The 86050-nt window shown below is 67.5% G+C and carries 77 protein-coding genes; 51 read left to right on the top strand and 26 right to left on the bottom strand.

Features of this window, described 5'->3' with window-relative positions; all coding sequences use genetic code 11:
• Window positions 1-28 precede the first annotated feature (28 nt).
• Window positions 29-1228, bottom strand: coding sequence for a methyl acetate hydrolase AcmB (gene acmB, locus R2601_RS13470; protein ID WP_040545372.1), 1200 nt, complete (start codon window positions 1226-1228; stop codon window positions 29-31).
• Window positions 1229-1334: 106 nt separating this feature from the next.
• Complete coding sequence (locus R2601_RS13475) at window positions 1335-2342, bottom strand: AraC family transcriptional regulator (protein WP_050768415.1); 1008 nt, start codon at window positions 2340-2342, stop codon at window positions 1335-1337.
• 402 nt (window positions 2343-2744) lie between these two features.
• Between R2601_RS13475 and R2601_RS13480 the strand changes: the two genes are divergently transcribed.
• From R2601_RS13480 to R2601_RS13490, 3 genes are all read left to right on the top strand, one after another.
• Window positions 2745-4484: a sigma-54-dependent Fis family transcriptional regulator gene (locus R2601_RS13480; RefSeq protein WP_007799259.1), complete on the top strand. Its 1740-nt coding sequence runs from the start codon at window positions 2745-2747 to the stop codon at window positions 4482-4484.
• Between the two features lie 140 nt (window positions 4485-4624).
• A complete protein-coding gene (locus tag R2601_RS13485; RefSeq protein WP_007799260.1) occupies window positions 4625-6424 on the top strand; it encodes an NAD(P)/FAD-dependent oxidoreductase in 1800 nt (599 codons plus the stop codon).
• Window positions 6425-6511: 87 nt separating this feature from the next.
• On the top strand, window positions 6512-7564 hold the full coding sequence (locus R2601_RS13490) for a 2,3-butanediol dehydrogenase (RefSeq protein WP_040544717.1): 1053 nt from the start codon (window positions 6512-6514) through the stop codon (window positions 7562-7564).
• A gap of 254 nt (window positions 7565-7818) precedes the next feature.
• On the opposite strand, the gene R2601_RS13495 is transcribed toward R2601_RS13490, so the two are convergent.
• From R2601_RS13495 to R2601_RS13515, 5 genes are all read right to left on the bottom strand, one after another.
• Window positions 7819-9180 (bottom strand): efflux transporter outer membrane subunit, encoded by a 1362-nt coding sequence (locus tag R2601_RS13495; protein ID WP_007799263.1) that lies wholly within the window; start codon window positions 9178-9180, stop codon window positions 7819-7821.
• A gap of 33 nt (window positions 9181-9213) precedes the next feature.
• Window positions 9214-12339, bottom strand: coding sequence for a multidrug efflux RND transporter permease subunit (locus tag R2601_RS13500; RefSeq protein WP_007799265.1), 3126 nt, complete (start codon window positions 12337-12339; stop codon window positions 9214-9216).
• Between the two features lie 10 nt (window positions 12340-12349).
• Window positions 12350-13555, bottom strand: coding sequence for an efflux RND transporter periplasmic adaptor subunit (locus R2601_RS13505; RefSeq protein WP_007799266.1), 1206 nt, complete (start codon window positions 13553-13555; stop codon window positions 12350-12352).
• Window positions 13556-13659: 104 nt separating this feature from the next.
• Window positions 13660-14031 carry a DoxX family protein gene (locus R2601_RS13510; protein ID WP_007799269.1) on the bottom strand — a complete coding sequence of 124 codons (372 nt, stop codon included), beginning with the start codon at window positions 14029-14031 and terminating at the stop codon, window positions 13660-13662.
• Window positions 14032-14093: 62 nt separating this feature from the next.
• Complete coding sequence (locus R2601_RS13515) at window positions 14094-14696, bottom strand: superoxide dismutase (RefSeq protein WP_007799271.1); 603 nt, start codon at window positions 14694-14696, stop codon at window positions 14094-14096.
• Between the two features lie 89 nt (window positions 14697-14785).
• Between R2601_RS13515 and R2601_RS13520 the strand changes: the two genes are divergently transcribed.
• Window positions 14786-15448 carry a helix-turn-helix transcriptional regulator gene (locus R2601_RS13520; protein WP_195903854.1) on the top strand — a complete coding sequence of 221 codons (663 nt, stop codon included), beginning with the start codon at window positions 14786-14788 and terminating at the stop codon, window positions 15446-15448.
• Between the two features lie 356 nt (window positions 15449-15804).
• On the opposite strand, the gene R2601_RS13525 is transcribed toward R2601_RS13520, so the two are convergent.
• Complete coding sequence (locus tag R2601_RS13525; protein WP_007799276.1) at window positions 15805-16770, bottom strand: Gfo/Idh/MocA family protein; 966 nt, start codon at window positions 16768-16770, stop codon at window positions 15805-15807.
• A gap of 351 nt (window positions 16771-17121) precedes the next feature.
• On the opposite strand from R2601_RS13525, the gene R2601_RS13530 reads away from it, so the two are divergent.
• From R2601_RS13530 to R2601_RS13565, 8 genes are all read left to right on the top strand, one after another.
• On the top strand, window positions 17122-18222 hold the full coding sequence (locus R2601_RS13530) for a transporter substrate-binding protein (RefSeq protein ID WP_007799278.1): 1101 nt from the start codon (window positions 17122-17124) through the stop codon (window positions 18220-18222).
• Complete coding sequence (locus tag R2601_RS13535) at window positions 18219-18821, top strand: ANTAR domain-containing response regulator (protein WP_007799280.1); 603 nt, start codon at window positions 18219-18221, stop codon at window positions 18819-18821. The genes R2601_RS13530 and R2601_RS13535 overlap by 4 nt, the downstream gene beginning before the upstream one ends.
• Window positions 18814-19704 (top strand): ABC transporter permease, encoded by an 891-nt coding sequence (locus tag R2601_RS13540; protein WP_007799282.1) that lies wholly within the window; start codon window positions 18814-18816, stop codon window positions 19702-19704. The genes R2601_RS13535 and R2601_RS13540 overlap by 8 nt, the downstream gene beginning before the upstream one ends.
• Window positions 19704-20276, top strand: coding sequence for an ABC transporter permease (locus R2601_RS27355; protein WP_007799284.1), 573 nt, complete (start codon window positions 19704-19706; stop codon window positions 20274-20276). Before R2601_RS13540 ends, R2601_RS27355 begins: the two co-directional genes overlap by 1 nt.
• The gene (locus tag R2601_RS27360; RefSeq protein ID WP_254656053.1) at window positions 20171-20623 is read left to right on the top strand and encodes an ABC transporter permease; all 453 of its coding nucleotides are present in this window, start codon (window positions 20171-20173) and stop codon (window positions 20621-20623) included. The genes R2601_RS27355 and R2601_RS27360 overlap by 106 nt, the downstream gene beginning before the upstream one ends.
• A 128-nt stretch (window positions 20624-20751) precedes the next feature.
• Window positions 20752-22371 carry an ABC transporter substrate-binding protein gene (locus R2601_RS13555; protein ID WP_007799288.1) on the top strand — a complete coding sequence of 540 codons (1620 nt, stop codon included), beginning with the start codon at window positions 20752-20754 and terminating at the stop codon, window positions 22369-22371.
• Between the two features lie 4 nt (window positions 22372-22375).
• Window positions 22376-23335 (top strand): acetamidase/formamidase family protein, encoded by a 960-nt coding sequence (locus R2601_RS13560; protein ID WP_007799290.1) that lies wholly within the window; start codon window positions 22376-22378, stop codon window positions 23333-23335.
• Window positions 23332-25131, top strand: a complete 1800-nt coding sequence (locus R2601_RS13565) for an ABC transporter ATP-binding protein (protein WP_007799292.1) — start codon at window positions 23332-23334, stop codon at window positions 25129-25131. Before R2601_RS13560 ends, R2601_RS13565 begins: the two co-directional genes overlap by 4 nt.
• Here the strand turns inward: R2601_RS13565 and R2601_RS13570 are convergent.
• The 3 genes from R2601_RS13570 to R2601_RS13580 form a co-directional block, all read right to left on the bottom strand.
• Window positions 25128-26501, bottom strand: a complete 1374-nt coding sequence (locus R2601_RS13570; RefSeq protein WP_007799295.1) for a class I SAM-dependent methyltransferase — start codon at window positions 26499-26501, stop codon at window positions 25128-25130. The genes R2601_RS13565 and R2601_RS13570 overlap by 4 nt on opposite strands.
• A gap of 189 nt (window positions 26502-26690) precedes the next feature.
• Window positions 26691-27464 (bottom strand): DsbA family protein, encoded by a 774-nt coding sequence (locus R2601_RS13575; RefSeq protein ID WP_007799296.1) that lies wholly within the window; start codon window positions 27462-27464, stop codon window positions 26691-26693.
• A 54-nt stretch (window positions 27465-27518) separates the two neighbouring features.
• On the bottom strand, window positions 27519-28859 hold the full coding sequence (locus R2601_RS13580) for a M48 family metalloprotease (protein ID WP_007799298.1): 1341 nt from the start codon (window positions 28857-28859) through the stop codon (window positions 27519-27521).
• 56 nt (window positions 28860-28915) lie between these two features.
• Here R2601_RS13580 and R2601_RS13585 point away from each other — a divergent pair, with 56 nt between their 5' ends.
• From R2601_RS13585 to R2601_RS13595, 3 genes are all read left to right on the top strand, one after another.
• Window positions 28916-30061, top strand: coding sequence for a pyridoxal phosphate-dependent aminotransferase (locus R2601_RS13585; protein ID WP_007799301.1), 1146 nt, complete (start codon window positions 28916-28918; stop codon window positions 30059-30061).
• A 128-nt stretch (window positions 30062-30189) separates the two neighbouring features.
• Window positions 30190-31392, top strand: coding sequence for an N-acetylmuramoyl-L-alanine amidase (locus R2601_RS13590; RefSeq protein WP_007799303.1), 1203 nt, complete (start codon window positions 30190-30192; stop codon window positions 31390-31392).
• 104 nt (window positions 31393-31496) lie between these two features.
• Complete coding sequence (locus R2601_RS13595) at window positions 31497-34034, top strand: penicillin-binding protein 1A (RefSeq protein WP_007799304.1); 2538 nt, start codon at window positions 31497-31499, stop codon at window positions 34032-34034.
• Between the two features lie 253 nt (window positions 34035-34287).
• On the opposite strand, the gene R2601_RS13600 is transcribed toward R2601_RS13595, so the two are convergent.
• Genes R2601_RS13600 through R2601_RS13615 form a run of 4 tightly spaced genes read right to left on the bottom strand, consistent with a single transcriptional unit; the run spans window position 34288 to window position 38044 of the window.
• Window positions 34288-35250: an ABC transporter substrate-binding protein gene (locus tag R2601_RS13600; RefSeq protein ID WP_007799306.1), complete on the bottom strand. Its 963-nt coding sequence runs from the start codon at window positions 35248-35250 to the stop codon at window positions 34288-34290.
• A gap of 12 nt (window positions 35251-35262) precedes the next feature.
• Window positions 35263-36081, bottom strand: coding sequence for an ABC transporter ATP-binding protein (locus R2601_RS13605; RefSeq protein WP_007799308.1), 819 nt, complete (start codon window positions 36079-36081; stop codon window positions 35263-35265).
• Window positions 36081-36914 carry an ABC transporter permease gene (locus R2601_RS13610; protein ID WP_007799309.1) on the bottom strand — a complete coding sequence of 278 codons (834 nt, stop codon included), beginning with the start codon at window positions 36912-36914 and terminating at the stop codon, window positions 36081-36083. The genes R2601_RS13605 and R2601_RS13610 overlap by 1 nt, the downstream gene beginning before the upstream one ends.
• Window positions 36905-38044 carry an aryl-sulfate sulfotransferase gene (locus tag R2601_RS13615; protein WP_050768416.1) on the bottom strand — a complete coding sequence of 380 codons (1140 nt, stop codon included), beginning with the start codon at window positions 38042-38044 and terminating at the stop codon, window positions 36905-36907. The genes R2601_RS13610 and R2601_RS13615 overlap by 10 nt, the downstream gene beginning before the upstream one ends.
• Before the next feature lie 157 nt (window positions 38045-38201).
• Here R2601_RS13615 and R2601_RS13620 point away from each other — a divergent pair, with 157 nt between their 5' ends.
• The 4 genes from R2601_RS13620 (at window position 38202) to R2601_RS13635 (ending at window position 43077) form a co-directional block, all read left to right on the top strand.
• Window positions 38202-39230 carry a LacI family DNA-binding transcriptional regulator gene (locus R2601_RS13620; RefSeq protein ID WP_007799313.1) on the top strand — a complete coding sequence of 343 codons (1029 nt, stop codon included), beginning with the start codon at window positions 38202-38204 and terminating at the stop codon, window positions 39228-39230.
• 120 nt (window positions 39231-39350) lie between these two features.
• Complete coding sequence (prfB, locus tag R2601_RS13625; protein WP_007799315.1) at window positions 39351-40472, top strand: peptide chain release factor 2; 1122 nt, start codon at window positions 39351-39353, stop codon at window positions 40470-40472.
• Between the two features lie 225 nt (window positions 40473-40697).
• Window positions 40698-42131 carry a phospholipase D family protein gene (locus tag R2601_RS13630; RefSeq protein ID WP_195903855.1) on the top strand — a complete coding sequence of 478 codons (1434 nt, stop codon included), beginning with the start codon at window positions 40698-40700 and terminating at the stop codon, window positions 42129-42131.
• Window positions 42132-42270: 139 nt separating this feature from the next.
• Window positions 42271-43077 carry a DUF2189 domain-containing protein gene (locus tag R2601_RS13635; RefSeq protein WP_007799318.1) on the top strand — a complete coding sequence of 269 codons (807 nt, stop codon included), beginning with the start codon at window positions 42271-42273 and terminating at the stop codon, window positions 43075-43077.
• Window positions 43078-43095: 18 nt separating this feature from the next.
• Here the strand turns inward: R2601_RS13635 and R2601_RS13640 are convergent, their stop codons facing one another.
• The gene (locus tag R2601_RS13640) at window positions 43096-43893 is read right to left on the bottom strand and encodes a helix-turn-helix domain-containing protein (protein WP_040544721.1); all 798 of its coding nucleotides are present in this window, start codon (window positions 43891-43893) and stop codon (window positions 43096-43098) included.
• Between the two features lie 253 nt (window positions 43894-44146).
• On the opposite strand from R2601_RS13640, the gene R2601_RS26650 reads away from it, so the two are divergent.
• Window positions 44147-44518: a hypothetical protein gene (locus R2601_RS26650; protein WP_007799321.1), complete on the top strand. Its 372-nt coding sequence runs from the start codon at window positions 44147-44149 to the stop codon at window positions 44516-44518.
• A gap of 161 nt (window positions 44519-44679) precedes the next feature.
• Here R2601_RS26650 and ilvN read toward each other — a convergent pair whose 3' ends face one another.
• Genes ilvN through R2601_RS13660 form a run of 3 tightly spaced genes read right to left on the bottom strand, consistent with a single transcriptional unit; the run spans window position 44680 to window position 48070 of the window.
• Window positions 44680-45243: an acetolactate synthase small subunit gene (ilvN, locus tag R2601_RS13650; protein WP_007799323.1), complete on the bottom strand. Its 564-nt coding sequence runs from the start codon at window positions 45241-45243 to the stop codon at window positions 44680-44682.
• A gap of 16 nt (window positions 45244-45259) precedes the next feature.
• Window positions 45260-46288 (bottom strand): acyltransferase family protein, encoded by a 1029-nt coding sequence (locus R2601_RS13655; RefSeq protein ID WP_007799325.1) that lies wholly within the window; start codon window positions 46286-46288, stop codon window positions 45260-45262.
• 27 nt (window positions 46289-46315) lie between these two features.
• On the bottom strand, window positions 46316-48070 hold the full coding sequence (locus R2601_RS13660) for an acetolactate synthase 3 large subunit (protein WP_040544725.1): 1755 nt from the start codon (window positions 48068-48070) through the stop codon (window positions 46316-46318).
• 779 nt (window positions 48071-48849) lie between these two features.
• Here R2601_RS13660 and R2601_RS13665 point away from each other — a divergent pair.
• Window positions 48850-49065, top strand: a complete 216-nt coding sequence (locus R2601_RS13665) for a hypothetical protein (RefSeq protein WP_007799330.1) — start codon at window positions 48850-48852, stop codon at window positions 49063-49065.
• Window positions 49066-49117: 52 nt separating this feature from the next.
• Here the strand turns inward: R2601_RS13665 and R2601_RS13670 are convergent, their stop codons facing one another.
• Complete coding sequence (locus R2601_RS13670) at window positions 49118-49762, bottom strand: response regulator transcription factor (protein ID WP_007799332.1); 645 nt, start codon at window positions 49760-49762, stop codon at window positions 49118-49120.
• Complete coding sequence (locus R2601_RS13675) at window positions 49759-51180, bottom strand: cache domain-containing protein (protein ID WP_007799334.1); 1422 nt, start codon at window positions 51178-51180, stop codon at window positions 49759-49761. Before R2601_RS13675 ends, R2601_RS13670 begins: the two co-directional genes overlap by 4 nt.
• Window positions 51181-51411: 231 nt before the next feature.
• On the opposite strand from R2601_RS13675, the gene R2601_RS13680 reads away from it, so the two are divergent.
• From R2601_RS13680 to R2601_RS13690, 3 genes are all read left to right on the top strand, one after another.
• Window positions 51412-52497 (top strand): TRAP transporter substrate-binding protein, encoded by a 1086-nt coding sequence (locus R2601_RS13680; RefSeq protein WP_007799336.1) that lies wholly within the window; start codon window positions 51412-51414, stop codon window positions 52495-52497.
• A 155-nt stretch (window positions 52498-52652) separates the two neighbouring features.
• Entirely contained in the window at window positions 52653-53582 is a 930-nt protein-coding gene (locus R2601_RS13685; protein WP_007799338.1) for a TRAP transporter small permease subunit, read from the top strand.
• 14 nt (window positions 53583-53596) lie between these two features.
• Entirely contained in the window at window positions 53597-55951 is a 2355-nt protein-coding gene (locus R2601_RS13690) for a TRAP transporter large permease subunit (RefSeq protein ID WP_007799339.1), read from the top strand.
• A 252-nt stretch (window positions 55952-56203) separates the two neighbouring features.
• On the opposite strand, the gene edd is transcribed toward R2601_RS13690, so the two are convergent.
• Window positions 56204-58009 carry a phosphogluconate dehydratase gene (edd, locus tag R2601_RS13695; protein WP_007799341.1) on the bottom strand — a complete coding sequence of 602 codons (1806 nt, stop codon included), beginning with the start codon at window positions 58007-58009 and terminating at the stop codon, window positions 56204-56206.
• A gap of 229 nt (window positions 58010-58238) precedes the next feature.
• Between edd and R2601_RS13700 the strand changes: the two genes are divergently transcribed.
• The 3 genes from R2601_RS13700 (at window position 58239) to R2601_RS13710 (ending at window position 61160) form a co-directional block, all read left to right on the top strand.
• Window positions 58239-59435, top strand: coding sequence for an RSP_2647 family RNA methyltransferase (locus R2601_RS13700; RefSeq protein WP_007799345.1), 1197 nt, complete (start codon window positions 58239-58241; stop codon window positions 59433-59435).
• Window positions 59432-59989: an RSP_2648 family PIN domain-containing protein gene (locus R2601_RS13705; protein ID WP_007799347.1), complete on the top strand. Its 558-nt coding sequence runs from the start codon at window positions 59432-59434 to the stop codon at window positions 59987-59989. Before R2601_RS13700 ends, R2601_RS13705 begins: the two co-directional genes overlap by 4 nt.
• A gap of 91 nt (window positions 59990-60080) precedes the next feature.
• On the top strand, window positions 60081-61160 hold the full coding sequence (locus R2601_RS13710) for an ABC transporter ATP-binding protein (protein ID WP_007799349.1): 1080 nt from the start codon (window positions 60081-60083) through the stop codon (window positions 61158-61160).
• A gap of 9 nt (window positions 61161-61169) precedes the next feature.
• Here R2601_RS13710 and R2601_RS13715 read toward each other — a convergent pair whose 3' ends face one another.
• A complete protein-coding gene (locus R2601_RS13715) occupies window positions 61170-62072 on the bottom strand; it encodes an AEC family transporter (protein ID WP_007799351.1) in 903 nt (300 codons plus the stop codon).
• Between the two features lie 162 nt (window positions 62073-62234).
• Between R2601_RS13715 and R2601_RS13720 the strand changes: the two genes are divergently transcribed.
• Window positions 62235-62693: a GNAT family N-acetyltransferase gene (locus R2601_RS13720; protein WP_007799352.1), complete on the top strand. Its 459-nt coding sequence runs from the start codon at window positions 62235-62237 to the stop codon at window positions 62691-62693.
• Window positions 62694-62853: 160 nt separating this feature from the next.
• The gene (locus R2601_RS13725) at window positions 62854-63462 is read left to right on the top strand and encodes a hypothetical protein (RefSeq protein ID WP_007799354.1); all 609 of its coding nucleotides are present in this window, start codon (window positions 62854-62856) and stop codon (window positions 63460-63462) included.
• 6 nt (window positions 63463-63468) lie between these two features.
• Here R2601_RS13725 and R2601_RS13730 read toward each other — a convergent pair whose 3' ends face one another.
• Window positions 63469-64311 carry an AAA family ATPase gene (locus R2601_RS13730; RefSeq protein ID WP_007799355.1) on the bottom strand — a complete coding sequence of 281 codons (843 nt, stop codon included), beginning with the start codon at window positions 64309-64311 and terminating at the stop codon, window positions 63469-63471.
• A gap of 459 nt (window positions 64312-64770) precedes the next feature.
• Here R2601_RS13730 and dksA point away from each other — a divergent pair, with 459 nt between their 5' ends.
• Window positions 64771-65193 carry an RNA polymerase-binding protein DksA gene (gene dksA, locus R2601_RS13735; RefSeq protein ID WP_007799358.1) on the top strand — a complete coding sequence of 141 codons (423 nt, stop codon included), beginning with the start codon at window positions 64771-64773 and terminating at the stop codon, window positions 65191-65193.
• Between the two features lie 129 nt (window positions 65194-65322).
• Complete coding sequence (locus R2601_RS13740; protein ID WP_007799359.1) at window positions 65323-66501, top strand: FAD-dependent monooxygenase; 1179 nt, start codon at window positions 65323-65325, stop codon at window positions 66499-66501.
• 166 nt (window positions 66502-66667) lie between these two features.
• On the opposite strand, the gene R2601_RS13745 is transcribed toward R2601_RS13740, so the two are convergent.
• Entirely contained in the window at window positions 66668-67126 is a 459-nt protein-coding gene (locus R2601_RS13745) for a CreA family protein (RefSeq protein WP_007799361.1), read from the bottom strand.
• Window positions 67127-67147: 21 nt separating this feature from the next.
• Window positions 67148-67618: a pyridoxamine 5'-phosphate oxidase family protein gene (locus R2601_RS13750; protein WP_007799364.1), complete on the bottom strand. Its 471-nt coding sequence runs from the start codon at window positions 67616-67618 to the stop codon at window positions 67148-67150.
• A gap of 156 nt (window positions 67619-67774) precedes the next feature.
• On the opposite strand from R2601_RS13750, the gene R2601_RS13755 reads away from it, so the two are divergent.
• From R2601_RS13755 to R2601_RS13850, 20 genes are all read left to right on the top strand, one after another.
• Entirely contained in the window at window positions 67775-68938 is a 1164-nt protein-coding gene (locus R2601_RS13755) for an isovaleryl-CoA dehydrogenase (RefSeq protein ID WP_007799366.1), read from the top strand.
• A 100-nt stretch (window positions 68939-69038) separates the two neighbouring features.
• Window positions 69039-70613 carry an AMP-binding protein gene (locus tag R2601_RS13760; RefSeq protein ID WP_007799368.1) on the top strand — a complete coding sequence of 525 codons (1575 nt, stop codon included), beginning with the start codon at window positions 69039-69041 and terminating at the stop codon, window positions 70611-70613.
• Window positions 70610-72214 (top strand): carboxyl transferase domain-containing protein, encoded by a 1605-nt coding sequence (locus tag R2601_RS13765; protein WP_007799371.1) that lies wholly within the window; start codon window positions 70610-70612, stop codon window positions 72212-72214. Before R2601_RS13760 ends, R2601_RS13765 begins: the two co-directional genes overlap by 4 nt.
• A 231-nt stretch (window positions 72215-72445) precedes the next feature.
• The gene (locus R2601_RS13770; protein ID WP_007799373.1) at window positions 72446-74392 is read left to right on the top strand and encodes an acetyl/propionyl/methylcrotonyl-CoA carboxylase subunit alpha; all 1947 of its coding nucleotides are present in this window, start codon (window positions 72446-72448) and stop codon (window positions 74390-74392) included.
• The gene (locus R2601_RS13775; protein ID WP_007799375.1) at window positions 74389-75054 is read left to right on the top strand and encodes a glutathione S-transferase family protein; all 666 of its coding nucleotides are present in this window, start codon (window positions 74389-74391) and stop codon (window positions 75052-75054) included. The genes R2601_RS13770 and R2601_RS13775 overlap by 4 nt, the downstream gene beginning before the upstream one ends.
• A gap of 287 nt (window positions 75055-75341) precedes the next feature.
• Window positions 75342-76193, top strand: coding sequence for a hydroxymethylglutaryl-CoA lyase (locus tag R2601_RS13780; RefSeq protein WP_007799377.1), 852 nt, complete (start codon window positions 75342-75344; stop codon window positions 76191-76193).
• Window positions 76194-76229: 36 nt separating this feature from the next.
• Window positions 76230-77006, top strand: a complete 777-nt coding sequence (locus R2601_RS13785) for a crotonase/enoyl-CoA hydratase family protein (RefSeq protein WP_007799379.1) — start codon at window positions 76230-76232, stop codon at window positions 77004-77006.
• A 134-nt stretch (window positions 77007-77140) separates the two neighbouring features.
• Complete coding sequence (locus R2601_RS13790; RefSeq protein WP_007799380.1) at window positions 77141-77467, top strand: hypothetical protein; 327 nt, start codon at window positions 77141-77143, stop codon at window positions 77465-77467.
• Between the two features lie 236 nt (window positions 77468-77703).
• A complete protein-coding gene (locus R2601_RS13795) occupies window positions 77704-78069 on the top strand; it encodes an NADH-quinone oxidoreductase subunit A (protein WP_007799381.1) in 366 nt (121 codons plus the stop codon).
• On the top strand, window positions 78060-78680 hold the full coding sequence (locus tag R2601_RS13800) for a NuoB/complex I 20 kDa subunit family protein (RefSeq protein WP_007799382.1): 621 nt from the start codon (window positions 78060-78062) through the stop codon (window positions 78678-78680). The genes R2601_RS13795 and R2601_RS13800 overlap by 10 nt, the downstream gene beginning before the upstream one ends.
• Before the next feature lie 19 nt (window positions 78681-78699).
• Window positions 78700-79305 carry an NADH-quinone oxidoreductase subunit C gene (locus tag R2601_RS13805; RefSeq protein WP_040544730.1) on the top strand — a complete coding sequence of 202 codons (606 nt, stop codon included), beginning with the start codon at window positions 78700-78702 and terminating at the stop codon, window positions 79303-79305.
• Window positions 79306-79381: 76 nt separating this feature from the next.
• Entirely contained in the window at window positions 79382-80611 is a 1230-nt protein-coding gene (locus R2601_RS13810) for an NADH-quinone oxidoreductase subunit D (RefSeq protein ID WP_195903873.1), read from the top strand.
• Window positions 80612-80717: 106 nt separating this feature from the next.
• Window positions 80718-81059: a hypothetical protein gene (locus R2601_RS13815; protein ID WP_007799385.1), complete on the top strand. Its 342-nt coding sequence runs from the start codon at window positions 80718-80720 to the stop codon at window positions 81057-81059.
• Between the two features lie 83 nt (window positions 81060-81142).
• Window positions 81143-82291: an NADH-quinone oxidoreductase subunit E gene (locus tag R2601_RS13820; RefSeq protein ID WP_007799386.1), complete on the top strand. Its 1149-nt coding sequence runs from the start codon at window positions 81143-81145 to the stop codon at window positions 82289-82291.
• A gap of 35 nt (window positions 82292-82326) precedes the next feature.
• The gene (locus tag R2601_RS13825) at window positions 82327-83052 is read left to right on the top strand and encodes an endonuclease (RefSeq protein ID WP_007799387.1); all 726 of its coding nucleotides are present in this window, start codon (window positions 82327-82329) and stop codon (window positions 83050-83052) included.
• 113 nt (window positions 83053-83165) lie between these two features.
• Window positions 83166-83384: a DUF5337 domain-containing protein gene (locus R2601_RS13830; RefSeq protein WP_040544732.1), complete on the top strand. Its 219-nt coding sequence runs from the start codon at window positions 83166-83168 to the stop codon at window positions 83382-83384.
• Window positions 83385-83388: 4 nt separating this feature from the next.
• On the top strand, window positions 83389-84684 hold the full coding sequence (gene nuoF, locus R2601_RS13835; RefSeq protein WP_007799389.1) for an NADH-quinone oxidoreductase subunit NuoF: 1296 nt from the start codon (window positions 83389-83391) through the stop codon (window positions 84682-84684).
• 2 nt (window positions 84685-84686) lie between these two features.
• Entirely contained in the window at window positions 84687-85139 is a 453-nt protein-coding gene (locus tag R2601_RS13840) for a DUF5333 family protein (RefSeq protein WP_007799390.1), read from the top strand.
• Window positions 85140-85147: 8 nt separating this feature from the next.
• Window positions 85148-85501, top strand: a complete 354-nt coding sequence (locus R2601_RS13845) for a hypothetical protein (protein ID WP_007799391.1) — start codon at window positions 85148-85150, stop codon at window positions 85499-85501.
• A gap of 128 nt (window positions 85502-85629) precedes the next feature.
• A partial coding sequence (locus tag R2601_RS13850; protein WP_007799392.1) for a DUF5333 domain-containing protein occupies window positions 85630-86050 on the top strand: 421 nt, incomplete at its 3' end.

Here is an 86050-nt window from a genome sequence, read left to right on the forward strand (position 1 = left end):
GCCCCCGCCGCTCGGCGATCCTCCCCGCTCAGGTCGCGCGCAGCGCGTCGTAGACGGCGGTTTCGAACGCGAGATAGCCGGGGAAGGAGATCGGATCGCCAAAGGGCAGGATCTGGGTCGCCCAATAGCCGCCGATGCCGTTGTGCCGGTCGATCCAGTAGAAGCTGTTGGCGAGCCCCGCCCAGCCGATGGCCCCGGCCGGGCGGCCGGTCGGGGCCTCCTCGGTGTTGACCATAAACGTGTATGACCAGTCCTTGCCGAGGCCCGGGAAGAACTCGGCGTCATTCGACAGGGACGGGATGACGCCGGGCAGCATCGTCACCTTCTGCGGCGGCACCAGCGCGCCCTTGACGGCCCAGTCCACGGTCTCCGGCTTCAGCACCCGCCCGTTCGGGCCGTCGCCGTCGTTCAGCCACATGCGGATGAACTTCATGTATTCCGGCACGGTGCCGTAGAGACCATGCCCGCCCATGTCGATCTCCGGGTTGTCGGGCAGGGCGAAGCCGTCCATCGGGTCGAGCGCCATGCCGTCGCCACGGGCGTGGATGGTCGCGCTCCGGTCCTTCATCGCGTCGCTGCGGGTAAAGGCGATCTCGTTCATGTCCAGCGGATCGAAGACCCGCTCGCGCATGACCTCGCCAAGGCGCTTTCCCCGGATGCCCTCGACCACTTGGCCGACCCAGTCGATATTTGTGCCGTATTCCCACTTTTCGCCCGGATCGAAGAGCAGAGGCGTCTCCAGCGCCGCGCGCGTCCCGGTGACCACCGAGGGCTGACCGTGCTCTTCGGCCATGCACTTGTACATCTCGTTGAAGAAGTCGTAGCCGAAACCCGCGGTGTGCAGCATCAGCTGCCGCGTGGTGATCTCGGTCTTCGGTGCGCGCAGGCGCGGCTGCCCTCCGGCATCGAAGCCTTCGAGCACCTGCGCCTCGCCCAGCCAGGGCGCGTAGTCGCTGGCCGGCGCATCGAGGTCCAGAAGACCGTCCTCGACGCATTGCAGGGCGCAGGTGCCCGCGATGGCCTTGGTGGTCGAGAAGATGGCAAAGACGGTGTCCTCGGTCATCGGGTGGTCACCGAGGCGGCGGTCTCCGGCGGCACCGGAATAGATGTCACGCTCACGGTCGGTCACCATGGCGACGACGCCCGGAACGCGGGTCGATCCCTCGGTCACCTTGGTCAGAACCGCGTCCAGCGCGGATGCGAGATCTTCGGTATGGATGTCCTTCATCTTGTCCTCCCATTGAACATGCGAGAACCAGGATGCCTGCTCGCCAGGGCGGCCGCTGTCATCGAACGGCAGCGCCTGTTCGCGTTCGGAAGCCAAATTGCGCGCGTCAGCCGCTCTTGCGCCTGCGGGTCTGGGAGGGCGTCTCGCCGAAGCGCGCGCGGTATCGGCCCGCCAGCGCGCCGAAATTGCTGAAGCCCCAGGCGCTGGCGATCGCTGTCACGGTCATCTCCTCGGGCAGGGTTTCGAGGTCCTGCCGGAAGCCCTCCAGCCGCCGCGCCGCGAGAAAGCCACGCGGGGACAGGCCGCGAAACTTGCGGAACCCTCCCGAGAGCGTGCGTGCGGTGACCCCGACGCGTGCTGCCACATCGCCGATCGACGGCGCCTCGCGCGCCTCGGCGGTCAGGATCTCTTCCGCCCGTCGGACATATCCCGGAGCGGCACAGCGTGCGCCGGTCTCCAGCGACAGGCCCGCCGCGCCGGCCCATTGGCGCAGAAGCTCGACGCAGAGGATTTCCTCGATATGGCGCGCCATCGCCGTCTCGTGCGAGCCGCCATCGGCACGCACCAGCGTCCGCGCCGCGTAATCAAGCAGTGACAGCCAGGCCGATCCCGGCCCGCCGAACTTGACCCGGCGGGTCCAGAGATCGTCATCGGGGACGAAGCCGTACCAGCGCTCGGCGGTGTCTGCCATGACCTGATGCGGGATGGTGAGGTTCAGCTGCATGTGGTCCGGGTCGCCCTCGAGCCAGTAATCGGTGCGTGAGCAGTCCACCACGAAGCTCTCCCCAGCTCCGGTGGGGACCGAGCCGCCGTCGGTCTGGTGGTCGAGCGCGCCCTTGAGCGTGTTCAGCACCAGGATGTTCCCGGCCTCAGGGTCGAAGCGGTCAAGATGAATGCCCGTGCCGTAGGAAAAGCGGGTCATGGTCACCCGCCCGGCTCTTGCCGAGATCATCGTGGCATCCGGGTGTGCGTGCCTAACAAGGGGCCTGACCTGATAGGGCATGTAGACCGTCTGACAGAAAGCCTCGACCTCGTCCCAATCCATCGAGCGCGTCGCGCCGCCATGATGGATCCGTCGGCCTTCGGCATCCCGCACGAGGGCATCTTCCAACAAAATCCCGCTCCTCCTCGCGATTTCGATGAGCGCCGAAGGTAACACAGTTTCGAGCTGGATCGATCTACTTTGGCGGCGGCTGGGCGGGTTGCGGCGGCAACCTGCGCAAGTCCACCGGCCTGCAAGCCCCGTGGTCGCGCAGCGACAGGCGGCCCGTTCGGCGCCCGCCAACGCTGATGCGGACGCCATGGCGCGCCGTCTTCGACCGAAGACGCCGGATGCCAAGCATCGTGAGCGAGGAGGAAATGCCCGCGCGTGCCGGCACGTCCCGACCCGTCAGCCGAATGGACGCGTTGCGGCAAGCCGGCTCGCCCTAGTCGGCGGAGTGTCGCGGATATCGACCAAAGTTCATCCGGCGTTTGCGTTGGCCCGTGGTAGGGTCGGTGTCGAGGAGGGGCACGCATGATCGGGAGCAAGCATATCGAAGAGATCGCGCAGGTCCTGGATGGTCTTGCCACCGGGCGTGACAGCTATGTGGATGCGTCCTGGCGGCGCTGTGTCGAACTCTACGGGATGGATCCCGAGCGCAGCGAGCCCGCCCATATTGTCACCGAAGCCGAGTTCCGCGCCCATCGTGATCAGGCTGACTGGATGATCGGCGCAGCCCGCGCGAGCCTGCAGAGCCTCTTTCGGCAGGTTGCGGGGCAGAATTACGTGCTGCTGCTGACCGATGCCAAGGGCGTCTGCGTCGACTTCTTCGGTGACAGCCTCTTCGCGGACGAGCTGCGCGGGGCGGGGCTTTATCTCGGCTCGAACTGGTCCGAGGATCTTGCCGGAACCTGCGGCGTGGGAGCTTGCATCGTGACCGGCGAGCCGGTCACGGTCCATCAGGACGACCATTTCGGAAATGCCCACACCGCGCTCTCCTGCACCTCTGCGCCGATCTACGACAGCCTCGGCCAGCTGGCCGCGGTGCTCGACATCTCTTTGCTGCGCTCGCCCTCGCCGAAAAGCAGCCAGAACCTTGCCATGTCGCTGGTGACTGCGGCGGCGCGGCGGGTCGAGATGGCCAACCTGATGGCCGCGAGCCGTCGCGAATGGGTTTTGAGGTTTTCCTCCAGCCCGGAGTTCCTTGATGTGGACCCCGAGTGCGCGGTTGCTCTTGACGGCTCGGGCCGGGTGATCGGGGCAACCCATGCCGCGACACGGATGCTCTCGCGTGGGGGGCAGTTGATCGGAGAAAAGATCGACGGTCTGCTCGGGATCAGCGTCGACGATCTTCCCGACCTGATGCGTGATCGCCCGACCGAAGAGCGTGTCGTGGCGCTTGGCGATGGCGGTGCGGTCTTCGGTCACGCGATCGCGCCACAGGCTCCGCGCCGGCCACCGGGGACGACGGTCTCCCGCAGCTCCGGCGGCGTCCTGACCGGGCTCGCGGGCAGTGATCCCGGCATGGACCGCCTCTTGTCGCGGGTGGAACGGCTCGCGCCGACAGAGGTTCCGCTGGTGCTCTGCGGAGAGAGCGGCAGCGGCAAGACAAAGCTCGCCCGCGCCGTTCACATGGCCTCAGGGCGGGGCGGATTCGTTACACTGGACTGCGCTGGGATGCAGGCCGACGAGATGGCCTCGGTGATCGAGGTGCAGCCCCGACCTGCGACGCTGCTGCTTCGGCGCATCGAGGACCTTTCCGAGACAGCCGCGCTTGCGCTGCCCGGGCTTCTGGATGCGCATTCCGACCTGCGACCGATCGCAACCAGCGGCCTCTCGCCAAGTGCTCTTCTTTCGCACGAGATCCTGCCGTGCGCGCTCTATCACCGACTTGCCGGGGCTGTCTTCGAGCTGCCGCCGTTGCGCGAGCGGCAAGATCTTGGCTGGCTGATCGAGCGGCTGCTGTGGCGGCGGTCCGGCGGCGAGATGCGTCTCACGCCGTCGGCCCGCGCGGAACTGATGGCCCGCGACTGGCCGGGTAATCTGCGCGAGCTGGGCAATGTTCTCGACGTGGCCTGTGCCTTGGCCGAAGGCTGCGTGATCGACCTGCCGGATCTGCCCGAGCCGCCGCGGCCCTGCGCCGAGGAGCAGAGCCTCGAGGCGGTGCTCGACGCCTGCAATTGGAACATGGCCCGCGCCGCACGGCGGCTCGGGGTGAACCGCTCGACGGTTCTGCGCCGGATCCGCAAGGAAGGGTTGCGCGCGCCGAACTGACGCGTTGCGCGGCGTTGCGTTTGCAACATGCTGCGATGCCGCAATCTGAGAGGCAGCCAAAATTGTCGGATTCGCGTGGCCCGAGGGCGGCAGGGCTCGCCACACTCTCCTCATCACATTGCCTATGAGGAGGATACGCAATGCTCGACTCGACCGTCACCGCCGAAGTGCAGGACATGCTCGACAGCCTGAACGCCGCCCTGGAGGAGGGCGACGCGCAGGCTGCCAGTGCACTCTTTGCCACCGACAGCTACTGGCGCGACCTGATCGCCGTCACCTGGAACCTGAAGACCGTGGAGGGGCCCGCCGGCGTGCAGGACATGCTCGCGGCCCAGCTCAAGCACACCAAGCCGCGCAGCTTTGCCATTCAGAAGGGAGAGCTCCCTGGAGAGGATGGCGGCGTCATCACCGCGTGGATCACCTTCGAGACCGCCGTCGGGCGGGGCTGGGGGCTGATGCGCCTGAAGGACGGCCGCATCTGGACGTTGCTGACAGCGCTGCAGGAGCTGAAGGGGTTCGAGGAAAACCGCGGCAAGCGCCGCCCGATGGGGGCCGAGCACGGTGCCGCGAAGAACCGCAAGTCGTGGAAGGAAAAGCGCGAGGCGGAGGCGTCCGAGCTCGGCTATACCGAGCAGCCCTATACCGTCATCATCGGCGGCGGGCAGGGCGGTATCGCGCTTGGCGCGCGGCTGCGGCAGCTCGGCGTGCCGACCATCGTGCTCGACAAGCATGACCGTCCGGGCGACCAGTGGCGGTCGCGGTACAAGTCGCTCTGCCTGCACGATCCGATCTGGTACGATCACCTGCCGTATATCAAGTTTCCCGACAACTGGCCGGTCTTCACGCCCAAGGACAAGGTCGGCGACTGGCTCGAGATGTACACCAAGGTCATGGAGATCAACTACTGGACCCGGTCCGAGGTGCAGAAGGCGGCCTATGACGAGGCCACCGACACATGGGAGGTCAAGGTCAATCGCGACGGCGAGGAGGTGACGCTGCGCCCGACCCAGCTGGTTCTGGCGACCGGCATGTCGGGCAAGGCCAACATCCCCTCCTTCCCGGGCATGGAGAGCTTCAAGGGCACGATCCAGCATTCCTCGCAGCACGAGGGGCCGGACGCGTGGACCGGCAAGAAGGTGGTGGTCGTCGGCTCGAACAACTCGGCGCACGACATCTGCGCTGCGCTCTGGGAGGCCGATGCCGACGTGACGATGGTGCAGCGCAGCTCGACCCATATCGTGCGCTCGGACACGCTCATGGAGATCGGCCTCGGCGCGCTCTACTCGGAGGACGCGGTGGCCAGCGGCATGACGACCGAGAAAGCGGACATGGTCTTTGCCTCGCTGCCCTACCGGATCATGCACGAGTTCCAGATCCCGCTCTACGACCAGATGAAGGAACGCGACGCCGAGTTCTATGCCGGGCTTGAGAAGGCCGGGTTCGATCTCGACTGGGGCGATGACGGCTCGGGCCTGTTCATGAAGTACCTGCGCCGCGGTTCGGGATATTACATCGACGTAGGCGCCAGCCAGCTTATCATCGATGGCGAGGTGAAGCTGGTGAAGGGGCAGGTGGAACGCTTCGACGAGACCGGTGTGGTGCTGGCCGATGGGACGCATCTCGAGGCCGACCTCGTGGTGATGGCCACGGGCTACGGCAGCATGAACGGCTGGGCCGCGGATCTCATCAATCAGGAGGTGGCGGACAAGGTCGGCAAGGTCTGGGGCCTTGGCTCCGACACCACCAAGGATCCCGGCCCCTGGGAGGGCGAACAGCGCAACATGTGGAAGCCGACCCAGCAGGAGAACCTGTGGTTTCACGGCGGCAACCTGCACCAGTCGCGGCACTACTCTCTGTATCTCGCGTTGCAACTGAAGGCCCGGATGGAGGGCATCGACACCCCCGTCTACGGCCTGCAGGAGGTGCATCACCTGTCGTGATGCCCTCTCCGGCGCGCCGCGATGGCGCGTCGCGCGCCCGGCCAGTCCTCCCGCCGGGCGCATCCTTTCTGACATCGGAGAAAAAACATGAAAGCAGCACGTTGGCATGGCGTGAAGGATATCCGCGTCGAAGATATCGCAGACCCGCAGCCCGGTAAGGGCGAGGTGAAAGTCAAGGTTGCCTGGACCGGAATCTGCGGCAGCGACCTGCACGAGTATCTGGCCGGGCCGATCTTTGTGCCGGTGGACGAAGACCACCCCCTGAGCCACGACAAGGCGCCGATCACCATGGGGCACGAATATTGCGGTACGGTCGCCGAGCTGGGCGACGGCGTCACCGACCTCGCGATCGGCGACCGCGTCGCGATCGAGCCGATCTTTGCCTGCGGGGCGTGCCCGGCCTGCCTCGAGGGCAAGTACAACCTTTGCGACAGCCTTGGCTTTGTCGGCCTGTCCGGCGGACATGGTGGTTTCGCCGCGCACAGCGTCGTGCCCGCGCGCATGGTCCACAAGATGCCTGAAGGACTGTCGATGGAACAAGGCGCGCTCGTAGAGCCTGCGGCCGTCGCACTGCACGCTGTGCGCCTGTCCAGGATCAAGGCCGGTGACAAGGCCGCCGTCTTTGGCGCGGGCCCGATCGGGCTTCTGGTGGTGGAGTCGCTGCGCGTGGCCGGCGCCTCTGAAATCCACGTCGTCGAACCGTCGCACGTTCGGCGACAAAAGGCGCTGGATCTCGGCGCGACATCGGTGATCGATCCGACGGCGACCGACGCCGTGGCTGACATCCGCGCCGCCACGGGTGGGGTGCATGTCGCCTTCGAAGTGACCGGTGTGCCTCAGGTCCTGCCGCAGTGCATCGACGCGACCCGCCACGAAGGGCAGGTTCTGGTCGTTTCAATCTGGGAACAGGAGGCCTCCTTCCAGCCCAACACGGTCGTGCTCAAGGAGCGACAGGTGCAGGGCACCATCGCCTATCGCAACGTCTATCCGGCGGTGATGGCGCTGATGACCCAAGGATATTTCAGCGCCGATCAGCTGGTCACGAAGCGCATCGCTTTGGAGGATATCGTCACCGAAGGTTTCGAGGCACTGGTCGCGGAGAAATCTCATGTGAAGATCCTCGTCGAGGCACCCGGCTGACGCCCCACCAGAGAGAAAGCCGGCCGCCCGGAAAACGAAGGGCGGCCGGCGTCCCGCAAATCGCGACAGGCTGGTCACAGGCCTGCGCCGACATGCCGCGAACATTCTGGTTCATGTGCACGCCCGATCACACTTCCGAATTGCAGGTGTGAGCCCGGTCCGGCAGGATCACGTGTCGCCTTTCCCGACAGTGCCGTTTCTTGTGTGGATGGCCGCGCATGGCGGCCATCCCCGCGGACGACCGGACGTGCTGGTCAGCCGCCGGAGGTTGGTGGAAGGGACCAGCCCTTGCCCGCAGCGACCTGCAGTCTTGCCCAACTTGCCGCGAGATCCCGCACGCTGGATGCCAGCGTCAGGCGGGCGGCGGCGAGAGAGCGTTGGACCTCGAGATAGTCGAGCAGGGTTGTCGTTCCTCCTTCGTAAGTCGTGCGCGACAGCGCCACGGCCCGCTCGAACGAAGCCACGCTGCGCCGGTAGCCGGCGACCGCGCGGCGGTCGCGCAGGACGTCGCTCTGCGCCGCCTGCACCTCCTCGACTGCGCCCAGGACGGCGCCGCGCCACCCGAGTTCCGCTTGCTGCGCCTGCGCCACGGCGGCGTCGCGATTGGCGCGCAGCACGCCTTGGTTCAGCACCGGGATCGACAGTTGTGGCCCGTAGCTCCAGCTGTTCACGCCTTCGAAAGTGGAGACCGTTCCGCCAAGCCGCAGAGACGGGTAAAGCTGCGCCTCGCTGACCCCGATGCGGGCCGTTGCGGCGGCAAGCTCGGCCTCGGCCGCGCGCAGGTCGGGGCGGTTGCGCAGCAGATCCGCCGGAACTCCCGCCGAGGCGCTGCTGCCGGGACGGGGCTGGGCGGCGCCGCGTTGCAGGCGGGCCTCGAGACCCTGCGCGGGCTGCGCCAGAAGCGTCGCGATGGCATAGGTCGCGGCGTAGTAGCCCTGTTCGAGACCGGGCAGCGTGGCCTGCGCCTCGTCGAGCGCCGCTTGCGCCTGTGCCTCGTCCAGCGCGGTGGCCGCGCCCGCCTCGCGCTGGCTCTGGACGAGGCTGAGCGTATCGCGCCGGGTTGCCACGGTCTCGCGACTGATCGCGAGTGCGTTCTGGTAGTAGCGCAGGTCGATGTAATTGCTGACAAGCGCCGAAAGCAGCGCCAGCCGCGCGGTGCCGACGCCCAGCTCTGCCGCTTGCAGGTCGGCGAGCGCCGCCTCGCGGGACCGCCGCTCGCCGCCGAAGAGATCGAGCATCAAAGCCGGGGCGAAGATCGCGCCGGAGGTGTTGGTGGTGCCGGAGATCTCCTCGCCGCCGGCGCGGATGGTGTCCGCCGTCAGGCCGCCGCTGACCTGCGCCGGCAGGCCGGTCGCGCGGGCGGCGGCCTGCGCCTCGGCCACGCGGCTCAGCGCGGTCCGGATGTCGAGGTTCTGGCGCAGGCCGGCCTGCACGAGTTCACTCAACAGCGCATCGTCATACGAGCGCCACCAGGATTGCAGTGCGGCATCGCCCACCGGCTGCGCATCGCCTTCGGCAAAGGTGGCCGCAAGCGGCTGGATCGGGGGTTCATGATCGGGGCCGACGGTGCAGGCGCAGAGCGCCAGCACGGCCGGAAGGAGGGCGTAACGTATCATGGTCTGTCTTTCAGAAAAGGACGGGCAGGGCGGTCAGTCCTGCGCAGGCGTGCCGAGGCGCTTGTGGGTGCCGGTGAGCTTCATCACGAAGACGAAGAACACCGGCGCGAAGATCACCCCCAGAACGGTGGCCGAGATCATCCCGCCCACCACGTTGATGCCGATGGCGTTCTGGCTGGCCGCCGAGGGGCCGGTGGCGATGGCCATCGGGATCACCCCCATGGTGAAGGCCAGCGAGGTCATCAGGATCGGGCGGAAGCGCAGGCGGCAGGCCTCGACCGTGGCGTCGATGAGGCCCTTGCCTTCGGTGATGAGATCCTTGGCGACCTCGACGATCAGGATGGCGTTCTTGGCCGACAGCCCGACGATGGTGATGAGGCCCACGGTGAAGAACACGTCGTTCGACAGCCCCGTCAGCGTCACCGCCGCCACCGCCCCGATGGCGCCCATCGGCACGATCAGCATCACCGCCAGCGGGATCGACCAGCTTCCGTAGAGCCCCGCGAGGCAGAGGAAGACGAAGAGCACCGACAGCCCGATCAGGATCGGCGCCTGACTGCCGCTCTCGATCTCCTGCAAGGATTGCCCGGTCCACTGGTAGCCGAAGCCCGCAGGCAGCTCTGCCGCGATGCGCTGCATCTCGGCCAGCGCCTCGCCCGAGGAATAGCCCGGCGCGGCCTCGCCGTTGATGCGGATCGACGGGTAGCCGTTGTAGCCGACGATCTGCGACGGGCCGAAGCCCCACTCGGCGCTGGCAAAGGACGACAGCGGCACCATCCCGCCCTGCACGTTGCGGACGTTGAGCTTCAGCACCTCCTCGATACTGCTGCGCGCCTCTGCCTCGGCCTGCACAATGACGCTTTGCATCTTGCCGTCGTTGGGGAAGTCGTTGACGTATCCCGACCCGAGCGCGACCGAGATGGTGCGGTTGATCTCGCCGAAGGTGACGCCGAAGGCATTGGCCTTCTCGCGGTCCACGTCGAGACGCAGCTGCGGCCCCGGTTGCAGCCCTTCGATGTACATCTGCCCGAGGATCGGACTTTCGGCACCCGCGCCCATGATCTGGCCGGCTGCCTGTTGCAGCGCGGCGTTGCCGAGGTTGGCGCGGTCCTGGAGCCGGAAGCTGAAGCCCGAGCCGGTCCCGAGGCCCTGAATGGGGGGCGGCGAGATGGCGAAGGCAAAGCTGTCGCGGATCGAGAACAGCATCCCCGACAGTTTCCCGGCAAGCGAGGCCGCGCCCAACTCGGGGCTTTCACGCTCGGCCCAGTCCTCCAGCGTCACGAAGCTGACGGCAGAGTTCGGCCCCTGGCCCGAGAAGGAAAAGCCCTGGATCGTCACCACGTCGGCCACGCCCTCGGTGCCCATCGCGAAGGCCTCGGCCTGCTTGGTCACTTCGCGCATGCGGAACGAGGTCGCCTCGGGCGGCGATTGCATCGACGCGATGAGATAGCCTTGATCCTCCTGCGGCAGGAAGGCGGCGGGGATCTGCACGTAGACGTAACCAAGCCCCGCCACCAGCGCGGCATAGATCACCATCATCCGCCCCGAACGGCGCACGAGGCCCCGCACGCCCCCGGCATAGCCTTTGGAGGCGCGGTCGAAGTTGCGGTTGAACCAGCCCGCCGGGCCCTTGCGGGCATGGCCTTGGCCCTTGGGGATCGGCTTGAGGAAGGTCGCGCAGAGCGCCGGTGTCAGCGACAGCGCGAGGAAGGCCGAGAAGAAGATCGACACCACCATGGTGAGCGAGAACTGCTGGTAGATGATGCCCACCGAGCCGGGGAAGAAGGCCAGCGGAATGAACACCGCCATCAGCGCCAGCGTGATGCCGACGATGGCACCCGAGATCTGGCCCATCGCCTTCTTCGACGCCTCGCGGGGCGAGAGCCCTTCCTCGGACATGATGCGCTCGACGTTTTCCACCACCACGATGGCGTCATCGACGAGGATGCCGATGGCGAGGATCATCGCGAACATGGTCAGCACGTTGATCGAAAAGCCCGCCGCCAGCATCACCGCCAGCGTGCCCGCCAGCGCGATCGGCACCACCAGCATCGGGATCAGCGTGTAGCGCAGGTTCTGCAGGAAGATCAGCATCACCACGAAGACCAGCGCCACCGCCTCGAGCAGCGTGTGCACCACCTTCTCGATGGAGGCCGACACGAAAGGCGTGGTGTCATAGGGAATGGACGCCTCGACGCCTTCGGGGAAACCCGCCGACAGCTCGTCGAGCAGGGTCCGCACGCCTTCGGCGGTGTCGAGCGCGTTGCCGGTGGGCGAGAGCTGAATGCCGATCTGCGCGGCTTCCTCGCCGTTGAGATAGGCCTTGAAGGAATAGAACTCGGCGTCCATCTCGATGCGCGCCACGTCAGACAGGTGCACGATGGAGCCGTCCTCGCCCGCGCGCAGCACGATCTGGCCGAACTCCGCAGGGGTGCGCAGCTGGCCGGTGACCAGAAGCGTCGCCTGTGTCTGCTGGCCCTCGGGCGCGGGGTCGACGCCGACGGAGCCCGCCGAGACCTGCGCGTTCTGTTCCGAAATGGCGGCGGTGATGTCGGTGACCGACAGATCGAGCCCGACAAGCTTGGCCGGGTCGATCCAGACCCGCATCGCCCGTTCGGCCGAGAACAGCTGCGCCTTGCCGACACCCTCGACCCGGCGGATTTCGTTCAGCACGAAGCGGGTGGCGTAATCGGCGAGACCGACGGAATCGTAGCCCGACCCCGGAGCGCCCGCGAGCGAGACGAACATCAGGTAGCTGCTGCCCGCCTCCTCGACCAGAAGCCCCTCCTGCTGCACCTGCGGCGGCAGCGAGGATTCCACCCGGCGCAGGCGGTTCTGCGTTTCCACCACGGCCTGCGACACGCTGCTGCCGGAGGCGAAGGTGACGGTGATGGTCACCGCGCCCGTCGCCTCGGAGGTCGACTCGAAGTAAAGCAGGTTCGGAATGCCGTTCAGCTCTTCCTCGATGGGGCGGGTGACCTGTTGATAGAGGTCCTCGGGCGAGGCCCCGGCGAAACGGGTGGAGATGGTGACCTGCGGCGGGGCGACATCGGGATATTGCGCCACCGGCAGCGACGGCAGCGACAGCGCCCCCGCCAGCGTGATGAAGATCGCGATGACCCAGGCAAGCACCGGGTTGTCGATGAAGAAACGTGCCATGGATCGGGCCTCAGTTCGCGGCTGCGGGCTGCAGCGCGTCGATGGCGCGGCTGCAGGTGTCGGTGGGCGCATCCTCCGCGCCCGCGGGATCGGTCCAGCAGACCGGGGTGACCGGCGCCCCGGGGCCAATCTTCTGGAACCCGTCGACGATCACCATGTCGCCGGGGGCAAGACCCTCTTCGATGGTGAGGCTGTTGTCGTCGCTGCGCCCTTCCGAGACGGGGCGGGGCGCGACAGTTCCGTCTTCGGCGACCAGCATCAGCTGCGCCTGACCCGAGGCGTCGCGCCGCAGCGCCTGCGCCGGGACGACCAGCGCCGCCTCGCGCACCGCCTGTGCCACGCGCACGCGCACATACATGCCGGGCAGCAATGTGCCGTCGGGGTTGGGCACCTCGGCGCGCAGCGTCACCTGCCCGCTGGAGCGCTCGACCGACGCCTCGGAGAACAGCAGCTTGCCGGGGTGCGGGTAGAGCGAGCCGTCGTCGAGATAGAGTTGCACCTCCGCGGCACCGGGGGCCAGCTCGGTGATCTCGCCCGCTTCCATCGCGCGGCGCAGGCGCAGCAGTTCCGACACCGGCTGCTGCATGTCGGCATAGACCGTATCGAGCGCCTGGATCGTGGTCATCACCTCGCCCTGTGCGCTCACCAGCGCGCCCTCGGTGGTCAGCGCCCGGCCGGTGCGCCCGGCAATGGGCGCGCGCACCTCTGCGTATCCGAGATTGATCTCGGCGGCACGCAGCTGCGCCTGTGCTTCGGCCAGCGCGGCATTGGCCTGAAGCACGGCGGTCTGCGCGGTATCGAGATCCGCTTGGCTCGCGACATTGCGAGACCGCAGGGAACTCAGGCGCGTTTCGGTCTGGCGGGCGTCGGCAACTCCTGCCTCGGCCCGTGCGACGGTGGCGCGGGCGGCGTCGACGGCGACCTCGTAGGGCTGGCGGTCCAGCTCGTAGAGCACGTCGCCCGCCTCGACGGTGCTTCCTTGCGTGAAGACGCGGGCCTCGACGATGCCGCCGATGCGGGGGCGGACCTCGGCGACGCGGGTGGGGCTGATGCGGCCCGGCAGCTCGGAGGCCACCTCGACGCGCTGCGGTTCGGCGACGATGACACCGACCGAGGGCGGCGGATAGCCCTGCGCCCCGGCAGGAGCAGGAGCAAGCGCCAGAACGGCAAGCAAGGGAAGGGCGGCACGGCGCGCGGGCCGAGGGATCGGGTACATATCGGAACTCCGGGGAAAGGGCCGCCGGTCGGCCCTCCGCGGTCGGAGGGCCGGTGCGCTGTCACCGCAGGCGGGTCAGGTCTTGGGCAGAAAGGTGAGGGGCGTCAGCCGCCGGGGCGGAAGCCTTTCGGGCGGCGTACCGGGCGCCACAGCGCGGCGGTCAGCAGCGCGACGGACATCACGATGAGCGGGGGCACCGCGTGCCCGTATTCACCGTGCAGCAGCACTGTCAGCGCTGCCGCCGCCATGACGGACGCACCCAGGAGGCTGCCGACGAAGCGGGTGCGCGGCAGCAGGATCAAGAGCGCCGCGAGCCATTCGAGAAGGCCGGTGAGGCGGTTGAAGCCGCTCGGGTAGCCCCAGCGGTCGTAATCGGCGAGGATCTCGGGCGAGGCGAACATGTTGAGCGTGCCGCCGAGCAGGAAGAAAGCTGCAAGCAGCCAGGCCGGGATGGCGCGCCAGGGGAGGGATTTCATCGGTAGGCTCCTTCTACGCGGCGGGTTGGCCGGCCCCATGCGTCGGGGCCGGCCGCTTGGCGTCAGGCCAGGTTGGCTTCGGCGAACTCGTAGCTCGCGAGATTGTCGAGGAAGTTGGTCACGTAATCCGGACGGCGGTTGCGGAAATCGACGTAGTAGCTGTGCTCCCACACGTCGAGACCGAGCAGAGCGGTGCCCTCGCCGGTGGCCAGCGGGTTGACGCCATTGGCGGTCTTGGTGACGCCGAGGCTGCCGTCGGCCTTCTGGATCAGCCAGGCCCAACCCGAGCCGAACTGCGTGGTCGCGGCGGTCTTGAACGCGGCCTTGAAGTCGTCGACCGAGCCGAAGCTGTCGATCAGCTTTGCCTCGAGCGTGCCGGGGATGCCACCGCCATTGGGCGACAGGGCGTTCCAGAAGTGGATGTGGTTCCAGTGCTGACCGGCCTGGTTGAACACGCCCGCGAGCGCATCGTCAGCGTAGCTCAGCGTGACGATCTCCTCGAGGGTCTTGCCCTGAAGGGCGGCGTTGCCGTCGACGAAACCGTTGAGCGCGGTGACATAGGCCTGGTGGTGCTTGTCATGGTGGAGCTCAAGGGTTTCCTGGCTCATGCCACGCTCGGCAAGGGCGGAATGGGGGTAGTTCAGGGCGGGAAGTTCGAAGGTCATCTGTGGTCTCCTGTCGAGCCAGCGCTTGCGCGCCGGGACCCGTTTGGTTATTTAAGCAAGCAACAGCTTTGAAAAACATTGGAGCGAATATGTCAGGCGATGACTTGGAAAAAGGGGCGTGGTCCCCGCGCGCCCCTTCCGAGCGGCTGCTGATGACGCTCAAGATGCATGGCGCCCAGACGTCGGCTGACGTCGGGCGGCGACAGGGCATCACTGGTGAGGCCGCACGCCAGCAGCTTGGCAAGCTGCAGGAGGATGGGCTGGTGCGCGAAGAGCGGCGCAGCGCCGGGCGCGGGCGACCCGCGGTCTACTGGCACCTGACCGACAAGGCGCAGGCGCGGTTTCCCGACACCCATGCCGCGCTGACCGTGGACATCCTGCGAAGCATCTCCGAGGTGCTGGGCCCGGAAGCGCTGGACCGGATCATCGCCGAGCGCGAGGGGGTGACGCTCGAGAAGTACCGCACCGCCATGTCCGGCTGCAGCGACACCCGCGACCGGCTCGAGAAGCTTGCCGAGATGCGCAGCGCCGAGGGCTACATGGCGCAGGTCGAAGTGGACGACGATGGCACGCTGCGGCTGGTCGAGAACCATTGCCCGATCTGCGCAGCGGCGAGTTTCTGCCAGGGCTTCTGCCGCGCCGAGAAGGCCGTGTTCCAGAACGTGCTCGGCCCGAACGTCCGGATTGAACGGGATGAGCATATCGTCGGTGGCGGACGGCGCTGCACCTACCTTGTACGCGAAGGCGCGTAAGGCCGTCGGGTCCAGGCCGACAGACCCGGGATCACCGTGACACCGGAGGGGCTGCGCAGGACAGTCGGACACACGTCGTATCCTCCCTGACAGCTTGCGCCGCGTGGATCGATTCTGCCCCGAGGCTCGGCAGGCGCAGCGTCTGGAAACACCGGGCTCTTGTTGGCCTTGGTGACGGCAACGGTGACGACACCCAAGCCAACAGGGCGTCCGTTCAGGGCGGCGCCGTTGCAGAGCCGCAGCCCTGGGCGTGAGCGCCGCTTGCCTCGCCGAGGTCAGGTCACCCGGACGATCTCGGCGGTGCCGGGGGTCTTGAAACGGATCTCCCCCGGTCTGCGGTTGCCTTCGCGTCGCGGCTAGCGGTCTGAGCCCCGCAGCATTTCTTCGACCAGCCGCTGCACGTCGAGCGCCTCGCGCGGGGTGGCGAGCGGGTGCGGTCGGCCCGCGACGCAGAGCGCAAGCGCATCGAGCTGCGCGCGGAGCGCCACCGCGCGCGGATCGGCGGGGGTAGGGGAGACCGGCTCGAAGGGTCCCCCGCGCGACACCGACTCGTCCGAGAAGTTCGACACGCGATGGCTGGCCAGGCTGCCCTTCACGGTGAACTCCTGCCGGTCGGGCTGCGCGCCGCCGACACTGGCGAGAATCGACACCGGCACACCGCCCACGGTCTCGAGCCGCGCCAGCAGCGCGGTTTCGCAAAGCGCCGTGTCGGCGGGATAGGAGGGCTGCGCCCAGACCACCGAGAGCGGCCCGAGGATGCGCTGGGTGAAGAACAGGAAATGCGACAGCACCTCGCGGGTCATGCCACCCTCGGCGCGGAAGCGCAGCCAGTCCGCCGCCTGTTGCCATGCCCGCGGCCAGGCGGCGTAGGTTACCACCATGTCGACGCCCGCCATCTCGCCCATCGCGCCCGAGGAGGCTGCGTCCGAGATGTTGGCGAGCGCCTCGCCTGCGGCTTGCGTGAAGTTCACCGCCGCCGGCACGCCGCTGGCCTCGAGCGCCGCCACCAGCGCCTCGCTCTCGCCGAGGTCGACCCCGAGCGGCTTTTCGAGGAACACTGCCTTGCCCGCAGGGGCGGCGGCGAGGGCGTAGGCCTTGCGCGGCACCGGCGGGCAGGCGAGGTAGACCAGATCGGCCGCGGCCATCGCCGCTTCGGCAGAGGCGGCAAGCGGCACGCCGGGGGCAAGCATTTGTGCCTCGGCACAGGCCTCGGGGGCCGGATCCCACATCGCCACGGGGGCAAACTCTTCATGCGGGAGCATGTGCTCCAGCATCCGCCGCCCCATGATCCCCAGCCCGATGATCGCCGTCTTCACCGCCATGTCCGTTCCCGTTCCTGCAGCTTTCGTTGGGGGTCGTTGTAGCGGCCACCCGGGAGGGAGCGCCATCACAAAGCCCCTGCATGTCCCGTTTTGACCGAGAGGCCGGGGCCGGCGATGCCCTTTCCGGGAGGTGTGGCAGCGGTCGCACCGCGCGGGGCTGCCTGTTTTCTGTGCGTCCGGGGCCGGAGTGGTCCCCGCGAGCGCCGCATTTCCGGCCGGCCAAGTTGACACAGCGTCCACGGCGCGCCGATAGTGACATCAACATAGCTGGCAAAAGCGCCTCGCGATCCTGCGGTCCGTCTCTCGAGACGGCTGGGATCAGCGGGGCTTTTTTCGTTTTTGGAGGGCGTCTTGACGCGCGAAATCGACCTCGGAATCCTGTTCTCCCGGTCCGGAACCTACAGCCTGATCAGCGAGGCCAAGCGGACCGGCGCGCTGAAGGCGGTGGCGCAGGTCAACGCCGATCCCGCGCTTGATATCGTGTTCAACCCGGTGGAGCGCGACCCGCAGGGCAATATCGACGCCTATGCGCCGCTCTGCGAAGAGATCCTGCGCGACAGCGGGGCGCGGCACGTGATCGGCTGCACCACCTCGTGGAGCCGCAAGGAGGTGATCCCGGCGCTCGAGCGCATGGACGGGGCGCTCTGGTACCCGGCGCCCTACGAGGGGTTCGAGGCGTCCGACCGCATCGTCTATGCCCATGCCTGCCCGAACCAACACCTGCTGCCGCTGCTCGACTATGCCTTCGCGCAGTTCGGGCGGCGCAGCTACCTGACCGGCTCGAACTACATCTGGGGCTGGGAGATAAACCGGCTGGCGCGCGAGATCGGCAGCCGCACCGGAGGCGAGGTGCTGGGCGAGCGCTACCTGCCGCTGGGCACCACCGAGGTGGCGCGCATTGTCGACGAGATCGCCGCGCTGAAGCCGGATTTCGTGCTCAACCAGCTGATCGGGAAATCGCAATATGCCTTCCTCGACGCCATCGCCGAACTGCGCCGAAGCGATCCGTTCTTTGCCGAGGGCCATTGCCCGGTGCTGTCGTGCAACCTTACCGAATGCGAGCTCGGTGCCATCGGGCCATCGGCCGAGGGGGTGATCTCGGCGGGGCCGTGGTTCCGCGGTCTGCACCCGGCGCTGCCGGGCAATGGCGGCCGCGAGGATTTCGGCTCGTCGCTCGAGGCGGCGGCCCATGCCTCTGTGATGACGCTGGCGCAACTGCTCAACGGCGCGCCCGGTGCCGAGGCGCTGTCGCTCTCCGAGCTTCTGGCGCAGCGCCGCGCGGCCGAGCTCGGGATCAGCCCGCGCACCCACCACACCCGCCTGCCGGTGGCCATCGCGCAGGTCAGGGCAGGGGCTTTCGTGCCGCTGCGCACCGGGGCGCCGGTCGAGGCCGATCCCTATCTCACCCGCGAGCGCGACCCCGCGCCGGTGCCGCTTCGGGTGGTGAAATGAGACGCCGTCTGCGCATCCCGGATCTGGGCGGCGCGCGTGCCGCGATCCTGCATCGCCCGCATGCCACGGTCACCGCGCTGGTGCGCCAGCTTCAGGCCATCGGGCTCGAGGTGGATTGCCACTGGCCCGACCTGCCGGCGTCGGCCCGGGCGGCGGATTATCTCTTCATCGATGTCGACACCGCCTATGATGACCAGTTCCCGTGGGAGCCGGGCGAGGCACCGCTGCCGACCATCGCGCTGGTGGGTTCCGAGGCGCCGGGCCGCATCGAGTGGCTGATGAATTTCGGCGCCGATGCTCAGATCCTCAAACCGGTGGGCGATGGCGGGGTCTACTCGGCCCTGCTGATCGCGCGGGCCACCTTCGACGCGCGCGTCGAACTGGCCGACGAGATCGACGCCCTCAAGCGCCGGCTCGGCCAGCGCCAGACGGTGGTGCAGGCGGTGGCGGTGCTCGCCGCGCGCGGCAAAACCGAGAACGAGGCCTACGAGCAGCTGCGCGGCATGGCGATGGCGTGGCGCGTGAGTTTCGAGGACGCCGCCGACCGCATCGTCGCCGCTGCCAAACCCACGCATCAGGACGAGAGCGACCATGGCTGACATCGCCCCCATCGAGTCCCGCCCGGCAGCGCCGGCGGGCGCGCTGCGCCGCCTGATGCGCCGCAAGCTGGCACTGTTCGGCCTCGCCATCATCGCGCTGGTGGTCGGCGGCGCGGTCTTCGCGCCATGGATCGCCCCGTTCGAGCCCGACGAGCAGCTCTTCGAGGGGCTGTCCCTCTACGGCGAGCCGATGCCGCCCGGCGGGCCGTTCCTGATGGGCACCGACCTCTTGGGGCGCGACCTGTTCACCCGGATGCTCTATGGCGCTCAGACCTCGCTGGTGATCGGCGTGGTGGCCAATGGGGTGGCGCTGGTGATCGGCACGCTTGTGGGGGTGCTCGCAGGGTTCGTGCGCGGCTGGTTCGGCGCTGCGCTGATGCGCTTCACCGACCTGATGATGGCCTTCCCGGCGCTGTTGCTGGCGATCTGCCTTGCGGCCTTGTTCCAGCCCTCGCTGTGGATTGTCGCGATGGTGATCGCGCTGGTCAACTGGGTGCAGACTGCGCGCGTGGTCTATACCGAGACCACCAGCCTTGCCGAGCGCGAGTTCATCGCCGCCGAGAAGACGCTCGGCGCCTCGCAGTCGCGCATCCTGTTCCGTCACATCCTGCCGCACCTGATCCCGACACTGATCGTCTGGGGCACGCTCGGAATCTCGGTGACGGTGCTGCTCGAGGCGACGCTGAGCTTCCTCGGTGTGGGCGTGCAGCCGCCGACGCCCTCTTGGGGCAACATCATCTTCGAGAACCAGACCTATTTCCAGGCCGCGCCCTGGCTGGTCTTCATCCCCGGCGCGGCGATCCTGCTGCTGGCGCTGGCCTTCAACCTCGTGGGCGACGCGCTGCGCGACGTGCTCGACCCGACCCAGAGGGGGAACGACTGATGCTCGGCTACCTGACCCGGCGCCTGATCCAGTCCGCCCTGATTCTGCTGGGGGTGAGCTTCATCACCTTCATCCTGCTCTACGTGCTGCCCGCCGACCCGGTGCGCCAGATCGCCGGGCGTTCGGCCACCGCGCAGACGGTGGAGAACATCCGCCATCAGCTCGGGCTCGATCAGCCGCTGCTGGTCCAGTACTGGCGCTATCTCACCGGGCTGGTGCAGGGCGACATGGGGCGCAGCTACCTGCAGAAGACCGAAGTGGCGACGCTGATCGCGGCGCGTTTGCCGGCATCGCTGCTGCTGATGGCGGGGGGCATCGTCTGCGAGCTCCTGATCGGCCTGACGCTCGGCATCGTCGCGGCGGTGTTCCGCGGCCGACCGCTCGATCAGGGGCTGATGGTGACGAGCTTCGTCGCGGTCTCGGCGCCGCAATTCGTGGTCGGCCTGCTGCTTCTCTACCTCTCGCGGTGCAGCTCGGCTGGTTCCCGATCGGGGGCTACGGCACCTTCGCACATCTGGTACTGCCCGCGATCACCCTCGGGATCATGGGATCGGGCTGGTACAGCCGCATGATGCGCTCTTCGATGGTCGAGGTGCTGCGGCAGGACTACATCCGCACCGCCCGCGCCAAGGGTCTGACCCGTGGCCGCATCCTGCTGCGTCACGCGCTGCCCAACGCCATCCTGCCCATCATTGCCATGATCGGCATCGACATCGGCATCTTCATGGGCGGCATCGTCGTGGTCGAGAGCGTGTTCGGCTGGCCCGGCATCGGCCAACTCGCATGGCAGGCGATCCAGCGCGTCGACATCCCCGTGATCATGGGCGTCACCATGGTCTCGGCCACCGCCATCGTGCTCGGCAACCTGCTGGCCGATCTCGTCACCCCTCTCATCGATCCGCGCATCAAGCTGCGGTGACCCCGTTTCCAAACGGTCCCGGCATCGTTGCCGGGGCTCAACGCCACCACCCACGGACGACACACGACCCAAGACCAGAGCCACCACTCACGGACCCGGCCACACCATCCAACAGGGAGTAATAAAAAATGAAAGCACTTCTCACCTCCACCGCGATCCTGCTCGCTTCAGCGATCCCGGCGCTTGCGCAGGGCTATACCCCCGATCCCGACGCCACGCCCGGCGGCATGATCACCGTCACCTACAAGGATGACGTCGCCACGCTCGACCCGGCGATCGGCTATGACTGGCAGAACTGGTCGATGATCAAGTCGCTGTTCGACGGTCTGATGGATTACGTGCCCGGCACCACCGAGCTGCGCCCCGGTCTTGCCGAGAGCTACGAGGTCAGCGAGGACGGCACCGTCTTCACCTTCACGCTGCGCGAGGGCGTCTCCTTCCACAACGGACGCGAGATGACCGCCGAGGACGTGAAGTATTCGCTCGACCGCGTCACCACCCCCGAGACCCAGTCGCCGGGTGCGGGCTTCTTCGCCTCCATTGCCGGCTTTGATGAAATCTCCGCGGGCGAGGCCGACACGCTTTCGGGGGTCGAGGTGGTCGATCCGCTGACTGTCAAAATCACCCTGTCGCGCCCCGACGCCACCTTCCTGCACGTGATGGCGCTGAACTTCGCCTCCATCGTGCCCAAGGAAGCGGTCGATGAGTACGGCACCGATTTCGGCAAGCACCCGGTCGGCACCGGCGCCTTCAAGCTCGGCGAGTGGACCATTGGCCAGCGCCTCGTGTTCGAGAAGAACGCCGAGTACTGGCGTGACGGCGTGCCCTATCTCGACGGCGTGACCTTCGAGGTCGGGCAGGAACCGATCGTGGCGCTGCTGCGTCTGCAGCAGGGCGAGGTCGACGTGCCCGGTGACGGCATCCCGCCGGCGAAGTTCCAGGAGGTCATGGGGGATCCGGATCAGGCGGCCCGCGTCGTCGAGGGCGGCCAACTGCACACCGGCTACATCACGCTGAACGTGGGCATCGAGCCGCTCGATCAGCTGCCGGTGCGCGAGGCGATCAACATGGCGATCAACAAGGAGCGCATCACCCAGATCATCAACGGCCGCGCCGTGCCGGCGACCCAGCCGCTGCCGCCGTCGATGCCGGGCTACACCGGCGGCTACGAGGGCTTTGCCTTTGACGCCGAGGCCGCCAAGGCCAAGCTCGCCGAGGCCGGTCTGGGCGACGGGTTCTCGACCGAGCTCTTCGTGATGAACACGGATCCCAACCCGCGCATCGCGCAGGCCATCCAGCAGGACCTCAAGGCGATCGGCGTCGATGTCGAGATCCGCTCCCTCGCGCAGGCCAACGTGATCGAGGCCGGTGGCGCCGGCGAGGCGCCGATGATCTGGTCGGGCGGCATGGCATGGATCGCCGACTTCCCGGATCCGTCGAACTTCTACGGCCCGATCCTCGGCTGCGCCGGCGCGGGCGAGGGCGGCTGGAACTGGTCCAAGTTCTGCGACGAGAGCATCGACGCGATGGCGACCGAGGCCGACAGCTTCACCGACCCCTCGGCGCCGGAGCGGCTCGAGATGTGGTCGGACGTCTACATGAAGGTGATGGAAGAGGCGCCGTGGGTGCCGGTGTTCAACGAGCAGCGCTACACCATGAAGTCCGAGCGCATGGGCGGTGACGACGCGCTCTATGTCGACCCGGTCTCGATCCCGGTGAACTACGATTACGTCTACGTGACCGAGTGATCCCATGTGCAAGCACTGCGACTACACGATCCACGGCGCGCAGCACCATTTCGGCTGGGACAATTCCATTGTCCCGGCCCTGACGGTGGCACCGGGATCGACAATCCTCTTCAATTGCATGGATTCTTCGGCGGGCCAGCTTGGCCCGTCGAGCACCGTCGCCGATGTCGAGGCGCTGGATTTTGGCAAGATCAACCCGGTCTCGGGGCCGGTCTATATCGACGGCGCCGAGCCGGGCGACGCGCTCAAGATCACCATCGAGGGCTTTAGTCCGCAGAAGCGTGACGGCACCGCATGGGGCTGGACCGCCAACATCCCGGGCTTCGGCCTGCTGGCGGACCAGTTCACCGACCCGGCGCTCACCATCTGGACCTTCGACGCCGACACCATGGCGCCGGCGCTCTGGGGCGAGCAGGGCCGCGTGCCGCTGAAGCCGTTCACCGGCACCATCGGCGTCGCGCAGGCCGAGCCGGGGCTGCACTCGATCGTGCCGCCGCGGCGCACGGGCGGCAATCTCGACGTGCGCGACATTGCCACCGGGACCGAGCTCTACCTGCCGGTCGAGGTGGCCGGCGCGCTGTTCTCGGTGGGCGACACCCATGCGGCGCAGGGCGATGGCGAGGTCTGCGGCACTGCCATCGAAAGCCCGATGGACGTGACGCTGACCCTCGATCTGGTGAAGGGCGCCAATCTGAAGATGCCGCGCTTCACCACGCCGGGGCCGGTGACCCGGCATCTCGATGCCAAGGGCTATGAGGTCACCACCGGGGTCGGACCCGACTTGATGAGCGGCGCCCGCGATGCGGTGGCCGGCATGGTCGACCTGCTCTCGGCGCGCTACGGCATGGCGCCGGTCGATGCCTACATGCTGGTCTCGACCTGCGGCGATCTGCGGATCTCCGAGATCGTCGACATGCCGAACTGGGTGGTGTCGTTCTACTTCCCTCGCGCGGTCTTCGAATGACGGCCGCGGCGCAGACCCTTGCCGTCCCCGCAACGGGGGCGGCCGCCGCGCCGTTGCTCTCGGTGCGCGAGCTGACCGTGTCGGTGCGCGACCGGGGCGTGACGCGCCCGCTGGTCGAGGGGCTGAGCTTCGATCTGCGCGCCGGTGAGACGCTGGCCATCGCCGGAGAGAGCGGATCGGGCAAGTCGATCACCTCGCTGGCGCTGATGGGGCTGCTGCCCAACAACGTCACCGTCACCTCCGGTCAGGCGCTGCTCGACGGCACCGACCTGCCGTCTCTGCCCGAGGCTTCGATGCGCGACTATCGCGGTGCGAAGGTGGCGATGATCTTCCAAGAGCCGATGACCTCGCTCAACCCGGTGCACAGCGTCGGCAGCCAGCTGGTCGAGGCGATCCGCGCCCACGAGCCGGTCTCCCGGCGCGAGGCCCACGCTGCCGCCGTCGAGGCGCTGCGCCGGGTGCGTATCTCCGAGCCCGAGCGCCGCATGGGCCAGTACCCGCACGAGCTGTCGGGCGGGATGCGCCAGCGCGTGATGATCGCCATGGCGCTGGTGATGAGCCCGGCGCTGCTGATCGCTGACGAGCCCACTACGGCGCTCGACGTGACGGTGCAGCGCGAGGTGCTCGACCTGCTGCGCGACCTGCAGGAGAGCACCGGCACCGCGATCATCCTGATCACCCATGACATGGGTGTGGTGGCCGAATGCGCCGACCGCGCCGTGGTCATGAAGGCCGGGCGCATGGTCGAGGCCGGCCCGGTCGAGACGCTCTTCCGCGCCCCGCAGGAGGCCTATACCCGTGACCTGCTCGCCGCCGTGCCGCGGCTCGGGGCAGGGGCCGAGCGCGCCGCGCCACTGCCGCCCGAGGCACCGGTTCCGGTGGCCCGGCTGGTCGAGGCGCAGGTGCATTTCGACATCGGCGCGAATTTCTTCGGCCGCCCGACCCACCGCGTGCACGCGGTCGAGGGGGTGAGCTTCGACATCCGCCCCGGCGAGACCTTCGGCCTCGTCGGCGAGAGCGGCTGCGGCAAGTCCACCATTGCCAAGGCGCTGGCCGGGCTGGTGCCGCATGAGGGGCATGTGGAGGTTGCAGGCAAGCGCCTCGCCACACTGACCGCGCAGGGCCGCAAGGAGATCTGCCGGGACGTGCAGATGGTGTTCCAGGATCCGATGGCGGCGCTCGACCCGCGCATGACGGTGGGCGAGGCGGTGGCCGAGCCGCTGCTGATTCACGGCGTCGGAAGCCCCGATGAGCGCCGCGCCCGCGCTGAGGAGCTGTTCCGCCGTGTGGGCCTCACCCCCGGGCAGATGAGCCGCTACCCGCACGAGTTCTCCGGTGGTCAGCGGCAGCGCATCTGCGTCGCCCGCGCACTGGCGCTGCGCCCGAAGCTGATCATCTGCGACGAGAGCGTCTCGGCGCTTGACGTCTCGGTGCAGGCGCGGGTGCTGGAGCTGCTCGAGGAATTGCAGCAGGAGACCGAGGTCTCCTACCTGTTCATCAGCCACGACATGGCGGTGGTCGAGAACGTGGTCGACCGGCTGGCGGTGATGTATCTCGGCCAGATCGTCGAGATGGGCACCCGCGATCAGGTCTTCGGTAACCCACGCCATCCCTACACGCAGCGCCTGCTCGACGCGGTTCCGGTGCCCGATCCCTCGCGCAAGGGGCGGCCCTATGCCCGGCCCGTGGGCGACATGCCCTCGCCGATCCGGGTCATCGGAGATGCACCGGCGCGGCTGCCGCTGCGTGACATCGGTGACGGCCATCTGGTGGCGGACGGGGGGGGCGGGCTCTAGAGCGTGAGCCCCAGCGCCTGCATCCGGTCGATCTGCGCCGGATCGCCCGCCTCGAGCCCGAAGCCCACGCGCTGCAACGTCTTCGGCACGATCACCACGCCACCGGTTTCGGGCGAAACGAGGCCGGGCAGGATGCGCCGGCCAGCCTCGAGATGGTGTTTGGCCACGGTGTTGAAGGCCCGGGTGCCATCGCGCGCCGCGGCCACCTCGGCCTCGTCGCGCACCGCCATCAGGTTGCCCTTGATGAGCTGCACCAGCACCGTCTGCAGTGCCCTCTGGGGATCGAGGTCGAGCCCGTCGACGATCTCGCCGATGGGATGCGCGCCTTCCGCGGCGAGCTCTGCCACACGCGCCTCGATCTCGGGCGTGGCCACGGGTGTGTCTTTGACCGGCAGGTCGGCGAGCAGGCCGAAGCCCGCCTCGCGGCTCCAGCCCAGAACCCTGAGCGCGCGCAGCTCGGCGATCATCTCCGAGGTGGTGAGCCGCAACGCGCCGCGGTGAAACAGGTCGGCGCGAAAGGTGCGGTTGTACGAGAGATCGCGCGCGGTCTGGCCCCAGCCCTGCTCGCCGCCGCGCCGGATCAGGTCGAGCCGGGCCCCGTCGAGGAACAGCGCGTCGAACTGTTCGTGCAGCTCGCAGGGGCAGGCGAAGCCGAGCTTTGCGGGCTCGAGCGCCTCGGCCAGGTCGGTAAACCAGACCGCGCTGCCATGCGCCGCGCCCAACTCGTGGGCGAGGAAGGCGTCGGACTGTTTCGAGAGCCGCTGCCAGAGCGCATCGAGGGCCGGGTTCTGGGCATAGGAAAGCCATGCCGCGACGGCCTCGCGTGCAGCTGCGTATCGCGTGTCGCCCGCGCCCGCAGGCGCCTCGCGGAAGATCTGCCGGATCGGTGCGGCAGCGGCCCAGCCGGCGGCGCAGTTGTAGCCGTTGTAGACCAGCGCGCCGGGCGCCAGCCAGCCGCCCAGAAGCGCGACGATGTCGCCGCGGGTCTCGGCGTCGACCCAGCTCCAGACGCCGTGCATGGCGGCATAGTCGAACCGGGCCTCGGGGCGCTGGGCCGCGAGATCGGCAAAGCCCGCCTCCTCGACGCGGATGTTGGTGAGGCCGATCTCGGCGATCAACGCGCGGGCACGGACCACGTGTTCGGGCATGAAATCGATCCCGAGGAATTCGGCCTCGGGATAGCAGGCGGCCAGCGCGATCAGCGTATGCGCCGAGCCGCAGCCAAGCTCGAGAAAGCGGAAGCGCCGGGTCGAAGGGCCCGAGATGCGCGCGGTGAGCAACGCCGGACGCCAGCGGAAGGGCGAGATCTCGGGCTGCATGGTATCGAAATAGGCGCTATCGACGGGATAGCCCCGGGACCAGTCGGACATGACAATAATCTCTCTCTCAAACGCGGGCATCCTGCCAGAGGCCGGGGGCTCGCGGAAGGGCCGTTCGAGAGATCGCGGCGTTTGGCCCGGGCGAGGGGCCAATGCGGCGCGCGCAGGCGCCTGACCGAGCTGTCGTTTGTCCGAAGAGATGCGCCGCCCGGCGCGGGCGAGCGGGCGGCGCGGGAGGTGTCAGCCCTCGGAGCGGATCTGGTCCACCAGCTGGCGCATGCCGTCGAGCGGCACGTAGCCGCGCAGCATCTGGTCGCCGAAGACGAAGCTCGGCGTGCCGTTGATCTGAAGCCGCGTCGCCAGTTCGCGGGTCTCCTGGATGCGGCGCGTCACTTCCTCGTCCGACATCCGCGCGATGATCGCCTCGGCATCGAGCCCCAGCGTATCGGCCAGACGGCGCAGCACCGGTTCGGAGGGCTCGCCCTCGAGGGTGATCAGCGCGTCATGCACCGCCTTGTAGGCCTCGTCGCCGGCCTCCATCAGCGTCGCGATGGCGAAGCGCGAGGAGGTGACCGAGGCCTCGCCGAGGATCGGGAATTCCTTCATGATGAAGCGGATGTTGCCATCGCTCGAAATCAGCTCCTCGACTTCCGGAAAGGCACGGCGGCAATAACCGCAGCGGTAGTCCGAGAATTCGACGATGGTGATGTCGCCGTCGGGGTTGCCGCCGACATAGGAATAGCCGTCGCGGAACAGCGCGTCGGCATTGTCGGACACGATCTGCTGATCGGCCACCGCCTGCTGCTCGGCCTGACGGTTCTCGAGCGCGTTGACCGCCTCCATGATGACCTGCGGGTTCTCGAGGAGGTACTCGCGCACCTGTGTGCCGAAGGCCTCGCGCTGCTCGGGTGTCATGGCGGAGAAGTCGAAGTCCTGCGCTGTCGCCGGCAGCGCGGCGGCGAGACCGGCGGCGAGGGTCAGCGCGGCGGCGGGGCGGGTCAGTCGGGTCAGCATGGCAGCTCCTGTCTTTGTTCGTTGAGAGACCTGTATCGGTCGCATCGTCCGGTGTCAGCGTTTCTTTTCGGCGCGGGCGGCGGCATCGGCCACGTCCTGCGCCCGGCGATAGGGGGCGGAGCCGCGCGGCAGAAGCCCCAGCGCGCGATTGGCGTGGATCCCGGCATCGTGCAGGCGGCCCTGAAGCGCGTAGCGCTGTGCCGTGGCCTCCGACGCCATGCCGGTGTTGCCGGTCTTGGCGTAGGCCACCGCGAGGTCACGCAGCACCCGGTTGTCGCGCCAGTCGCGGTCTCGGGCCTCTTCCAGCGTGCGCAGCGCGGCGCCGTATTGCCCGGCGGCAAGCTGTGCCCGACCGAGCCCGGCGAGAATCTGGGCGTTGCGCGGGGCGAGCTGACGGGCCTGTCCGTAGACCTGCACAGCCGGCCCGGCCTGCCGGCTCTCGAGCAGGATCTCGCCCTTGAGGTCGCGCAGGAACGGATCGTTGGGGCGCAGCGCGATGGCGCCGTCGATGGCGCGCAGGGCGCGCCTCAGGTCGGATTGCCGGTGCTGCGCCACGGCCTCGGCCATCAGCGCGATGTCCTTGCTCGGCAGGCGCTCGAGCCGGCGCAGCGTCCAGCTGGGCGCGCGCAGGAAGGCGGCGAGCTTGGCGCGGGCGCGGGCGAACCAGTAGACGGTTGAAGGATCGGCGGCGGCCCCCTGTCCCGGCGAGGCGGCGACCAGCCCCTGCAGTGCGCGCAGGCGGTCGCGGGTGAGCGGGTGGGTCTGCACGTAAGGGTCCTGCCGCGGCGCCGAGAGCAGCTCCTGCCCGCGGAAGATCTCCTGCACCTCGACGGCGCCGCGCGGGTCGAGCCCGGCATTCACCATGCTGCGGATCGAACTGATGTCCGCGGCGCTTTCCTCGGCGCGGGTGTGGGCCATGAACTTGTTCATTGCCGAGGCCGACGAACCCATCATGATCGCGGCGGCGGCATCTCCGCTGCCGGTGCTGACCCCGGTGGCGGCAGCCAGCGCCATGCCGAGCAGCGTGGCGGTGCGGGCGTTGCGCATGTTGCCGAGCCGGCGGGCGATGTGGCCGTTGGTGATATGCGCCGCCTCGTGCGCGATCACCGCTTGCAGCTGCGCCGGGGTGTCGAGCTTCAGGATCAGCCCGGAATGGATGTAGATGGTGCTGTTGTCGACGATGAAGGCGTTGAGGCTGTCATCCCTGACCATCACCACCTTGACCTGAGACGGGCTGAGCCCGGCGCCGCGCAGCACTGGCGCCGCGACCATCGCCAGAGCGTGCTCGATATCGGCATCGCGTAGCAGGGTGACGGCGCGCGCGGGCAGGGCAGCCACGAGCAGGGTGGCCACGAGCAGCAGCGCGGCAAACGGTCGTGCAACGGCGGCGGACATTGACCCTCCCCGGTATCCTCAATACTCCCAATCCCGAGCCACCATGGGAGAGCAGGATGCGAAACTCAAGCCGCGGCGCGGTCGATCCCTTCATCGTGATGGATGTGATGGAGGCGGCGCGCGCCGCCGAGGAAGCCGGACGCCACATCATTCACATGGAGGTGGGCCAGCCCTCGTCTCCGGCGCCCGCCCATGCCCGCGCGGTGCTGGCCGAGACCATGACATCCGATCCCCTGGGCTATACCGTGGCGCTCGGCCTGCCAGCGCTGCGCCAGCGCATCGCGCGGCTCTATGGCGAGTGGTACAACGTCGATCTCGACCCGGCCCGCGTGGTGGTCACGCCGGGCTCGTCCGGGGGCTTCATCCTCGCCTTCACCGCGATGTTCGACGCCGGAGACCGGGTGGCGCTGGGGATGCCGGGCTACCCGTCCTACCGGCAGATCCTCAAGGCGCTCGATCTGGTGCCCGTGGAGGTGCCCGCCAAGCCCGAGAACGGCTACCAGCTGGTGCCCGGGGATCTGATGGGCGTCGACTATCAGGGGCTGATGATGGCCTCGCCGGCGAACCCCACCGGGACGATGCTCGACCGTGCCGAGCTTGGGGCGATGATCGAGACATGCCAGGCGCAGGGCGCGGCGTTCCTGTCGGACGAGATCTATCACGGCATCGAGTATGACAAGCGCGCGGTGACCGCGCTCGAGCTGTCGGACGATGTCTGCGTGATCAACTCGTTCTCGAAGTATTTCTCGATGACCGGCTGGCGCGTCGGCTGGCTGGTGCTGCCCGAGCGCTCGGTGCGGCAGGTCGAGCGGCTGGCGCAGAACCTGTTCATTTGCCCGTCGCACGCGGCGCAGGTGGCGGCGCTGGCGGCGATGGATTGCGGAGAAGAGCTGCAGGAGAACCTCGCGGTCTATGCACGCAACCGGGAGTTGATGCTCGAGGGGCTGCCCAAGGCCGGCTTCGACCGTATCGCGCCTCCGGACGGGGCCTTCTACGTCTATGCCGATGTCAGCCACCTGACCGAGGACAGCCGCGCCTTCGCGGCCGAGATCCTCGACAAGGCGGGGGTGGCGGTGACGCCGGGGCTGGATTTCGATCCCGAGCGCGGCCACGGCACGCTGCGGTTTTCCTATGCCCGCAGCACGGCGGATATCGAGGAGGGGCTGTCGCGGCTTCAGGATTTCATGAAGACGCGTGGGTAAGCCGAAGATTTTTAGGACTAAAAATCTTGGGCTGAAGAATTTTCGCACGAAAATTCTTGGCCGTCGCGCGGGCTGCAAATCCGGCTGGGGCGTGCTAGCGTGATGCAAAACAACATGATCGATGGCGGATGAGCAGGATCTTCCTTCTTCTGGCGGCGCTCTTTCTGGGCTCCGCCGCAGCGGCACAGGACCTTGGCGGGCGCGCTCTGTTCGAGCGCGGCGCGCTTGAGGACCGGCGTGGCGGCACCGAGTTGACCCTCGGCCTGAGCCAGGGGGTGCCGTGGCGCGCCTTCACCCTGACAGATCCGGCCCGACTGGTGGTGGATTTCCGCGAGGTCGACTGGCAAGGGGCGGATCCCGCGGCCATGGGCCGGTCCGACACGGTCGAGGCGCTGCGCGTCGGGCGCATCCGATCGGGCTGGTCGCGACTGGTGGCCGAGCTCGCCGAGCCGATGGTGATCGGGCGGGCAGGGATGCGCGTCACCGAGACCACCGGCGAGGCGCGGCTGTCGCTGCGCCTCGAGCCCGCCAGCCCCGAGGAGATGGCCGCCGCCTCCGGCGCGCCGCGTGACCCGCGTTGGGATCTGCCCGAGCCCCGCGCCACTGCCGCGCCGCCGCGCGATCCCTCGGCGCCGCTGCGCATCATGCTCGATCCCGGGCATGGCGGCATCGATCCGGGCGCGCAGCGCGACGGCCACAGCGAAGCCGACCTGATGCTCACCTTCGCCCGCGAACTGCGCGACGTGCTGCGCCGTGCCGGCTACGTGGTCGAGATGACCCGCGAGGAAGATGTCTTCGTCTCGCTCGAGGCGCGCGTGGCGCTGGCGCATCAGGCGGGCGCGGACCTGTTCGTGTCCTTGCACGCGGACGCCATCGAGGAGGGCATCGCCCACGGCGCCACCGTCTACACCCTGTCGGACGACGCCTCGGACGCGGCCTCGGCGGCGCTGGCCGAGCGCCATGACCGCGACGACATCCTCGCCGGGCTCGATCTCTCGGGGGCCGATGATCGGGTCGCCGACGTGCTGCTCGACCTCGCCCGGCTTGACAATTCCCCGCGCAGCACGGCGCTGGCGAAGCATCTCGTCGACCGCATCCGCAACGCCGTGGGCACGGTTCACAAGCGGCCGCTGCGCCATGCGGGCTTCTCTGTGCTCAAGGCGGCCGACATTCCCTCGGTGCTGGTCGAGGTCGGGTTCCTGTCCACGGCCAAGGATCTCGACAACCTGCAGGACACGTTCTGGCGCGCCGGCATGGCGGCGGGCATCCGCGACGGCATCGCGGCCTGGGCGCTCGAGGATGCGGCGCTGGCACGGTTGCGCAGGCAATAGACGCGGCCTGACCGGTGGCAGTGCCCTGCCGTCACGCCCCCGTGTGTTTTGACCGCGGGCCATGCAGGGTATAAGGACACGGCAATCTTCAGAGGCGGCCCTCAGTGACTCGGTTCATTCTTTCCTTTTTCGGCGGCATCTTCAGCATCATCACGCTGGGGATCATGATGTTCGCGCTCACGGTGGGCGCGGTGATCTGGATCTATGGCCAGGACCTGCCCAGCCACGAGAGCCTGGCGCAGTACACCCCGCCGACGATCAGCCGGATCTACAGCCAGGAAGGCCGGATCATCGACGAGTTCGCGCAGGAGCGGCGGCTGTTCACCCCTGCGGACCAGATCCCCGACCTGGTGAAAGAAGCGTTCATCTCGGCCGAGGACAAGAACTTCTACACCCACCAGGGCTATGATCCGCGCGGCATTGCCGCGGCGGTGGTCGATGCGGTGAAATCCCGCGGCCGCGACGTGCGCGGTGCCTCGACCATCACCCAGCAGGTGATGAAGAACTTCCTTCTCGACGGCGACCGTCGCGCCGAGCGCAAGATCAAGGAGATCATCCTTGCCACCCGCGTCGAGCAGGCGCTGAGCAAGGAAAAGATCCTCGAGCTCTATCTCAACGAGATCTTTCTCGGCCAGAACTCCTACGGCGTGACCGCTGCGGCCCAGACCTATTTCAACAAGACCCTGTCAGAGCTCGAACCGCACGAGGCGGCGTTCCTCGCGTCGATGCCGAAGGCGCCGTCGGACTATCACCCGGTGCGCAACAAGGAGCGGCTACTGCAGCGCCGCGACTACGTCCTGCGCGAGATGCATGACAACGGCTACCTCTCGGACGAGGTCTACGAGCAGGAGCGCGCGCAGCCACTGCGTTCGGTGCAGAACGGCGATTTCGAGCCCTACCAGCGCTCGCTGCCGCCGCGCGATTATTTCACCGACGAGATCCGCCGTCAGCTGACCCGCGACTTCGGCGAGGGCGAGTTCTTCTCGGGCGGTTTCAGCGTGCGCGCCACGCTCGATCCCGAGATGCAGACCAAGGCGGCGGAATCGCTGCGCATCTCGCTCGAGAACTATGACCGCAGCCTCGGCCGCTGGCGCGGCACCGGCAAGACCATTCCCGAGGAACAGCTGGGCTCGGAAGAGGCCTGGCGCGAGGCGCTGTCCAACACCTCTGTGGCGCGCGACATCGACCTCGAGAGCGAGTGGCTCCCGGCGGTGGTGCTCGAGGTCGGTGACAGCGCCATGCGCCTCGGCATCGAGGGCGTGGCGACCGATGACGCCCGCGGCACGTCGGTCCCGCGCGACGACATCTCGTGGGTCCGTGGCAGCTTCCGCGACAATTTCGAGCGCGGCGACGTGGTGCATGTGCGCGAGATGACCGCCGACAATGACGGCAGCTTCATCCGCTGGACGCTGCGGCAGGTGCCGCGGGTACAGGGCGCCTTCATGGCGATGGACGTGCACACCGGCCGGGTGATCGCCATGCAGGGCGGCTTCTCGTACCAGGATTCGGTGTTCAACCGCGCCACTCAGGCGCAGCGTCAGCCGGGCTCGTCCTTCAAGCCCTTCGTCTACGCCTCGGCGCTCGACTCGGGCTATGCGCCCTCGACCATCGTGATCGACGCACCGATCGAGATCGACACGCCGCAGGGCGTGTGGCGTCCGAAGAACTCGTCCAACACCTATTACGGTCCGACCCCGCTGCGCACCGGCATCGAGCAGTCGCGGAACCTGATGACCATCCGTCTCGCGCAGGAGATCGGCATGGACACGGTGGGCCGCTATGCCGAGAAGTTCGGCGTCTATGATCACCTGGGCCGCTTCCTGTCGAACGCGCTCGGTGCCGACGAGACCACGCTCTACAAGATGATCTCGGCCTATGCGATGTTCGCCAATGGTGGCGAGCGCGTCGAGCCGACGCTGGTCGACCGGGTGCAGGACCGCTACGGTCGCACGATCTACAACCATGAAAGCGCCAAGGGCAACGAGCGGGTCTGCATCGACTGCGCCGAGGACAGCCTGCCGCCAGGGGTGAGCCCCACGATCCGCAACAACCGCGAGCGCATCATGGATGCGGTCACCGCCTATCAGCTGACCTCGATGATGCAGGGCGTGGTCGAGCGCGGCACCGCCGCGCGGGTGGTCGATCTGGGTGTGCCCACCGCCGGCAAGACCGGCACCACCAACGACGCGAAGGACGTGTGGTTCATCGGCTTCACCTCGAACATCGTGGCGGGCTGCTACATCGGCTACGACAACCCCAGCCCGATGGGGCGTGGTGCCTACGGGGCCTCGATGTGTGGCCCGGTGTTCCAGCGCTTCATGACCGAGGCAGTGCAGAAATACGGTGGCGGTGCCTTCGACGTGCCCGAGGCTTGCGAGTTCATCAATATCGACCGTTTCTCGGGCGCTCGTCTCGGGCCGGATGCGTCGGGCCCCAACGTGGTGGCCGAGTGCTTCCGCCGTGGTCAGGAGCCGATGTTCGGGATCCAGCTCGATGGCGGCTGGGCGATGTCTGGCAATTTCGACCTGATCCAGCCCGATGGCAGCACCCGTGCGCGCGAAGTCACCACCTCGACCGGGCGCAAGGCGACCGTCGGACCGAAGGCGAGCTTCGGCACGCTGTCCTCGGGCGGGCTTTACTGAGCGCAAGGCGCGGTTTCCGCCCGCCTGCGCGGGCGGACAGGCTTGGGGGGCGCTGCCCCCCACGCGCGCCGGGCGCGCGTTCCCCCCGAGGTATTTTCGAACCAGAGAAGGGTCGGGCGCCGGGACAGGCGGCGGGCGCGTTCGCGGGTTGGCCGAGTGGCTTGATGGGGTGGATCAGAGCCGGACTTGGGACGTGAAAAGCCCCGCCGGCGCGCGACGGGGCTTGGTCTTTTCTGGACGGAGGGGGCGGGCCTCAGGGCAGGTCGACCGCCTCGGGCGCCGCTTTCTCGAGCGGGGCGGGGGCGAAATGCGTCAGCATCTCGGCCCGGTCGACGGCCTCGCCCCTCACCACGCCTTTCGACAGCACCCAGTCGGCTTCGGCCACCAGCAGATCGGCGAGCGCGGTGTCGAGCTTGAGGCCGACATCGACATCCTGCCACATGGTGGCGAGCGCCTCGGGGCTCATCGCGCCCTGCATCGAGGCGCTGACCGCCTCCATTGCCGCCGCCGGATCGGCCTTCACATCGGCATCCGCCTTGGCCAGCGCGGCCATGAAGGCCTCGAGCGTTGCGGACCGGTCGCCGGTCATCTCGGGCGAGGCGGCGAGAATGTAATGCACCTCGTAGCCGGGCACCCGCAGTTCGGCATAGTCCTCGCCGAGCGTGTTGGCGGCGGCGCCGTAGAAGGTCGGGAAGGGCACGATGGCATCGAGATCGCCGCGCGCCAGCGCCGGGACCAGATCCGGCGGTGCCGCGCCGATCACCTCGGCCTCGACACCGGCTTCGGCGAGGATCTCGTCGAGGTAGAAATTGACGTTGGTGCCGATGGTGGTGCCGATCTTCTTGCCGGCGAGCTCGGCTGGCGAGGTGACAGCGCCCGAGGCGGTGTTCACGATCACCCGGGAGCCGGTGAAGCGCGCGAGATCGCCGATCACGGCGAACTCCTGCCCGGTCAGGGCGCCGACCGCGGCCGGGAATTCCGCCATGAAGGTGACGTCGACCTGACCGCCGATCATCGCCTCGAAGCCTTCGCGGCCGGTGCGGAAGGCGACGAACTCGATGTCGAGCCCCGCCTCTTCGAAATAGCCGTTCTGGATCGCCACATCGACCTGAGGCGTCTGCGGGTTCGGGGTCCAGGCGAAGGTCAGCTCCTCGGCGCTGGCCGCAAGCGGAGCGAGCAGCGCGGCGGCCAGTGCCAGTGTGGAAAGGTGGGTCACGGTAAATCTCCCTTAGAGGCTGTCTGCGAGGTCTGTCTTGGGGTGAAGGAGGTCGAGGATCTCGTCCCGGATCTCCAGAAGGTCGCTTCCCGAGCGGCTGAAGGCGCGCGGGCGCTGCTGGGTCAGGTGGTAGTGGCGGATCAGCCGCCCCGGCGCCTGGCTCATGACCTGCACGTGGTCCGAGAGCAGAAGCGCCTCGTCCACGTCGTGGGTCACGAAGAGCACGGTGGCGCGGTGCTTGCGCCAGATATTGAGCAGAAGCTCGTGCATCACCAATCTGGTCTGCGCGTCGAGCGCGCCGAAGGGCTCGTCCATCAGCAACACCTTGGGCCCGACCGCGAAGGTGCGCGCGATGGCGACCCTCTGCTTCATGCCGCCCGAGAGCTGCTGCGGGTACTTGTCGGCATGGGCCTCGAGCCCGACCTCGGCGAGGGCGGCGCGGGCGCGGTCGATCTCTTCGCCCTGGGGCAGGCCGAACTGCTTGAGCCCGTAGCGCACGTTGTTGAGCGCGGTGAACCAAGGGAACAGCGCGTATTGCTGGAAGATCACGCCAACCTCGGGGGAAGGGCCCGCGATCGGCTTGCCGTCGAGGCGCAGGCTGCCCTCGGAGGGTTTCACGAAGCCTGCGATGGCGTTCATCAGCGTGGACTTGCCGCAGCCCGAAGGCCCGATCAGCGCGGTGAATGTGCCCGGCTCGAGCACGTGGGAGGTGCGCGCGAGCGCCGTCACCGGCCCCTGCCGCCCCTTGAAGCGGATCACCACGTCGTCGATCTCGACGCGGCCCTTCTGAGTGTCGGTCTTGTGAGTGTCGGTCATGAGATCTTCAGCCATCAGCCCTGCTCCCAGTGCACGAGTTTCTTGCCGATGGCGTGGACGATGAGGTCCGCCACCGCGCCGAGGACGCCGAGGATGATCAGCAGCGAGAACATCCGGTCGGTGCGCACGTATTGCCGTGCTTCCTGAAGCCGGAAGCCGATGCCTGACGAGGCGCCGGACAGTTCGGCCGCCACGAGGCTCAGGAAGGCCAGCGCCACGCCGAGCCGGATGCCGGCGAAGATGTGCGGCGCGGCGGCGGGCAGCACCACGGTGAGGAATTCGCGCATCCTCGACGCCCCCAGCGAGCGCGAGGCGCGCAGGTAGGTTTCGGGGACGTATTCCATGCCGTGATGGGTGTTGAACCAGACCGTGAGGAACACGGTGTAGCTGACCACGAAGTATTTCGAGCCCTCTCCGATGCCGAACCAGACGATGGCCACCGGGACCAGCGCGATGGCTGGGATCGGGCGCAGCAGGTTGAGGAACGGGTTGAGCAGGGTCCGCACCAGTGCCACGCGGCCGGTGAGCAGACCCAGTGCCACGCCGAGCGTGGCACCGATGCCGAAGCCCACGCCGGCCCGGCCCAGCGATTTCGCGAGGTCTGTCTGCAGCGTGCCGTTCTGCCACATCTCGACCGTGGCGGACCAGACCGACCACGGCGCGGGAAAGATCGCCTCCTTGACCATGCCCGAGGCGCCCACCAGCGCCCAGATGCCGAGGATGAAGGCAAAGGAGATCAGCGGCAGCCCGGCCTTCGCGCCCCATTTCGCGCCTTGCGACAGGAAGGGGGCGATCCTTGGCGATGTGCGTGCTTTGGTCGGGTCTTCGCTCATGTCGGTCACAGCCATGTCACCTGCTCCGCGCTGTAGCGATGCGCCCGGAAGCAGCCGTTGTGAGAACCCTTGATGAACTGGTTCACTGGGGCAGGGTACTCGGCGAAGTCGGGGATCACGAATTCCCAGACGGTCTCGCCTGCCGGCGTCACCTCGAAGAGCCGGCCAAAGGCGCTCTCGCAGATCAGGGTGTTGCCGTTGGGCAGCCGCTCGGCGCTGCCCATGAAGGGCGAGAAGAAGCTCGGCGCGTTGGGGTCGGTGTAGCTCCATGTGACCTGCATGGTCGCGGGATCGAACTCCAGCGCACGCGAGAACGGGTTCGAGGAGCCCATGCGCAGGTTGCCGTTGTCGAAGACCAGCACCGTGCCGCCCTCCATCATGATCGGCGTGTGCTGCTGGGCGACGAGGTCGGCGCCCGCGTGCCAGACGATGCGGCCGCTCGCCTTTTCGACCGCGATCACGCCCGAGGTGGTGCGCAGGCTCATCAGGATCAGCCCGCTCTCGGTCTCGGACACACCGTTGATCATCGGCCAGTGGCGGCGGTCGAAGATCGGGTGAACCGGCAGGTCGGCGGGGTCGATGTGGTCCCAGATGCACCATTCCCAGACCACCTCGCCCTTGCGGTTCACCTGCCGCACGATGTCGGACTGGAAAATGCCGTCAGCGCCGTCCTTGCGCGGGTCGCCGCCGCAGATGCGCTTGGCAAGGTGCGCCGGGAGCTCGGCGGCCACGGTGTAGAGCAAGTCGCCGTTGGGCAGCCACTGGGCGTCGTGGTGGTGGTAGATGTCTTCATGGCGCCAGACGATCTCGCCCTCGGGCGTCGCCTCGTAGAAATCGCCGCCATGCCAGAGATCCCATGCCGGGTAGAGCGCGGCCGAGGTGGCATGGCTGCCGTTGTAGCCGAGATTGCCATTGGGCAGCAGCACCGCGTCGCGGCCCGGGCGCACCGGCATTTGCCACTGATGCGCGATGCGGCCTTCGAGATCCACCATGTCGACCACGCCGCCGCCGGTCTGGCGGGCATAGAGCGTGTAGCCGCCGAAGCTCTTTTCCCGGTCGAGCGCGGTCAGCCCGAGCCGGCGCCGCTCCAGCGTCACGGCGCTGGCCTGTTCGGGGTCGAAAGTGCCTTTGGTCGTATCGAGCATTGCCGTCTCCATGTGTTGTAAAACGTTTTAATGCACTATTGCCTTGCGCTGGGTGTTGTTAAAACGTTTTAATAACTCAAAAGGCGCGATTTCTTGATGACGCCGACCGAACAGGCGGAAACAAGCGTCTAGCGACGAAAAAACAGGCGGAGTTTGAATGGCGATGGGCGCAGACGGTCCCCGCAAACGGGCAACCATCAAGGACGTGGCGCAGGCGGCCGGGGTGTCTCCGGGCACGGTCTCCAACGCGCTCAGCGGGAAGCGGCGGGTCGATTCGGCGACGCAGGCGCGGATCACGGCGGCGATCGAGCGGCTGGGTTACGTGCCCAACCTCGCGGCACGGGGCATGCGGACCGGGCGGGCGGGCACCATCGCGATCTTCTCCTCGATGCCGACCGCCGTCGCCGCAGGCGCAGCCCGGCTCGGCTTCCTGATGGAGATCGCCGCCTCCGCCGCGATTGCCGCGCTCGAGAGCAACACCGCCCTGTTGCTGGTGCCGCCGATCGAGGATCCGGTTCGCGCGCTCTCCACCATCGCCTTCGATGGCGCGATCCTCGTGGAGCCCGAGACCGAGGATCCCTACCTGTCGCTGCTGGCGGCGCGCGGCGTGCCGACCATGGTCATCGGCCCTGCCACCGAGGACCAGCCCCTTGCGGTGCGGATCGACTACCGCCGGATGGCCGAAACGCTGTTCGACCACCTGCACGATGTCGGCGCCCGGGATATCCTGCTGGTCGTCGGCCAGAGCGGACGGGCCTCGAACATTGCCTTTCGCGAGGTCTTCAGCCAGCGCAGCACGGCGCACGGTCTGCCGGGGCAGGAAATCGTCCTGCCGGAGGCCGAGGCGGAGCGCGGCGCGCAGGCGGCGCTGCGCGCGCACGTGGCCGAGTTCGGTGCCCCGGACGCGGTGCTCGTGCCCATCGACGCCATGGCCACCGGTGTCATGGCCGCACTGAGGGAGCTCGGGTTAAGGGTGCCGGGCGATGTGTGCGTCGCGACCCGCTACGACGGCATCCGGGCGCGCAGCGAGAGCCCGGCGCTGACCTCGCTCGACCTGCATCTCGATCAGGTTGCCGAGCTTGCGGCCCGGGGCCTTGTCGGCGCGCTGGATACCGGCGCCGGCGCGATGGTCGTCGATGCACCCGAGCCGGACCTGCTGGTGCGGGGCTCGACGGTTTTGTCCTGACGCCCCTTGCCCGGGGGGCTTGGCAGGCCTTGCCCGCAAACGAGGGGAGGCGGGCGCTTGAAGGGGAGGCGGCGCTGGTTTATGTCCCCCTGACCACAGTTTTCCCGAAAAGAGACCGCCATGCGTGCCGAGACCCAGAAGACCGTCGAAAAGATCGAGAAGTCGCTCGACCTGCTTGGCCAGCGGCTCGACTGGGAGACCGCGCCGCACCGGCTCGAGGAATTCAACGCCCGCGTCGAGGATCCCAACCTCTGGGACGATCCGCAGGCGGCACAGAAGCTGATGCGCGACCGCCAGTTCCTCGTCGATGCGATGGAGACCTATACCTCGATCAAGCAGGAGCTGTCGGACAATGTCGAGCTGATCGAGCTTGGCGAGATGGAAGAGGATGACGAGGTCGTCTCCGAGGCCGAGGGCGCGCTCAAGGCACTGGCAGAGAAGGCCGGCCAGAAAGAGCTCGAGGCGCTGCTCGACGGCGAGGCCGATGGCAACGACACCTTCCTCGAGATCAATGCCGGCGCGGGCGGCACCGAGGCCTGCGACTGGGCCGCGATGCTGCAGCGGATGTACGTGCGCTGGGCCGAGAAGCGCGGCTACGAGGTCGAGCTGCAATCGGAGGAAGCGGGCGCCGAGGCGGGCATCAAGTCGGTGGCCTACAAGATTTCCGGCACCAACGCCTATGGCTGGCTGAAATCCGAGAGCGGCGTGCACCGGCTGGTGCGGATCTCGCCCTTCGGCAAGGGCACGCGCGAAACCTCTTTCGCGTCGGTCTGGGTCTACCCTGTGGTCGACGACAACATCGAGATCGACGTGAACCCGTCGGATATCCGGGTCGACACCTACCGCTCCTCGGGCGCCGGTGGTCAGCACGTGAACACCACCGACTCGGCGGTTCGGATCACCCACATGCCCACCGGCATCGTGGTGACCAGCTCGGAGAAGTCGCAGCACCAGAACCGCGACATCGCCATGAAGGCGCTGAAATCGCGGCTCTACCAGATGGAGCTTGACCGCCGTAACGCCGAGATCAACGCCCAGCACGAGGCCAAGGGCGATGCCGGCTGGGGCAACCAGATCCGCTCCTACGTGCTGCAGCCCTACCAGATGGTGAAGGACCTGCGCACCAGCCACGAGACCTCGGACACCCAAGGCGTGCTCGACGGCGATCTCGATCCGTTCATGGCGGCCACGCTGGCCCAAAAGGCGGCGGGCAAGAGCCGCGCCGACGCGCAGGCCGACTAAGGACGGATCGCGCCCCGCCCGGGCGCTTGCCGCGGTGTCGAGCGCCCGCTACTCTTGCCGGAAAACGGCCAGGGCAGGGCGATGGGCAACACGATCATGACAGCGACCGCGGGGGCGGCCGGGGCAGGGCGCCGCGGTCTGTGGCTGATGGCAGGCCTTGTGGCTCTGGCGCTGCTTTCCGGCTGCGCAGCGCCATGGCGTGCGGACTATCCAAGGCAGCACAGCGTGGCATTCGCCCAGAGCGCGGACACCCGGCTCGCGCGGCAGGTGCGGGCGCTTGGCGATCCGGGCGATGGACGCTCCGGCGTGGCGCTGGTGAGCGACGGCCCCACTGCGCTGTCGCTGCGGCTGGGACTGACAGGGCGTGCCGAGCGCAGCATCGACGCGCAGTATTACCTCCTGCATGACGATCCCTCCGGTCATCTCTTCGTCGGCCAGCTGATGCGCGCGGCGGATCGCGGCGTGCGCGTGCGGCTGCTGCTCGATGACATGGATGCGGCAGCCTATGACGACATCCTGACCGCGCTGGCTCGGCATCCCAACGTGCAGATCCGCCTGTTCAACCCGTTCCCGCGCGGGCTTGCGCGGCCGGTGGTGACCGCGCTTGAGTTCCTGCGGGTGAACCGGCGCATGCACAACAAGTCGATGACCTTCGACAATGTCGTCACGCTGGTCGGCGGGCGCAATATCGGGGATGAGTACTTCGCCGCCAAGGACGAGAGCAACTACAATGATCTCGACCTGCTGGCGGCGGGGCCGGTGGCCGCCGAGGTCTCGCGGCAGTTCGATGCCTACTGGAACAGCGACAAGGCGGTGCCGGTGGCGGCGGTCTCGGACGACGGGATGTCGCTCGCGGCGGCGCGCGAGCGGCTCGAGCGCCGCATGCGGGCGGCGCTGCATACGCCCTACGGCGAGGCGCTTGAAGCAGGGCGGGAGGCGTTCCTTCCCGGGGCGGAGACCCGGCTCGACTGGGTTCCGGCGCGGGTGATCGCGGATCCGGTGGAGAAATCGAGCCGACGGGCGCGCAGCAGCGACACGGTTACCGGGCAGATCCTGCCCTATATCACCGGCGCGCAGGAGGAGCTCTTCGTGTCCTCGGCCTATTTCGTGCCGCTCCGGCAGGGAGTCGACCTGCTTGGCGGCCTTGCGGATCGCGGGGTCGAGGTGACGGTGCTGACCAACTCGATGGACTCGACCGACGTGCTCTCGGTCTATGGACATTACGCGCTCTGGCGCAATGCGCTGCTGCGCCGCGACGTGGCGCTCTGGGAGCTTCGCGCCGACAGCGCGCGGCCCGACCGGGATCGGCTCGGACTGGGGGCGTCCCAGTCCTCTCTGCATACCAAGGCCTTCGCCATCGACCGGCGCCATCTGTTCGTGGGCTCGTTCAACTGGGATCCGCGCTCGGTCTGGATCAACACCGAGATGGGCATCCTGATCGACAGTCCCGCGCTGGCAACCGAAGCGACAGTGCTGTTCCGCAAGACACTTGTGGAAAACGCCTATCGTGTCACGCTGAACGACGAGGGCGACCTGCTCTGGGAGGAGCGGCGCGATGCCAGGACGCTGGTGCTGCACCGTGGCGAGCCCATCGACTCGCACTGGCGGGCGTTCATGAGCCGGGTTTACGCGCTCTTGCCGATCGGCGGGCAGCTCTGAGCGTTTCTGGCACCGAAACTGCGGGCCTGTCCTCGCGCCCCGGTGGCACGTCTTCCGCGCGCAAAGATCTTGCGCGAGGCCACGGGTTCCGGGTTACACTCGGCTTCGGAGGAGAGGTCGTGCCAGAGGGAGGTTCGCGATGCCTGAGACGCCGCAGCATGGGGTGCCGCCGCTGGGAGAGGTCAGCTTCGCCACGCTGAAGGAAGCGCTGCGGCGCGGGGGCCTCGACATGATGCGTGCGCCGGGCTTTGCGCTGGTCTTCGCAGGCTTCTACGTGCTGGCCGGCCTGGCGATGAGCTGGATCACCTGGGCCACCGGGCAGAGCTACTGGCTGGTGCTGGCGGCGATCGGCTTCCCGCTGCTGGGGCCCTTCGCGGCGGTCGGGTTCTACGACGTGAGCCGCCGGCTCGAGCGCGGCCTGCCGATGGACTGGATGCAGATCTTCAGCGTCATCCTGCGCCAGTCGAAGCGTCAGCTGCCGTCGATCTGCGCGGTGATCGTGATCGTCTTCCTGTTCTGGTTCTTTCTCGCGCACATGATCTTTGCGCTGTTCCTCGGGCTTTCGGTGATGACCAACGTCTCATCGAGCTTCGACGTCTATCTGAGCATGGAAGGGCTGACGATGCTGGGTGTGGGGTCTGTGGTCGGGGCGGGCTTTGCGGCGCTGCTCTACATGATCACCGTGCTGGCGCTGCCGCTGCTGCTCGACCGCGAGGTGGATTTCGTCACCGCGATGATCACCTCGTTCCAGTACGTGCAGGCCCACCCTGTGGTGATGTTCGCATGGGCGGCGTTCATCGCCGTGGCGACCTTCCTGGCGATGCTGCCGGCGTTTCTTGGCCTCTTCCTCGTGCTGCCGCTGCTCGGCCATGCCACCTGGCACCTCTATGACCTGATCAAGTCGGGCGCAGCCCCGGAGACGACCGGCGGCGCCGTGGCGGCCTGACGCGGACCCGCGTCGGCCTCAGACGAAGGGTTCGCCGATCCGCAGCTGCTTGCGGTGGAAGGTGGGAAGCTTGTCCTCGGTGACGTAGCCTGCGGTGCGGGCCGTCGCGAGCACCTGGTGCATGTCATGGCCGAGATACTCATAGACCAGCCGCGCGGCGCGGCGCGTGGTCGGGCTCTCGGGCGTGGTGCGCAGCGTGTAGCCGACCCAGTAGATCTTGGCGAGCGCCGGAATCCGCGCGAGGTAGTTGAACGAGCTGGTCACCGAGTCCCGCCGGCTCACGAGAATTGCCAGCCCTTCGGCCTGAGGCATGACCAATCCGCGGAATTCGCGGGTCGGCGCATCGGTTGACATGCCATGCATTTCCATCGCCGCTTTCGGTTCGAAACCGCGCAGGAAGGCGAAGTTGTCACGCCGCGAGATCTGCACCAGTCCCACGATGAAACTGTCGGGATCTGTAAAAGAGGCGCGGGAAAAACGGTAGAACCCCGACGGGAAATCGGCCTCGTCGATCGGAATGACGACGCCGCCGCCCACGAAGTCCGAGATATAGGGGTGATGTAGCAGCCCTTTCGGGTCTCCGCCGAGTTCATCGACCGGTTCGAGCAGAATTCGGGCATCAACGCCGAAGAATTTGCAGATCCGGTGAAGAACATCTGGACGCGGGAAACTCTCCCCGGCAAGATACCGGTTAAATTGAGTGCGGTTGATGCCCAGGTCGCGGCATAGTTGCGAGACGGACGCCGCAGTTTGCCCAAGTTGACGCAGATTCGCGCCAAAGACGCTTCGTAATTCGGCCGGACTCCGCTGGTTCATGTGTCTATCTGTCTCGAGTTGTATCCGGATCGCCGCCAAGGGCCAGGAGATTGTGGCTAAACCTTGTCGTCAAATGGGCGAAAACACACACAAAATTCCCGATTGACGCCAAGTAGCGTCTAAGGTGACGCTGCTTCGCATCAAGCTTTATCGAATTTGCCACAAATTGCAACCCGGAGACACGTTTCGCGGAATGTGATGTGACAGGGAAATGCTCCACCTTGTTTCACATCGAATTGTTGGGAACGTGAAAATGTCGCAGACGATGTACGGGGTTGTCCTCTGGGCGGACCACAAAGATCAGAAAGCTGTCATTTGGTGCGAGGATCACGGAGATCTCGCCCTCTATCACGACGCCGAGGCGAGCGTGCATGACGGAGTGTCGCTCGACGAAGGCGATCTCATCGAATTCGATCTCAAGCAGGAAGAGAACCTGCGCCTGGCTCAAAATCCCCGACGGCTGGCGCAGAATCACTATCCCGGTCTCGCTCAGGCACTGCGTCACGCCGATGCATCCCGAAACACCGGCCCGACGGTGCCAAATGAGACCGGGAACGTGATCCCTTTCCGGGGTCGCACTCCCGCTTATCCGACCGGACCGCTCCGCGCGATCCACGCAAGCTGATTTCCCGGCTTCCACTCACACCCACACTCACGCTGAAGCGCCCGGCCCCCGAAAGGCCGGGCGTTTCTACTTGGGCGCGTCGGGCATGGCCGCAAAGAAAAGGCCCGGGACGCGCGTGCAGGCAGCGTCCCGGGCCGTGACTGGCGTGCGGAGACGTGCGGTCAGTCAGTGCCGCGCGACAGCGCCGCGACACCGGTACGCGCCACCTGCACAAGGCCCAGCGGGCGCATCAGGTCGGCGAAGGCGTCGATCTTGTCGGGCGCGCCGGTGAGCTGGAAGATGAAGCTCTCCAGCGTCGAGTCGACCACCTGCGCGCGGAAGATATCAGCCAGGCGCAGCGCCTCGACCCGCTTGTCGCCGCTGCCATTGACCTTCATCAGCGCCAGCTCGCGCTCGACCGAGCTGCCCTCGGCTGTCAGGTCGTGCACGTCGCGCACCGAGACGATGCGCCCGAGCTGGGCCTTGATCTGCTCGATCACCTGCGGCGTGCCGGTGGTGACGATGGTGATGCGCGACAGGTGACCTTCGTGATCGACCTCGGCCACGGTCAGGCTGTCGATGTTGTAGCCCCGCCCCGAGAACAGGCCGATGACGCGGGCCAGCACGCCCGGCTCGTTCTCGACCAGCACGGTGATGGTGTGCGCCTCCTGCACGTCCGAGAAGGTCGGGCGCAGGTTGTAGGCCGAATGCTTGGACGAGCCTTTCTTGATCTGTAGCGCGGACATGGTCGTTCCTTTCTGGTCAGAACCCGGCAAGGCGCGGGTCGGCGAATTTGCGCAGCAGCGCGTTCAACAGGATCGGTCCCGCCAAGCCGATGGCGGTGCCGGAGACAAGGTGCAGCGTGGCGTCATCGCTGACGCGCTGCAGCGCCACACGGGTGGCGGCGGAAAAGATCGTGTGCGCGAGGAAGATCGGCATCGAGAGCCCGCCCAGCCAGGCCAGCAGCCGTCCCGGCGCACTCTTCGCCGGAACCAGCCCCGCCAGGGCCGCGCACAGGCACAGGCTCAGGGCAATGGAGGCCGCCAGGTAGGGGCCAAGCCGCTCGGGCAGGTCCGGCACCGTCAGGCCGGCCATCTCGATTGCGGCGAAGAGCGCGACCGCGGCGAGGCCGGCGGCAAGGCCGATCCGCGGCAGCGGCAGGCGCGCCAGCCAGATCCCCAGCACGAACACCGCGGCGTGGATCGCGGCGGGGCTGAACAGCACGCCAAAATCGATACCCGAGAACAGCACCAGCGCCAGCACCGCGAGCAACAGGCCGAACCACGTCGCGGTGGGCAGCGGCGTCCGGGGCAGGGCGCAGACCGGCAGGGCGAGCGCGTGCAGGATGAACAGCGCCCAGAGGAACCACAGGTGGTTCTGCGGCGGCAGCGGCAGCACCATCAGAGCCTCGAGACCGACCGGCGAATTGGCGGCGGCTCCGGCAGCGATCTTGAAGCCGGCAAAGACATAGGTCCACAGAACCAGCGGCCAGAGCAGCCGCAGCACCCGGCTCTTGAGTGCCTCTCCCAGCCTCCGTCGCCGCGCCCAGCCCTCGAACGTGTAGCCCGAGAGCAGGAAGAACAGCGGCATGTGGAAGGTGTAGATCAGCTGCTCGACGGTCGCGATGGTGCCGGGATCGGACAGGATGCCCGATCCCGCGAGCCCCAGCCAGCAATGGCCGACCACCACGAGCACGATGCCCACACCCTTGGCCTGGTCGAGCCAGGCCACCCGCGTTGCGGTGGGGGTGATGGGCGCATCGCTGCGCGTTGCGGTCGCGACCGGGCTCACCTTGGCCTCCCTCCGGCCGTGCGGTCCTCAGACCAGCACGGCGCCCTTGCCGGCGATGGCGTTGGTGGCCTGAGCGTCGCCCAGCAGCATCTTGTTGTGCGGCTCGCCCGACGGGATCATCGGGAAGCAGTTCTCGTGCTTCTCGACGAGGCAGTCGAAGATCACCGGGCCGTCGTGGTTCAGCATCTCCATGATCGCGTCGTCGAGATCGGCGGGATCCTTGCAGATGATGCCCTTGGCACCGAATGCCTCGGCGAGCTTGACGAAATCGGGCAGGGCCTCGGACCAGCTCGAGGAATAGCGCTCGCCATGCAGCAGCTGTTGCCACTGGCGCACCATGCCCAGGCGCTCGTTGTTGAGGATGAACTGCTTAACCGGCAGACGGTACTGCACCGCGGTGCCCATCTCCTGCATGTTCATCAGCCACGAGGCCTCGCCCGCGACGTTGATCACCAGCGCCTCCGGGTGCGCGACCTGCACGCCCACCGAGGACGGGAAGCCGTAGCCCATGGTGCCGAGGCCGCCGGAGGTCATCCAGCGGTTGGGATCCTCGAAGCCGAGGTACTGCGCGGCCCACATCTGGTGCTGGCCGACCTCGGTGGTGATGTAGCGATCCCGGCCCTTGGTCAGCGCCTCGAGGCGCTCGAGCGCGTATTGCGGTTTGATCGTCGTCTCGGAGGTCTTGTAGGTCAGGCACTTGACCTGCTTCCACTCCTCGATCTGGCGCCACCACTTGGCCAGCGCCTCGCGGTTGACCTTGCGGCCGCGGGCCTTCCACACCTTGAGCATGTCCTCGAGCACGTGGCCCACATCTCCGACGATCGGCAGGTCGGTCTTGATGACCTTGTTGATCGAGGACGGGTCGATGTCGATATGCGCCTTCTTCGACTTCGGCGAGAACGCGTCGAGCCGGCCGGTGATGCGGTCGTCGAAGCGGGCGCCGATGTTGATCATCAGGTCACAGCCATGCATCGCGAGGTTGGCCTCGTAGAGGCCGTGCATCCCCAGCATACCGAGCCAGTTCTTGCCCGAGGCCGGGTAGGCGCCCAGGCCCATCAGGGTCGAGGTGATCGGAATGCCGGTGGCCTCGACCAGTTCGCGCAGGAGCTGGCTCGCCGCCGGACCGGAATTGATCACGCCGCCGCCGGTGTAGAACACCGGGCGTTCCGCCGTCTCGATGGCCTCGACCAGCGCGGTGATGGTCTCCATGTCGCCCTTGACCTGCGGCTGGTAGTGGCCGACCGGCGCCTTGGGCTTCGGCGTGTACTCGCTGCTGGCGAACTGCACGTCCTTGGGGATGTCGATCAGCACCGGGCCCGGGCGGCCCGAGGCCGAGACGTGGAACGCCTGATGGATCACCGAGGACAGGTCCTTGGTGTCCTTCACCAGCCAGTTGTGCTTGGTGCAGGGGCGGGTGATGCCGACGGTGTCGGCCTCCTGGAAGGCATCGGAGCCGATCATGAAGGTCGGCACCTGGCCCGAGAGCACCACGATCGGGATCGAGTCCATCAGCGCGTCGGTGAGACCGGTGACCGCGTTGGTCGCGCCGGGGCCCGAGGTGACAAGCGCAACACCCACCTTGCCGGTCGAGCGGGCATAGCCTTCGGCGGCGTGCACCGCGGCCTGCTCGTGGCGGACAAGGATGTGCTGGATGTCGTTCTGCTGAAAGATCTCGTCATAAATCGGTAGAACGGCGCCGCCGGGATAGCCGAATACCGTGTCCACACCCTGATCCTTGAGGGCCTGAACCACCATTTTCGCTCCGGTCATCTGACGTGTCATCGCGTGTCTCCGTTTACGACGTCATTCATTGTCTTGCGCATAAAAAAGCCCCCGAGGATTTCGGGGGCGCATGGGGGACCATTATGGTTCCGAGTTACCGGCCCATGCGCCATTTTCCTACGATAAGTACCAGACGATCCACGGCGTGGACTCCTTCATTGCGCCGCGGGACCTTAGGAGGATGGGGAGGGGGCGTCAACCTCGCAAACCGGCAAAAAGCGCGCGTTGCGTGAGATTATTTTTCCGGAAGTTGCTTTGAGGGGGTGATTTGGGACATTTTCAGAAAGAAATTCGACCCAATGCGAAATGGGGCAGGAGGGCTCACCCTTTTCGCGGGTCCGAGAGCGGGGGCTGATCCGTTCCGGGGAATGGCTGCGACCATGCGCCGAGCGAGAGGGATTCTCTCTGCTCGGAAGCTCAGCACGTCGCCTGCGCGGAACACGGCCGCAGGCCGCGGCGTCATCGTCTGCCCGACCCGAGGGGCTGGCGATCGGGCCGGATCTGGCGCAGAGGTTCGGGGTCGTTCGGACTTGGCTGGTCTGGATCAAGAGGATCGGGCGGCAGATCGTCCGCGCGGGACGGCGATGTCGCGTCAGGCGTTCCCATCAGCGAGAGGGCAGCAACCGCAAGGCAGCCTTCCGGAGATCGGCACCGGTCCCTCTGCCGCAAGCGCGACCCCCTGACGCGGTCACGGATCCGCGCGGCTTCGTGAGTTGCGTGAAACATGATATCCCGGCACACTGAACCAAACAGTTCAATAATGCCGAAGGGAGAGTGACATGGCTTTTTACTGTGCGAACCGCCTGAACTCGGGTCGTGATTTCACGATGTTCCGTGCCGGCATTCTGATGGCGCTGCTGGCGCTCGTGCATCTCATGGGCAGTCTGCAGATCGACGAGGGCGAGGTGGCGCGTGACGCGCAGGCTCACCCGCACGTGATCCCGGCCATTGCCGCATCGGAAACGGCAGACGCCGAGGCTGGTCCGCTGATCTGACGCAGGATCAAGCGCCGGACCGGTCCTCGCGTGGCCGGTCGTCACCTATTTCTCAGACATTCACCCCGGTGCCCTGCAGCACGCCATGCTCGAGCGCGTAGCGCGTGAGCCCGGCGGTGGAGCTGATCCCCAGCTTGCGCTTGATGTTCTTGCGGTGCGTCTCGACGGTGCGCACAGAAATATCCAGTGCCAGCGCCACCTCCTTGTTCGACTTGCCCTGCGCCAGCTGCAGCAGCACCGTCTGCTCGCGGTTGGTGAGCTGCTCGCGCCCGCCCGACATCACCGGGCGCAACGCGCCCTCGGCGCCGGTGCAGAGATAGCGCTCACCGGACATCACCGCATCGATGGCGCGCTTGATCTCGTCGGTGGGCACGTCCTTGAGGACGTAGCCCATCGCCCCGTGGCCGAGCGCGTTCGAGATGTACTCCGGCGTGTCATGCATCGACAGCACGAGGATGCGGGTCTCTGGGCGCTGCTCGAGGATCATCTCGGTGGCCGAGAGACCGTTCAGACCCGGCATGTTGAGATCCATCAGGATCACGTCGGGGGCCAGCGCCTCGAGCCGGTCGATCACCTCTTGTCCGCCTGACAGCGTGGCCGCAACCTCGATGTCGTCGTAGCTCTCGAGGATGGCCTCGATGCCTTCGGCCACGAGCGGATGATCGTCGACGATGACAACACGGGTGGGACGGGTCATGCACGTGCCCTCGGCGGATTGGCGGCCCCCTCTTCGGGGGGCAGCAGGTGGGACAGGGGGATTTGGGCTTCGATAACCGTGCCCGAGCGCGAGGACAAGACGCGCAGGCTGCCGCCGAGCTGATCCATGCGCTCCTGCATGTTGCGCAGCCCGATTCCCGGGCGTCCGGTGCCTTCCTCGGGGGCAATACCGCAGCCGTTGTCGGAAACCCGCAGCGTGGCGCCACGGCGATGGCCACGCAGGTCCATCTCGACCCGGGTGGCCCCGGAATGGCGCTCGATATTGGTCAGCGCCTCCTGCGCAATGCGGTAGAGCGCAATGCGGCCCTCCTGGTCGATGCGGTTGCGGAACACCACGGTCTCGAAGCGGGTGTCGATGCCGGTGCGGGCGTGGAAATCCTCGGTCAGCGCCTTGAGCGCCGGGCCAAGCCCGAGATCGTCGAGCATTCCCGGCCGCAGATCGCGGCTGATCCGGCGCACCTCCTGAATGGCGCCCGAGAGGTTCTCCTGCCCGCGCTCCAGCGCCTGCTCGGCGCGGGCGTCTCCGGTGGCGAGCCGGCGCCGCGCGATGTCGAGCGCGTATTTCACCCCCACGAGGATCTGGCTGATGCCGTCGTGCAGTTCGCGCGCCACCCGGCCGCGCTCTTCTTCCTGTGCGTCGAAGACCCGCTGGGTCAGCTCCTTGAGCTTGGCATCCGCCAGCCGCCGCTCGCGCAGGTTCATCATCAGCCCGGACAGGAACACGGTGAGCAGGGCGATGAGCGTGATCGCCCCGATATAGAGGAAGGTGCGTTGCACCCGCGCCTCGACCCCGGCGCGCGCAAGCGCCACCTCCTCGACGATGTCGTCGATCCAGACGCCCGTGCCCACCGCCCATTGCCAGTCCTGGAAGCCCAGCACGAAGGTGATCATCCGCGCCTCCTCGCCGGTCGAGGGCTTGGGCCAGAGATAGGTGTGATAGCCCGAGCCCTGCCGGGCGATCTCGATCAGCCGGTCCGTGATCGGGGTCCCCTCGCTGTCGGTCAGGCCCGACCAGTCCTTGCCGATCATCGAGGTGCGGCGCGGCGAGACCAGGTTGGTGCCGTCGTAATCGTAGACGAAGAACGAGCCGTCCTCGCCGTAGATCATCGCCGCGAGGATCTGGGCCACGCGGGTCTTGGCCTGCTCGTCATCGGGGGCCGCGACGCCGTAGATGAAGTAGAAGCCGTTTCGCGCCTGGGTGACGTAGTTGCGCAGCTCTTGCTTCTTGGTCTCGATAAGCGTGGTCTCGAGCGCCCGGATCTCGCGCTCGGCCACGGCGCGCGACTGCCACGCCACCACCGCCGCGATCGCCGCGGCGGCGAGGATCAGCGGCACGGAGGCGAGCAGGAACAGTTTCTGTCCGTAGCTTGGGCGCAGGCGGTCGAGAATCGAGGGCATGGCTTTCGATAGTCGGTGATTCGGGTCTGATCAAACCACGAAACCGCAGGCTTCCCCAACGGCAGCAGGTTTCAAACCTGCCGTTTTGCAGAGCTTTCGCGCAAGATTGCTGCCGGTCTCCGTAGCAATGGGTATTTTCGCGCGGGATTTCACGAACTAGTGTGGCCGGACTTAAACGATCCGCGCGTGCCGGAGGAGCGGTGTGCGCAACAATACCATGGGAGGATATTCATGGATCGTCGTTCCTTTCTGAGGGCCACCACTGCCGGTGGCGCTGCCGCTGCCGCGTCTGCACTTGCCGCCCCGGCCTATGCGCAGGGCAAGCGCACCCTCACCCTCGTGACCACCTGGGGCCGTGGCCTCGCCGGCGTTCACGACAGCGCACAGTACTGCGCAGACCAGATCACTGCCGCCACCGATGGCGAGCTGACCGTCGAGCTGAAGGCCGCCGGTGAGCTCGTGGGCGCCTTCGAGGTGTTCGACGCGGTCTCCGCCGGTCAGGCCGACATGTACCACGGCGTCGACTACTACTTCCTCGGCCAGCACCCGGCTCTGAGCTTCTTCAGCCAGGTGCCGTTCGGCATGAACTTCATGGAATACGCCAACTGGTTCTACCACGATGGCGGCCGCGAGCTCTGCGACGAGCTCTACTCGATCTTCGGCCTCAAGGCGTTCCCCGCCGGCAACACCGGCCCGCAGTCGGGTGGCTGGTTCTCCAAGGAGATCGGCTCGCCGGAAGACTTCCAGGGCCTCAAGTTCCGCATGCCGGGTCAGGGTGGCCAGGTGCTTGGCAAGCTCGGCGCCTCGGTGCAGAACCTGCCCGGCGCGGAAGTGTACCAGGCGCTGTCCTCCGGCGCGATCGACGGCACCGAGTGGATCGGTCCCTGGGCCGACGAGAAGGCCGGCTTCCAGGAGATCACCAAGATCTACTACACCGCTGGCTTCCACGAGCCGGGCCCGAACCTGAACCTGACGATGAACCTCGAGGTTTTCGAGAGCCTGACCCCGGGTCAGCAGAAGATCGTCGAGCAGGTCTCTCGCGCGTCCAACCTCTGGAGCATGTCGCTGTTCATGGCCAACAACTCGGCCGCGCTGCAGCGGCTGCAGTCCGGTGGCGTCACCCTGATGGAATTCCCCGACAGCGTCTGGGATGCCTTCGGCGCCGCCGCCAAGGAGGTCATGGAAGAGCCGATGGGCGACGAACTCTACAAGCAGACCTACGACAGCTACATGGCGTCGCTGCAGAGCTCGGCCAACTGGGGCAGCCGCTCCGAGGGCGCGTTCTCGGCCCAGCGTAACCGCGTCATGGGTCTCTGAGACGACTCTAGAGCATGATCGACGCTCCCGCCGCGCGCGGGGGCGTCATCGCTTTTCAACAAAGCACCTGCGCCGCAGCGCTCCCCGGGACGGAGACGCGGCCCGCAGGACCGGACACACCGCAAAAGACACCGCAAAAGACAGGGGCACAGGTCATGGAAGAGGCGGCCACAGGCGGAGCGTTCAGTGCAATTCTGAGCGGCTTGGCCTGGTTTTTCGGCAATATAGCCATGTCCTTCTACAATCTCGGCTACGCGCTGACGCATCCGTCGAGCTGGCTGGACTGGTCGGACAAGGAAGCGATCATGCGGTTCGTCTACTACGGCGGATCGACCGAGTTCTTCTTCATCGTTCTCACCACTTTCCTGGTGCTCACCGGCATCGGCATGTGGCGCCACAACTTCATGTGGGCGCTGGTGCGCGGCTGCGAGGCCTTCGGCAACTCCGTGGGCCGCATCGCCGCATGGGCGGGCCTGATCATGGTGCTGCAGCAGGTGGTGATCATCTTCGTGCAGCGCATCTTCGCGCGGCCCGACATCTCGTTCGGCTTCGGCCTGCCGGTGACCTTCGATGTCAGCTGGTGGTCGGAAGAGCTCAAGCTCTACAACGCCATCGTGGTGACGCTGTGCCTGGCCTATACCTTCATCCAGGGCGGGCACGTGCGCGTCGACCTGATCTACGCGCCGGTGAAGTACCGCACCAAGAAGGTCATCGACATGTTCGGAAGCCTGTTCTTCATGATGCCGATGGCGACGCTGATGTGGCTCTACTCGTGGTTCTTCCTGTGGCGCCACCTGATCGTTCCCAACCCCTCGGCCTCCGAGACCCTTGAACGTCTCGTGATGAAGGCCCGGGCGCTGCGCTGGAACGTCGAGACCATCGCCTTCAGCCCGAACGGCTTCTCGGCCTATTTCCTCTTCAAGATCCTCATCGTCGCCATGTGCGCCTTCATCTTCCTGCAGGCCGCGACGTTCTTCTGGCGCTCCTACCTCGAGTGGAAGGAAGGCCCGGAGAGCGAGGGCAAGTACCACGATCACGACCGGGTCGAGCAGGGCGAAGAAGCCTACGACCACGCCGAATTCTGAGAAGGACCACGTAAATGCTATTCGGACTCGATGGCGTCGAGATCGGCCTGATCATCGTCTTTCTCACGCTCTTCTCCGCGATCCTCTCGGGCTTCCCGGTGGCCTTTGCCATCGGCGGCGCGGGGGTGATCTCGTTCTTCATCATCGCGGCGCTCGACAGCGCCGGCCTGCTCGTGCACCAGGCCATCGACAGCGGCTCCGATGCCTACCGGGCACTGGTCGCGACCGGCGTGCGCGAGGACTCGATCTCGATCTTCCGCTACCCGGACCTGCCACGCTACGCGATGCCGGTTTTCGAGCGGGGCTGGGAGGTCGCGCTCGACCGCAACGTGTCGTTCATCGTCAACCGCATCAACGAGCGCGTCATCGCCGGCGCCAGCATCGAGACGCTGCTGGCGGTGCTGATGTTCGTGATGATGGGCATCGTGCTCGAGCGGTCCAAGATCGCCGACGACCTGCTCAAGACCATGGCGCGGGTGTTCGGCCCGCTGCCTGGCGGCCTTGCGGTGTCGATCGTGGTTGTGGGTGCCTTCCTTGCCGCCTCCACCGGCATCGTCGGCGCCACCGTGGTCACCATGGGCCTGCTGGCCCTGCCGACCATGCTGCGCAACAACTACTCGCCCGAGCTTGCCACCGGCGTCATCGCCGCGTCGGGCACGCTGGGCCAGATCATCCCGCCATCCATCGTGATCGTGCTTCTGGGCACGCTGGCGGGCGATCTCTACTCCACCGCGCAGGAGGCCCGGGCGCAGTCCATGGGCTGCACCGACGCGCTGACCTATCTCGGTGAGCCTGCTGTGGTCTCGGTCGGGACGCTGTTCCAGGCGGCGCTGCTGCCGGGCATCCTGCTCGCCGGTCTCTACGCGCTCTATGCCTTCGGCTTCGCGATGCTGAACCCGTCCAAGGCGCCGCCGGTGCATGGCTCGGGCGGCATGGGCGAGCCGGTGACCCGCGGCGAGGCCTTCACCTGGTATCTCGGTGTGCCGCTGCTGCTGATCGTGGCGACCATCGGCTTCAGCCAGATCAACGTGGTGGGCAGCCAGTCGACCGTGGTGTCGAGCTTCTCCGAAGCCGGCCAGGCCGCCAGCCTGCGCACCAATGTCGGTGAGCAGTGCCAGGCGGCGATGATCGAGCTGCACGGCCAGAGCGCCTGGGACCAGGCCGTTGCCGAGCAGGCCGAGATCGAGGCCGCGGGCGGCGTCGACACCGGCCACCGCCTCTCGGAAGAGGAGCGGGCCGCCGCAACCGCGGCCAAGATCGCGGGTGCCGCGCCCATCGGCACCGGCATCGCGATCCTGACGGTGCTGCTCGGCATCACCCTGGCCTGGGGCCGGGCGGTGTCGCCCAGCTCCGAGCCGCTGCCGCTGCAGATCGGCGCCGCCGGTCTGGCGCTGGGGCTGGTGATGGACGCGCTGTTCATCACGCCCACGACCTCTTCGGGGGCGACGGTGGTTCTGATGGCTGTGCCGTGGCTGCTGGCGCTCTACGGCTGCAAGCACGCGGCGCAGCGCCTGTCGCAGAACGAGCTGATCCGCGTGGTGTTCCCGCCGCTGGTGCTGATCGTGGCGGTGCTGGGCTCGATCCTCGGCGGCATCACCAACCCGACGCCCGCCGCGGCGCTGGGGGCGGCCGGTGCCATCATGCTCGCGGCCTATCGCAAGCTGCGCGAGGATGACCGCTCGCCGAAGATCATCCTGTGGTCGACCTTCGCGGTGATCATCATGATCCTCGTCGGCACCAACTTCGACCTGCGGGTCAATGCCGAGGAGGTCAGCGCCGAGAGCTGGATTGCCTTCATCGTGGCGCAGGCGGCGTATCTCTACGCGCTGTTCGGCCTGTTCTTCGCCTGCTGGGTGCTGTTCAAGGCCGGGGTCTTGGGACCGGCGGTGCGCGAGACGGCGAAGGTCACATCGATGGTGTTCACCATCCTCGTGGCCTCGCAGCTGCTGAACCTCGTGGTGATCTCCTTCGGGGGCGAGCATTACATCCAGCAGTTCCTTCAGAGCTTCGACAACGAGCACAAGGTGTTCCTCGTGGTGATGCTGGTGCTCTTCGTGCTGGGCTTCGTGCTGGACTTCCTCGAGATCATCTACATCGTGGTGCCGATCGTGGGGCCGGTGATCTATGGCGGCTCGTTCGATCCGAAATGGGTGACCATCATGATCGCGGTGAACCTGCAGACCTCGTTCCTCACGCCGCCCTTCGGCTTCGCGCTGTTCTACCTGCGCGGCGTGGCACCTGCGAGCGTGACCACCGGCCACATCTACCGCGGCGTGCTGCCCTTCGTGGCGATCCAGGTGGCGGGGCTGGCACTGCTGTGGTTCCTGCCGGGCATCGTGACGATCGTTCCGGACCTGATCCCGAACTGATCAAGTCAGCTCCGGCAAAAGAAAAAGAGCGGGCCCTCGGGTCCGCTCTTCTCGTTTGGATCACTTCTGTCCTGGGCCGGCAGGGGGGCGCTGCACCCCGTCGCGTTCCGCGCCTCCCCCCGGGATATTTTCGGCCAGAAGAAGCAGGGACGTCGTCAAGAGCCGGCAGGTCTTCTTCTGGCGACAAATATCCCCGCCGGAGGCAGGCCGGACGGCGCGGCCGGGTGCGCCGTCCGGTCGGGGCGGAGCGGTTCAGACCACCACGGCGGCGCCGTTCGAGGCGAGGCCGACATTCTGGCGGAAGGCCTCGAAGAGCTCGCGTCCGACGCCGTGGCCATTGCCTTCAAGATCGGCCATCACCGGCTCGCGGGCCTCGAAATCCTGCGCCAGGCAGGTGATCTCGCCCGCCACCGCGTCGACCCGCACAAGGTCGCCGTCGCGCAGTCGCGCCAGCGGGCCGCCCTTTGCAGCCTCGGGCGAGATGTGGATCGCGGACGGCACCTTGCCAGAGGCGCCGGACATGCGGCCGTCGGTGACGAGCGCCACCTTGAGTCCCCGATCCTGCAGCACCGCCAGCGTGGGCGTGAGCCCGTGCAGTTCGGGCATGCCGTTGGCCGAGGGACCCTGGAAGCGCACTACCACGATGGTGTCCTCGGTGAACTCGCCGGCCTTGAACGCGGTCTTCACCGACTCCTGGTCGTGGAAGATCCGCGCCTTGGCCTCGATCACGTGCCGGGAGGCATCGACGGCGGAGGTCTTCATCATGCCGTGGCCGAGATTGCCGGTGAGCTGCTTGAGCCCGCCGGTCTTCTGGAACGCGTCCAAGGCCGGGCGCAGGATCTTGTCGTTCTGGGTCTCGCGCGGGGCGTCCTCGTAGACCACCGCGCCGTCCTTCAGCTTGGGCTCTTGGGTGTAGCGCGACAGCCCGTCGCCGGCGACGGTGCAGACATCCTCGTGCAGCAGCCCCGCATCGAGCAGCTCGCCGATCAGGTATTGCAGCCCACCCGCGGCGTGGAAATGGTTCACGTCGGCCAGCCCGTTGGGATAGACCTTGGCCATCAGTGGCGTGACCGAGGAGATCGCCTCGAAATCCTCGAGCTCGAGCTCGATACCCGCCGCACGCGCCATGGCCGGCAGGTGCAGCACCAGGTTGGTCGAGCCGCCGGTGGCCATCAGGCCGACCATGCCGTTGACGAAGGCCTTGGCGTCGAGAATGTCACAGACCGGGCGGTAATCGTTGCCGAGCTTGGTGATCTCGAGCGCGCGGGCGGCGCCGGCCACGGTCAGCGCGTCGCGCAGCGGCGTGTTGGGGTTGATGAAGGAGGCGCCGGGCAGGTGCAGCCCCATGAACTCCATCAGCATCTGGTTCGAGTTCGCGGTGCCGTAGAAGGTGCAGGTGCCCGGGCCATGATAGGAGGCCATCTCGGCCTTCATCAGCGCGTCGCGCCCGACCTCGCCGGTGGCGTATTGCTGGCGCACCTTGGATTTCTCGTCATTCGGCAGGCCCGAGGTCATCGGGCCGGCGGGCAGGAAGATGCCGGGGATGTAGCCGAAAGTGGCGGCGCCGATCACCAGGCCCGGCACGATCTTGTCGCAGACGCCGAGATAGATCGCCGCGTCATAGGTGTTGTGCGACAGCGACACGCCGGTCGCCAGCGCGATCACATCGCGCGAGAACAGCGACAGCTCCATGCCGACCTGGCCCTGCGTGACCCCGTCGCACATCGCCGGCACGCCGCCGGCCACCTGTGCGGTGCCGCCGCCGGCTCGGGCCGCATCGCGGATGATCTGGGGAAAACGCTCGAAAGGCTGATGTGCCGACAGCATGTCGTTGTAGGACGTCACGATGCCGAGGTTGGGGGCACGGCCCTCGGCCAGCGCGCCCTGGTCCTGGCCCATGGCAGCATAGGCATGGGCCTGGTTGCCGCAGGTCAGATGCGCCCGTCGCGGGCCCTCGTCGGCGGCGCGGCGCATGCGGTCGAGATAGGTGGCGCGGCGGGTCTCGGACCGGGCCTCGATGGCCTCGGTAACCTTCGCGATCGTGGCGTCGAGCGGCATGGAAGCTCTCCCTTTGACTGGCCGTCCCGCCCGGATGGCGAGACATCGCTGCTGTCAGCATGTAACGCGGTTAGCGCTATCAGTAAAGCGCGCTCATGCGGTTGCACGGGCACACGGGGTCGCACGCAGGGAAAACGCCCAGAGTTGTCGCGCTGTTCGCCGATCGCGGGCAGGAGAGCACCGATTTCCGCGCTTCCCCTTGCCGGGCCGCGCGCGCTATAGGGGCGGCATGAGCTCTGATACCCTGCCAGTCGTCCGTCTGACGCCCAAAGCCAATGCCCGTGCCATCCGCCGTGGCTTTCCGTGGATCTATGCCAACGAGCTTGTGCTCGACCGGCGCACCAAGGGGCTCGCGCCCGGCACCATCGCGGTGCTTGAGGATGGCGAGCGCAAGCCGGTTGGGCTGGTCGGCGTCACGCCTGCCTCCAAGATCGCCGGGCGGATGCTCGAGCGCGACACCGAGATCGAGATCGGCCGCGACTGGCTGGTGGCGAAACTGACCCGCGCGCTGGAACTGCGCGAGCGGCTCTTCGCGACACCCTACTACCGGCTGGTCCATGCCGAGGCCGACGGTCTGCCCGGGGTCATCATCGACCGCTTCGGCGACACCTGTGTGGTGCAGCCCAACGCGGCCTGGGCCGAGGCGCTGCTGCCCGAGCTGACCGAGGCACTGGCCGAGGTGACCGGCGTGGTCAACATCCTCAAGAACGCCGGCTCGCGCGGGCGCCAGCTCGAGGGGCTCGACGATGCCGACGCGGTGCTGCTGGGCGCCGCCCCCGAGGCGCCGCTGCCGGTGGAGATGAACGGCGCGACCTACATGGCCGATCTCACCGGCGGGCAGAAGACCGGCCTGTTCTACGACCAGCGCCCGAACCATGCCTTCGCCGCGCGTTTGGCGCAGGGGCAGCGGGTGCTCGACGTGTTCAGTCACGTGGGCGGCTTCGCGCTGGCGGCGCTCGCGGGCGGGGCCACAGAGGCTCTGTCGGTCGACGGCTCGGCGCCGGCGCTGGCGCTGGCCGAGGACGGGGCAAGCCGCATGGGCGCGGCGGAGCGCTTCGCCACCCGCCAGGGTGATGCCTTCAACACCCTCACCGCGCTTGGCGAGGAGGGCGAACGTTTCGGCCTCGTGATCTGCGACCCGCCGGCCTTTGCCCCCGCCAAGCCGGCCCTCGAGGCCGGGCTGCGCGCTTACGAGAAGGTGGCCCGGTTCTCGGCGCCGCTTGTGGAGGAGGGCTGCTATCTCGTGCTTTGCTCCTGCTCGCACGCGGCGGACCTGTCGAGCTTCACCGGCGCCTGCCTGCGCGGGATCGGCCGGGCCGGGCGGCGCGCACAGCTGATCCACACCGGCTTTGCCGGGCCGGATCATCCCCTGATGCCGCAACTGGCCGAGAGCGGCTATCTCAAGGCGCTGGTCTTCCGCCTGTGAAGGTGCTGCTCGACACCTGCGTCATCTACCCCACGGTGATGCGCGAGGTGCTGCTGGGCGTCGCGGCGAAAGGCGTGTTCGAGCCGCTGTGGTCGGCGCGCATCCTCGAGGAATGGGCGCTGGCCTCGCGCAAGCTCGGCCGCACGGGCGAGGTGCAGGCGCGGGGCGAGATCGCGCAGGTGCGCGCGGCCTGGCCGAAAGCCGAAGTGCGCTGGAAGCCGTCGCTCGAGCAGCGCCTCTGGCTGCCCGACGCCAATGACATCCACGTGCTGGCCGCCGCGGTGGCGGGCAGCGCCGATGTCATCGTCACCGAGAACGCCAAGGACTTCCCGCGTGGCGTGCTGGCCGAGGAGGGCGTTTCCCGCGTCGATGCCGACGGCTTCCTGCGCGGTCTCTTCGAAGCGCAGCCGGGGCTCGTGCGCGAGGCCTGCGAGAGCGTACTTGCCGAGGCGCGCCGGCTTTCTGGCGAGGACTGGACGATGCGGGCGCTGCTCAAGAAGGCGCGCCTGCCGCGGCTTGCCAAGGCGATGGAAAAGGCGGCCGAGGCGGGCTAACGCGGCCCCTGTGCTTGCCGCGACCGGATGGCGCTGGTAATCGCTGCCCGAATTCCGATATCTTCGCTCGGAAAAGACGGAAGGCAGGCACTTGCAGACACCCCGGCTGGAAATCCGAAATCTCGTGCGTCGCTTCGAGGGCCGCCGGGTCGTGGACGACGTGTCGCTGACCATCCAGCCCGGCCACGTCACCTGCCTGCTCGGCCCCTCGGGCTGCGGCAAGTCGACGACGCTGCGGATGATCGCCGGCGTCGACATGCAGGACGAGGGCGAGATCCATGTCGACGGCACCCTGATCTGCGACACCGTCTTCCGCATCCCGCCGGAGCGGCGGCAGATCGGGCTGATGTTTCAGGATTTCGCGCTGTTCCCGCATCTTTCGGTGGGCGACAACGTGGCCTTCGGGCTCAAGGGCAGCAAGGCCGAAAAGCGCAAGCGCGCGGGCGAGCTGCTCGAGCGGGTGGGGCTGTCACATTACATCGACGAGTTTCCGCACCAGCTCTCGGGTGGTGAGCAGCAGCGCGTGGCGCTGGCCCGCGCCCTGGCGCCGCGGCCCAAGATCATGCTGATGGATGAGCCTTTCTCGGGGCTCGACAACCGCCTGCGCGACGGCATCCGCGACGAGACGCTGGCGCTCCTGAAGGAAGAGGGGGCTTCGGTTCTGCTGGTCACGCACGAGCCGGAAGAGGCGATGCGCATGGCCGACGAGATCGCGCTGATGCGCGACGGGCGCATCGTGCAGCGCGGCGCGCCCTACAACATCTACAACAACCCGGCCGACAAGGCTGCGGTTGCGTTCTTCAGCGATATCAACGTTCTGCGCGGCGAAGTTCAGGGCGCGCTCACGCAGACGCCGTTTGGCCAGTTCCTTGCCCCCGGCGTGCCCGATGGCGGGCAAGTGGATATCGTCTTCCGCCCGCAGCATGTCAGCATCGACTTCGACCGCAATGGTCGCGGCCCCAACCCGACCGAGCTTGCCGGCACACCGGCACGCGGCGTGGTCGAGCGGGCCCGCTTCATGGGATCGGAAAGCCTCGTCGAGTTCCGCATGGATTTCAACGACGAGGTGCTGAAGGTCACGGTGCCCAACGTCTTCATCCCCAAGCCCGGCACGCCGATGTGGCTCACCGTGCGGCGCAACCGCTGCTTCGTCTTCCCGGTGAAGGGCTAAGGCAAGGGCTCAGGCGAGCCACGCCAGCGAGATCAGCGACAGGACAGAGGTCCAGATGATCACCGGCGCGACCGCGTCGGTGCGCACCCCGTGCAGCAGCGCCAGCGCGAAGGCCATGGCGCCCGAGGGCCCGGCGGCGGTCAGGGTGAAGAGGTCGTTCCAGCGCCCCTCGACGCCGCCGATCCCCAACGCCGCCGCCACCAGCGCCGGGAAGGCCAGCAGCTTGAGCCCCGAGATTGCCGCCACGACGGGGCTCGGGCGCAGGCTCTGTTGCGACAGGATCACCCCGAGCGCGAAGAGCGTGAGCGGCGCTGCGGCGGCACCGGCGAATTCCGCCGCGGTGATCAGCGGCGCGGGCAGGGGCAGACCGGAAATGTTCAGCACCGCGCCCGCGGCGATGGCAAGGAGGATCGGATTGGTGGCGATGCGGCGCCCCGCGCTGCTGAGCCCGGCGGAAGGGTTGGCGATCAGCTCGGCGCCAATGATGAAGATGCCGAAGACCAGAGAGGCATCCCACGCCACCAGTGCGGTCACAGGTAGCGCCGCCGCCTCGCCATAGATCAGGAACGAGATCGGCCAGATGTAGAGCAGCGAGTTGACGAAGACTACGGCCATCGCCAGCATCCACGCCTCGGCGGCCTCGCGCCTGAACATGCGGCGGGCGATCAGGAAGGCGATGCCGAAGCCAACCGCCTCGCAAAGCCCGTAGAGCGCCAGCGCGCGGACATCGAACTCGGCAATGGGGACGGTGGCGACGAGCGGGAAGATCAGCGCCGGTTGCAGCAGCGTCAGCGACACCCGGTTCACCACCGCCGCCTCGGCGCGCGAGAAGGTGCCGCGCCAGCCAAGCCCGTAGCCAAGCGCGAGGATGGCAAAGACCGGAAGGATGTCGTGGGTGAGGATCTGAAACATGATGCGCCGAAATGGTATACCGCTCCGAGCCTGACCCGGCGGCAGGCAGGCGTCAAGCTTGGGGAGGAGGCCGGAAAAACCGGGGAAATGGGGGTTGAACCACCCCCGGCGGATATGTTTGCAGCGCGGGTCATGACCGAGATACCGCCCGAGAGGACGCCGATGACCGATCTGACGATACGACGCAATGTCGAGAATGACCTCGCCCCGCTGGCCCGGCTGCTCGCCGATCCCGACGCGCTGACGCTGGTGAATCCCAACGCCAAACAGCCCTTCGACCCGGTGGAGTGGCAGGAAAAATGGCTGGGTGAAATGGATGACGAGGATTTCTACCTTGTCGATGCCGATGGCAGCGAAGTCGGCTTCTTCGCACTCCGCGTGGGCATCGGCCCCGAGGTGCGCCACCTGACCTATGTCTTCGTCGCCGAGGAAATGCGCGGTGGCACCGGGCACCTGCTGGCCAGCTGGATCGAGCAAGCGGCGCGCGATCTCGGTGCGCTTACCATCACGCTGAAATGCGAGACTGACAACGCCCCCGCCATGCGCATCTACGAGGCCGCAGGCTATGAGGTGCTGAGCGAGAAGAACGGCATGGCGACCATGCGCCGCGACCTCGACTGAGACGTCGCGGCGCTGGCGGTGCTCCGATCTCTCCGGGCTGGCGGGCGCGCCCAAGGCGGTGATCGCCGGCACGTCGGGAGATTTCCGCTCCTTCAGGAACGCCACCAAGGGGGCTGCGTTGGGATGCTGACACCTATGGTATGGCAGATGGAGGCGCCCGATGTGGGACTGGATCACGCAAAACTCGGGCGCGCTCAGCGCCGTTCTGAACGCCGCGATGCTGGTGGTCTGGATCGCTTACCTGCAGCTGTTCTTCGTCAGCTTCCGGCGCTCGAACCGCACGGTGATCCATATCGGACTGGCCGCCGCGCGGGACGGGGACGGACGGTGCCTGGTGACCAACATGGGCTCCGACACGGCCTATGTGCTTGCGGTCAAGATCGACCTCGATTTCGGCGAGGAGAGCCGCTCGGCGCTGGTCACCGACCGGGTCGAGGATGACGACCCGCTTGGCGGTGACTTCCGGGAAAAGACCAACGAAGGTCCGCTGGGCGGCGGCGAGGCGCTCGACATCGGCTCGCTGCGCCGCATCGTGCAGCGCGCCGCCCATCGTACCGGCGAGGAGCTGTCGCTCGAGCAATGCCGCGCGGTGACGCTCACGGTGATGGTGGCCTCGCAGCAGGCGCACCGCATGTCGGGCGGCTACAAGCGCTACGAGATCGAACGCGGCGACGACGGGGAGATGCGCTTCCGGCCCTCGGACGTGCTGACGCGACAGATCCGCCGCCGCAGCCAGCGCCGCGAGCTGCGCGACATGCTCAACGCCTGAGCCGCCTCAGCGCCCCTGGCGCCGCGCCATGAAGGCGAGCCTCTCGAAGAGGTGCACGTCCTGTTCGTTCTTCAGAAGCGCGCCATGCAGCTTCGGCAGGGCGTTGGCGCCGTCGCGCTTGAGGTCCTCGGCATCGAGATCCTCGGCCAGCAGCAGCTTCAGCCAGTCGAGCACCTCCGAGGTCGACGGCTTCTTCTTCAGTCCCGGCTGTTCGCGCAGCTCATAGAACTGGGTCAGCGCAGAGGTCAGGAGGGCAGGCTTGATGTCGGGGTGGTGGACCTCGACGATCTTGCGCAGCGTGTCGTGGTCGGGGAACTTGATGTAGTGAAAGAAGCAGCGGCGCAGGAAGGCGTCGGGCAGTTCCTTCTCGTTGTTCGAGGTGATGATCACGATGGGTCGCTGGCGCGCCTTCACGGTCTCGCCGGTCTCGTAGACGTGGAACTCCATCTTGTCGAGTTCCTGAAGCAGGTCGTTGGGGAACTCGATATCCGCCTTGTCGACCTCGTCGATCAGCAGCACCACCTTGCCGTCGGCCTCGAAGGCCTGCCAGAGCTTGCCCTTGCGGATGTAGTTGGCGACGTCGTTCACTTTCTCGTCGCCGAGCTGGCTGTCGCGCAGCCGGCTCACCGCGTCGTACTCGTACAGCCCCTGTTGCGCCTTGGTGGTCGATTTCACGTTCCACTCGATCATCGGCAGCCCAAGTGCCTGCGCCACCTGCCGCGCCAGCTCGGTCTTGCCGGTGCCGGGCTCGCCCTTGACCAGAAGCGGCCGCTCCAGCGTGATCGCGGCGTTCACCGCCATGGTCAGGTCGTCGGTCGAGACGTAATCGTCGGTGCCGTCAAAGCGCATCGTGGTCTCCGGAGTGGTTTCTCCAGAGGGGATAAAGACCGGATTGCAGCCATGCAAGCACGCAGCAGGCGGCGCGATGCCGATGCACGCAATGCGGGCATGAAAGCTGGGCCGCGGCACTCCCCGCAGCCTGTTTCCGGCGCAGCGGTCGGGCAGGCGGCAACGAATGCCGCGTCCGCTCGGTGTCGGAGGCGGCACATGGGGCGCAATCTTGAATATCAATCGTACATGTTGGTTTTTCGAGCGAAATCAGCACAATCGCGGGGCTCTCCCAAGATTGTCAAAGCGTCGTAGGCGAGGCGGCGATCACTTGGTGTGCGAATGGCGCGATTCAACCCCGCGCCGCGTGATTGTGTAGTGACAACCTGTCGGCCTTGGGATACTTCCAGCCTCGCAAGGGGTGCCGGCGCTGTTCAGGGTCAACCGGAGCGGTGGATCGGCTTTTCAGAGGGAGCAGAAATGAAGCCCGAAACCTTCCTACCGGACGACTACCGTCCCGCCGAGGACGAGCCGTTCATGAACGACCGTCAGCTCGAGTATTTCCGCCGCAAGCTGATTGCCTGGAAGAACGACATTCTTGCCGAAAGCCGCGACACCATCGAGGCCCTGCAGGAAGCCACGCGAAACATTCCCGACGTCACCGACCGCGCCAGCGAAGAGACCGACCGGGCGCTCGAGCTGCGCACGCGGGATCGCCAGCGCAAGCTGGTGTCCAAGATCGACTCGGCCCTGCGCCGTATCGACGAGGGGGAATACGGCTATTGCGAGGTCACCGGCGAACCGATCTCGCTCAAGCGCCTCGACGCCCGCCCGATCGCGACCATGAGCCTCGAGGCCCAGGAACGCCACGAGCGCCGCGAGAAGGTGCATCGCGACGACTGACACCGGCGGGCGGCCAATTTCCGGCCGCTGCGGCGGAAGACACGATACGCAGAGCGCCGGGGCGATTGCCTCGGCGTTTTGCGTCTTCGCCCCGGATCGACGGTCCGGTGGCGCCAGAGGAGAGACGGCATGGGGCTGGATGGCCGGCAGATCATCGTCGCGGGCGGCGGCATCGGAGGGCTGGCGGCCGCTCTGGCGCTGCGCCAGCGCGGGGCGGAGGTGCGCGTGCTCGAGCAGGCCGGTGCGATCACCGAGGTCGGTGCCGGCATCCAGGTGAGCCCGAACGGGCTGCGGGTGATCGAGGCGCTGGGACTGGGCGAGGCACTGCGCGCGCGCGCGTGCCGCGGCCGCGCGGTGCGACTGCGCGACTACCGTGACGGCGCCGAGGTGACGCGGCTCGATCTCGACCGCCTGCCGTCGTCGCAGGGCTATTACTTCGTGCATCGCGCCGATCTGATCGCGCTCCTCGCCGATGCGGCGCGCGAGGCGGGGGTGACGATCCGGCTCTTGCAGAAGGTGGCCGGCGTCAGGCCAGGGCCGAAACCGGAGCTGTCTCTGGCCAATGGCGACACGGTGAGCGCCGATCTGGTCATCGGCGCAGATGGGCTGCACTCGGTGATCCGGGGTGCGCTGAACGGTGCCGCGGCGCCCTTTTTCACCCGGCAAGTGGCCTGGCGCACGGTGATCCCGAACCTGACCGGCCACCCGCCCGAGGCGCAGGTGCACATGGGGCCGGGGCAGCACCTTGTCAGCTACCCGCTGCGCGACGGTCTGAGCGTCAATATCGTGGCGGCGCAGGAGCGCGAGGCTTGGGCCGAGGAGGGCTGGGCTCACGAGGACGCGCCCGCCAATCTCCGCGCCGCCTTCGCGGGGTTCGGCGGCGATGTGCCGGTGATGCTGAACGCGGTCGAGCGGGTCGGGCTGTGGGGCCTGTTCCGCCACCCGGTGGCTCGGCACTGGTACGGGGACGGGCTGGCGCTGCTCGGCGATGCGGCCCATCCGACGCTGCCCTTCATGGCGCAGGGGGCAAACATGGCGCTCGAGGATGCGTGGTGCCTTGCGTCGCTGCTGGACACTGAGCCCGACACTGGCACGGCCCTGGGCCGCTACCAGGAAAGACGACGCCCGCGCTGCGAACGCATCGTTGCGGCCGCCAATGGCAATGCCTGGAAATACCATCTGCGCAATCCGCTGATCCGCAGCGCCGCGCATCTGGGCCTCGGGCTCGCCGGTCGCCTCGCGCCCGATCGACTGATCCACCAGTTCGACTGGATCTACGGGCACGACGTGACCGCCGCGACCGGCTGACGTCGCTCCTTACCCCCGGTGCCGCGCCCGGCCGCACGCGTCGGGACGCCTCCGGCGGGAGTATTTTTGACGAAGAGAAGCCAGTGGCGCAGCGCTCCTGGCTTCTTTGGTTTCTAAATACCTCGGGGGTGAATTGGCGCGCAGCGCCAAGAGGGGGCTGGCCCCCTTATTCGCTGCCCGAGCCGTACAGTGGCACGGTCGATATCGCGAGCTTGGCCGATCCGTCCACGAGTTCGTTTGCATGCACGAGGTAGATCAGCGTCTGGTTGGCTTCGTCGAAAATCCGCTTCACCCGGAGGCTCTTGAAGATGATCGAGCGCGAGGCGCTGAACACGTCCTCGCCATTCTCGTCACGATCGATGTCACCAATGGTGATCGGGCCGGTCTGACGGCACGCGATCGAAGCGTTCGAGGGATCCTCGAACCAGTTGCCCTTCGACAGCCGGTCGAGCAGGCCGCGGTCGAAATAGGCCACGTGGCAGGTGACGCCCTCGACCTTGGGGTCCGAGACCGCCTCGATCAGGATGTCGTTGCCGGTCCAGTCGACGCCGACCTCGCCGACCTGCTCGGCTTGGGTCATCAGGGGTGACAGGCAGAGCAGGGCGGCGAGGTGGAGCGATTTCATGGTGTGGTCCCGGTTGGTGATTCAGAAGACCACGCGACCATGCTCGCCAGCGTCCGGCGTGTCACCGGTGATATTGGCCTTTGCGATCTCGTAGAGGAAGCTTGCGCCGCCATCGCCGGACCAGATCTCGGCCTCGTGCGGGGTGAATTTCACCAGCTGCACGGCACTGTCGTCGCGGCCATCCTCGAACCACGCGGCGGCGAAGGCGTTCCACAGCTCGTCGAGCTTGTCGCTGTCGTTTACCACGGCCAGCTTGCCGAACACGTTGGCGTAGAGATGGGCTTTCGAATCGGCAACGTGGAACGAGGCCTCGCCACCGCTCTTGGCGGCGCGGTCGGCTGCGCTGCCGCTTGCCGTGATAAACCAGATCGCTTTCTCATCCGGGTCGCCCTGCGGCGACATCGGAACCGGGCGCTCTCCGTCGGCGGCGAGCAGGCCGGCGCGCACGTCTTTCAGTTGGCTCCAGAATTCGGCTTTGAGATCCTTGGACATGATGCCCTCCTATGTCGTTGTTCATCGCCTCAACGCGTGTCGGGCGGCGGGCGTTCCGTGCCGTCGCGTCGGCATCCGATGACGGGGCTTGACGGCTGCGTGATCGGAAGCATAGATTTGAACAAGCGTTCAATAACCGCCGGGAGGAGGGCTGGAATGTTCAACGCGGTCATGAGCTTTGATCTGGGCGAGGATGTGAATGCGCTGCGCGAGATGGTGCATCGCTGGGCCCAGGATCGGGTGAAGCCGATGGCGGCCGAGGTCGATGCCTCGAACGCCTTTCCCAATGATCTGTGGACCGAGATGGGCGAGCTGGGCCTGCTCGGCATCACCGTGCCCGAAGAGTTCGGCGGCGCCGGCATGGGCTATCTCGCCCATGTCATCGCGGTCGAGGAGATCGCCCGCGCCTCGGCTTCGGTGTCGCTGTCCTACGGTGCGCATTCGAACCTCTGCGTCAACCAGATCAAGCTGAACGGTTCGGCCGAGCAGAAGGCGAAATACCTGCCCGGGTTGGTCTCGGGGCAACACGTCGGCGCGCTGGCGATGTCAGAGCCCGGTGCCGGCTCGGACGTGGTGAGCATGAAGCTGCGCGCCGAGAAGAAGAACGACCGCTTCGTGCTGAACGGCAACAAGTACTGGATCACCAACGGACCCGATGCCGACACGCTGGTGGTCTATGCCAAGACCGACCCGGAGGCGGGCTCCAAGGGCATCACCGCCTTCCTGATCGAGAAGTCGATGACCGGCTTCACGACGAGCCCGCATTTCGACAAGCTCGGGATGCGCGGGTCGAACACCGCCGAGCTGATCTTCGACGATGTCGAGGTGCCGTTCGAGAACATCCTCGGCGAGGAGGGCAAGGGCGTGCGGGTGCTGATGTCGGGGCTCGACTACGAGCGCGTGGTGCTCGCGGGCATCGGCACCGGGATCATGGCGGCCTGTCTCGACGAGATCATGCCCTACATGGCCGAGCGCAAGCAGTTCGGCCAGCCGATCGGGAGCTTCCAGCTGATGCAGGGCAAGATCGCCGACATGTACACGGCGATGAACTCGGCCCGGGCCTATGTCTACGAGGTTGCCAAGGCCTGCGACCGGGGCGACGTGACCCGTCAGGACGCGGCGGCCTGCTGCCTCTACGCCTCCGAGCAGGCGATGGTGCAGGCGCATCAGGCGGTGCAGGCGATGGGCGGGGCAGGCTTCCTCGCCGATGCGCCGGTGGCGCGGCTGTTCCGCGATGCCAAGCTGATGGAGATCGGCGCCGGCACCTCCGAGATCCGCCGCATGCTGGTGGGTCGGGAACTGATGGCCGCCATGGGGTGAGGGGTGGCGAACGTCGCGAGATCGGGGTTTCGGGCGGGCCAAGAATTTTAGCTAAAATTCTTGGCCCCCCGCGCCGCAAGGGCAGTCGAGGGAGGAGAGGATGCAACCGACCCTGAGGGGCACAGACTATGCCGCGCTCTGCGAGGGCTTTGCGTGGCGTTTCCCGGACCGGCTCAATCTGGCGGCACAGGTCTGCGACGACTGGGCCGCGGATGCGCCGGAGCGGGGCGCGATCCTCGACATGCGCGCGGGCGACATGCGGCTGTGCAGCTACGGCGCGCTGCAGCTGCTGTCGCGCCGGGTCGAGGCCTGGCTGCGCGGGCAGGGCGTGGGCCGCGGCGACCGCGTGGGCGTGTTGCTGAGCCAAAGCCCGCTCTGCGCCGCGGCCCATATTGCCGCCTGGCGCATGGGGGCGATCTCGGTGCCGCTGTTCAAGCTCTTCAAGCACGACGCGCTTGCCTCGCGGCTGGGTGACAGCGGCGCGCGTGCGGTGGTGACCGACGATGAGGGCGCGGACATGGTCGCGCCTTTCGGGCTGCCCACCGTTACGGAAGACGCTCTGCCGGAGCCGGGCGTGTGGCCCGCCGTCGAGACTAGGCCGGAAGATCCGGCGGTGTTGATCTACACCTCGGGCACCACCGGCAAGCCCAAGGGCGCGCTGCACGGGCACCGGGTGCTGACCGGCCACCTGCCGGGGGTCGAGATGAGCCACGACCTGCTGGGTCAGTCGGGTGACGTGCTCTGGACCCCGGCGGACTGGGCGTGGATCGGGGGGCTCTTCGATGTGCTGATGCCGGGGCTGGCGCTCGGTGTGCCGGTGGTGGCGGCGCGAATGCCAAGGTTCGGTGTTGAAGAGTGTCTGAGGATCTGCCGGGAAGCCTCTGTGCGCAATGTGTTTTTCCCACCCACGGCGCTGCGGATGCTGAAAGCTGAGGGCGCGGAGATCCCCGGGCTGCGCTCGGTGGCGAGCGGCGGCGAGCCGCTGGGGGCCGAGATGCTGGGCTGGGGGCGCGCCGCCTTTGGTGTCGAGATCAACGAGTTCTACGGACAGACCGAGTGCAACATGGTGGCCTCCTCCTGTAACGCGCTGTTCGAGGCGCGGCCCGGCTGCATCGGCAAGCCGGCGCCGGGGGTTCGGATCGGGGTGATCGACGATCAGGGGCTCGAGACCGACGGTGAGGGCGACGTTGCGATCCAGCGTGGGGCGGCCTCGATGATGCTGGAATACTGGCAGAACCCCGAGGCGACGGCGGAAAAGTTCCGCGGCGACTGGCTGGTGACGGGCGATCGGGGGATCTGGGAGCATGGCTTTCTGCGCTTCGTCGGGCGCGAGGATGACGTGATTACCTCGGCCGGCTACCGCATCGGCCCGGCGGAGATCGAGGATTGCCTGCTGACCCATCCAGGCGTCGCCACGGTCGGTGTGGTGGGCAAACCCTGTGCGCTGCGCACCGAGCTGGTCAAGGCCTACGTGGTGCGCAAGGCGGGCCATGATCCAAGCGCCGAAGAGCTTCAAGACTGGGTCAAAGAGCGGCTCGCAAGCTATTCCTATCCAAGGGAAATCGGATTTCTCGATGCGTTGCCGATGACGGTGACGGGCAAGGTGATCCGCAAGCAACTCAAGGCCCGCGCGGCCGCCGAATGTGAGGCCGAGACGGCCGGGGAGGTTTCATGAAACTGGCGTCAACGGCAATCCCCTCGTCGGAGGGATTCACCGCCAACCGGGCCGCCCATCTCGAGGCGCTCGAGACGGTGCGCGCGGCGGCCGAGCTGGCCGCGGAAGGTGGCGGCGCGCGGTCGCGCGAGCGGCACCTGTCGCGCGGCAAGATGCTGCCGCGGGAGCGCGTGGCCAACCTGCTCGATCCCGGCTCGCCCTTCCTCGAGATCGGGGCGACGGCCGCGCATGGCATGTATGACGGCGCGGCTCCGGCAGCGGGGGTCATTGCCGGCATCGGGCGGGTGAATGGCCGCGAGGTCATGGTGGTCTGCAACGACGCCACGGTGAAGGGCGGCACCTACTACCCGATGAGCGTCAAGAAGCACCTGAGGGCGCAGGAGATCGCGGAGGAGAACCGGCTGCCCTGCGTCTACCTCGTGGACAGCGGCGGGGCCAACCTGCCGAACCAGGACGAGGTCTTCCCCGACCGCGACCATTTCGGCCGGATCTTCTACAACCAGGCGCGGATGAGCGCGAAGAACATCCCTCAGATTGCCGTCGTGATGGGGTCTTGCACCGCCGGGGGCGCCTACGTGCCGGCGATGTCGGACGTGACCATCATCGTGAAGGAGCAGGGCACGATTTTCCTTGCCGGTCCGCCGCTGGTGAAGGCGGCGACGGGCGAGGTGGTGAGCGCCGAGGATCTCGGCGGCGGCGACGTGCACACGCGGCTTTCGGGCGTGGCCGACTACCTCGCAGAGGACGATGCCCACGCGCTGGCCTTGGCGCGGCGGGCGGTGGGCTCGCTGGGCGGCATGGCGGGGGCCGGGCTGGTGCGCGAGACGCCGGAGGCGCCGGCCTACGATCCCGAGGAGATCCTCGGCGTGGTGCCGGGCGATCTGCGCACGCCCTACGACATCCGCGAGGTCATCGCGCGGCTTGTCGACGGCTCGCGCTTCGACGAGTTCAAGCCGCGCTACGGCGAGACGCTGGTGACCGGCTTTGCCCATGTGGATGGCTGGCCGGTCGGTATCATCGCCAACAACGGCGTGCTGTTCTCGGAGGCGGCGCAGAAGGGCGCGCATTTCATCGAGCTCTGTTCGCAGCGCCGTACGCCGCTGATCTTCCTGCAGAACATCACCGGCTTCATGGTGGGGCGGAAATACGAGAACGAGGGCATCGCCCGCCACGGTGCCAAGATGGTGACAGCGGTGGCGACGACGAGCGTGCCGAAGATCACCATGCTGGTGGGCGGCTCCTTCGGGGCCGGCAATTACGGCATGGCGGGGCGGGCCTACCAGCCGCGCTTTCTCTGGAGCTGGCCCAACAGCCGGATCTCGGTGATGGGCGGCGAGCAGGCGGCGGGCGTGCTGGCCACCGTCAAGCGCGACGCCATCGAGCGCGGCGGCGGCGACTGGTCTGCCGAGGACGAGGCCGAGTTCAAGCGCCCGACCATCGAGATGTTCGAGCGCCAGTCGCACCCGCTCTATGCGTCGGCCCGGCTCTGGGATGACGGCATCGTCGATCCGCGCAAGTCGCGCGAGGTGCTGGCGCTGTCGCTCTCGGCCAGCCTCAACGCGCCGATCGAGGAGACCCGCTTTGGCGTGTTCCGGATGTGACCCGGTGCCGGCGTCGGGCCGCCCCGGTGGCGGTGCTCCCGCCCGCCCACCCCGCACCGCCACCGGGGCGGGACCTCTGGTGCCGCGGCCGGTTGATATTGGAGTGGTTCGAGAGGTTGGAGGGGGTGCGGCATGGTGAGCATGCCGAGGGGCTCTGCCCCGTCCGCGCAAGCGCGGACTCCCCGGGATATTTGAGGCCAGAAGAAGCCATGGGCGTCTGGGAGGACGGAGATGTTTGACACGGTACTGATCGCCAACCGGGGCGAGATCGCCTGCCGGGTGATGGAGACGGCACGGGCGATGGGGCTGCGCTGTGTCGCGGTCTATTCCGAGGCCGATGCGGGGGCAAAGCACGTTGCCATGGCGGACGAGGCGGTCTGCATCGGTGGGGCTGCGCCGGCGGAGAGCTACCTGCGCGGGGAGCGCATCATCGAGGCGGCGCTGGCCACCGGGGCGGGGGCGATCCACCCGGGCTACGGCTTCCTGTCGGAGAACCCGGATTTCGTCGAGGCGGTGGAGGCGGCGGGGTTGGTCTTTGTCGGCCCCGGCGCGGCGGCGATCCGGGCGATGGGGCTCAAGGATGCCGCCAAGCGGCTGATGCACGAGGCCGGCGTGCCGGTGGTGCCGGGCTATCACGGGGAAGCGCAGGATGCGCGCTTCCTCGCTGGCGAGGCCGAGGCCATTGGCTACCCGGTGCTGATCAAGGCGGTCGCGGGCGGCGGCGGCAAGGGAATGCGGCTGGTCGAGCGGGCGGAGGCGTTTGCCGACGCTCTGAAGAGCGCGCAGGCCGAGGCGCGCGGGGCGTTCGGCAACGAGGCGGTGCTGATCGAGAAGTTTGTCTCCAAGCCGCGCCATATCGAGGTGCAGGTCTTTGGCGACGGCACGCGGGCGGTGCATCTTTTCGAGCGCGACTGCTCTCTTCAGCGCCGGCACCAGAAGGTGATCGAGGAGGCGCCGGCACCGGGCATGACGCAGGAAATGCGCCAGGCCATGGGGGCTGCGGCGGTGCGCGCGGCCGAGGCCATCGGCTATAAGGGCGCGGGCACCATCGAGTTTATCGTCGACGGCTCGCGCGGGCTGCGCCCGGACGGGTTCTGGTTCATGGAGATGAACACCCGCCTGCAGGTGGAGCACCCGGTGACCGAGGCGATCACAGGGATCGACCTCGTGGAATGGCAGCTGCGGGTGGCCGCGGGCGAGCCGCTGCCGATGGCGCAGGAAGAGCTGGGCATCACCGGCCATGCCTTTGAGGCGCGGCTCTATGCCGAGGACGTGCCGGCTGGGTTCCTGCCGGCCACCGGGCGGCTGGCGCGGCTCGCCTTCCCGTCGGATGTGCGGGCCGATAGCGGCGTGCGCTCGGGCGATGTGATCTCGCCGCATTACGATCCGATGATCGCGAAGCTGATCGTGCACGGGCCGACGCGCGAGATCGCGCTGCGCAAGCTGGCGCGCGGGCTGGCGCAGACGCAGGTGGCGGGCACGGTCACCAACCTCGCCTTCCTCGGCGCGTTGGCGCGGCACCCGGGCTTTGCCAGGGGCGAGGTCGATACCGGGCTGATCGGGCGCGATATCACCGCGCTGACCGAGGCGCCGGCGGCTCCGGCGGCGGTGCTGGCGCAGGCGGCGCTGTCGGCGGCGGGCCTGTGGCAGGGCGACGCGCCGCATCGGGGCTTTGCGCTCTGGGAGCCTCTGGCGCGCAGCGTGACCCTGCGCCATGCCGGCGAGGAGATCGTCGCGACGCTGCGGGTCATGGCGCCCGACAGGATCGAGGTGGCGCTCGGGGAGAGCCGGGTGCTGGCCGAGCGGATGGGCGGTGCGTGGCGGCTTGACGGGCGACCCGCGGCGGCGCTGTTCCGCGAGGGTGGAGAGATCACCGTCTTTGCCGAGGGCGGGCAGGTCTTCGAGCTGGTCGATCCGCTGGAGCGGGCGGCAGAGGCTTCGGGTGGCAACCTGATCGAGGCGCCGATGCCGGGGCGCGTGGTCTCGGTGCACGCGGAGGCCGGGCAGCCGGTCAGCGCAGGCGATCGGCTGGCGGTGCTCGAGGCGATGAAGATGGAGCACACGCTGACCGCCTGGCGCGACGGGGTGGTGGCCGAGGTGCTGGTCACGGCCGGCGCGCAGGTCGAGGCGGGCGCAGCGCTGATGCGGCTCGAGGACGAGGCGGAGGACGCGGCGTGATCCGGCTGCATCACGTGCCGCAATCGCGCTCGATGCGGGTGCTGTGGCTGCTCTACGAGCTGGGTGTGCCCTTCGAGCTGGTGCTGCGGCCCTTCGACAAGTCGCTGCGCGGGCCGGACTATCTTTCGCTCTCGCCCGCCGGCCGGGTGCCGGCGCTGGAGATCGAGGGCGAGCGGATGTTCGAGAGCCTCGCGATGATGCAATATCTCTGCGAGCGCTTCCCGGAGGCGGGCTTGGGCCGGGCGCCGGGCAGCCCCGACCGCATGGGCTGGCTGAGCTGGCTGCACTTCGCCGAGACCATCAGCCAGCACGCGGCGGCGCTGACCCAGCAGCATCTCATGCTGCGCGAGGATGCGATGCGCTCGCCGATCATCATGCAGCTCGAGGCGAAGCGGCTTGAGAAATGCTATGCCGCGCTCGAGGCGCGGCTGTCGCCGCCGCTGGAGAAGCGCGACCATCTGCTGACCTCGGGGTTTTCGGCGGTCGATATCGCGGTCGGGCAGGCGGTCTACATGGCGCGGCATTTCGCGAAGATCGAGGGCTTTGCGGAGCTGAGCGCCTGGTATGCGCGGATCACCGGTCGGGATGGGTTCGCAAGATCCCTGCCGGGGCCGGAAGAGCGGCTCTACGGGCAGGACTTCTACCCGGCCTGGGAGAGCTGAGGGACCTGGAGCGCGCCTTGCCGGCGCGCGCAGGTCGTCTCGCCGCCCGGGAGGCGGCTCGGGTTTGGGCGGTGTGGCGACGTGGGGCGCGGTGCCCGGCCCATGTTCGCACGGCGCGGGCGGGATTTGAGTATTTGGAACGTAGAGAAGATCGGGGTTGTGGGATCGACGTGTCTGCTGCGGGAGGACGAGGTCGGAGGGCGTGCCGCGCCTGGCCCGGCAGAGGCGCGGATCGCGAGGGGCGGCTTTGAGTATTTGGAACGTAGAGAAAACAGGAGTGGCGCGGCATGGGTGAGCGGGTCGAGATCTTCGAGGTCGGGCCTCGGGACGGGTTGCAGAACGAGGCGCGGGAGATCCCGGCGGCGGAAAAGATCGCGCTCGTGGATTGCCTTTCGCGGGCCGGCCTCCGGCGTATCGAATGCGCCAGCTTCGTGAGCCCGAAATGGGTGCCGCAGATGGCGAGCTCCGGCGAAGTGCTGGCGGGGATCACCCGGGCAGACGGGGTGTCCTACGCGGCGCTCACGCCCAACATGAAGGGCTTCGAGGCGGCGATGGCGGCAGGGGCCGACGAGGTGGCGATTTTCGGCTCGGCCTCGGAAGGGTTCAGCCGCGCCAATATCAACGCCTCGATTCAAGAGAGCCTTGCGCGTTTTGCGCCTGTGGCCGAGGCGGCGAACGCGCGCGGCGTGCCGGTCAGGGGCTATGTCTCCTGCGTCGTCGAGTGCCCCTATGACGGGGCCGTGGCGCCGGAGGCGGTGGCGCGGGTGGTCGCGGCGTTGCGCGACATGGGCTGCTACGAGGTCTCGCTCGGCGACACCATCGGACGCGGCACGCCCGAGGCCGTTGATGCGATGCTGGCGGCGGTCCTGAGCGAGATGCCGGCGGCGCGGCTGGCGGGGCATTTCCACGACACCTCCGGGCAGGCGCTCGACAATATCGAGGTGGCGCTGGGGCGCGGGCTGCGGGTCTTTGACGCCGCGGTCGGGGGCCTGGGCGGCTGCCCCTATGCGCCGGGCGCGGCCGGCAACGTGGCCACCGAGGCGGTGGCGGCGCGGCTTTCGGCGCTGGGTTACGAGCACGGGCTCGACATGGGCGTTCTTGAAGAGGCCGCCGGGATGGCGCGGGCAATGCGCGGCTGATCCCCGTGACGGACAACGGGACAGGGAGGACTGGCGATGGAGTTGATCAAGGTGACGCGCGATGGGCGCGGGGTGGCGGTGCTGACGCTGGCGCGGGCCGAGAAGCACAACGCGCTCTCGGCGCAGATGATGACCGAGCTCGAGGCGGCGGCGAAGGGGCTGGCCCGCGAGGACGACGTACGCGTGGTGGTGCTGGCCGCCGAGGGACGCTCGTTCTGCGCCGGGGGCGACCTGGCCTGGATGCGCGCGCAGTTCGGCATGGACGCGGCGACCCGCAAGGCCGAGTCGCGGCGCATCGCCACGGCACTGGCGGCGCTGGCGGCGCTGCCGCAGCCGCTCATCGGCAGGGTGCAGGGCAATGCGCTGGGCGGCGGCGTCGGGCTGGTCTCGGTCTGCGACGTGGCGATCGGCACGGAGGCGGTGAAGATGGGCTTCACCGAGACACGGCTCGGGCTGATCCCGGCCAATATCGGCCCCTATGCCATCGCGCGCATGGGCGCGACGCGGGCGCGCGAGGTGTTCATGTCGGGCCGAGTGTTCGACGCCGCGGAGGCCATGCGACTCAACCTGCTCGCGAAGGTGGTCGCTCCGGAGGCGCTCGACGCGGCGGTCGAGGCCGAGATCGCGCCCTACCTCGGCTGCGCGCCCTTCGCGGTGCGCGACGCGAAGGCGCTGCTCAACGCGCTGGCGGGGCAGGTGAGCGAGGCCGATCTCGACTTTGCCATCGAGGCGCTGGCGAAGCGCTGGGAAACCGAGGAGGCGCGCGAGGGCATCGGCGCCTTTCTCGACAAGCGCAAGGCGCCCTGGGGCTGACCCGCGGGCAGGGGGTGTGTGATCCCGGCCCCGCCGCTTGCATCGTGGCGAAGGGGGCGGCAGGCTGAGACCTGTCGCAAGGAGACCGCGCCCTGATCCAGATCGCCCATTTCCATGCAACGCTTTGCCTTGCCGTGATCTTCTTCCAGATCGCGCTGATCTTTGGCGCGCCGCTGGCAGCGGTCGCGCCGGGGTCGACCGAGGCGGGCGCCTTGCCCTATCGCGACCGGCTCTTCGCCGGTCTCACCGCCTTCCTGATGCTGTTCGCCGCGCTGTCGATCATCTCGGCGGCGGGGTTTCCGGGACTTGTCTGGCCGCGCTGGACCGGCTGGATCACGGTGGCACTGCACGCCGCCTCTGCCGGGCTGAGCCTTTTGTCGCGAAAGTCCGCCGAGCGCGCCGGCTGGGCGCCGGTCCAGGCGGTGCTGGCGGGACTGGCGCTGGTTGTCGTTACCGCCTGAGCGCCCCCGGCGGCGCGGCAATTGTATGCAGGAGTCGACGATAAAAATGTCGCGACCTTGCGGTGAGGGCACAAAATACAAGCTATCCTTCTAGAAAATCAGTGTTTTAACCAATTCTGAATATTTGAGCGGCTTGTTGACCCCGCCGGGTGTGAGCGATAAGTCACTCATAGCAAGGCAACATCGCCATGGTCTCCGCGCCGGTCGCTCGGCGCGCCTCGCAAAGGAGCCAGCAAGTGGAAGAGATGCTGAGGGAGTATCTCCCTATTCTCGTTTTCCTGGGCATCGCGGTCGCGCTCGGCGCCATCCTGATCCTCGCCGCCGTCGTGCTCGCCGTTCGTCATCCCGATCCCGAGAAGGTCTCGGCGTATGAATGCGGCTTCAACGCGTTCGACGACGCGCGCATGAAATTCGATGTCCGTTTCTACCTGGTCTCGATCCTGTTCATCATCTTCGATCTCGAGATCGCCTTCCTGTTCCCCTGGGCCGTGGCCTTCAAGGACGTGAGCATGGTGGGGTTCTGGTCGATGATGGTGTTCCTCGGCGTGCTGACCGCTGGCTTTGCCTATGAATGGAAGAAAGGGGCGCTGGAATGGGAGTGAGCGACGAGCAAACACCGCTGGTGACCGACGTACAGGGCGACGGACGCCAGGGTCCGAGGGTCAAGTCGGGCCCGTCCTCCCCGGTCGCCTACGGCACCTACCGCGCCGGCGGAGACCAGGAGGTCGCCACGCAGGCGCTGAACCGCGAGCTCTCGGACAAGGGCTTCCTGCTGACCTCGGTCGATGACGTGATCAACTGGGCCCGCACCGGCAGCCTGCACTGGATGACCTTTGGCCTGGCGTGCTGCGCCATCGAGATGATGCACACCTCGATGCCGCGCTACGATCTCGAGCGGTTCGGCAGTGCCCCGCGCGCCAGCCCGCGACAGTCTGACCTGATGATCGTCGCTGGCACCCTGACCAACAAGATGGCCCCGGCGCTGCGCAAGGTCTACGACCAGATGCCCGAGCCGCGCTACGTGATTTCCATGGGGTCCTGCGCCAATGGCGGCGGGTATTACCACTACAGCTACTCGGTTGTGCGCGGCTGCGACCGCATCGTGCCCGTGGATGTCTACGTGCCCGGCTGCCCGCCGACCGCGGAGGCGCTGCTTTACGGCCTGATGGCGCTTCAGAAGAAGATCCGCCGCACCGGCACGATCGTGCGATAGGCGAGGCGGGGAGAGAGCTATGACGCAAGCAATGAAAGAACTCGGCGGCCATCTCGAGATCCGGCGCCCCGACTGCGTGCTCGGCTGGTCCGTGGCCTTTGACGAGCTGACCGTCGACGTGACCCCGGCCAACATCCCGGGCTTCGTTGAGTTTCTCAAGACCGATCCGTCCTGCCGGTTCTCGACCCTGGTCGATATCACCGCGGTCGATCACCCCGAGCGGCCCAAGCGCTTCGACGTGGTCTACCACTTCCTGTCGATGTACCAGAACCAGCGTATCCGGCTGCGCGTGGCGGTGCGCGAGGATGACGTCGTGCCGTCGGTCACCGGCACCCACCCGAGCGCCGACTGGTTCGAGCGGGAGGTGTTCGACATGTTCGGCATCATCTTCTCGGGCCACCCGGACTTGCGCCGCATTCTTACCGATTACGGCTTCCGCGGCCATCCGCTGCGCAAGGACTTCCCGACCACCGGCTATGTCGAGGTGCGCTACGACGAAGAGCTCAAGCGCGTGGTCTACGAGCCGGTGAGCCTGGTGCAGGAGTATCGCCAGTTCGACTTCATGTCGCCCTGGGAAGGGGCGCAATACGTGCTGCCCGGTGACGAGAAGGCAGAGGCGAAGTGATGCGCGCAACGTCAGTGGCCAAGATTTTTAGGACCAAAAGTCTTCGCGCCCCCGCGATGAGAGGACTGTTGACATGATGGACGGCTCGAAATTCGACGACGGCAGCACCGACGCGCTGTCGGGCGAGCAGCAGATCCGCAACTTCAACATCAACTTCGGGCCGCAGCACCCGGCGGCGCACGGCGTGCTGCGCCTCGTGCTCGAACTCGACGGCGAAATCGTCGAGCGCTGCGATCCGCATATCGGCCTGCTGCACCGCGGCACCGAGAAGCTGATGGAGAGCCGCACCTACCTGCAGAACCTGCCCTATTTCGACCGGCTCGACTATGTCGGCACGATGAACCAGGAACATGCCTGGTGCCTGGCAATCGAGCGCCTGACCGGCGTCGAGGTGCCGCGCCGGGCGCAGCTCATCCGCGTGCTCTACTGCGAGATCGGGCGCATCCTGAACCACCTGCTGAACGTGACCACGCAGGCCATGGACGTGGGCGCGCTGACGCCGCCGCTCTGGGGCTTCGAAGAGCGCGAGAAGCTGATGATCTTCTACGAGCGCGCCTGCGGGGCGCGCCTGCACGCGGCCTATTTCCGCCCCGGTGGTGTGCATCAGGATCTGCCGCCCGAGCTGATCGAGGACCTCGATACCTGGTGCGACGAATTCCCGGCCCGGCTGCAGGACATTGATGACCTGCTGACCGAGAACCGGATTTTCAAGCAGCGCAACGCCGATATCGGCGTCGTGACCGAGGACGACATCCAGAAATACGGCTTCTCCGGCGTGCTCGTACGCGGCTCGGGCCTCGCATGGGACCTGCGCCGCGCGCAGCCCTACGAGTGCTACGACGAGTTCGAGTTCCAGATCCCTGTCGGCAAGAACGGCGATTGCTACGATCGCTACCTCTGCCGCATGGCCGAGATGCGCGAGAGCGTGAAGATCATGAAGCAGGCGCTCGAGAAGCTGCGCCTGCCGGAAAACCAGGGCGATGTGCTGGCGCGCGGCAAGGTGACGCCGCCGAAGCGCTCCGAGATGAAAACCTCGATGGAGGCGCTCATCCACCACTTCAAGCTCTATACCGAGGGCTTCCACGTGCCCGAGGGCGAGGTCTATGCCTGCGTCGAGGCGCCCAAGGGCGAGTTCGGCGTCTATCTGGTGGCGGATGGCAGCAACAAGCCTTACCGCGCCAAGCTGCGTGCGCCGGGCTTCCTGCACCTGCAGGCGATGGATTACATCTGCAAGGGCCACCAGCTTGCCGACGTGGCGGCGATCCTCGGCTCGCTCGACATCGTGTTCGGCGAGGTCGACCGCTGAGGCGGCACTTCTGATGACGGGCGGGGCACCGGCGCGTGCCCGGCCGAGCGGCGTTTCTCGGAGGACTCCGGGGGCCGCGCCAAAGACAAGAGAACGAGGGAACGACATGCTGAAGAAAAGCTGGCTGCTGCTGCCGCTCATCGCCACCGCCGGCTGCCTTGCGCTGCCGCCCGAGAGCGTCGACGACGCACAGCTGCGGGCCTTCGATGAGGCGGTGGCCTCGATCGGCTGCAACCTCGATTACGAGGCGGATTACCTGCCGGTCGAGCTGCAGACTGGCCTGACCCGCGAACAGGTCCAGCAGGTCGCCAACTACCGCATCGCGGCGGGCGCGGGCGAATCCACCGAGGTCGGCGGGTTCCGCCTGACCACGGGAAGCTGCACGCCGACCGCCGAGGCGCCGGTGGTCGAGGCCGAGCCCGCACCCGCGCCGACGAGCGCCGGCTGAGCCCGGTGACCGGCTTCGCCGCCATACCCTTCCCGAGCGCCCGGCGCCGGTAGAGACACCCTCAACAAGAGGCCATCCGACTGATGCTTCGCCGCCTTCATCCCGACCAGCCCGAGAGTTTCGCCTTCACCCAAGCCAACATGGCGTGGGCCGAGGGGCAGATCAGCAAGTATCCCGCCGGTCGCCAGGCCAGCGCGGTGATCCCGCTGCTGTGGCGGGCGCAGGAGCAGGAGGGCTGGCTCAGCCGTCCGGCGATCGAGGCCGTGGCCGAGATGCTCGACATGGCCTATATCCGGGTGCTCGAGGTCGCGACCTTCTACTTCATGTTCCAGCTGCAGCCGGTGGGCTCGGTGGCACATGTGCAGATCTGCGGCACCACGACCTGCATGATCTGCGGTGCCGAGGATCTGATGGCGGTCTGCAAGGACAAGATCGCGCCGAAGGCACACGAGGTCTCCGCCGACGGCAAGTTTTCGTGGGAAGAGGTCGAGTGTCTCGGGTCCTGCGCCAACGCGCCGATGGCGCAGATCGGCAAGGATTACTACGAGGATCTCACCGCGGAGCGCCTCTCCGAGATCCTCGACGAGCTCGCCGCCGGCAAGGTGCCTGTGCCGGGCCCGCAGAACGGGCGCTATTCGTCCGAGCCCAAGGGCGGGCCGGTGGTGCTGACCGAGCATGTCGAGGGCCGGGCGGAGTACAACGCCTCGGTCGAGCTTGCCACGACCATCGGCGACACGGTCAAGCGCATCGATGGCACCGAGGTGCCGCTGCGCACCCCGTGGCGCGACCGCTCGGATGAAAAGGGCGATGCCGAGCCCGAAACCCATGCTCCGAAGCTCGCCGAGGACGTTCCGGCGGACGACACCGGCGTCGACAAGCGCGAGGCGCCGGTCGAGCCTGCCGCCAAGGTCGAAAGCCCGGCCGAGGACGAGGCGGTGGGCACCCGCCCCGAGGCGCTCGAGGGGCCGCGCGAAGGCGGGGCGGACGATCTCAAGCAGATCAAGGGCGTCGGGCCCAAGCTCGAGGAGCTGTGCCACAGCCTCGGCTTCTTTCATTTCGATCAGATCGCAAACTGGTCCGAGGACGAGGTCGCCTGGGTCGATGCGAACCTTCAGGGCTTCAAGGGCCGGGTCACCCGGGATGGCTGGGTGGATCAGGCGAAAGTCCTATCCTCCGGTGGAGAGACGGAATTCTCCGGTCGTGCTAAGAAGGGGGACGTCAGCGAAGACTGACGCGGACCCACACGACCTTTTAGGGGAGGATTGGAATGACGGACATGGCAACGAACGGGACCTGCAAGCGCAACTGCTGGATTGCAGCGTCGGTGATCGGTGTGCTCGTGGCGCTGTTTGCGCTCGGGGGTCACAGGGGGCTCGTCGCGGCGATCCTGCTCGGCATCCTGGCGGCGGCGCTGCTCGGAAGCCTGTTCGTCTGGCTGACCTGCTCCCCGGTGCCGAAGCTCGGCGCCCGCAAGGCCAGCGCCCCGGCACAACCGGCGACGCCGAAGCCGGCAGCCCCCGCGGCAGAGCCAAAGCCTGCCAAGGTCGAGGAGGATCCGACCGCATCCGAGGAGGCTGTCGCCAAGCCCGCGCGTGATGAGCCGCTGATCAAGCCGAGCAAGCCGCTCGCCGGTCAGGCCGAGCTGGCGTCGCGCAAGGGCGACTGGAAATACGAGGCCGAGGCCGCGCCCGTCTCCGAAGGCGAGGGCACCCAGCCCGAGGCCCTCTCCGCCCCGCGCGAGAGCGGCGCCGACGACCTGAAGGAGATCAAGGGCGTCGGTCCCAAGCTCGAGACCTTGCTGCATGAGCTGGGGATCTACCATTTCGACCAGATCGCCGGTTGGAGCGCCGCCGAGGTCGCTTGGATGGACGCCAACCTCAAGGGCTTCCGCGGCCGGGTGTCGCGAGACGACTGGATCGGCCAGGCCAAGATCCTTGCCGCCGGGGGCGAGACCGATTTCTCGACCCGCGTCGACAAGGGCGAGGTCTACTGAGGCCGGCAATCAAGACCCGCTCCGGGCAAGTGCCGGGGCGGAAGACCACACGAAAGGGGCGTGGCGCGATGGGCGCGCCGCAGGGGCCCCAAGGCCAAGGAAAGGGCCAGAGCATGACCGACCGGGACCGCCACAACCGGCAGGGGCGCATCATCGCGCTCGTGATCGCCGGCACCGGGCTGGCCTGGATCGCCGCCATGCTGGCCGGCGAGGCGCTGGGATGGTCCCAGCGCACACGCGCCTTCTTCGACCTGGCGGCGATCGCCGGGTTCGGGACGGCGATCTGGATGATTTACGGGCTCTGGCGCGCGCGCCAGCAGAACAAGGACTGATGCGATGCTGAAGGACGAGGACCGCATTTTCACCAATCTCTACGGCATGCATGACCGCACGCTGCAGGGTGCGAAGAAGCGTGGCCACTGGGACGGAACCGCCGGGATCCTCGGCAAGGGCCGCGACTGGATCATCGACGAGATGAAGGCCTCGGGGCTGCGTGGCCGCGGCGGGGCGGGCTTCCCGACCGGCCTCAAGTGGTCCTTCATGCCCAAGGAGAGCGACGGTCGCCCGGCCTATCTGGTGATCAACGCCGACGAATCCGAGCCCGCGACCTGCAAGGACCGCGAGATCATGCGCCACGATCCGCACACGCTGATCGAAGGCGCGCTGATCGCCAGCTTCGCCATGGGAGCGCACACCTCCTATATCTACATCCGCGGCGAATATATCCGCGAGCGCGAGGCGCTTCAGGCGGCCATCGACGAGGCTTATGACGCCGGCATGATCGGCAAGAACGCCTGCGGCTCGGGCTGGGATTTCGATCTTTACCTGCACCACGGCGCCGGCGCGTATATCTGCGGCGAGGAGACCTCGCTGCTGGAAAGCCTCGAGGGCAAGAAGGGTATGCCGCGCATGAAGCCGCCGTTCCCGGCGGGCGCGGGCCTCTACGGCTGCCCGACCACGGTCAACAACGTCGAGAGCATCGCCGTCGTGCCGACCATCCTGCGCCGCGGCGCGAGCTGGTTCTCGGGCTTCGGTCGCAAGAACAACTCCGGCACCAAGCTCATGGGCCTCACCGGCCACGTCAACACGCCCTCGGTCTTCGAGGAAGAGATGTCGCTCTCGGTGCGCGAGATCATCGAGAAGCACGGCGGCGGCATCCGGGGCGGCTGGGACAACCTCAAGGCCATCATCCCCGGCGGCGCCTCCTGTCCGATCCTGCCCAAGGACAAGCTCGAAGACGCGATCTTCGATTTCGACTGGATGCGCGAGAACAAGTCGAGCTTCGGCACCGGCTGCATGATCGTGATGGATCAGAACACCGACGTGGTGAAGGCGGTCTGGCGCCTGTCGAAGTTCTTCAAGCACGAGAGCTGCGGCCAGTGCACCCCATGCCGCGAGGGCACCGGCTGGATGATGCGCGTGATGGACCGGCTGGTGCGCGGCGAGGCCGAAGTCGAAGAGATCGACATGCTGCTCGACGTGACCAAGCAGGTCGAGGGCCACACCATCTGCGCCCTGGGCGACGCGGCGGCCTGGCCGATCCAGGGCTTGATCCGGCATTTCCGCGAAGAGATCGAGGACCGCATCAAGGCCAAGAAGACCGGCCGCATGGGCGCGATGGCGGCAGAGTGAGCATGACTTTGCGCGCCGCATATCTCCTCGCGCCGGCCGTGGCGCTGCTGCTCGCGGGCTGTGCCCCCGGCACGGGCGTTGGCACGGGCGCGACCGGCGGAGCGGCGCTGCCCTCGGGAAGCTCGCTCGAGGCGCGCTGGGAGCGGCGTGTGGTCACGCTTCTGGTGGCCGAGCGTATCGCCGATGCCTGCTATGGGGAAGGGATCTACCTCGCGCCGTCGCCCTATGGCGGTGCGGTGCATCGTGCCACCGAGGAGATGGTCGCCGCGGGCGAGGATCGCGCGGCGCTCGACGCGGTGTTTGCGGGACATGATTTCAACACCACCACGACCGCGGTCGAGAGCTATCTCGCCTCGCGCGGCGGGTCGGTGGAGGCGCCGGCCAGCCTCTGCGCCGTGGGTGAGGCCGAGATCGCCGAAGGCTCCGAGGTGGGTCGGGTGCTGACGAGACTATGAAGGACGGGATGGGCAAGGTGAGCAAGCGAAACGGCATCGGGACTTGGGCGGCGCTGGCGCTGACGGCGCTGGCCCTCGCGGGATGTGGCGGCGTCGAGAACGACTACAATTACGGTGGCGTCACCTTTACCGGCAAGGCCAAGCCGGTGAAGGGCGACCGGACGAGCTTTGTCTCGACCGCAGGTCCCGCCAGTGCCTCGCTCGACGGTGCCATCGGCGGCGCGAACTACGAGGGCATCAAGTACTGCATCGACTATCTCGGCACCTCCGATATCGAGTGGCAGGTCGGCCCCGACACGCCGCGCCAGCAGCTTGATCTGAGCGACAACCGCGTGACCTTCCGGGGGCGCTGCGTCGAGTGAGAGGTTTCGCCGTCATATCAGCGGCCTGCCGCGCATGTTATTGCATAACGCAACGTGCGGTCCCCACCTCGGGATGTGGAGACGTGCGCCCGCGCGCGCGCTCCGCAACCCCGCATCGGAGGACTGACATGCGCATCATCAAGACGCTTCTGCTGGCCTGCGCGACCACGGTCGCGAGCCTGCCCGCCGCCGCCACCGCCAAGGCGCCGCTGGGTCAGGTCAAGGAGATCAACGACGGCCTTCTGGCGGTGGGCATCGCCGACGAGATCCGCAAGACGTGCGGCGATATCGATGCCCGCATGATCACTGCCTACGCCTATCTCGCGAAGCTGAAGTCGCGGGCGCGTTCGCTGGGCTACAGCGAGGACGAGATCGAGGACTACGTGACCTCGAAGGACGAGAAGAAGAAAATGCGCGCCAAGGGCGAGGCATGGCTCGAGGCCCGCGGCGTGACGCTGGGCCAGGAAGCCGGCTACTGCCGCGTTGGCCGCGAAGAAATCAGCAGGGGCTCGCAGATCGGCGCGCTCCTGAGGGCCCGGGATGCGGCGC

It is taken from the genome of Salipiger bermudensis HTCC2601 (genome assembly GCF_000153725.1).
GTDB lineage: Bacteria > Pseudomonadota > Alphaproteobacteria > Rhodobacterales > Rhodobacteraceae > Salipiger > Salipiger bermudensis.

What these genes read in the sequence shown, in the direction of transcription:
- R2601_RS13810 (WP_195903873.1), top strand. Translation starts at nt 79,382, where the DNA reads ATGGACGGCTCGAAATTCGACGACGGCAGCACCGACGCGCTGTCGGGC.
- R2601_RS13580 (WP_007799298.1), bottom strand. Translation starts at nt 28,859, where the DNA reads ATGTCCGCCGCCGTTGCACGACCGTTTGCCGCGCTGCTGCTCGTGGCC.
- R2601_RS13480 (WP_007799259.1), top strand. Translation starts at nt 2,745, where the DNA reads ATGATCGGGAGCAAGCATATCGAAGAGATCGCGCAGGTCCTGGATGGT.
- R2601_RS13565 (WP_007799292.1), top strand. Translation starts at nt 23,332, where the DNA reads ATGACGGCCGCGGCGCAGACCCTTGCCGTCCCCGCAACGGGGGCGGCC.
- R2601_RS13780 (WP_007799377.1), top strand. Translation starts at nt 75,342, where the DNA reads ATGGGTGAGCGGGTCGAGATCTTCGAGGTCGGGCCTCGGGACGGGTTG.
- R2601_RS13670 (WP_007799332.1), bottom strand. Translation starts at nt 49,762, where the DNA reads ATGACCCGTCCCACCCGTGTTGTCATCGTCGACGATCATCCGCTCGTG.
- prfB (WP_007799315.1), top strand. Translation starts at nt 39,351, where the DNA reads ATGCGTGCCGAGACCCAGAAGACCGTCGAAAAGATCGAGAAGTCGCTC.
- R2601_RS13660 (WP_040544725.1), bottom strand. Translation starts at nt 48,070, where the DNA reads ATGACACGTCAGATGACCGGAGCGAAAATGGTGGTTCAGGCCCTCAAG.
- R2601_RS13725 (WP_007799354.1), top strand. Translation starts at nt 62,854, where the DNA reads ATGTGGGACTGGATCACGCAAAACTCGGGCGCGCTCAGCGCCGTTCTG.
- nuoF (WP_007799389.1), top strand. Translation starts at nt 83,389, where the DNA reads ATGCTGAAGGACGAGGACCGCATTTTCACCAATCTCTACGGCATGCAT.
- R2601_RS13520 (WP_195903854.1), top strand. Translation starts at nt 14,786, where the DNA reads ATGTCAGGCGATGACTTGGAAAAAGGGGCGTGGTCCCCGCGCGCCCCT.
- R2601_RS13485 (WP_007799260.1), top strand. Translation starts at nt 4,625, where the DNA reads ATGCTCGACTCGACCGTCACCGCCGAAGTGCAGGACATGCTCGACAGC.
- edd (WP_007799341.1), bottom strand. Translation starts at nt 58,009, where the DNA reads ATGCCGCTCGACGCCACGATCGCGAAGGTTACCGAGGCCATCGAGGCC.
- R2601_RS13535 (WP_007799280.1), top strand. Translation starts at nt 18,219, where the DNA reads ATGAGACGCCGTCTGCGCATCCCGGATCTGGGCGGCGCGCGTGCCGCG.
- ilvN (WP_007799323.1), bottom strand. Translation starts at nt 45,243, where the DNA reads ATGTCCGCGCTACAGATCAAGAAAGGCTCGTCCAAGCATTCGGCCTAC.
- R2601_RS13700 (WP_007799345.1), top strand. Translation starts at nt 58,239, where the DNA reads ATGAGCTCTGATACCCTGCCAGTCGTCCGTCTGACGCCCAAAGCCAAT.
- R2601_RS13715 (WP_007799351.1), bottom strand. Translation starts at nt 62,072, where the DNA reads ATGTTTCAGATCCTCACCCACGACATCCTTCCGGTCTTTGCCATCCTC.
- R2601_RS13490 (WP_040544717.1), top strand. Translation starts at nt 6,512, where the DNA reads ATGAAAGCAGCACGTTGGCATGGCGTGAAGGATATCCGCGTCGAAGAT.
- R2601_RS13720 (WP_007799352.1), top strand. Translation starts at nt 62,235, where the DNA reads ATGACCGATCTGACGATACGACGCAATGTCGAGAATGACCTCGCCCCG.
- R2601_RS13820 (WP_007799386.1), top strand. Translation starts at nt 81,143, where the DNA reads ATGCTTCGCCGCCTTCATCCCGACCAGCCCGAGAGTTTCGCCTTCACC.
- R2601_RS13540 (WP_007799282.1), top strand. Translation starts at nt 18,814, where the DNA reads ATGGCTGACATCGCCCCCATCGAGTCCCGCCCGGCAGCGCCGGCGGGC.
- R2601_RS13770 (WP_007799373.1), top strand. Translation starts at nt 72,446, where the DNA reads ATGTTTGACACGGTACTGATCGCCAACCGGGGCGAGATCGCCTGCCGG.
- R2601_RS13830 (WP_040544732.1), top strand. Translation starts at nt 83,166, where the DNA reads ATGACCGACCGGGACCGCCACAACCGGCAGGGGCGCATCATCGCGCTC.
- R2601_RS13620 (WP_007799313.1), top strand. Translation starts at nt 38,202, where the DNA reads ATGGCGATGGGCGCAGACGGTCCCCGCAAACGGGCAACCATCAAGGAC.
- R2601_RS13525 (WP_007799276.1), bottom strand. Translation starts at nt 16,770, where the DNA reads ATGGCGGTGAAGACGGCGATCATCGGGCTGGGGATCATGGGGCGGCGG.
- R2601_RS13675 (WP_007799334.1), bottom strand. Translation starts at nt 51,180, where the DNA reads ATGCCCTCGATTCTCGACCGCCTGCGCCCAAGCTACGGACAGAAACTG.
- R2601_RS13680 (WP_007799336.1), top strand. Translation starts at nt 51,412, where the DNA reads ATGGATCGTCGTTCCTTTCTGAGGGCCACCACTGCCGGTGGCGCTGCC.
- R2601_RS26650 (WP_007799321.1), top strand. Translation starts at nt 44,147, where the DNA reads ATGTCGCAGACGATGTACGGGGTTGTCCTCTGGGCGGACCACAAAGAT.
- R2601_RS13800 (WP_007799382.1), top strand. Translation starts at nt 78,060, where the DNA reads ATGGGAGTGAGCGACGAGCAAACACCGCTGGTGACCGACGTACAGGGC.
- R2601_RS13750 (WP_007799364.1), bottom strand. Translation starts at nt 67,618, where the DNA reads ATGTCCAAGGATCTCAAAGCCGAATTCTGGAGCCAACTGAAAGACGTG.
- R2601_RS13500 (WP_007799265.1), bottom strand. Translation starts at nt 12,339, where the DNA reads ATGGCACGTTTCTTCATCGACAACCCGGTGCTTGCCTGGGTCATCGCG.
- R2601_RS13760 (WP_007799368.1), top strand. Translation starts at nt 69,039, where the DNA reads ATGCAACCGACCCTGAGGGGCACAGACTATGCCGCGCTCTGCGAGGGC.
- R2601_RS13510 (WP_007799269.1), bottom strand. Translation starts at nt 14,031, where the DNA reads ATGAAATCCCTCCCCTGGCGCGCCATCCCGGCCTGGCTGCTTGCAGCT.
- R2601_RS13785 (WP_007799379.1), top strand. Translation starts at nt 76,230, where the DNA reads ATGGAGTTGATCAAGGTGACGCGCGATGGGCGCGGGGTGGCGGTGCTG.
- R2601_RS13805 (WP_040544730.1), top strand. Translation starts at nt 78,700, where the DNA reads ATGACGCAAGCAATGAAAGAACTCGGCGGCCATCTCGAGATCCGGCGC.
- R2601_RS13605 (WP_007799308.1), bottom strand. Translation starts at nt 36,081, where the DNA reads ATGGCTGAAGATCTCATGACCGACACTCACAAGACCGACACTCAGAAG.
- R2601_RS13585 (WP_007799301.1), top strand. Translation starts at nt 28,916, where the DNA reads ATGCGAAACTCAAGCCGCGGCGCGGTCGATCCCTTCATCGTGATGGAT.
- R2601_RS13560 (WP_007799290.1), top strand. Translation starts at nt 22,376, where the DNA reads ATGTGCAAGCACTGCGACTACACGATCCACGGCGCGCAGCACCATTTC.
- dksA (WP_007799358.1), top strand. Translation starts at nt 64,771, where the DNA reads ATGAAGCCCGAAACCTTCCTACCGGACGACTACCGTCCCGCCGAGGAC.
- R2601_RS13690 (WP_007799339.1), top strand. Translation starts at nt 53,597, where the DNA reads ATGCTATTCGGACTCGATGGCGTCGAGATCGGCCTGATCATCGTCTTT.
- R2601_RS13570 (WP_007799295.1), bottom strand. Translation starts at nt 26,501, where the DNA reads ATGTCCGACTGGTCCCGGGGCTATCCCGTCGATAGCGCCTATTTCGAT.
- R2601_RS13575 (WP_007799296.1), bottom strand. Translation starts at nt 27,464, where the DNA reads ATGCTGACCCGACTGACCCGCCCCGCCGCCGCGCTGACCCTCGCCGCC.
- R2601_RS13685 (WP_007799338.1), top strand. Translation starts at nt 52,653, where the DNA reads ATGGAAGAGGCGGCCACAGGCGGAGCGTTCAGTGCAATTCTGAGCGGC.
- R2601_RS13515 (WP_007799271.1), bottom strand. Translation starts at nt 14,696, where the DNA reads ATGACCTTCGAACTTCCCGCCCTGAACTACCCCCATTCCGCCCTTGCC.
- R2601_RS13615 (WP_050768416.1), bottom strand. Translation starts at nt 38,044, where the DNA reads ATGCTCGATACGACCAAAGGCACTTTCGACCCCGAACAGGCCAGCGCC.
- R2601_RS13590 (WP_007799303.1), top strand. Translation starts at nt 30,190, where the DNA reads ATGAGCAGGATCTTCCTTCTTCTGGCGGCGCTCTTTCTGGGCTCCGCC.
- R2601_RS13765 (WP_007799371.1), top strand. Translation starts at nt 70,610, where the DNA reads ATGAAACTGGCGTCAACGGCAATCCCCTCGTCGGAGGGATTCACCGCC.
- R2601_RS13845 (WP_007799391.1), top strand. Translation starts at nt 85,148, where the DNA reads ATGGGCAAGGTGAGCAAGCGAAACGGCATCGGGACTTGGGCGGCGCTG.
- R2601_RS13635 (WP_007799318.1), top strand. Translation starts at nt 42,271, where the DNA reads ATGCCTGAGACGCCGCAGCATGGGGTGCCGCCGCTGGGAGAGGTCAGC.
- R2601_RS13665 (WP_007799330.1), top strand. Translation starts at nt 48,850, where the DNA reads ATGGCTTTTTACTGTGCGAACCGCCTGAACTCGGGTCGTGATTTCACG.
- R2601_RS13755 (WP_007799366.1), top strand. Translation starts at nt 67,775, where the DNA reads ATGTTCAACGCGGTCATGAGCTTTGATCTGGGCGAGGATGTGAATGCG.
- R2601_RS13505 (WP_007799266.1), bottom strand. Translation starts at nt 13,555, where the DNA reads ATGTACCCGATCCCTCGGCCCGCGCGCCGTGCCGCCCTTCCCTTGCTT.
- R2601_RS13555 (WP_007799288.1), top strand. Translation starts at nt 20,752, where the DNA reads ATGAAAGCACTTCTCACCTCCACCGCGATCCTGCTCGCTTCAGCGATC.
- R2601_RS27355 (WP_007799284.1), top strand. Translation starts at nt 19,704, where the DNA reads ATGCTCGGCTACCTGACCCGGCGCCTGATCCAGTCCGCCCTGATTCTG.
- acmB (WP_040545372.1), bottom strand. Translation starts at nt 1,228, where the DNA reads ATGAAGGACATCCATACCGAAGATCTCGCATCCGCGCTGGACGCGGTT.
- R2601_RS13610 (WP_007799309.1), bottom strand. Translation starts at nt 36,914, where the DNA reads ATGGCTGTGACCGACATGAGCGAAGACCCGACCAAAGCACGCACATCG.
- R2601_RS13495 (WP_007799263.1), bottom strand. Translation starts at nt 9,180, where the DNA reads ATGATACGTTACGCCCTCCTTCCGGCCGTGCTGGCGCTCTGCGCCTGC.
- R2601_RS13815 (WP_007799385.1), top strand. Translation starts at nt 80,718, where the DNA reads ATGCTGAAGAAAAGCTGGCTGCTGCTGCCGCTCATCGCCACCGCCGGC.
- R2601_RS13640 (WP_040544721.1), bottom strand. Translation starts at nt 43,893, where the DNA reads ATGAACCAGCGGAGTCCGGCCGAATTACGAAGCGTCTTTGGCGCGAAT.
- R2601_RS13840 (WP_007799390.1), top strand. Translation starts at nt 84,687, where the DNA reads ATGACTTTGCGCGCCGCATATCTCCTCGCGCCGGCCGTGGCGCTGCTG.
- R2601_RS13825 (WP_007799387.1), top strand. Translation starts at nt 82,327, where the DNA reads ATGACGGACATGGCAACGAACGGGACCTGCAAGCGCAACTGCTGGATT.
- R2601_RS13745 (WP_007799361.1), bottom strand. Translation starts at nt 67,126, where the DNA reads ATGAAATCGCTCCACCTCGCCGCCCTGCTCTGCCTGTCACCCCTGATG.
- R2601_RS13730 (WP_007799355.1), bottom strand. Translation starts at nt 64,311, where the DNA reads ATGCGCTTTGACGGCACCGACGATTACGTCTCGACCGACGACCTGACC.
- R2601_RS13740 (WP_007799359.1), top strand. Translation starts at nt 65,323, where the DNA reads ATGGGGCTGGATGGCCGGCAGATCATCGTCGCGGGCGGCGGCATCGGA.